108 protein-coding genes and 1 pseudogene (1 of these 109 only partly in view) are annotated in these 112,152 nt (G+C 72.0%); 60 read left to right on the forward strand and 49 right to left on the reverse strand.

From position 1 onward, the window contains the following. The 6 genes from HB370_RS24930 to HB370_RS24955 all read left to right on the forward strand — a co-directional run. Nucleotides 1-459 carry the 3' end of an ABC transporter permease gene (locus HB370_RS24930; RefSeq protein ID WP_030789598.1) on the forward strand. The gene continues 669 nt to the left of window position 1, outside the view, so the window shows 459 of its 1,128 coding nt (coding positions 670-1,128); its start codon lies beyond the left edge, outside the window; the stop codon is at nt 457-459. Then, complete coding sequence (locus HB370_RS24935) at nt 459-1,745, forward strand: ABC transporter permease (protein ID WP_030789602.1); 1,287 nt, start codon at nt 459-461, stop codon at nt 1,743-1,745. The genes HB370_RS24930 and HB370_RS24935 overlap by 1 nt, the downstream gene beginning before the upstream one ends. After that, nucleotides 1,742-2,146 carry a cytidine deaminase gene (locus HB370_RS24940; RefSeq protein ID WP_030789604.1) on the forward strand — a complete coding sequence of 135 codons (405 nt, stop codon included), beginning with the start codon at nt 1,742-1,744 and terminating at the stop codon, nt 2,144-2,146. The genes HB370_RS24935 and HB370_RS24940 overlap by 4 nt, the downstream gene beginning before the upstream one ends. A gap of 72 nt (nt 2,147-2,218) precedes the next feature. Next, entirely contained in the window at nt 2,219-3,502 is a 1,284-nt protein-coding gene (locus tag HB370_RS24945; RefSeq protein ID WP_030789607.1) for a thymidine phosphorylase, read from the forward strand. A 95-nt stretch (nt 3,503-3,597) separates the two neighbouring features. Next, nucleotides 3,598-4,182, forward strand: coding sequence for a Uma2 family endonuclease (locus tag HB370_RS24950; RefSeq protein ID WP_030789609.1), 585 nt, complete (start codon nt 3,598-3,600; stop codon nt 4,180-4,182). Nucleotides 4,183-4,237: 55 nt separating this feature from the next. Continuing rightward, nucleotides 4,238-4,594 carry an STAS domain-containing protein gene (locus HB370_RS24955; protein WP_157855635.1) on the forward strand — a complete coding sequence of 119 codons (357 nt, stop codon included), beginning with the start codon at nt 4,238-4,240 and terminating at the stop codon, nt 4,592-4,594. Here HB370_RS24955 and HB370_RS24960 read toward each other — a convergent pair. Together HB370_RS24960 and HB370_RS24965 are read right to left on the reverse strand one after the other, a co-directional pair. Beyond that, nucleotides 4,478-5,491 (reverse strand): sigma-70 family RNA polymerase sigma factor, encoded by a 1,014-nt coding sequence (locus HB370_RS24960; protein WP_030789611.1) that lies wholly within the window; start codon nt 5,489-5,491, stop codon nt 4,478-4,480. The two genes, HB370_RS24955 and HB370_RS24960, sit on opposite strands and share 117 nt — an antisense overlap. Before the next feature lie 164 nt (nt 5,492-5,655). Then, entirely contained in the window at nt 5,656-6,978 is a 1,323-nt protein-coding gene (locus HB370_RS24965; protein WP_030789613.1) for an MFS transporter, read from the reverse strand. Nucleotides 6,979-7,041: 63 nt separating this feature from the next. On the opposite strand from HB370_RS24965, the gene HB370_RS24970 reads away from it, so the two are divergent. Both HB370_RS24970 and HB370_RS24975 read left to right on the forward strand, forming a co-directional pair. Then, nucleotides 7,042-7,992 carry a LysR family transcriptional regulator gene (locus tag HB370_RS24970; protein WP_037702724.1) on the forward strand — a complete coding sequence of 317 codons (951 nt, stop codon included), beginning with the start codon at nt 7,042-7,044 and terminating at the stop codon, nt 7,990-7,992. 154 nt (nt 7,993-8,146) lie between these two features. After that, nucleotides 8,147-8,500: a hypothetical protein gene (locus HB370_RS24975; RefSeq protein WP_030789617.1), complete on the forward strand. Its 354-nt coding sequence runs from the start codon at nt 8,147-8,149 to the stop codon at nt 8,498-8,500. Nucleotides 8,501-8,513: 13 nt separating this feature from the next. Here the strand turns inward: HB370_RS24975 and HB370_RS24980 are convergent, their stop codons facing one another. Next, a complete protein-coding gene (locus HB370_RS24980; RefSeq protein WP_030789619.1) occupies nt 8,514-9,275 on the reverse strand; it encodes an alpha/beta hydrolase in 762 nt (253 codons plus the stop codon). A 130-nt stretch (nt 9,276-9,405) separates the two neighbouring features. Between HB370_RS24980 and HB370_RS24985 the strand changes: the two genes are divergently transcribed. Both HB370_RS24985 and HB370_RS24990 read left to right on the forward strand, forming a co-directional pair. Further along, entirely contained in the window at nt 9,406-10,602 is a 1,197-nt protein-coding gene (locus tag HB370_RS24985; RefSeq protein ID WP_030789621.1) for an adenosine deaminase, read from the forward strand. 143 nt (nt 10,603-10,745) lie between these two features. Next, a complete protein-coding gene (locus HB370_RS24990) occupies nt 10,746-11,129 on the forward strand; it encodes a hypothetical protein (protein ID WP_030789623.1) in 384 nt (127 codons plus the stop codon). A gap of 98 nt (nt 11,130-11,227) precedes the next feature. Here the strand turns inward: HB370_RS24990 and HB370_RS24995 are convergent, their stop codons facing one another. The 5 genes from HB370_RS24995 to afsQ1 all read right to left on the reverse strand — a co-directional run bounded on the left by HB370_RS24995 (nt 11,228) and on the right by afsQ1 (nt 15,219). Next, nucleotides 11,228-11,428: a PspC domain-containing protein gene (locus tag HB370_RS24995; RefSeq protein WP_014674578.1), complete on the reverse strand. Its 201-nt coding sequence runs from the start codon at nt 11,426-11,428 to the stop codon at nt 11,228-11,230. 109 nt (nt 11,429-11,537) lie between these two features. Next, entirely contained in the window at nt 11,538-12,104 is a 567-nt protein-coding gene (locus HB370_RS25000) for a VanZ family protein (RefSeq protein ID WP_030789627.1), read from the reverse strand. Nucleotides 12,105-12,323: 219 nt separating this feature from the next. After that, a complete protein-coding gene (locus tag HB370_RS25005) occupies nt 12,324-12,923 on the reverse strand; it encodes a hypothetical protein (RefSeq protein ID WP_030789630.1) in 600 nt (199 codons plus the stop codon). Continuing rightward, entirely contained in the window at nt 12,920-14,524 is a 1,605-nt protein-coding gene (locus HB370_RS25010; RefSeq protein WP_244406049.1) for a HAMP domain-containing sensor histidine kinase, read from the reverse strand. The genes HB370_RS25005 and HB370_RS25010 overlap by 4 nt, the downstream gene beginning before the upstream one ends. 17 nt (nt 14,525-14,541) lie before the next feature. After that, complete coding sequence (afsQ1, locus tag HB370_RS25015; protein ID WP_106980762.1) at nt 14,542-15,219, reverse strand: two-component system response regulator AfsQ1; 678 nt, start codon at nt 15,217-15,219, stop codon at nt 14,542-14,544. Nucleotides 15,220-15,467: 248 nt separating this feature from the next. Between afsQ1 and HB370_RS25020 the strand changes: the two genes are divergently transcribed. Next, nucleotides 15,468-16,205, forward strand: coding sequence for a SigE family RNA polymerase sigma factor (locus HB370_RS25020; protein WP_030789636.1), 738 nt, complete (start codon nt 15,468-15,470; stop codon nt 16,203-16,205). A gap of 189 nt (nt 16,206-16,394) precedes the next feature. On the opposite strand, the gene HB370_RS25025 is transcribed toward HB370_RS25020, so the two are convergent. Continuing rightward, nucleotides 16,395-16,997 (reverse strand): uridine kinase, encoded by a 603-nt coding sequence (locus tag HB370_RS25025; protein ID WP_030789640.1) that lies wholly within the window; start codon nt 16,995-16,997, stop codon nt 16,395-16,397. A 161-nt stretch (nt 16,998-17,158) separates the two neighbouring features. On the opposite strand from HB370_RS25025, the gene HB370_RS25030 reads away from it, so the two are divergent. Continuing rightward, nucleotides 17,159-17,560, forward strand: coding sequence for a hypothetical protein (locus tag HB370_RS25030; RefSeq protein WP_030789643.1), 402 nt, complete (start codon nt 17,159-17,161; stop codon nt 17,558-17,560). A gap of 15 nt (nt 17,561-17,575) precedes the next feature. Here the strand turns inward: HB370_RS25030 and HB370_RS25035 are convergent, their stop codons facing one another. The 3 genes from HB370_RS25035 to deoC are packed head-to-tail and all read right to left on the reverse strand — an operon-like array spanning nt 17,576 to nt 20,852. Continuing rightward, complete coding sequence (locus HB370_RS25035) at nt 17,576-18,460, reverse strand: aldehyde dehydrogenase family protein (protein WP_030789646.1); 885 nt, start codon at nt 18,458-18,460, stop codon at nt 17,576-17,578. Continuing rightward, a complete protein-coding gene (locus HB370_RS25040; RefSeq protein WP_030789649.1) occupies nt 18,453-19,889 on the reverse strand; it encodes an aldehyde dehydrogenase family protein in 1,437 nt (478 codons plus the stop codon). Before HB370_RS25040 ends, HB370_RS25035 begins: the two co-directional genes overlap by 8 nt. Nucleotides 19,890-19,892: 3 nt before the next feature. Next, nucleotides 19,893-20,852 carry a deoxyribose-phosphate aldolase gene (gene deoC / locus HB370_RS25045; RefSeq protein ID WP_030789653.1) on the reverse strand — a complete coding sequence of 320 codons (960 nt, stop codon included), beginning with the start codon at nt 20,850-20,852 and terminating at the stop codon, nt 19,893-19,895. A 282-nt stretch (nt 20,853-21,134) separates the two neighbouring features. Between deoC and HB370_RS25050 the strand changes: the two genes are divergently transcribed. Beyond that, on the forward strand, nt 21,135-21,830 hold the full coding sequence (locus HB370_RS25050) for a PH domain-containing protein (protein WP_030789656.1): 696 nt from the start codon (nt 21,135-21,137) through the stop codon (nt 21,828-21,830). 97 nt (nt 21,831-21,927) lie between these two features. Here HB370_RS25050 and HB370_RS25055 read toward each other — a convergent pair whose 3' ends face one another. The 3 genes from HB370_RS25055 to HB370_RS25065 form a co-directional block, all read right to left on the reverse strand. After that, entirely contained in the window at nt 21,928-23,559 is a 1,632-nt protein-coding gene (locus HB370_RS25055; RefSeq protein ID WP_030789658.1) for a phospho-sugar mutase, read from the reverse strand. Nucleotides 23,560-23,694: 135 nt separating this feature from the next. Then, the gene (locus HB370_RS25060; protein ID WP_030789661.1) at nt 23,695-24,519 is read right to left on the reverse strand and encodes a purine-nucleoside phosphorylase; all 825 of its coding nucleotides are present in this window, start codon (nt 24,517-24,519) and stop codon (nt 23,695-23,697) included. A gap of 125 nt (nt 24,520-24,644) precedes the next feature. Further along, nucleotides 24,645-25,082: a gamma-glutamylcyclotransferase gene (locus tag HB370_RS25065; RefSeq protein WP_030789665.1), complete on the reverse strand. Its 438-nt coding sequence runs from the start codon at nt 25,080-25,082 to the stop codon at nt 24,645-24,647. A 96-nt stretch (nt 25,083-25,178) separates the two neighbouring features. Here HB370_RS25065 and HB370_RS25070 point away from each other — a divergent pair, with 96 nt between their 5' ends. Together HB370_RS25070 and HB370_RS25075 are read left to right on the forward strand one after the other, a co-directional pair. Further along, on the forward strand, nt 25,179-26,627 hold the full coding sequence (locus HB370_RS25070) for an NAD(P)H-quinone dehydrogenase (RefSeq protein WP_030789669.1): 1,449 nt from the start codon (nt 25,179-25,181) through the stop codon (nt 26,625-26,627). A 191-nt stretch (nt 26,628-26,818) separates the two neighbouring features. After that, complete coding sequence (locus tag HB370_RS25075) at nt 26,819-27,739, forward strand: DeoR/GlpR family DNA-binding transcription regulator (RefSeq protein WP_280117753.1); 921 nt, start codon at nt 26,819-26,821, stop codon at nt 27,737-27,739. Between the two features lie 117 nt (nt 27,740-27,856). On the opposite strand, the gene HB370_RS25080 is transcribed toward HB370_RS25075, so the two are convergent. Beyond that, entirely contained in the window at nt 27,857-29,629 is a 1,773-nt protein-coding gene (locus HB370_RS25080; RefSeq protein ID WP_167513021.1) for a biotin carboxylase N-terminal domain-containing protein, read from the reverse strand. A 364-nt stretch (nt 29,630-29,993) separates the two neighbouring features. On the opposite strand from HB370_RS25080, the gene HB370_RS25085 reads away from it, so the two are divergent. Further along, nucleotides 29,994-30,596 carry a hypothetical protein gene (locus tag HB370_RS25085; protein ID WP_244405632.1) on the forward strand — a complete coding sequence of 201 codons (603 nt, stop codon included), beginning with the start codon at nt 29,994-29,996 and terminating at the stop codon, nt 30,594-30,596. Here the strand turns inward: HB370_RS25085 and HB370_RS25090 are convergent. From HB370_RS25090 to HB370_RS25100, 4 genes are all read right to left on the reverse strand, one after another. Continuing rightward, nucleotides 30,568-31,185, reverse strand: coding sequence for a nucleoside triphosphate pyrophosphatase (locus HB370_RS25090; RefSeq protein WP_167513022.1), 618 nt, complete (start codon nt 31,183-31,185; stop codon nt 30,568-30,570). The genes HB370_RS25085 and HB370_RS25090 overlap by 29 nt on opposite strands. A 32-nt stretch (nt 31,186-31,217) precedes the next feature. Continuing rightward, nucleotides 31,218-31,346, reverse strand: a complete 129-nt coding sequence (locus HB370_RS42490; RefSeq protein WP_267925621.1) for a hypothetical protein — start codon at nt 31,344-31,346, stop codon at nt 31,218-31,220. Between the two features lie 83 nt (nt 31,347-31,429). Next, nucleotides 31,430-31,645 (reverse strand): acyl-CoA carboxylase epsilon subunit, encoded by a 216-nt coding sequence (locus tag HB370_RS25095; RefSeq protein WP_030778607.1) that lies wholly within the window; start codon nt 31,643-31,645, stop codon nt 31,430-31,432. Between the two features lie 24 nt (nt 31,646-31,669). Beyond that, entirely contained in the window at nt 31,670-33,271 is a 1,602-nt protein-coding gene (locus HB370_RS25100) for an acyl-CoA carboxylase subunit beta (protein ID WP_030778609.1), read from the reverse strand. A 110-nt stretch (nt 33,272-33,381) separates the two neighbouring features. Between HB370_RS25100 and HB370_RS25105 the strand changes: the two genes are divergently transcribed. The 5 genes from HB370_RS25105 to hutH all read left to right on the forward strand — a co-directional run bounded on the left by HB370_RS25105 (nt 33,382) and on the right by hutH (nt 39,918). Continuing rightward, entirely contained in the window at nt 33,382-34,242 is an 861-nt protein-coding gene (locus tag HB370_RS25105; protein WP_030778612.1) for a biotin--[acetyl-CoA-carboxylase] ligase, read from the forward strand. A gap of 665 nt (nt 34,243-34,907) precedes the next feature. Beyond that, nucleotides 34,908-36,023, forward strand: coding sequence for an adenylate/guanylate cyclase domain-containing protein (locus tag HB370_RS25110; protein WP_030778614.1), 1,116 nt, complete (start codon nt 34,908-34,910; stop codon nt 36,021-36,023). A gap of 164 nt (nt 36,024-36,187) precedes the next feature. Next, nucleotides 36,188-36,982, forward strand: coding sequence for an enoyl-CoA hydratase-related protein (locus tag HB370_RS25115; RefSeq protein WP_030778616.1), 795 nt, complete (start codon nt 36,188-36,190; stop codon nt 36,980-36,982). A gap of 149 nt (nt 36,983-37,131) precedes the next feature. Further along, entirely contained in the window at nt 37,132-38,274 is a 1,143-nt protein-coding gene (locus tag HB370_RS25120; RefSeq protein WP_030778618.1) for a GGDEF domain-containing protein, read from the forward strand. Nucleotides 38,275-38,379: 105 nt separating this feature from the next. After that, nucleotides 38,380-39,918 (forward strand): histidine ammonia-lyase, encoded by a 1,539-nt coding sequence (gene hutH / locus HB370_RS25125; RefSeq protein WP_030778620.1) that lies wholly within the window; start codon nt 38,380-38,382, stop codon nt 39,916-39,918. Nucleotides 39,919-39,966: 48 nt separating this feature from the next. Here hutH and HB370_RS25130 read toward each other — a convergent pair whose 3' ends face one another. Together HB370_RS25130 and HB370_RS25135 are read right to left on the reverse strand one after the other, a co-directional pair. Then, the gene (locus HB370_RS25130; protein WP_244405634.1) at nt 39,967-40,761 is read right to left on the reverse strand and encodes a hypothetical protein; all 795 of its coding nucleotides are present in this window, start codon (nt 40,759-40,761) and stop codon (nt 39,967-39,969) included. A 42-nt stretch (nt 40,762-40,803) separates the two neighbouring features. Next, nucleotides 40,804-41,142: an LAETG motif-containing sortase-dependent surface protein gene (locus tag HB370_RS25135; RefSeq protein WP_030778625.1), complete on the reverse strand. Its 339-nt coding sequence runs from the start codon at nt 41,140-41,142 to the stop codon at nt 40,804-40,806. A gap of 109 nt (nt 41,143-41,251) precedes the next feature. Between HB370_RS25135 and HB370_RS25140 the strand changes: the two genes are divergently transcribed. From HB370_RS25140 to HB370_RS25155, 3 genes are all read left to right on the forward strand, one after another. Then, nucleotides 41,252-41,596: a hypothetical protein gene (locus tag HB370_RS25140; protein WP_208974438.1), complete on the forward strand. Its 345-nt coding sequence runs from the start codon at nt 41,252-41,254 to the stop codon at nt 41,594-41,596. Nucleotides 41,597-41,828: 232 nt separating this feature from the next. Further along, nucleotides 41,829-43,079 (forward strand): Ig-like domain-containing protein, encoded by a 1,251-nt coding sequence (locus tag HB370_RS25145; RefSeq protein WP_030778630.1) that lies wholly within the window; start codon nt 41,829-41,831, stop codon nt 43,077-43,079. Nucleotides 43,080-43,376: 297 nt separating this feature from the next. Next, nucleotides 43,377-46,658, forward strand: coding sequence for a S8 family serine peptidase (locus HB370_RS25155; protein ID WP_030778632.1), 3,282 nt, complete (start codon nt 43,377-43,379; stop codon nt 46,656-46,658). Between the two features lie 79 nt (nt 46,659-46,737). On the opposite strand, the gene HB370_RS25160 is transcribed toward HB370_RS25155, so the two are convergent. Further along, a complete protein-coding gene (locus HB370_RS25160; protein WP_030778634.1) occupies nt 46,738-47,649 on the reverse strand; it encodes a helix-turn-helix transcriptional regulator in 912 nt (303 codons plus the stop codon). Nucleotides 47,650-47,818: 169 nt separating this feature from the next. On the opposite strand from HB370_RS25160, the gene HB370_RS25170 reads away from it, so the two are divergent. Beyond that, the gene (locus tag HB370_RS25170) at nt 47,819-48,862 is read left to right on the forward strand and encodes an NAD(P)-dependent alcohol dehydrogenase (protein ID WP_030778636.1); all 1,044 of its coding nucleotides are present in this window, start codon (nt 47,819-47,821) and stop codon (nt 48,860-48,862) included. 175 nt (nt 48,863-49,037) lie between these two features. Here the strand turns inward: HB370_RS25170 and HB370_RS25175 are convergent, their stop codons facing one another. From HB370_RS25175 to HB370_RS25195, 5 genes are all read right to left on the reverse strand, one after another. Further along, nucleotides 49,038-49,763, reverse strand: a complete 726-nt coding sequence (locus HB370_RS25175) for a hypothetical protein (RefSeq protein ID WP_030778638.1) — start codon at nt 49,761-49,763, stop codon at nt 49,038-49,040. A gap of 113 nt (nt 49,764-49,876) precedes the next feature. Next, a complete protein-coding gene (gene msrA / locus HB370_RS25180) occupies nt 49,877-50,542 on the reverse strand; it encodes a peptide-methionine (S)-S-oxide reductase MsrA (RefSeq protein WP_030778641.1) in 666 nt (221 codons plus the stop codon). Nucleotides 50,543-50,630: 88 nt separating this feature from the next. Next, on the reverse strand, nt 50,631-51,743 hold the full coding sequence (locus HB370_RS25185) for a hypothetical protein (RefSeq protein WP_030778643.1): 1,113 nt from the start codon (nt 51,741-51,743) through the stop codon (nt 50,631-50,633). Nucleotides 51,744-51,851: 108 nt separating this feature from the next. Further along, nucleotides 51,852-53,483, reverse strand: a complete 1,632-nt coding sequence (locus HB370_RS25190; RefSeq protein WP_030778646.1) for a M48 family metallopeptidase — start codon at nt 53,481-53,483, stop codon at nt 51,852-51,854. 356 nt (nt 53,484-53,839) lie between these two features. Next, nucleotides 53,840-54,958, reverse strand: coding sequence for a hypothetical protein (locus HB370_RS25195; protein ID WP_030778652.1), 1,119 nt, complete (start codon nt 54,956-54,958; stop codon nt 53,840-53,842). Between the two features lie 177 nt (nt 54,959-55,135). On the opposite strand from HB370_RS25195, the gene HB370_RS25200 reads away from it, so the two are divergent. Then, nucleotides 55,136-56,290, forward strand: a complete 1,155-nt coding sequence (locus HB370_RS25200; protein WP_030778654.1) for a cystathionine gamma-synthase — start codon at nt 55,136-55,138, stop codon at nt 56,288-56,290. A gap of 9 nt (nt 56,291-56,299) precedes the next feature. On the opposite strand, the pseudogene HB370_RS25205 reads toward HB370_RS25200, so the two are convergent. The 3 genes and pseudogenes from HB370_RS25205 to HB370_RS25215 form a co-directional block, all read right to left on the reverse strand. Then, a pseudogene (locus HB370_RS25205) lies at nt 56,300-56,549 on the reverse strand (hypothetical protein). Nucleotides 56,550-56,817: 268 nt separating this feature from the next. Continuing rightward, nucleotides 56,818-57,321 (reverse strand): sigma factor-like helix-turn-helix DNA-binding protein, encoded by a 504-nt coding sequence (locus HB370_RS25210; protein WP_030778659.1) that lies wholly within the window; start codon nt 57,319-57,321, stop codon nt 56,818-56,820. A 99-nt stretch (nt 57,322-57,420) separates the two neighbouring features. After that, nucleotides 57,421-57,927 carry a MarR family transcriptional regulator gene (locus HB370_RS25215; protein WP_030778661.1) on the reverse strand — a complete coding sequence of 169 codons (507 nt, stop codon included), beginning with the start codon at nt 57,925-57,927 and terminating at the stop codon, nt 57,421-57,423. 161 nt (nt 57,928-58,088) lie between these two features. Here HB370_RS25215 and ilvA point away from each other — a divergent pair, with 161 nt between their 5' ends. The 3 genes from ilvA to HB370_RS25230 all read left to right on the forward strand — a co-directional run bounded on the left by ilvA (nt 58,089) and on the right by HB370_RS25230 (nt 61,392). After that, the gene (ilvA, locus tag HB370_RS25220) at nt 58,089-59,318 is read left to right on the forward strand and encodes a threonine ammonia-lyase (RefSeq protein WP_030778663.1); all 1,230 of its coding nucleotides are present in this window, start codon (nt 58,089-58,091) and stop codon (nt 59,316-59,318) included. A 209-nt stretch (nt 59,319-59,527) separates the two neighbouring features. After that, nucleotides 59,528-60,538: a daunorubicin resistance protein DrrA family ABC transporter ATP-binding protein gene (locus HB370_RS25225; protein WP_030778665.1), complete on the forward strand. Its 1,011-nt coding sequence runs from the start codon at nt 59,528-59,530 to the stop codon at nt 60,536-60,538. Continuing rightward, nucleotides 60,535-61,392 (forward strand): ABC transporter permease, encoded by an 858-nt coding sequence (locus tag HB370_RS25230; RefSeq protein ID WP_030778667.1) that lies wholly within the window; start codon nt 60,535-60,537, stop codon nt 61,390-61,392. Before HB370_RS25225 ends, HB370_RS25230 begins: the two co-directional genes overlap by 4 nt. Before the next feature lie 107 nt (nt 61,393-61,499). Here HB370_RS25230 and greA read toward each other — a convergent pair whose 3' ends face one another. Together greA and HB370_RS25240 are read right to left on the reverse strand one after the other, a co-directional pair. Continuing rightward, nucleotides 61,500-61,997 carry a transcription elongation factor GreA gene (greA, locus tag HB370_RS25235; RefSeq protein ID WP_030778670.1) on the reverse strand — a complete coding sequence of 166 codons (498 nt, stop codon included), beginning with the start codon at nt 61,995-61,997 and terminating at the stop codon, nt 61,500-61,502. A gap of 194 nt (nt 61,998-62,191) precedes the next feature. Continuing rightward, nucleotides 62,192-62,590, reverse strand: coding sequence for a DUF4307 domain-containing protein (locus HB370_RS25240; RefSeq protein WP_030778672.1), 399 nt, complete (start codon nt 62,588-62,590; stop codon nt 62,192-62,194). Nucleotides 62,591-62,714: 124 nt separating this feature from the next. On the opposite strand from HB370_RS25240, the gene mca reads away from it, so the two are divergent. The 3 genes from mca (at nt 62,715) to HB370_RS25255 (ending at nt 65,979) form a co-directional block, all read left to right on the forward strand. Beyond that, the gene (mca, locus tag HB370_RS25245; RefSeq protein ID WP_030778673.1) at nt 62,715-63,575 is read left to right on the forward strand and encodes a mycothiol conjugate amidase Mca; all 861 of its coding nucleotides are present in this window, start codon (nt 62,715-62,717) and stop codon (nt 63,573-63,575) included. After that, complete coding sequence (locus HB370_RS25250) at nt 63,568-63,810, forward strand: hypothetical protein (protein ID WP_208974439.1); 243 nt, start codon at nt 63,568-63,570, stop codon at nt 63,808-63,810. Before mca ends, HB370_RS25250 begins: the two co-directional genes overlap by 8 nt. Before the next feature lie 144 nt (nt 63,811-63,954). Beyond that, nucleotides 63,955-65,979 carry a thioredoxin domain-containing protein gene (locus HB370_RS25255; protein WP_030778677.1) on the forward strand — a complete coding sequence of 675 codons (2,025 nt, stop codon included), beginning with the start codon at nt 63,955-63,957 and terminating at the stop codon, nt 65,977-65,979. Nucleotides 65,980-66,000: 21 nt separating this feature from the next. Here HB370_RS25255 and HB370_RS25260 read toward each other — a convergent pair whose 3' ends face one another. Both HB370_RS25260 and HB370_RS25265 read right to left on the reverse strand, forming a co-directional pair. Continuing rightward, entirely contained in the window at nt 66,001-66,735 is a 735-nt protein-coding gene (locus tag HB370_RS25260; RefSeq protein WP_030778678.1) for a Mut7-C RNAse domain-containing protein, read from the reverse strand. 58 nt (nt 66,736-66,793) lie between these two features. Next, nucleotides 66,794-67,507: a hemolysin III family protein gene (locus tag HB370_RS25265; RefSeq protein WP_030778680.1), complete on the reverse strand. Its 714-nt coding sequence runs from the start codon at nt 67,505-67,507 to the stop codon at nt 66,794-66,796. A gap of 289 nt (nt 67,508-67,796) precedes the next feature. Here HB370_RS25265 and HB370_RS25270 point away from each other — a divergent pair, with 289 nt between their 5' ends. Further along, complete coding sequence (locus HB370_RS25270; protein WP_030778682.1) at nt 67,797-69,620, forward strand: phosphoenolpyruvate carboxykinase (GTP); 1,824 nt, start codon at nt 67,797-67,799, stop codon at nt 69,618-69,620. Nucleotides 69,621-69,834: 214 nt separating this feature from the next. On the opposite strand, the gene HB370_RS25275 is transcribed toward HB370_RS25270, so the two are convergent. Further along, a complete protein-coding gene (locus HB370_RS25275) occupies nt 69,835-70,248 on the reverse strand; it encodes a hypothetical protein (protein ID WP_030778684.1) in 414 nt (137 codons plus the stop codon). A gap of 88 nt (nt 70,249-70,336) precedes the next feature. After that, entirely contained in the window at nt 70,337-71,548 is a 1,212-nt protein-coding gene (locus tag HB370_RS25280) for a pyridoxal phosphate-dependent aminotransferase (RefSeq protein ID WP_030778686.1), read from the reverse strand. A 124-nt stretch (nt 71,549-71,672) separates the two neighbouring features. On the opposite strand from HB370_RS25280, the gene HB370_RS25285 reads away from it, so the two are divergent. From HB370_RS25285 to HB370_RS25295, 3 genes are all read left to right on the forward strand, one after another. Further along, on the forward strand, nt 71,673-72,449 hold the full coding sequence (locus HB370_RS25285) for a hypothetical protein (protein WP_051815446.1): 777 nt from the start codon (nt 71,673-71,675) through the stop codon (nt 72,447-72,449). 128 nt (nt 72,450-72,577) lie between these two features. Beyond that, the gene (locus HB370_RS25290; protein WP_030778690.1) at nt 72,578-73,063 is read left to right on the forward strand and encodes a DUF1707 domain-containing protein; all 486 of its coding nucleotides are present in this window, start codon (nt 72,578-72,580) and stop codon (nt 73,061-73,063) included. A gap of 111 nt (nt 73,064-73,174) precedes the next feature. Beyond that, nucleotides 73,175-74,047: a serine protease gene (locus HB370_RS25295; protein ID WP_030778692.1), complete on the forward strand. Its 873-nt coding sequence runs from the start codon at nt 73,175-73,177 to the stop codon at nt 74,045-74,047. Nucleotides 74,048-74,054: 7 nt separating this feature from the next. Here the strand turns inward: HB370_RS25295 and HB370_RS25300 are convergent, their stop codons facing one another. Continuing rightward, the gene (locus HB370_RS25300) at nt 74,055-75,665 is read right to left on the reverse strand and encodes a D-aminoacylase (protein ID WP_030778694.1); all 1,611 of its coding nucleotides are present in this window, start codon (nt 75,663-75,665) and stop codon (nt 74,055-74,057) included. 9 nt (nt 75,666-75,674) lie between these two features. Beyond that, complete coding sequence (locus HB370_RS25305; protein ID WP_030778696.1) at nt 75,675-76,958, reverse strand: amino acid deaminase; 1,284 nt, start codon at nt 76,956-76,958, stop codon at nt 75,675-75,677. 123 nt (nt 76,959-77,081) lie between these two features. On the opposite strand from HB370_RS25305, the gene HB370_RS25310 reads away from it, so the two are divergent. From HB370_RS25310 to HB370_RS25330, 5 genes are all read left to right on the forward strand, one after another. After that, nucleotides 77,082-78,167 carry a sugar kinase gene (locus HB370_RS25310; RefSeq protein WP_280117794.1) on the forward strand — a complete coding sequence of 362 codons (1,086 nt, stop codon included), beginning with the start codon at nt 77,082-77,084 and terminating at the stop codon, nt 78,165-78,167. After that, nucleotides 78,164-78,928 (forward strand): IclR family transcriptional regulator, encoded by a 765-nt coding sequence (locus HB370_RS25315; protein WP_030778700.1) that lies wholly within the window; start codon nt 78,164-78,166, stop codon nt 78,926-78,928. The genes HB370_RS25310 and HB370_RS25315 overlap by 4 nt, the downstream gene beginning before the upstream one ends. Then, entirely contained in the window at nt 78,925-79,335 is a 411-nt protein-coding gene (locus HB370_RS25320; RefSeq protein WP_030778702.1) for a RidA family protein, read from the forward strand. Before HB370_RS25315 ends, HB370_RS25320 begins: the two co-directional genes overlap by 4 nt. 116 nt (nt 79,336-79,451) lie before the next feature. Continuing rightward, nucleotides 79,452-80,930 carry a gluconate:H+ symporter gene (locus tag HB370_RS25325; RefSeq protein WP_030778704.1) on the forward strand — a complete coding sequence of 493 codons (1,479 nt, stop codon included), beginning with the start codon at nt 79,452-79,454 and terminating at the stop codon, nt 80,928-80,930. 160 nt (nt 80,931-81,090) lie between these two features. Beyond that, nucleotides 81,091-81,612 carry a hypothetical protein gene (locus tag HB370_RS25330; protein WP_030778705.1) on the forward strand — a complete coding sequence of 174 codons (522 nt, stop codon included), beginning with the start codon at nt 81,091-81,093 and terminating at the stop codon, nt 81,610-81,612. A gap of 3 nt (nt 81,613-81,615) precedes the next feature. On the opposite strand, the gene HB370_RS25335 is transcribed toward HB370_RS25330, so the two are convergent. From HB370_RS25335 to HB370_RS25350, 3 genes are all read right to left on the reverse strand, one after another. After that, nucleotides 81,616-82,932 (reverse strand): M14 family metallopeptidase, encoded by a 1,317-nt coding sequence (locus HB370_RS25335; RefSeq protein WP_030778707.1) that lies wholly within the window; start codon nt 82,930-82,932, stop codon nt 81,616-81,618. A 179-nt stretch (nt 82,933-83,111) separates the two neighbouring features. Further along, the gene (locus HB370_RS25345; protein WP_030778709.1) at nt 83,112-83,309 is read right to left on the reverse strand and encodes a DUF397 domain-containing protein; all 198 of its coding nucleotides are present in this window, start codon (nt 83,307-83,309) and stop codon (nt 83,112-83,114) included. Nucleotides 83,310-83,311: 2 nt separating this feature from the next. Beyond that, on the reverse strand, nt 83,312-84,163 hold the full coding sequence (locus tag HB370_RS25350; RefSeq protein ID WP_030778711.1) for a helix-turn-helix transcriptional regulator: 852 nt from the start codon (nt 84,161-84,163) through the stop codon (nt 83,312-83,314). Between the two features lie 191 nt (nt 84,164-84,354). On the opposite strand from HB370_RS25350, the gene HB370_RS25355 reads away from it, so the two are divergent. Continuing rightward, a complete protein-coding gene (locus tag HB370_RS25355) occupies nt 84,355-84,765 on the forward strand; it encodes an ATP-binding protein (protein ID WP_030778713.1) in 411 nt (136 codons plus the stop codon). A gap of 11 nt (nt 84,766-84,776) precedes the next feature. Here HB370_RS25355 and HB370_RS25360 read toward each other — a convergent pair whose 3' ends face one another. From HB370_RS25360 to HB370_RS25385, 6 genes are all read right to left on the reverse strand, one after another. Beyond that, nucleotides 84,777-85,787, reverse strand: coding sequence for a DUF1266 domain-containing protein (locus HB370_RS25360; RefSeq protein ID WP_348273509.1), 1,011 nt, complete (start codon nt 85,785-85,787; stop codon nt 84,777-84,779). Between the two features lie 308 nt (nt 85,788-86,095). Continuing rightward, nucleotides 86,096-86,530: a hypothetical protein gene (locus tag HB370_RS25365; protein WP_157855545.1), complete on the reverse strand. Its 435-nt coding sequence runs from the start codon at nt 86,528-86,530 to the stop codon at nt 86,096-86,098. A 9-nt stretch (nt 86,531-86,539) separates the two neighbouring features. Then, a complete protein-coding gene (locus HB370_RS25370; protein WP_037700931.1) occupies nt 86,540-91,291 on the reverse strand; it encodes a putative T7SS-secreted protein in 4,752 nt (1,583 codons plus the stop codon). Next, a complete protein-coding gene (locus HB370_RS25375; protein WP_030778718.1) occupies nt 91,291-91,941 on the reverse strand; it encodes a hypothetical protein in 651 nt (216 codons plus the stop codon). Before HB370_RS25375 ends, HB370_RS25370 begins: the two co-directional genes overlap by 1 nt. Next, nucleotides 91,938-92,423 (reverse strand): hypothetical protein, encoded by a 486-nt coding sequence (locus HB370_RS25380; RefSeq protein WP_244405636.1) that lies wholly within the window; start codon nt 92,421-92,423, stop codon nt 91,938-91,940. Before HB370_RS25380 ends, HB370_RS25375 begins: the two co-directional genes overlap by 4 nt. Nucleotides 92,424-92,562: 139 nt before the next feature. Further along, complete coding sequence (locus tag HB370_RS25385; protein WP_030778722.1) at nt 92,563-94,281, reverse strand: glycoside hydrolase family 18 protein; 1,719 nt, start codon at nt 94,279-94,281, stop codon at nt 92,563-92,565. A 345-nt stretch (nt 94,282-94,626) separates the two neighbouring features. On the opposite strand from HB370_RS25385, the gene HB370_RS25395 reads away from it, so the two are divergent. From HB370_RS25395 to HB370_RS25460, 14 genes are all read left to right on the forward strand, one after another. Continuing rightward, complete coding sequence (locus tag HB370_RS25395; RefSeq protein ID WP_244406050.1) at nt 94,627-95,448, forward strand: hypothetical protein; 822 nt, start codon at nt 94,627-94,629, stop codon at nt 95,446-95,448. Nucleotides 95,449-95,505: 57 nt separating this feature from the next. Beyond that, nucleotides 95,506-96,210, forward strand: a complete 705-nt coding sequence (gene cpaB, locus HB370_RS25400) for a Flp pilus assembly protein CpaB (RefSeq protein ID WP_030778726.1) — start codon at nt 95,506-95,508, stop codon at nt 96,208-96,210. Between the two features lie 9 nt (nt 96,211-96,219). Beyond that, nucleotides 96,220-97,455, forward strand: coding sequence for a P-loop NTPase (locus HB370_RS25405; protein ID WP_030778728.1), 1,236 nt, complete (start codon nt 96,220-96,222; stop codon nt 97,453-97,455). An 8-nt stretch (nt 97,456-97,463) separates the two neighbouring features. Next, on the forward strand, nt 97,464-97,844 hold the full coding sequence (locus tag HB370_RS25410; RefSeq protein ID WP_037700935.1) for a pilus assembly protein: 381 nt from the start codon (nt 97,464-97,466) through the stop codon (nt 97,842-97,844). Between the two features lies 1 nt (nt 97,845). Then, nucleotides 97,846-98,223: a TadE/TadG family type IV pilus assembly protein gene (locus tag HB370_RS25415; RefSeq protein ID WP_030778731.1), complete on the forward strand. Its 378-nt coding sequence runs from the start codon at nt 97,846-97,848 to the stop codon at nt 98,221-98,223. 20 nt (nt 98,224-98,243) lie between these two features. Beyond that, nucleotides 98,244-99,581, forward strand: a complete 1,338-nt coding sequence (locus tag HB370_RS25420) for a CpaF family protein (protein WP_030778733.1) — start codon at nt 98,244-98,246, stop codon at nt 99,579-99,581. 10 nt (nt 99,582-99,591) lie between these two features. Continuing rightward, nucleotides 99,592-100,536: a type II secretion system F family protein gene (locus tag HB370_RS25425; RefSeq protein ID WP_030778735.1), complete on the forward strand. Its 945-nt coding sequence runs from the start codon at nt 99,592-99,594 to the stop codon at nt 100,534-100,536. Between the two features lie 12 nt (nt 100,537-100,548). Then, nucleotides 100,549-101,436 carry a DUF5936 domain-containing protein gene (locus HB370_RS25430; protein ID WP_030778737.1) on the forward strand — a complete coding sequence of 296 codons (888 nt, stop codon included), beginning with the start codon at nt 100,549-100,551 and terminating at the stop codon, nt 101,434-101,436. A gap of 443 nt (nt 101,437-101,879) precedes the next feature. Next, nucleotides 101,880-103,196, forward strand: coding sequence for a histidine kinase (locus HB370_RS25435; protein ID WP_244406051.1), 1,317 nt, complete (start codon nt 101,880-101,882; stop codon nt 103,194-103,196). An 11-nt stretch (nt 103,197-103,207) separates the two neighbouring features. Continuing rightward, entirely contained in the window at nt 103,208-103,972 is a 765-nt protein-coding gene (locus tag HB370_RS25440; protein ID WP_030778741.1) for a response regulator transcription factor, read from the forward strand. 113 nt (nt 103,973-104,085) lie between these two features. After that, nucleotides 104,086-104,283: a membrane protein gene (locus tag HB370_RS25445; RefSeq protein ID WP_030616442.1), complete on the forward strand. Its 198-nt coding sequence runs from the start codon at nt 104,086-104,088 to the stop codon at nt 104,281-104,283. Further along, complete coding sequence (locus tag HB370_RS25450; RefSeq protein ID WP_030778743.1) at nt 104,280-104,993, forward strand: pilus assembly protein TadG-related protein; 714 nt, start codon at nt 104,280-104,282, stop codon at nt 104,991-104,993. The genes HB370_RS25445 and HB370_RS25450 overlap by 4 nt, the downstream gene beginning before the upstream one ends. Nucleotides 104,994-105,010: 17 nt before the next feature. Beyond that, nucleotides 105,011-105,592 (forward strand): hypothetical protein, encoded by a 582-nt coding sequence (locus HB370_RS25455; protein ID WP_030778745.1) that lies wholly within the window; start codon nt 105,011-105,013, stop codon nt 105,590-105,592. 7 nt (nt 105,593-105,599) lie between these two features. Next, nucleotides 105,600-106,223, forward strand: a complete 624-nt coding sequence (locus HB370_RS25460) for an OmpA family protein (protein WP_030778747.1) — start codon at nt 105,600-105,602, stop codon at nt 106,221-106,223. A gap of 19 nt (nt 106,224-106,242) precedes the next feature. Here the strand turns inward: HB370_RS25460 and HB370_RS25465 are convergent, their stop codons facing one another. Continuing rightward, the gene (locus HB370_RS25465; protein WP_030778749.1) at nt 106,243-106,623 is read right to left on the reverse strand and encodes a DUF192 domain-containing protein; all 381 of its coding nucleotides are present in this window, start codon (nt 106,621-106,623) and stop codon (nt 106,243-106,245) included. 50 nt (nt 106,624-106,673) lie between these two features. On the opposite strand from HB370_RS25465, the gene HB370_RS25470 reads away from it, so the two are divergent. The 4 genes from HB370_RS25470 (at nt 106,674) to HB370_RS25485 (ending at nt 112,068) form a co-directional block, all read left to right on the forward strand. Next, a complete protein-coding gene (locus HB370_RS25470; protein WP_280117754.1) occupies nt 106,674-107,582 on the forward strand; it encodes an LLM class flavin-dependent oxidoreductase in 909 nt (302 codons plus the stop codon). A gap of 544 nt (nt 107,583-108,126) precedes the next feature. Beyond that, nucleotides 108,127-108,906 (forward strand): class I SAM-dependent methyltransferase, encoded by a 780-nt coding sequence (locus tag HB370_RS25475; RefSeq protein WP_030778753.1) that lies wholly within the window; start codon nt 108,127-108,129, stop codon nt 108,904-108,906. Nucleotides 108,907-109,619: 713 nt separating this feature from the next. Beyond that, entirely contained in the window at nt 109,620-110,393 is a 774-nt protein-coding gene (locus HB370_RS25480; protein WP_030778755.1) for an isoprenyl transferase, read from the forward strand. Nucleotides 110,394-110,742: 349 nt separating this feature from the next. Further along, nucleotides 110,743-112,068 (forward strand): PhoH family protein, encoded by a 1,326-nt coding sequence (locus HB370_RS25485; RefSeq protein ID WP_030778756.1) that lies wholly within the window; start codon nt 110,743-110,745, stop codon nt 112,066-112,068. Nucleotides 112,069-112,152: the final 84 nt, after the last annotated feature.

Genomic DNA, 112,152 nt, shown 5'->3' on the forward strand with positions numbered 1-112,152 from the left:
GGCTTCGACCTGCGCACCGTCGGCCAGTCCGAGAGCGCCGCCGCCGCGAGCGGTGTGTCGGTGAAGCGGATGGTCGCCACCAGCATGATCATCTCGGGTGCGGTGGCCGGTCTGATCGGCATGCCCACGCTGCTGAACGAGAGCCACCAGTACGACAACAGCTTCCCCACCGGGATCGGCTTCACCGGCATCGCCATCGCGCTGCTCGGCCGCAACAACCCGATCGGCATCGCGCTCGGCGCCCTGCTCTGGGGCTTCCTGGAGCGCACCACCAACCACCTGGAGTTCCAGGGCTACGACAAGGAGATCCTCGGCGTGATCCAGGGCGTCATCGTCCTGTGCGTCGTGATCGCCTACGAGGTCGTCCGGCGCTACGGCCTCAAGCGCCAGCAGCAGCGGGTCGGCGCGGAACTCGCCGCCCAGGCCGCCGCCCCGACGAAGAAGCAGGAGGTGGCGTGATGACTGCCACGATGACCGACACGCCGCCGCCCGCGGCGCCCAAGGCACCCGGCGCCCCCCAGCGCTCGGGCCGCTCCCTCGGCCAGGTCCTCATGATCGTCGCCGGCGCCCTGCTGCTCCTCGCGGCCGTCCGGATGATCACCGACTCCAACCAGCTGGACTCCTCCGGCCAGGTCGCCGCCGCGCTCGGCCTCGCCGTGCCGATCGGCCTCGCCGGACTGGCGGGCCTGTGGTCGGAGCGGGCCGGCGTGGTCAACATCGGCCTCGAAGGCATGATGATCCTCGGCACCTTCGGCGCCGGCTGGGTCGGCTGGCAGTCCAGCCCCTGGCTCGGCCTGCTGTGCGGCGTCGGCTTCGGCGTCCTCGGCGGCCTGGTGCACGCCGTCGCCACCATCACCTTCGGCGTCGACCACATCGTCTCCGGTGTCGCCGTCAACCTGCTCGCGCTCGGTGCCACCCAGTACCTCGCCAAGCTGTTCTTCGCCGACGGCACGGCGGCGCAGGAGGGCGGCAACCCCAAGCAGTCCCCGCCCGCGGACTCGCTGCCCGACGTCACCGTCCCCGGCCTGTCCGACGGCCTCGCCTCCCTCGAGAAGCACCACTGGTTCCTGGTCTCCGACCTCGCCGGCATCGTCGGCGGCCTGGTCACCAACCTGTCCGTGATCACGATCGTGGCCGTGCTGCTGTTCGTCGGCAGCTGGTGGCTGCTGTGGCGCACCCCGTTCGGGCTGCGGCTGCGCTCCTGCGGTGAGAACCCGGTCGCCGCGGAGTCCCTCGGCGTCAACGTCTACCGGTACAAGTACGCGGCCGTCGCCGTCTCCGGCGGTCTGGCCGGCCTCGGCGGCGCCTTCCTCGCGCTGGTCACCTCGCACACCTACCTGGAGGGCCAGACCGCGGGCCGCGGCTACATCGGTCTCGCCGCCATGATCTTCGGCAACTGGCGGCCCGGCGGGCTGGCCATGGGCGCGGGCCTGTTCGGCTACTCCGACGCCCTCCAGCTGCGCAACGGCGGCGTCACCGTGCACGCGCTGCTGCTGCTCCTGGTCGTCCTGCTCGCGCTGCTGGCCGGCTGGAAGCTGTACAAGAAGGCCGTGGTCCAGGGCGTGGTCAGCGCCGTCATGGCCGTGCTGGTGCTGGTCTGGTACCTGCTCACCGACGAGGTCCCGAGCGACTTCGTGGGCGCCACCCCGTACGTCGTCACGCTCCTGGTGCTCTCGCTGTCCGCGCAGCGGCTGCGGATGCCCAAGGCGGACGGCATGCGCTACCGGAAGGGGCAGGGCAAGTGACCCGGCACGACGGCACCTTCGACTGGGAGCCGCTGCGCGCCCGGGCGCGTGAGGCCATGTCCCACGCCTACGCCCCCTACTCGGGCTACCCGGTCGGGGTCGCGGCCCTGGTCGACGACGGCCGCACGGTCACCGGCTGCAACGTGGAGAACGCCTCCTACGGCGTCGGCCTGTGCGCCGAGTGCGGCCTGGTCTCCGAGCTGCAGCGCACCGGCGGCGGCCGGCTGACGCACTTCACCTGCGTCGACGGCGCCGGCGCCCTGCTGGTCCCGTGCGGCCGCTGCCGGCAGCTGCTGTACGAGTTCGGCGGCCCGGACCTGCTGCTGGACACCCCCGCGGGCGTCCTGACGCTCGCCGAGATGCTGCCCCAGGCCTTCGGCCCGGACCATCTCACCCAGTAACGCCGTACGGCCCCCCTGCCCCGTCCGCAGGGGGGCCGCACATTTCGCACCTCCCGGAAGGAAGCCCCAGCCATGGCCATGGACGCCATCTCCGTCATCCGTACCAAGCGGGACCGCGGCGAGCTGACCGACCAGCAGATCGACTGGGTCATCGACGCGTACACCCGCGGCGAGGTCGCCGACGAGCAGATGTCCGCGCTCGCCATGGCGATCCTGCTGAACGGCATGAACCGCCGTGAGATCGCCCGCTGGACGGCGGCCATGATCGCCTCCGGCGAGCGCATGGACTTCTCCTCGCTGTCCCGCCCGACGGCCGACAAGCACTCCACGGGCGGCGTCGGCGACAAGATCACCCTGCCGCTGGCCCCGCTCGTCGCGGCCTGCGGGGCGGCCGTGCCCCAGCTCTCCGGCCGGGGTCTCGGCCACACCGGCGGCACCCTGGACAAGCTGGAGTCCATTCCCGGCTGGCGCGCCCTGCTCTCCAACGAGGAGATGCTGAACGTCCTCGACACCACCGGCGCGGTGATCTGCGCGGCCGGTGACGGCCTGGCCCCCGCCGACAAGAAGCTCTACGCGCTGCGGGACGTGACCGGCACGGTCGAGGCCATCCCGCTGATCGCCTCCTCGATCATGTCCAAGAAGATCGCCGAGGGCACCGGCTCGCTGGTGCTGGACGTCAAGGTGGGCTCCGGCGCCTTCATGAAGACCCTCGAGGACGCCCGCGAACTGGCGTCCACGATGGTGGGCCTCGGCACCGACCACGGTGTGAAGACGGTCGCGCTGCTCACGGACATGTCCACCCCGCTGGGCCTGACGGCGGGCAACGCGCTGGAGGTCCGCGAGTCCGTGGAGGTCCTGGCGGGCGGTGGCCCGGCGGACGTCGTGGAACTGACGCTCGCGCTGGCCCGGGAGATGCTGGACGCCGCCGGGCTGAAGGACGCCGACCCGGCGAAGGCGCTGGCCGACGGCTCGGCGATGGACGTCTGGCGCCGGATGATCGCGGCCCAGGGCGGCGACCCGGACGCCCCGCTGCCCACGTCGAAGGAACAGCACGTGGTGAAGGCCCCCGCCACCGGCGTCCTGACCCGCCTCGACGCCTACGACATCGGCATCGCCGCCTGGCGCCTGGGCGCCGGTCGCGCCCGCAAGGAGGACCCGGTGCAGGCGGCGGCGGGCGTCGAACTCCACGCCAAGCCCGGCGACCGGGTGACCGAGGGCCAGCCCCTCCTCACCCTCCACACCGACACCCCGGACCGCTTCGAGTACGCCCTCCAGGCCGTGGCGGGCTCCTACGACATCGCTGCCCCGGGCACCACCTTCCAGCCCACCCCGGTGGTCCTGGAACGCATCGCCTGACCTGCGGTTTCCCCATTCGGGTGAACGGGACCGGTGGACCTGCACCGGTCCCGTTCGGCATGCTGGGATCGGTGACGCACCGATAGGAGACCGCCATGAGCGCACTCACCGTGAGCCACGACGCCGAGCAGAGCTGGGACGACCTTGTCCGGTTCTGGGAGGAGATGGAATGGCCGGAGGGCAGCAAGGTGGAGATCATCGAGGGGATCGTCACCGTGTCACCTTCTCCAGCGCCACGTCACAACGTGATCGCGGAACAAATCCAGCGTCGCCTCTACCCCACGATTCCCGACGATTTGGGCATCTACCAGACCGTGGCCATCGCCGTGCCCTCGCGGCTGGGCATGCTCATCCCGGACCTGTTGGTGGTGCCGGTGCAGGCTTGCCGGGATGCGGATTCCCACGTTCCCGCCGCCCTCGCCGAACTCGTCGTAGAGGTCACCTCCAGGTCCAACGCCCGCCACGACCGCGTCAGCAAGCCGGCCGCCTACGCCACCGCGGGCATCCCGCTCTACCTCCTCGTCGACCGGTGGGCCCCCGGAGGCCCCACCGCGACGCTGTACGGAGAGCCGAAGGGCGAGGTCTACCGGGTGCTGTCCGCCGTGAAGTTCGGCGATCCGATCAAGCTGCCTGAGCCGTTCGGGATCACCATCGACACCGGCGAGTTCCCCGTGGACTGACGTCCTTCACCCGGGGCGGCGATGAGTTCCGGCCGCCCCGGCGGTCTATTCGCACGTGGATGCCAAGACACCCGCCCCCGTGCTCGTGCTGACCGGTCCCGTCCGTCCCGGCGAGGTGGCGGGGTGGTGTGCCCGCGTGCGGGAAGCGCTCGCGGGCCGCGCGGGCGGGGTGGTCGTGTGTGACGTGGGCGGGCTCGGGCAGCCGGGGCTGGCGGCCGTCGATCTCCTCGCCCGGTTGGAGCTGACCGCCCGCCGGGCCGGCGGGCGGATACGGCTGCGGGACGCCTCTCCCGCGCTAGTCGCCCTGCTGGACCTGCTCGGCCTCCGCTTCCAGACGGAGGGGCAGACCGAAGAGCGGGAACCACCGCTGGGTGTCGAGGAAGCAGTGGAAACCGGTGATCCGGCCGGCTGAGATCTCCAGCACCTGCACCGCCCACGGCGTGAACCCGCCGTTCTCCGGGTCCGGCTTGTAGTGCGCGAACGCCGGCAGGCCGTTGGCCTGGACCGGCACCAGCCGGGACCCGGCGCAGGAGGCGCCGATGGTGGTCATGAAGCCGGTGATGTCGGCCGTGCCGCGCAGCCACAGGTCGAACGGCGGCATCGTCATGATGGCGTCCTCGTGCAGCAGCGCCGTCAGCGCCGTCATGTCGTAGCCCTCGAACGCCTTGACGTACCGCTCCAGCAGCCTCTGCTGCTCCTCGTCCAGCGGATCGGACACCGCCCCCTCGAGCCCCGCGTCCGCCCGCTCCGCGAGCGTGGCCCGGGCCCGCTGCAACGCGCTGTTCACCGAGGCCACCGAGGTCTCCAGCAGCTCGGCCACCTCGCTCGCCTTCCACGCGAGCACCTCGCGCAGGATCAGCACCGCCCGCTGCTTGGGCGGCAGTTGCTGGAGCGCCGCCATGAAGGCGAGCCGCACCGACTCCTTGGCGACCGCCGCCTCCGCCGGGTCCGCCACGGCCGGCAGCACCCGCGCGTCCGGCATCGGCTCCAGCCAGGTGTGGTCCGGGCGCGGGTTGAGCGCCGCCTGCGCGAGCGGGGTGGCCTCGGACAGATCCATCGGCCGGGCCCGCTTGTTGCCCGCCGACAGCATGTCCAGGCAGACGTTCGTCGCGATCCGGTACAGCCACGACCTGAGTGAGGAACGGCCCTCGAACTTCTCGTGGTTCCGCCAGGCCCGGACCAGGGTGTCCTGCACCGCGTCCTCGGCCTCGAAGGAGGAGCCGAGCATCCGGTAGCAGTACCCGGTCAGCTCGGTCCGGTGCTTCTCCAGTGCGACATCGAGGTCCGTCGTCGCCGTTCCGTTGCCCATCGTCCACCCGCCCCTGTGGCCGTCCCAGTGGCGCTCCGTCGCGCCCCAGCACCTCGGAAGCTACCGCAGCCCACTGACATTGACCGCCGGAGTCGGAAAATGCCCGCCGCGTGAAGGCGCCGTGGAGGCCGCTCGGTGCCCGGAGGCCACCGTGCGGGGCGGTCTCAGTGCGCCGTGGCCCGTACGGAGGCCCGCGCGGGGTTCGCCACCGACCGCCGTGCCGCCACGGAACCGAGCACGGTGATCGCCACCACGCCCAGCACCGCCAGCAGGCCGACGCCGACCGTGCCCGCCCAGCCGCCCGTGCGGAAGGCCAGCGCGCCGACCGTGCTGCCCACGCTGGAGCCGATGTAGTACGCCGACTGGTACAGCGCCGAGGCCTGGGCGCGGCCGTGCGTGGCCGTCTTGCCGACCGCCGAGGAAGCCACCGCGTGCCCGGCGAAGAAGCCCGCCGTGATCAGCACCAGGCCCAGCAGGACCAGCGGCAGCGACGCGGCCAGCGACAGCAGCAGCCCCGCCGCCGTCGTACCGCCCGCCAGGTACAGCGCGCCCCGGCGGCCGAACCGGCCCACCAGCCGGCCCGCGGCCGAGGCCGACACCGTGCCCACCAGGTACACCAGGAAGATCGAGCCCACGATGCCCTGCGGCAGCCCGAACGGCGCCGCCGTCAGCCGGTAGCCGATCACCGTGTAGACCCCGCCGAACACCGTCATGAACAGCGCGCCGATCGCGTACAGCCGGCGCAGCAGCGGGTCGGCGAGGTGGCCGCGGACCGTGCCGTACAGGACCCGGGGCCGCAGCGAGCCCGGCGTGAAGTGGCGCGGGGCGGGCAGCAGCAGCCGGAACGCCACCGCGCACGCGACCGCGAGGGCGCCGATGACGCCGACCGAGACCCGCCAGCCCCACTCCTGCGCGACCCAGCCGGTGATCACCCGGCCGCTCATGCCGCCGACACTGTTGCCCGCCACGAACAGCCCGATGGCGGTGACCAGCGCCTTCGGCCGGACCTCCTCGGCCAGGTAGGCCGTGGCCGAGGCCGGCAGACCCGCCAGCGCCGCACCCTGCACGCCCCGCAGCACCACCAGCGCGCCGATCGACGGCGCGAAGGGCACCAGCAGACCGACGGCGACGGCGACGGCCAGCGAGGCCGTCATCACCGTACGGCGGCCGAACCGCTCCGACAGGGCGCTCATCGGCAGCACGAACAGGGCCAGCCCGCCGGTCGCCGCCGCCACCGTCCAGCTCGCCTCGCTCGCCGCGACCCCGAACTCCCCGGAGATCAGCGGCAGCAGCGCCTGGGTGGAGTACAGCAGGGCGAAGGTCGCGACCCCGGCGAGGAAGAGGGCGAGGCTCATCCGGCGGTAGCCGGGGCCGCCCGGAGTCATACGGGAGTCGGAGCCGATGGCGTCGGAGCCGGAGGAGCCGGGAACGGGAACGGACGGTACGGCGCCCACGCTGGTGGACGCCCCGGTACTGGCGGGAGACATGCCTCGACGGTAAGGACGACGCGGCTCATGCGTCCAATGCATGGAACGGTCATAATCGTTCCCATGGCGCATCAGCAAAGCTCACAGGCCCGGCTGTCACCGTTCAGTGACACAGAAGACATGGCGCTGTTGCTGGCGCCGCGCCTCGCCTACTTCGCCGGGGTGGCCCGCACCGAGCACGTCACCCGGGCCGCGCAGGAGCTGAACGTCCCCCAGTCCACCCTCTCGCGCGCGATGGCCCGCCTGGAACGGGACCTGGGCGTCGAGCTGTTCGCCCGGCACGGCCGCACGGTCTCCCTGACCACCGCCGGCCGCACCTTCCTCGCCTCCGTCGAGCGGGCCCTCGCCGAGGTCGAACGGGCCGCCGAGGAGGTCCGCGCGGACGCCGACCCGGCCACCGGCAAGGTCGCCTTCGGCTTCCTGCACACCATGGGCGCGGAGACCGTACCCGGCCTGCTGCACGCCTTCCGCGCCGACCACCCGCGCGTCCGCTTCAGCCTGGTCCAGAACTACGGCGAGGCGATGCTGGAGCGGCTGCGCGCCGGCGAGCTGGACCTGTGCCTCACCTCGCCGGTGCCCGACGCCCCCGACCTGGTCGCCCGCCGCCTGGACGAGCAGAAGCTGCGCCTGGTCGTCCCCGCGGACCACCGGCTGGCCGCCCGCCGCCGCATCCGCCTGGCCGAGGCGGCCGAGGAAACCTTCGTCACCCTGGAGCCCGGCTACGGCCTGCGCCGCATCACGGACGACCTGTGCCGCCAGGCGGGCTTCCGGCCGAGGGTCGCGTTCGAGGGTGAGGAGGCCGAGACCCTGCGGGGCCTGGTCGCGGCCGGTCTCGGCGTGGCCCTGCTGCCCCCGCCGACGGTGCCCCGCCCCGGCGTGGTCGAGCTGACGGTGACGGCCCCGCGAGCGGCCCGGGAGATCGGCGTGGCGTGGCTCGCCGACCGCCCGGACACCCCGCCGGTGGCGGCGTTCAAGAAGTTCCTGCTGTCGAGAAGGGGCAACCTGCTGCCCTGAGGACCCCCAGGGCCCTGGGAGTCCTCAAGGTCTTGAGCGGCTTTCCCGGTCGCGGGGACCGAAGGGGAAACCCGGTGGCCGCCGCGCGCCGGCTGTCGGTACCGTCGGCCCCGGCAGGCCGCACGACCGGCCGCCGTGACGAGGAGCGCTGCCGATGACCAGCCCGCGAGCGACGACGACCCTGTGGCGCCCCACCGGCCCCAGGGAACTGGAGCTGGTGCGCGAGCTGGACTGGCGTGCCTGGCCGCCCCGGCTTCCCGAGCAGCCGATCTTCTACCCGGTGCTCCACGAGGAGTACGCCGTGAAGATCGCGCGCGACTGGAACGTCAAGCACGACGGCGCCGGCTTCGTCACCCGCTTCGACGTCGACTCCGGCTTTCTGCGCAGGTACCCGGTCCGGCAGGCCGGCGGACGCACGATCCTCGAACTGTGGGTCCCGGCCGAGGAGCTGGACGAGTTCAACGCCCACATCGTCGGCCGGATCCGGCTGGTGCACGAGTTCCGCTGAGCCCCGCCCGGCGCTACCGCCGCAACGACCGCCCGAACCCCGCCGCCAACGGCATCCGCAGACCGATCGGCGGGGGAGCCGCCAGGGCGTCCTCCACCGGCCGGGAGACGGGGTGCCCGAACAGGGCGCCCAGGACGAAGTCGGCGGTCAGGGCGATGACTTCGGAGCGGTGGCCGTGCAGTGCGTGGCCGTCGGAGTGCACCTCGAAGCGGCACACCTCGCGGTTCGCCTTCTTCGCCCGCGCCGCGTAGCGGAAGGACAGCTCCGGGTCGGTACGTTCGTCGTTCGTGCCGTGGGCGATCAGGACCCGGCGGCCCACCAGGTGCTTCACCGGTTCGGCGGGAGCGGCCATGTCCTCCTCGGGGAGCCACGGAGCCAGCGCCACCACGGAGTTGACGGCCTCGTGACCGCCGGAGCGCAGCGCCGCCCGGCCGCCCATGTCGACGCCGACCAGGCACACGGGGACATCGCCGTAGCGGCGTACGACCTCCTCGGCGGCCCACTCGGCGTCCGCCGCCAGATGCGCGTCGCCGCCGTTCCAGCCCCGGTAGCGGTAGCGGACGAGGTGCACCGCCAGCCCCTCGGCGCGGCCCGCGCGGGCGAGGGCGCGGCCCAGGGAACGGATCAGGGAGAGAGGCCGTACGGGGGATGGCCGGCGGGTGGAGACCTCCTGGCCGTCGGGGAGCAGCAGCACCGCTCCGCACACCGGTGTCGGCGCCGGGCCGACCGCCTTTCCCAGCCTGGCCGTTCGTACCGGCGTCGCTTGCTGTCCCATGACAGAACAGTGTCAGAAGGGGCGGTATACGAAACCCGTACGGCGGGTCACCATTGCGTATCGGCGGAAAAGCGCCGGAGACAATGCCGTACACCGGGCGCTCTACGCGCGTAGGAGTTAGAGTGCGGAAATGACGAGCCAGACCGCACCGAAGGGGGCCGTCCCGGCGGCCGTTCCGGCCCGCGTTCCCACGCCGGACCAGATCCGCCGGGAACCCAAGGTACTGCTGCACGATCATCTCGACGGCGGCCTGCGCCCCCGTACCGTGGTCGAACTCGCCCGGGAACGCGGTTATGCCGGGCTGCCCGAGACCGACCCGGACCGGCTGGGCGGCTGGTTCCGGCAGGCCGCCGACTCCGGGTCCCTGGAGCGGTATCTGGAGACCTTCCGGCACACCGCCGCGGTGATGCAGACCCGGCAGGCCCTGGTCCGGGTCGCCCGGGAGTGCGCCGAGGACCTGGCCGCGGACGGGGTCGTCTACGCCGAGGTGCGCTACGCGCCCGAACAGCACCTGGACGCGGGACTGACCCTTCAGGAGGTGGTCGAGGCCGTCGACGAGGGGTTCCGGCAGGGCGAGCGGCTGGCCCGGGAGGCAGGGCACCGCATCCGGATCGGTGCCCTGCTGACCGCCATGCGGCACGCGGCCCGCTCCCTGGAGATCGCCGAACTCGCCAACCGCTACCGGGACTCGGGCGTGGTCGGCTTCGACATCGCCGGTGCCGAGGCCGGTCATCCGCCCACCCGGCACCTGGATGCCTTCGAGTATCTGAAGCGGGAGAACAACCACTTCACCATTCACGCCGGTGAGGCCTTCGGGCTGCCCTCCATCTGGCAGGCGATCCAGTGGTGCGGGGCCGACCGGCTCGGGCACGGGGTGCGGATCGTGGACGACATCGACGTCCACGAGGACGGCTCGGTCACGCTCGGCCGGCTCGCCTCCTACGTGCGGGACAAGCGCATCCCGCTGGAGCTGTGCCCCACCTCCAACCTCCAGACCGGCGCGGCCGCCTCCTATGCCGAGCACCCGATCGGGCTGCTGCGCCGGCTGCACTTCCGGGTCACCGTGAACACCGACAACCGGCTGATGTCGCACACCGGCCTGAGCCGGGAATTCGAGCACCTCGTCAACGCGTTCGGTTACACGCTGGACGACCTCCAATGGTTCTCCGTCAATGCGATGAAATCGGCGTTCATTCCTTTCGATGAAAGATTGGCGATGATCAACGAGGTCATCAAGCCCGGATATGCCGAGCTGAAATCCGAATGGCTGTTCCGGCAGACCGCGTCCACCAGCGGTTCCGGCCGTGCGGAGGGCGGACCGCCGTAGGCCGGACGGGTGGGGAACACGGGTGCGTTTTCCCGCGGTGTCCGTATTTCGGTGTTTGCGGTGGGTGGTGCCCGGTGTTTACGGTCGTGGACCGCTCAGATCGTTTGTGATCCCCCGTCTCCGCACGCAAGGACGCATGCACCATGAAGCAGTCTGCTGCCAAGACCCTCGGTGTCGCCGCCCTGGGCGCCGCCGTCGCCGCCATCGGCGCGGGCGCGGCCAACGCGGCCCCGGCCGCCCCGGACGCCGCCCGCACCCTGGACACCGTCACGAAGCTGCTGCCGCCCGCGCAGGTCGTGGACGCGCTGCCCGACAGCGGAGCGGTGAAGACGCTCAAGCCCCTGGCGAAGCGCGGTGTCGCCGCCGCGGTGCCGGCCGCCCGCAAGGGGCTGGTCGCCGCGCAGCCCGTCGCCGAGCGCGCCGTGGCCGAGGGGCCGACCAAGCCGGTCGCCGGCCTGCTCGGCGGACTGCCGGTCAAGGGCCTGCCCACGAAGGGCACGCCGCTCAACGGGATTCCGCTCGGCTGACCCCGGCCGCCGCAGGACACGCGGGGCGCTCCGGCACGTCCGGACGCGCCCCCGTGGTGTGCTCCGACCCCGCGCCGCTCACCGGGCGGGCCCGCGCGTCACCAGGCGGTGCGGGCCTTGTCCTCGGACGGCAGCAGCAGCCACAGCGCTATGTACAGCAGGAACTGCGGGCCCGGCAGCAGGCAGGACACCAGGAAGATCACCCGCATCGTCGTGGCCGACGTACCGAAGCGGCGGGCCAGTCCGGCGCAGACTCCGCCGATCACGCGGCCGTGGGTGGGGCGGGAAAGGGCGGTCATGTCGGCTCCTCCGTCGTCGTCGGCTCGCTCCCGAGCCGGTGGCGGGACCCGGGACCGGGCCCCTCAACTGCCATCAACGGTAGGCGGACGAAGAGGACGAAGCATCACTCTAAGGGGCGATACCGACCCTGGGAATCGTCGGGGTACGTCCCTGAGACAGCTCCTCCGCGATGCCGACCGCCGGCCCGGCCGCGGCCACGGGCTCCCGCTCCGCCCGCCGGCGCAGCCAGGAGCGGCCCGCCGGTACGACGGCCAGGTGGGCCAGCACGACCCCCGCCGTGTTCAGCAGCAACGAGTCGACGTCCACCACCCGGCCCGGCACCCCGGTCTGCAACAGGGCGATGCCCAGGGAGATCAGCGCGCCGGCCGCGGCCGTCCTGAGCAGCGAGACGAGCGGGGAGACGGTGAGTCTGCCGTGCGCCGCCGGCAGCAGCACGCCCAGCGGGGCGAGCAGTCCGAGACCCTCGCCGAGCGGCCGGGCGGCCCCGGGCCAGCCCAGTGCCAGATCGGCCCGGATGCCGGCCAGCGGACGCAGATTCGGGGGCATCACCCAGGGGACGTCCAGGGGGCGCAGCATCAGCCAGGCGACGAGGGCGAGGTGCGTGGCGAGGAGGACACCCCCCGTCACACGGATGCGGTTCGCGGCGCTGCCGCCGATGGAGCCTTGACGCTGCACGCCCCCCTAGACGCGGCCACGGTGCGGAACGGTTCCGGGGTGAAAACGTTTCGCCTCCGCCGCGCCGGCGTTCCGGCCCGGCACACCCGCGGTCACCGGCGTGACCACCACCGTCGGGGAAGACCCGTAGGGGGCCGGGAGGGCACCCGGAGGAGCCGGACAGCCCCGGGGAGGCCGGGCGGACCGCCCCCGCCCGCCCGTGACCTCGCCGGACGACGGCTACCCCGTGACCTCGCTGGCCGGGGGCCGGGTGCCGGCCGGGTGGTCACGGACCTCGTCCGTGCACGCGTACCGCCGCAGCGGACCCGCGTCCGGGCCGCCCAGGATGACCGAGCCGTCGCCCTCCGTGGCCGCCGAGTCGGACAGCGTGCACACCAGCTGGGCCAGGGCCTGGTAGCTCAGGCGCGAGGGCGCCGTGCTCAGCCGGAGCGCGTCCTCGGGGTCCTTCGGGCCGGGCCCGCGCACACCGAGTCCGCCCGGGACGTACGTCGTATAGCCCGCGGAGCGCTCCGCGGCCGACGGGGACGCGGCGAGCTGGTCCAGCAGGCCCTGCGCCACGATCACCCGGCGCCGGGCGTCCGGGGTGCCCTCCGGGACCGGCACCGTGCGGTCCACCGCGACCAGGGACGCCCCGCACAGCAGGAAGACCTGCACCGGCACCCCGCGCGAGGACTGCGTGGACCGGTCCGGCCCGGTCAGCGAGCACGGCACCCGGGACGGCGCCGCCCCGAAGTCGGTCGGCACCTCCGTGGCCCGGATGCCGCAACCGGTGAGCAGCGCGGCGAGGAGGGGCGGTGCCAGCAGGCGTCGTATGTTCATGACCCCTCCTTCCCCGCGCTGTCCCGCTCGGCCTTCGCGTCCTTGCCGCCCGCGCCTTCCTTGCCGTTTCCGCCGTCCCCGCCGTTGCCGTCGTCCTGCTCGGTCAGCGCCGAGGCGTCCCGGGGCAGCCGGAGCGTGAACACCGCGCCGCCCTCGGCGGAGTTGGCGGCGGTGATCTCGCCGCCGTGGATGTGCGCGTTCTCCAGGGCGATGGACAGGCCGAGCCCGCTGCCCTCGGAGCGCGGCCGGGAGGCACTCGCCTTGTAGAAGCGGTCGAAGACGTGCGGCAGGACGTCCTCGGGGATGCCCGGCCCGTGGTCGCGGACCCGGATCTCGACCGACTCCTCCGCCTCCCGCACCGACACCCGCACCGGCGACCCGCCGTGCTTGAGCGCGTTGCCGATCAGATTGGCGAGGATCACGTCCAGCCGGCGCGGGTCCAGCCGGGCGTGGATGCCGCGCTCGGCGTCCAGCTCGACCGCGTCCAGCCAGGCCCGGGCGTCGATGCAGGCGGTGATCTGGTCGGCGACGTCGACGTCGTCCAGGACCAGCCGGGCGGTGCCCGCGTCGAAGCGGGTGACCTCCATCAGGTTCTCGACCAGGTCGTTCAGCCGCCGGGTCTCGCTGACCACCAGACGGACCGCGGGCTCGATCATCGGGTCCATGCTGCCGGTCTCCGCCTCCAGCTCCTCCTCCAGCACCTCCGTGACGGCGGTGATGGCGGTGAGCGGGGTGCGCAGCTCGTGCGACATGTCGGCGACGAACCGGCGGGACGCCTCGTCCCGCGCGGCCATCTCCGCGACCCGCTTCTCCAGCGCCTCGGCCGCGTTGTTGAACGTCCGCGACAGATCGGCGAGTTCGTCGGTGCCGGAGACCCGCAGCCGGGTGTCCAGCCTGCCCTCGCCGAGCCGCCGAGCGGCCACCCCCAGCCGGTGCACCGGCTTCAGCACGGTCGTGGCGGCGGCCTGCGCGAGCAGCGCGGCGCCGATCAGCGCGAGCCCGGTGGCGATGCCCAGCGACCAGGCCAGCGAGTTGAGGTCCTTGGCCTCCGGCTCCAGCGACTTCGCCATGTAGCCGGTCGGACCACCGCCGATGACGCGCGTCCCGGCCACCAGGAACGGCGTGCCGTGGTCCACCACCCGCTGCCAGTACAGGTGGTACGGCTCCTTGTTCTGGTCGGTCACCGGCTGCCGCTCGGTCACGGCCGCGCGCAGCGACGACGGGACGTCCTCCAGCGCGAAGCCGTTGATGCCGCCCGAATTGCCGTACACCGTCTTGCCGTCGGTGTCCGTGGCGACCAGCAGCACGCTGAAGCGCTGGCTGCTGGCCGCCATCTGGCCCGCCGCGCGCTGCAGTTGGTCCTGGCTCGGGTGCTCGGGCAGCGCGCCCGCGCGGTTCTGCATCTCCTGCCGGAAGTCGCGCAGCACCGCGTCCTGGGCGCGGGTGAGCACCGCCTCCCGGTTGAGCCAGTAGGCGATGCCCGACGCCGACACCGCGGCGGTGAGCGCGACCAGCGCGAACACCACCACCAGGCGCAGCCGCAGACTGGTGAACCGCAGCCGCGACAGACTTCCGCCACGCCCCGCGGCCCAGCCGCGCAGCCTCCCTCGCGTACCGGTCACTGAGGGGCGTCCAGGCGGTAGCCGACACCACGGACGGTACGGATCAGCGTCGGGGACGACGGCACGTCCTCGACCTTGGCGCGCAGCCGCTGCACGCACGCGTCGACCAGGCGCGAGTCGCCCAGGTAGTCGTGCTCCCACACCAGCCGCAGCAACTGCTGCCGGGACAGCGCCTGACCGGGCCGCCGGCTCAGCTCCAGCAGCAGCCGCAGCTCGGTCGGGGTCAGCTGGAGGTCCTCGCCGTTCTTCGTGACCGTCATCGCCGAACGGTCGATGACGAGGTTGCCGAAGGTCGCCGAGTCGCTGGACTCGCGCTCGCCGCGCCGCAGCACGGCCCGGATCCGGGCGTCCAGCACCCGGCCCTGCACCGGCTTGACGACGTAGTCGTCGGCGCCCGACTCCAGGCCGACCACCACGTCGATGTCGTCGCTGCGCGCGGTCAGCAGGATGATCGGGAGCTGGTCGGTGCGCCGGATGCGGCGGCAGACCTCGAACCCGTCGATGCCGGGCAGCATCACGTCCAGCACGATCAGGTCCGGCCGCTGCTCGCGCAGCAGCTTCAGACCGTCCTCGCCGCTGGCAGCGGTGGCCACCCGGTGTCCCTGGCGCGTCAGGGAGAGCTCCAGGGCCGTACGGATGGCGTCGTCGTCCTCGATCAGCAACAGGGAAGGCACGGCCTCATTCTGGCCCATGGACGGGGTGTCGTACGACCGGCCCGTACCACTCCTCGCGCACCGCCACGCACAGTGCGCGACAGGTGACCGGCCCGGCCGGGCCCCGCCGGACCCCTGTGACAGGTCTGTGACAGTCGGCGGACACGGCCATGAAGTCGCCCCGGCAGGCTTTTCGTCACGGGCCGGACGGCGAGCCGAGCCGGTCCGGCAAGACCGATTCACCGGAAGTCCACGACGGGGAGCGCGAGATGAACACGCTGCACAGCATCAGCACCAGCGCAGTGGTCACGCGTCTGCACGACGTGCACCGGGGGTCCGAGAAGTCCGGTGCCGTGAGCGGGCGGGGGTGCGCTCGCGGCACCGGGCGTCAGCATCCGGCCTACATGTCGGTGGTTGACGCGCACACGGGGGAGACGCACGGGGGAACCGCGTACGGGGAGGTCCCGGGGGAGCGCCGTTCGCTGTCGGAGGCGGAGTTCACCGCCTACGTCCAGGAGCGCCGCGCCTCCCTGTACGCCACCGCCTACCACCTCACCGGCGACCGGCACGAGGCCGAGGACCTGCTGCAGAGCGCGCTGTTCTCGACCTACCGGGCGTGGGACCGGATCAGCGACAAGGCCGCGGTCGGCGGCTACCTGCGCCGCACCATGACGAACCTGCACATCAGCGCCTGGCGGCGGCGCAAGCTCAACGAGTACCCGACCGAGGAACTGCCGGAGACGCCCGGCGAGACGGACGCGATGCGCGGCACCGAGCTGCGCGCGGTCCTGTGGCAGGCGCTGGCCCGGCTGCCCGAACTGCAGCGCACCATGCTGGTCCTGCGCTACTACGAGGGCCGCACGGACCCGGAGATCGCCGACATCCTCGGCATCAGCGTCGGCACGGTGAAGTCCAGCATCTGGCGCTCGCTGCGCCGCCTGCGCGACGACGAGGTCCTCAGCTTCGGCCGGGACGAAGAGACTGCCTTCGGCGAACTGGTCGCCTGAAGGCAGGGCCACCCGGGGAGTGGCCCGAGGGGGGAACACGGGGGAACGCCGGGGACCACTGGGGGGTGGCCCGCGGAGAACACGGGGGAACACGGGGAGAAACAGGAACGGGACTGGCGGACCGGGGGGACCGGCCAGTCCCGTTTCCCATGCCCGCCACCCGGCGCCTCCGCGCATCCGGTACGACGCTCAGGCCGGCGTCTGCTGCCGCACCTGGCGGCCCGCCGCCGCTGCCGCCAGCCGGCCCAGCGCCTCGTCCCGGTCGCAGCGGTGCGCGCCGAGGGAGACCTGACGGGTGATGATCGACCGCTCCGCGCGCATCAGCCGCCAGCCGCGGCGCAGCAGGAACGGCACCGACTTGCGGCCCTCCTTCAGATCGCGCAGGAAACGCCGCCGGAAGGTGGTGAACGGCCCGCGCGACAGGCACAGCGCGTCCGCCAGCACCCCCAGCTCCCGGCAGCGACCGATGATCTCCGCGGCGAAGATGCCCTCCGCGATGAACAGCGGGGTACGGCCGATGTGCAGCGTCTCCCCGCCGGTACGGGCGCTCAGCGCGATGTCGTACACCGGCACCGGCGTCGACCCCGTGGCGCACAGCCGGGTGATGGCCTCGACCGCGACGTCCGCGTCCCAGGACCGGGGGTGGTCCCAGTCGATGTCCGAACTCCCCTCCACCAGCGGCAGAGTCGGGTCGTCGCCCTCCTTGTAGAAGTCGTCCAGGCGCAGCACGGGAAGCCCGGAACGGGCGGCGACGAGGGATTTGCCCGAGCCCGAGGGGCCGCACAGCAGCACGACACGGGCGGGAGACGGGGGATGAATGCTCACGGAACACCAGTTTGACGCATGCCGGACCGCCTGCCGACCCCTGCGGGTCGGCTTTTGAGCGTGAGCCCCGCCTCAACTACCCTTCGTGCCGACACGATCACCCAGTGCAGCAGAAGGTGGCACCAGCGATGGCCCGACACGCTTCCCCCCAGCACTCCGCCGCCCAGCGCGCCCTGGTCGTCCTCGCCGCCGCCGGGGCGGCCGTGGGCGCGGGGGCGGCCACGGCGTCCGCCGAGACGGTCTCCGGCTCGGGCGTGACCTACCGCGCGCCCGACGCCGGCAGCATCGACCCCGAGGCCGGCCTGCGCGCCCTGACGGGCATCGTCGGCTACGTCACCGGCCCGGTCGCCGGTCTCAAGCCCAACCCGCTGGCGGGCACGGGCGTCGACCCGCTGGACAACGGCGTGGGCACCCAGGTGGCCGACTTCCAGCCGGTCGGCACCCAGGCGCTGACACGCCCGCTGGCCCAGGCCCGGTCCCTGGGCAGCGTGCCCCTGGCCGGCCCGGTCCTCGCGTCTTTGGGGCGCTGAACGCGCCCCGGGACCTCAGTAGGAAGACCCTCCGGCACCCAGCGACCCCGTCGGGTGCCACACCGTCTTCGTCTCCAGGAACGCCGTCATCCGGTCGATGCCGGGCGTCTCGAAGTAGTCCACAGGCTGTGGACGCAGCACCCGCTTGAGGTTGTCGGCCGCCGCGATCTCCAGCTCCTTCGCCAGCGCCTCGTCGGCCCCCGCGAGGTCGATCGCGTTGACGTCCTGGTGCGCGGCCAGGGGCGCCGCGAGTTCCGCCGTACGGCCGGACAGGACGTTGACCACACCGCCCGGGACGTCGGACGTGGCGAGCACCTCGCCCAGGGACAGGGCCGGCAGGGGGGCCTTCTCGGAGGCGATCACGACCGCCGTGTTGCCGGTGGCGATCACCGGGGCCACGACCGACACCAGCCCGAGGAAGGACGACTCCTGCGGCGCCACGACGGCGACCACACCGGTCGGCTCCGGGGAGGACAGGTTGAAGTACGGGCCCGCGACCGGGTTGGCGCCGCCGGTCACCTGGGCGATCTTGTCGGTCCAGCCCGCGTACCAGACCCAGCGGTCGATCGTCGCGTCCACGACGGCCGCCGCCTTCGACTTCGACAGGCCCTCCGCGTCGGCCACCTCGCGCGCGAACTGCTCGCGCCGGCCCTCCAGCATCTCCGCGACGCGGTACAGGACCTGGCCGCGGTTGTAGGCGGTCGCGCCGGACCAGCCGCCGAACGCCTTGCGCGCGGCGACCACCGCGTCCCGGGCGTCCTTGCGGGAGGAAAGGGGGGCGTTGGCCAGCCAGTTGTTCTTCGAGTCCGTCACCTCGTACACCCGGCCGCTCTCGGAACGCGGGAACTTCCCGCCGACGTACAGCTTGTAGGTCTTGAAGACACTCAAACGGTCAGACATCGAGGTACGCCTCCAGGCCGTGGCGGCCGCCCTCGCGGCCGAAGCCCGACTCCTTGTAACCGCCGAACGGCGAGGTCGGGTCGAACTTGTTGAACGTGTTGGACCAGACGACACCGGCGCGCAGCTTGTTCGCGACGGCCAGGATGCGCGAGCCCTTCTCGGACCAGATGCCGGCCGACAGGCCGTACTGGGTGTTGTTGGCCTTGGCGACGGCCTCGTCGGGCGTACGGAAGGTGAGGACCGACAGCACCGGGCCGAAGATCTCCTCGCGGGCGATGGTGTGCGCCTGGGTGACGTTCGTGAACAGCGTCGGGGCGAACCAGTAGCCGGAGGCGGGCAGTTCACAGGCCGGGGACCAGCGCTCGGCGCCCTCCGCCTCGCCCCGCTCGGCCAGCGCGGTGATCCGGGCCAGCTGCTCGGCGGAGTTGATCGCGCCGATGTCGGTGTTCTTGTCCAGCGGATCGCCGAGGCGGAGCGTGGACAGCCGGCGCTTGAGGGCGTCCAGCAGCTCCTCCTGGACCGACTCCTGCACCAGCAGGCGGGAGCCCGCGCAGCAGACCTGGCCCTGGTTGAAGAAGATGCCGTTCACGATGCCCTCGACGGCCTGGTCCAGCGGCGCGTCGTCGAAGACGATGTTGGCGCCCTTGCCGCCCAGTTCGAGCGTCAGCTTCTTCGCCGTGCCGGCGACCGTGCGGGCGATCTCCTTGCCGACGGCCGTGGAACCGGTGAACGCCACCTTGTTCACGTCCGGGTGGGCGACCAGCGCGGCGCCCGTCCGGCCGTCACCGGTCACGATGTTGACCACACCCTTGGGCAGGCCGGCCTGGCGGCAGATGTCCGCGAAGAACAGGGCCGACAGCGGGGTGGTCTCGGCCGGCTTCAGGACGACCGTGTTGCCGGTCGCCAGCGCCGGGGCGATCTTCCACGCCAGCATCAGGAGGGGGAAGTTCCAGGGGATGACCTGGCCCGCGACGCCCAGCGGCCGCGGGTCGGCGCCGAAGCCGGCGTGGTCGAGCTTGTCGGCCCAGCCCGCGTAGTAGAAGAAGTGCGCGGCGACCAGCGGGAGGTCCGCGTCGCGGGTCTCCTTGATCGGCTTGCCGTTGTCCAGCGTCTCCAGGACGGCCAGCTCGCGGCTGCGCTCCTGGATGATGCGGGCGATGCGGAACAGGTACTTGGCGCGCTCGGAGCCGGGCAGCGCCGACCACTTCTCGAACGCCTTGCGGGCGGCCTTGACCGCGCGGTCTACGTCCTCGGCACCGGCCTGGGCGACCTCGGAGAGGACCTCCTCCGTCGAGGGGGAGACCGACTTGAAGACCTTGCCGTCGGCGGCCTCGGTGAACTCGCCGTCGATGAACAGGCCGTACGAGGGAGCGATGTCGACGACCGAGCGGGACTCGGGCGCGGGCGCGTACTCGAATGCGGATGCCATGTTTCAGTCCACCGTTACGTAGTCGGGGCCGGAGTAGCGGCCCGTGGCCAGCTTCTGGCGCTGCATCAGCAGGTCGTTGAGGAGCGAGGAGGCGCCGAAGCGGAACCAGTGGTTGTCCAGCCAGTCCGCGCCCGCGGTCTCGTTGACCAGCACCAGGAACTTGATCGCGTCCTTGCTGGTGCGGATGCCGCCGGCCGGCTTCACACCGACCTGGACGCCGGTCTGCGCCCGGAAGTCGCGCACCGCCTCCAGCATGAGCAGGGTGTTCGCGGGGGTGGCGTTGACGGCCACCTTGCCGGTGGAGGTCTTGATGAAGTCGGCGCCGGCCAGCATGCCGAGCCAGGAGGCGCGGCGGATGTTGTCGTACGTCGACAGCTCGCCGGTCTCGAAGATGACCTTCAGCCGGGCGCTCGTCCCGCAGGCCTCCTTCACGGCGACGATCTCGTCGTACACCTTCAGGTACCGGCCGGCCAGGAAGGCGCCCCGGTCGATGACCATGTCGATCTCGTCGGCGCCGGCGGCGACGGCCTCGCGCACGTCGGCCAGCTTCACGTCGAGCGCGGCCCGGCCGGCCGGGAAGGCGGTGGCCACCGAGGCGACCTTCACGCCGGAGCCGGCGACGGCCTCCTTGGCGACGGCCACCATGTCGGGATAGACGCAGACCGCGGCCGTCGTGGGGGTCGTACGGTCCGTGGGGTCGGGGTGGACCGCCTTGGCGCCGAGCGCCCGGACCTTGCCCGGGGTGTCCGCGCCTTCCAGCGTCGTCAGGTCGACCATCGAGATGGCGAGGTCGATGGCGTACGCCTTCGCGGTGGTCTTGATGGAGCGGGTGCCGAGGGACGCGGCGCGCGCCTCCAGGCCGACCGCGTCGACGCCGGGGAGCCCGTGCAGGAAGCGGCGCAGCGTGCTGTCGGACGCGGCGACGTCCGAGAGAACGTGGGCTGAGGATGCGGTAGTGGGCATGGTCACCAGACGAGCATATCTACGCGCGTAGCGGATGTATAGCCCCGGGACGGCGGACAGGGGGGGCGGGGCTGCCGCACGCGGGAGCGGCGGCTGTCACATGGGGACAGCGGAGCCTGCTGCACGGACACGGCGGAGCCTGCCGTACGGGTGACGGCGAGGGCCGGACCGGTCGCGTGAGGTGCGGGGCGTGCGGTTCCCGGCGGGTCGGGCCCGGTGGGCGGGCCGGTGGTGTCCGGGTGGGGGCTGGGGCCCGCCGTGGGCGTGGGGCAGAATCGGCCCATGACCACCCCGGACCACCCGTCACCCGCGTCACAGCCTCCGGTGCCCGCCGGCAAGGACCGGATCTACCGCTCACCCCTGGGGCTGGCGGGGGGCGCGCTGCTGCTCCTGGTCGTGCTCTGGCTGGGCTTCGACGCGCTGTTCAAGGGCGACGGCCGCACCCCCTGGCTGGCGCTGGCCGGCCTGATCCTGGTCGTGCCGCTGATCCTCGCCTTCACGCTCCGCCCGGCGGTCTTCGCCAACGAGGAGCGGCTGCGCGTACGCAACCCGTTCCGGGTGATCAGCCTGCCCTGGGGCGAGGTCGCCGGCCTGCGCTCCGGCTACACCAACGAGGTCCTCGCCAAGTCCGGCGGCAAGTACCAGCTGTGGGCGATCCCGGTCTCGCTGCGCGCCCGCAAGAAGGCGGCCCGCCGGCAGCAGCGGGCGGCGGACGCGGCCCGGGGCGGGACGCCGGGCGGCCGGGGCGGGCTCGGGCCGAGCGGCCTGGGCCTCGGCGGGTTCGCGCTGCGCGGCCCGGACACCGGGCCGGCCCGCGCCGACACCGACAAGGTGATGGACGACCTGCGCGAACTCCTGGACCAGCACGGCACGGCCGAGCCCGCCCAGGGTGAGGTCGGCGTGCGGTGGGCCTACGAGGTGGTGGCGCCGGCGCTGGCGGGGGCGGTACTGCTGGCGATCCTGCTGGCGACCGGCTGAGCGAACCGGTTCGGCCGCACTTCCCGTTCCGGTCCACCGGGACACGACTGAGGGCGCCCATGGTCGGCAGACAGGGGCGCCCTCAGGTGTGCGGGGCTCAGATGCCGGCGGCCGCCGACAGGTCACGCTTGACCGCTGCCAGCAGTTCGGCCGCGCGGGTGCGGGCGGCCGGCAGGGCGGACGGGGCGGAGACCGGGACGACGACCTCCAGGTAGCACTTCAGCTTCGGCTCGGTGCCGCTGGGGCGGACGACGACCCGGGCGCCGTCCAGGGTGTAGCGCAGGCCGTCGGTGGGCGGGAGCTCGGCGGTGCCCCGCGTCAGGTCCTCGGCGTTCGTGATGGGGAGGCCGGCCAGTGCGGTCGGGGGATGCTCGCGCAGCCGGCGCATCGCGTCCGCGATCAGCGACAGGTCCTGGACCCGCACCGACAGCTGGTCGGTGGCGTGCAGGCCGTGCTCCACGGCGAGGTCGTCGAGGAGGTCGAGGAGGGTGCGGCCCTCCTCCTTCAGCACCGACGCCAGCTCGGTGATCAGCAGCGCGGCGGTGATGCCGTCCTTGTCGCGCACGCCCTCGGGGTCCACGCAGTAGCCGAGGGCCTCCTCGTAGCCGTAGCGCAGGCCGTCGACGCGGGCGATCCACTTGAAGCCGGTCAGGGTCTCCTCGTACGGCAGCCCCGCCTTGCCGGCGATCCGGCCGAGCAGGGAGGAGGAGACGATCGACTCCGCGAACGTGCCGGTCACGCCGCGGCGGACCAGGTGGGCGGCGAGCAGGGCGCCGACCTCGTCGCCGCGCAGCATCCGCCAGTCGGTGCCGTCCTTGACGGCCACCGCGCAGCGGTCGGCGTCGGGGTCGTTGGCGATGACCAGGTCCGGGTCGGTGTCCCGGGCCCGGGCGAACGCCAGGTCCATCGCGCCCGGCTCCTCCGGGTTCGGGAAGGCGACCGTCGGGAAGTCCGGGTCCGGCTCGGCCTGCTCGGCGACCAGCACCGGCTCGGGGAACCCGGCCCGGGCGAAGGCGGCCAGCAGCACGTCCTTGCCGACACCGTGCATGGCCGTGTAGACCGTGCGGGCGGTACGCGGTGAGCCCGCCGCGAGGACGGCGTCCGTACGGGCCAGATAGGCGTCCAGGACCGAGTCGTCCAGGATCTCCCAGCCGGCGTCCGGGCGCGGTACGTCGTGCAGGGAGGCGATGGCGTCGATCTCGGCGGCGATCTCCGCGTCCGCGGGCGGCACGATCTGGGAGCCGTCGCCCAGGTAGACCTTGTAGCCGTTGTCCCGGGGCGGGTTGTGGCTGGCGGTGACCTCCACGCCGGCCACCGCGCCGAGGTGGCGGATCGCGAAGGCCAGCACGGGGGTGGGCAGCGGGCGGGGGAGTACGGCGGCACGCAGACCGGCGCCGGTCATCACGGCCGCGGTGTCCCGGGCGAAGTCGGCCGACTTGTGCCGGGCGTCGTAGCCGATGACCACGAGGCCGTCGCCCTGCCCCTGCTTCCTCAGGTACGCGGCGAGGCCGGCGGCGGCGCGGATGACGACGCTGCGGTTCATGCGCATGGGGCCGGCGCCGAGTTCGCCGCGCAGACCCGCCGTGCCGAACTGGAGCGTGCCGCCGAAGCGGTCCGACAGCTCCGCCGTGTCACCGGCGTCGATCAGCTTGGCCAGTTCGTCGCGGGTCTCCGTGTCCGGGTCCTCGGCGAGCCATGCCTTGGCCCGGGCGATGAGATCGTCGTGCACCTTGGGATCAACCTCTCCTAGTCGTCGCTGGGGGCTGTGCCCCCGAACCCCCGTTCGCCCGCCTGTCCGGAACCGCCGGACGGGAGGCGGGCGCGACGAGGGCCCCGTCACCGGCGCCGTGGCGCCCGCGTCCGCTTACAGCTTGCCCAGCACCTGGGCCAGCAGCGAGCCCATCCGGGCCGCCGAGTCACGGCCGGCCTGGAGGACCTCCTCGTGGTTGAGGGGCTCGCCGGTCATGCCCGCGGCCAGGTTGGTGACCAGGGAGATGCCCAGCACCTCGGCGCCCGCCTCGCGCGCGGCGATGGCCTCCAGGACGGTGGACATGCCGACCAGGTCCGCGCCGATGACGCGGGCCATGCGGATCTCGGCCGGGGTCTCGTAGTGCGGGCCGGGGAACTGGGCGTAGACGCCCTCCTCCAGCGTGGGGTCGATCTCCTTGCACAGGGCGCGCAGGCGCGGCGAGTACAGGTCCGTCAGGTCGACGAAGTTCGCGCCGACGATCGGGGACGTCGCCGTGAGGTTGATGTGGTCGCTGATCAGCACCGGCTGGCCGGGGCGCATGCCCTCGCGCAGACCGCCGCAGCCGTTGGTGAGCACCACGGTCTTGCAGCCGGCCGCGACCGCCGTGCGCACGCCGTGCGCGACCGCCGCGACGCCACGGCCCTCGTAGTAGTGGGTGCGGCCCAGGAAGACCAGGGCGCGCTTGTCACCGAAGGAGTACGAGCGGATCTTGCCGCCGTGCCCCTCGACGGCCGGCGGCGGGAAGCCGGGCAGCTCGGTGACCTGGAACTCGGCGTCGGGGGCGCCCAGCGCGTCGACGGCCGGAGCCCAGCCGGAGCCCATCACGAGGGCGACGTCGTGGGTCTCGGCGCCGGTGAGGGCGCGCAGGCGCGCGGCGGCGGCGTCGGCGGCGGCGTAGGGGTCGCCCTGGATGTCGTCCGGAAGAAGAGATGCGTTCACGCCGACGAGGGTAGCCGCTCTTCGCCTACGCGCGTAGATGACAGAGCACACGGGATTGCGTTCGTTGCCTTGTCGTTTTCCACAAAGAGCGGGCGAAACGGGAGGTAAGGGGCGGATTGCCGGTCTCAGCAGGGGCGCTTGCGGAGTTCCATCACATAGTCGTGCGGGGCGCCCGCCGACTCCGCCGCGTCGGCGATCTCGCCCAGATAGCGCGCCGACGGCAGCCCGCCCTCGTAGCCGTTGAGGACGTACGCCCAGGCCGGCTCCTCACCGTCGAGGGTGTGCGCGCGCACCCGGACCCGGCGGTACAGGTCCAGCCCCACCCCTTCCCACCGGTCGAGCGACTCCTCGTCCATCGGCGCGATGTCGTACAGGCCGACGAACACCTGGGCCAGCGGGTCCTCGACGATCGTCGCCAGCGCGCCCTCCCAGCCGAGCTGCTCGCCGCCGAAGGTCAGCCGCCAGCCGTTCAGCCAGCCGGTGGCGCGCAGCGGGGAGTGCGGGGCGCGGCGGGACATCAGACGCGCGTCGAGGTTGCCGGCGTAGGCGGCATAGAGCGACATGGGGAGAGGGTACGGCAGACGTCCCGGGCGCCCCGCGCGTCACAGGAGCGACCCGGCGGCGCCCCCGGGCAGTAGCACCTTGAAGCGTGCGGGACAATGGAGTACGTGACTCGGATCGTGATCATCGGTGGCGGACCCGGCGGATACGAGGCGGCCTTGGTGGCCGCCCAGCTCGGCGCGGAGGTGACCGTCGTCGACTGCGACGGTCTGGGCGGAGCGTCGGTGCTGACCGACTGCGTGCCGTCGAAGACCCTTATCGCTACGGCCGAGGTGATGACCACCTTCGACTCCTCCTACGAGGAGCTGGGGATCATCGTGGCCGACGACACCCCGCCGCTGGAGCGGTCGGCCCGGGTGGTCGGGGTGGACCTCGGCAAGGTCAACCGCCGGGTGAAGCGCCTCGCGCTCGCCCAGTCCCACGACATCACCGCGTCCGTCACGCGCGCCGGCGCCCGGGTCATGCGCGGGCGCGGCCGGCTGGAGGGCATGCAGGCCCTGGACGGGTCCCGCAAGGTCGTCGTCACCGCCGCCGACGGCACCGAGGAGACCCTCACCGCCGACGCCGTCCTCATCGCCACCGGCGGCCACCCCCGCGAGCTGCCCGACGCCCGCCCCGACGGCGAGCGCATCCTGAACTGGACCCAGGTCTACGACCTCACCGAGCTGCCGGAAGAGCTGATCGTGGTCGGCTCCGGCGTCACCGGCGCCGAGTTCGCCGGCGCCTACCAGGCCCTCGGCTCCAAGGTCACCCTGGTCTCCTCCCGCGACCGCGTGCTGCCCGGCGAGGACCCGGACGCCGCCGCCGTGCTGGAGGACGTCTTCCGGCGCCGCGGCATGAACGTCATGGCCCGCTCCCGCGCGCAGTCCGCCAAGCGCGTCGGCGACCGGGTCGAGGTGGCGCTGGCCGACGGCCGGGTCATCACCGGCACGCACTGCCTGATGGCCGTCGGTGCCATCCCGAACAGCGCGGGCCTGGGCCTGGAGGAGGCCGGCGTCAAACTGCGCGAGTCCGGGCACATCTGGACCGACAAGGTCTCGCGCACCACCGCCCCCGGCGTCTACGCGGCCGGCGACGTGACCGGCGTCTTCGCCCTCGCCTCCGTGGCCGCCATGCAGGGACGGATCGCCATGTACCACTTCCTGGGCGACGCGGTGGCCCCGCTGGACCTGAAGTCGGTCTCCTCCAACGTCTTCACGGACCCCGAGATCGCGACCGTCGGCTACACGCAGGCGGACGTGGACGCGGGCAAGATCGACGCGCGCGTGGTCAAGCTGCCGCTGCTGCGCAACCCGCGCGCCAAGATGCAGGGCATCCGGGACGGCTTCGTGAAGATCTTCTCCCGGCCGGGCACGGGGATCGTCGTCGGCGGTGTCGTGGTGGCGCCGCGCGCCTCGGAACTGATCCACCCCATCTCGATCGCCGTCGACAACAATATGACGGTCGAACAGATCGCGAACGCCTTCACCGTGTATCCCTCCCTTTCGGGGTCGATCGCGGAGGTCGCCCGGCAGCTGCACACCCGCAGGGCGAGCGCGGAGGGCTGACGGCTCCAGCCGGATTCCCGCTGGTCACGCGGGCCTGGGGCGCCGACGGGTGGCGAAACCGCCCCGATCGGCGCCCTATACCACTTCGCGTCCCACACTGCGAACAACTTCTGCTATTCGCCGCAAACTGCTGAAACCAGACGGTCGCTGGGGTTACTGTCAGTTTCGTGTTCGCTGCTGAACGTCGCCAATTGATCCTCGAAATGGTGCGAGCGAACGGTGCCGTGTCGCTCCGTGAGCTCGCCCGCGTCGTCCAGACCTCCGAAGTGACCGTACGGCGGGACGTGCGCGCGCTGGAGGCAGAAGGACTCCTCGACCGCCGCCACGGCGGTGCGGTACTGCCGGGCGGGTTCACGCGGGAGTCCGGCTTCCCGCAGAAGTCGCACCTCGCGACGGCCGAGAAGACGGCCATCGCCGACCTCGCCGCGAGCCTCGTCGACGAGGGCGAGGCCATCGTGGTCGGAGCGGGTACGACCACGCAGGAACTGGCCCGCCGCCTCGCGCGCGTGCCGGGCCTGACGGTCGTCACCAACTCCCTCCTGGTGGCCCAGGCCCTCGCCCACGCCAACCGGGTGGAGGTCGTGATGACCGGGGGCACCCTGCGCGGCTCCAACTACGCCCTCGTCGGCTCCGGCGCCGAGCAGTCCCTCCAAGGCCTGCGCGTCTCCAAGGCCTTCCTCTCCGGAAGCGGTCTGACCGCCGAACGGGGCCTGTCCACCTCCAACATGCTCTCGGCATCCGTCGACCGGGCCCTCGTCCAGGCCGCCGCGGAGGTCGTGGTCCTCGCCGACCACACCAAGCTGGGCACGGACACGATGTTCCAGACCGTGCCGACGGACCTGATCACCCGCCTGGTCACCGACGAGCCCCCGCCCCACGACGACCGCTCGGTCACCGAACTGCAGGCCCTCGCCGACCAGGGCGTCCAGATCGCCGTTGCGGGGGCGAGCGGAAACCCGGGGGGTGACCAGGTCCCGGCGGGCCGCCGCACCTCCCTGCCGGGACCCCGCAGAAGCCACGTACCGGGCGCCTCCCCCCTCCGCTCCGCCACGGCCCTGCCCGAACCGACCCCCGCCGAACGCGGACGCGTGGCGGATCTACGGCGACGCTGACCGGTAGGCCGAAGCGCCCGGCCCGTACGGTACGGACGGCGAAGAGCCCCGGAACGCGGCCGGCCCCCGGCGACGTGCGCCAGGGGCCGACTCACTTCACTGCCGTACGGCTGCGGTTCAGTCCTTGATCTCGCAGATGGCGGCGCCGGAGGTGAGGGAGGCGCCGACCTCGGCGGTCAGGCCCTTGATGGTGCCCGCCTTGTGGGCGTTGAGGGGCTGTTCCATCTTCATGGCCTCCAGGACGACGACCAGGTCGCCCTCCTTGACCTGCTGGCCTTCCTCGACGGCGATCTTGACGATGGTGCCCTGCATGGGGGAGGTCAGGGTGTCGCCGGAGGCGACGGGCCCGGACTTCTTCGCCACGCGCCGCTTGGGCTTGGCCCCGGCCGCGAGCCCGGTGCGGGCCAGGCTCATGCCCAGGCTGGAGGGCAGGGAGACCTCCAGGCGCTTGCCGCCGACCTCGACCACGACCGTCTCACGGGCCGCATCCTCGTCGGCCTCGGCGTCGGCGGGGGCGGTGAAGGGCTTGATGTCGTTGACGAACTCGGTCTCGATCCACCGGGTGTGGACCGTGAACGGTTCGTTGGAGCCGGTGAGTTCGGGGGCGAAGGCGGGGTCGGTGACGACCTTGCGGTGGAAGGGGATCGCGGTGGCCATGCCCTCGACGCGGAACTCCTCCAGGGCGCGGGCGGCCCGCTGGAGGGCTTCCTTGCGGGTGCGGCCGGTGACGATCAGCTTGGCCAGCAGGGAGTCCCAGGCCGGGCCGATCACACTGCCGGCCTCCACGCCCGCGTCCAGGCGGACGCCGGGGCCGGAGGGGGCTTCGAAGGTGGTGACGGTGCCGGGGGCGGGCAGGAAGTTACGGCCCGGGTCCTCACCGTTGATACGGAACTCGAAGGAGTGACCGCGCAGCACCGGGTCGTCGTAGCCGAGGGGTTCGCCGTCGGCGATGCGGAACATCTCCCGGACCAGGTCGATGCCGGCGACTTCCTCGGTGACCGGGTGCTCGACCTGCAGGCGGGTGTTGACCTCCAGGAAGGAGATCGTGCCGTCCTGCCCGACCAGGAACTCACACGTGCCCGCGCCCTCGTACCCGGCCTCCTTCAGGATGGCCTTCGACGCCCGGTACAGCTCCGCCATCTGCTCCTCGGACAGGAACGGTGCGGGAGCCTCCTCGACCAGTTTCTGGTGACGGCGCTGCAGGGAGCAGTCGCGGGTGGAGACCACGACGACGTTGCCGTGCTTGTCGGCCAGGCACTGCGTCTCCACATGCCGCGGCCGGTCGAGGTAGCGCTCGACGAAGCACTCGCCACGGCCGAACGCGGCGACGGCCTCACGCACGGCGGACTCGTACAGCTCGGGGACCTCTTCGAGGGTGCGGGCGACCTTCAGACCGCGCCCGCCGCCGCCGAACGCGGCCTTGATCGCGATCGGCAGACCGTGCTCCTCGGCGAAAGCCACGACCTCCTCCGCACCACTCACCGGGTCCGGCGTACCCGCCACCAGCGGGGCGCCGGCGCGCTGGGCGATGTGGCGGGCGGCGACCTTGTCACCCAGGTCCCGGATCGCCTGCGGCGGCGGGCCGATCCAGATCAGGCCCGCGTCGAGAACGGCCTGGGCGAACTCGGCGTTCTCGGACAGGAAGCCGTAGCCGGGGTGGATCGCGTCCGCGCCGGACTCGCGGGCGGCGTTCAGGATCTTGTCGATGACGAGATAGCTGGTGGCCGGGGTGTCACCGCCCAGGGCGAACGCCTCATCCGCGGCGCGGACATGCAGAGCGTCCCGGTCCGGGTCGGCGTAGACGGCCACGCTCGCGATCCCGGCGTCCCGGCAGGCCCGGGCCACGCGGACAGCGATTTCGCCACGGTTGGCGATGAGCACCTTGCGCACGATTGAGGCTCCCTCCTTGAAACAAGCCGAGTTTAGGGACTGCCGACACGGCACTTCGACCCGTCCCCAATGGTGAGCTTGCCCACACGGAGCGTGATCCGAGGCGCGCTCGACCAGAGAAAGCCCATGTCGCACCGGGGTACGCAGGACTCCTGGGGAAAACCCTAGCCCCGCCGTGTGGTCAAGGTCTCTGTGCGGGCGTGCTGCGGCCCACTCTGTTTCTTTGTCGAGTCCCTACGAATGGCCCAATGATTCTTTGCTTCCGTCGCAACCCTTGTCCCCTGGTTTACCCGTTAGTAGCGTTCCCGGTGTCTCGGACGTACCTGGGGTAACAGGCTGTCGGCGTGAGAGTGGGTGGGGCCCGGTGGTGCGCAGACCGGTGGCGTGGGTCGTGGCGGTCGTCCTCCTCGTGGAGGCGCTGGGCGTCGTGGCGGTGAACTGGCTGCTCGGCGTCGTCGTCGACCGGCAGAAGATGTCCCTGGCCGGTCTCGACCCCGATGTCATGGCGACGTCTTCGAAGATCGGCGGAGTCGTCTTCGGGCTCTACTTCGCGCTGTGCGCGCTGGTGGCCGTGCTCGTCGCGGTACGCGACCGCGCCCCGGCCGGATTCGGCCGAGTGGTGCTGATCAGCGCGGCCGTGGTGCACGCCCTGCTCGGCGCGTTCGCCTGGGGACTGTTCGGCGTGGCGGCGTTCGTGTTCATGGTCGCCGTCCTCGGGCTGATCGTGCTGCTCCTGATGACGTACGACCGCGCGGCCGGCCCGCAGGGCGCGGTCCCCGGCGGCACGCCCGGGCAGGGGGCCGGGCCGGCGGCGGGGCCGGAGCCGGGTGCGGAACCCGTCGACGGGGACGCGCCGACGGGCCGTACGGGCGAACCCCGGGACGGTGACGAGGAACCCCGGGACTCCGTGCCGTCCCAGGGCTCCGCGCACGCCCGGGTCAGTGCTCCGGTGCCCACAACTCCGTGATGCCGACGCCCAGTTCCGCCAGGAGCCGGCGGACCAGGGGCAGGCTGAGACCGATCACGTTGCCGTGGTCGCCGTCGATGCCCTCGATGAACGGCGCCGAACGGCCGTCCAGGGTGAAGGCGCCGGCCACGTGGAGGGGCTCACCGGAGGCCACGTAGGCGGCGATCTCGGCGTCGCTGGGTTCACCGAACCGGACGACGGTGGAGGCGGTCGCCGACACGTACCGCTTGGCCTCCGTGTCCCACACGCAGTGCCCCGTCTGGAGCACCCCCGCCCGTCCGCGCATGTCCTTCCAGCGGGCGGTGGCCTCCTCGGCGTCGGCCGGCTTGCCGAGCGCCCTGCCGTCCAGCTCCAGCACCGAGTCGCAGCCGATCACCAGGGCACCCTGCACCTCGGGGCGTGCCGCGACCACCGACGCCTTCGCCTCGGCCAGGGCGAGCGCCAGCTCCGCCGGGGTGGGCGCGGTGACGGCGTCCTCGTCGACGCCGCTCACGATGACCTCGGGGTCGAATCCGGCCTGCCGGAGCAGGCCCAGCCGGGCGGGGGACTGGGAGGCGAGCACGAGTCGCCTGCGGCGATTGGCAGTCATGCGGTCAGGTTAGCCACGGCGTGCCGGGCGGCTCACCTCAGGCCGATCACGATCATCGCCAGGACCATGGCCAGCGCCATGAGGAGACCGAGCCGCCGGAGCATGTTCTGCGCCTCGCGCAGTTCCTCGGGCGGCTCGTTCTCCGGATCTGACCACAGCATGTCCCCAGCGTGCGGCCGGACCGGGTGCCGGTGCCTGAGTAGGCGTACTCAATTCGGCACCCGGGGTTCCGGTCGGCGGGCGGTCAGCTCCGGCCCGGCCAGTAGGTGCGGGACCACGACGCCGGGCCCGGCGCCGGGACGTGCCGGGCGGCGAGACGGGCCGGGTCGGACCACGCGTCCCTCGGGCCTCCCGCGCCGGACGGCGCGGTGGCCGCCGCCGCGGCGCGGGCGCGGACCACCGCCAGGGCGGCGGCCAGTTCCTCCGGGGTCGGGTTGCCTCGTACGACCTTGATGTTCATGACCGCTCCCAGGGTCGGCGGGGCCTACAGGGGGATGTTGCCGTGCTTCTTCGGAGGGAGGGATTCCCGCTTGGTGCGCAGTTGACGCAGGCCGCGGACGATGTGCGCGCGGGTGTCGGACGGCATGATCACCGCGTCGACGTAACCGCGCTCGGCCGCGACGTAGGGGTTGAGGAGGGTGTCCTCGTACTCCTGGATCAGACGGGCCCGGGTGGCCTCGGCGTCGTCCGCCTCGGCGATGGTGCGGCGGTGCAGGATGTTGACCGCGCCCTGGGCGCCCATGACGGCGATCTGGGCGGTGGGCCACGCCAGGTTGAGGTCGGCGCCCAGGTGCTTGGAGCCCATGACGTCGTAGGCGCCGCCGAAGGCCTTGCGGGTGATGACGGTGATCAGCGGGACGGTGGCCTCGGCGTAGGCGTAGATCAGCTTGGCGCCGCGCCGGATGATGCCCTCGTGTTCCTGGCCGACACCGGGCAGGAAGCCGGGGACGTCCACGAAGGTCAGCACCGGGATGTTGAAGGCGTCGCAGGTGCGTACGAAGCGGGCGGCCTTCTCGGAGGCGGCGATGTCCAGGCAGCCGGCGAACTGCATCGGCTGGTTGGCGACGACGCCGACCGGGTGGCCCTCGACCCGGCCGAACCCGGTGAGGATGTTCGGCGCGAACAGGGCCTGGGTCTCGAAGAACTCGCCGTCGTCCAGGACGTGCTCGATCACCGTGTGCATGTCGTAGGGCTGGTTGGCGCTGTCGGGGACGAGCGCATCCAGCTCGCGGTCCTCGTCGGTGACGGCGAGGTCCGCCTCCTCGGGGAAGACCGGGGGCTCGGAGAGGTTGTTGGACGGCAGGTACGACAGCAGCTGCTTGACGTACTCGACGGCGTCCTTCTCGTCGCCGGCCATGTGGTGGGCCACGCCCGAGGCGGTGTTGTGGGTGCGGGCGCCGCCCAGCTCCTCGAAGCCGACGTCCTCGCCGGTGACGGTCTTGATGACGTCCGGGCCGGTGATGAACATGTGCGAGGTCTGGTCGACCATGACGGTGAAGTCCGTGATGGCCGGGGAGTAGACCGCGCCGCCCGCGCAGGGGCCGACGACCAGGCTGATCTGCGGGATGACACCGGAGGCGTGGGTGTTGCGGCGGAAGATCTCGCCGTACGCGCCGAGGGAGGCGACGCCTTCCTGGATGCGGGCGCCGCCGGAGTCGTTGATGCCGATGACGGGGCAGCCGGTCTTCAGGGCGAAGTCCATCACCTTGACGATCTTCTGGCCGTAGACCTCGCCGAGGGCGCCGCCGAAGACCGTGAAGTCCTGGGAGAAGACGGCGACCGGGCGGCCGTCGACCGTGCCGTAGCCGGTGACCACGCCGTCGCCGTAGGGGCGGTTGCGGTCCAGGCCGAAGTTCGTGGAGCGGTGCCGGGCGAACTCGTCCAGCTCGACGAACGAGCCCTCGTCCAGCAGCAGCTCGATCCGCTCACGGGCCGTCAGCTTGCCCTTCGCGTGCTGCTTTTCCACGGCGCGTTCCGAACCGGCGTGCGTCGCCTCGTGGATGCGCCGCTGGAGATCCGCGAGCTTCCCCGCGGTCGTGTGAATGTCGATCCCTTGGATCTCGTGACGCTCTTCCGGCTCGGACATCGGGATGCGGCTCCCTGCCTGCTCAAAAGGGGGGACGGTTACTCATTCGTAGAGTAGTGGTGGCGCTACCGATCAGCAGTGCGTCGTTTACCACACCTAGGGTGGCTTGCATGACGCCGCAGAATCCATCAGACGACAGCCGCTGGTCCGACCTCGAACGCCCGCCCCTGAACGCCACCGCGCTGCGACGCGGGCTGGTCCGGGACGGGGGCCTGTACCGCGACATCGAGGTGGTGCCGCGGACCGGCTCCACCAACTCCGACCTCGTGGCGCGGGCCGCCGCCGGGGGCATCGAGGAGGGGGCGGTGCTCGTCGCGGAGGAGCAGACGGCCGCCCGGGGGCGGCTGGACCGGCGGTGGAGCGCGCCGCCGCGGTCCGGGCTGTTCTTCTCCGTGCTGCTCAAGCCCCGTGAGGTGCCGGTGGCACGGTGGGGATGGCTGCCGCTGCTGACCGGGGTCGCGGTGGCGACGGGGCTGGCGCGGGCGGCGGGCGTCGACACGGCGCTCAAATGGCCGAACGACCTGCTGGTCACCGTCGGCGGGGAGGAGCGCAAGGCCGGGGGGATCCTCGCGGAGCGGGCCGGGGACGACGGGGTCGTCATCGGCGTCGGCATCAACGTCAGCCTGCGGGCCGACGAGCTGCCGGTTCCGCAGGCGGGGTCGCTGGCGCTGGCCGGGGCGGCGGGGACGGACCGGGATCCGCTGCTGCGGGCGGTGCTGCGGGCGCTGGAGGACTGGTACGGGCGGTGGCGGGCGGCGGGGGGTGATCCCTCGGTGTGCGGGTTGCAGGAGACGTACACGGCGGGGTGCGCCACGCTCGGCCGGACGGTGCGGGCGGAGTTGCCCGGGGACCGTTCGGTGGTGGGGGAGGCCGTGGCGCTGGACGGGGACGGGCGGTTGGTCATCGCCACGGGGGAAGGGGTGCAGAAGCCGGTGGGGGCGGGGGACATCGTTCATCTGCGCCCCGCGTGACCCCTGCGGGGGGGGGGCTTGGCCGGGGGGCTTGGTGGTGGTGTGGCGCGGTGGCAGGGTGCGGGTTGTGTGTGGGATGCCTGCGGCGCCATGCCTGCGGCGCCATGCCTGCGGCGCCTGTGCCGGTGCGTTGTGGTCCCCTCGCGTGGTGCCTCGGGTGCGGGTGGGGGGCGGATGCCTGCGGCGCCATGCCTGCGGCGCCTGTGCCGGTGCGTTGTGGTCCCCTCGGGTGCGGGTGCGGGTGCGGGTGCGGGTGCGGGTGCCTGCGGCGCCTGTGCGGGTGTGTGGGGGTGCGCGTCGCGCCCAGGGTGCGTGGGGGAGTCGGGGCCGCGCCGGGGGGTGTCCGTCCTCGGAACGGCGCGGAATCGGTTGGCCGTAGAAGTTCTCGTGTTGACGCGCCAACCGCTGCGGGCGGACACCCCCCGACACGTCCCCTTCCCGCCGTGTGCGGCCGCCCCGCCGTCTCACCTCTCGACCAACGGCAACCCTGGTGCCCCAGGGGTGTCGGGGCGTGGCCCCCGCGGTCTCGGCACTGGTGCCGGCTGGTGTGACCGGTGCCGGGGAGGGTCCCCACGGCCCAACCCGACGGAGTGAGCTGGCGCACACCTGCCGTAGAGTTGAGGCCGGTCGATACCTGACCGCGGCAGATCGGAAGGGCAGCAGGCGTGACCGTCGACGACACGGGCTCCGGCGCTGGCGGGGACGGCCGGGTGGATCCCCACGCCCCCGACAACGGCGAGGACCCGCTGGCCCTGCGGCTCGAGCAGCTCATCCTGGGTGCCGAGCGCCGTTACACCCCGTTCCAGGCGGCCCGTAGCGCCGGTGTCTCCATGGAGCTGGCGTCCCGGTTCTGGCGGGCCATGGGGTTCGCGGACATAGGGCAGGCCAAGGCCCTCACCGAGGCCGATGTGCTGGCCCTGCGGCGGCTCGCCGGTCTGGTGGAGGCGGGGCTGCTCAGCGAGGCCATGGCGGTGCAGGTGGCCCGGTCCACCGGGCAGACCACGGCCCGGCTGGCCGAGTGGCAGATCGACTCGTTCCTGGAGGGGCTGACCGAGCCCCCGGAGCCGGGCATGACCCGCACCGAGGTGACGTACCCGCTGGTCGAGCTGCTGCTGCCGGAGCTGGAGGAGTTCCTGGTCTACGTCTGGCGCCGCCAGCTCGCCGCCGCGACCGGCCGGGTCGTGCAGGCCGCCGACGACGAGGAGATGGTCGACCGCCGGCTCGCCGTCGGCTTCGCCGACCTCGTCGGTTTCACCCGGCTCACCCGCCGGATGGAGGAAGAGGAGCTGGGCGAGCTGGTCGAGGCCTTCGAGACCACCGCCGCCGACCTGGTGGCCGCCCGCGGCGGCCGGCTGATCAAGACCCTCGGTGACGAGGTGCTGTACGCGGCGGACGACGCCGGTGTGGCCGCGGACATCGCGCTGCGCCTGGTGGAGACGCTGGCGAACGACGAGACGATGCCCGAGCTGCGGGTCGGCATGGCCTTCGGCACGGTGACCACCCGGATGGGTGATGTGTTCGGTACGACGGTCAACCTCGCCTCCCGGCTGACCTCGATAGCGCCCCGGGACGCCGTCCTGGTGGACAGCGCCTTCGCCGAGGAACTGATCCGCACCGGCGAGGCGCCCGTCTCCGAGGCAGAGGCCGCGGCGGCCGAGAAGGAGGGCGAGGAGACGCCGTCGTACCGCTTCGCCCTCCAGCCGATGTGGCAGCGGCCGGTGCGCGGGCTCGGCGTCGTCGAGCCGTGGCTGCTCACCCGTCGCGACGGTCAGTCCTCCTAGCCGCGCTCACCGGTCACCCATCCAGTACGTCCACAGGCGTATCCCGGTCGGGCCGGGCGGGATGTCACTCGAACGGGCGTTGCCTCCCCGGTCTTTTCCCGGGTCGGGTACGGCTGCGATGATCGAACCCACAGTGTGTTAACCCACGTTAACCGGAGGGTGTCATGAGCGAGGAGCGGTACGGGGAGTTCGTGCTGGTGCGGCGGCACGGGCACGTCGCGGAGCTGGTGCTGGACCGGCCCAAGGCGATGAACGCCGTCTCCACGGAGATGGCCCGCTCCCTCGCGGGCGCGTGCGCCGCGCTCGCCGGTGACCCCGCCGCCCGGGTGGTCGTGCTGACCTCCTCGCACGAACGGGCGTTCTGTGTCGGGGCGGATCTGAAGGAGCGGAACTCCTTCACCGACGCCGACCTGGTCAGGCAGCGGCCGGTGGCGCGGGCGGCGTACACCGGGGTGCTGGAGCTGCCGATGCCGACGATCGCCGCGGTGCACGGCTTCGCGCTGGGCGGCGGTTTCGAACTGGCCCTCTCCTGCGATCTGATCGTGGCCGACCGTACGGCCGTGGTGGGGCTGCCGGAGGTGTCCGTGGGTGTCATCCCGGGCGGCGGCGGTACGCAGCTGCTGCCCCGGCGGGTCGGGGCCGCGCGGGCCGCCGAGCTGATCTTCTCGGCCCGGCGGGTGGCGGCGGAGGAGGCCCTTCGGCTGGGGCTGGTGGACCAGCTGGCGGAGGAGGGCCGGGACCGCGAGGAGGCGCTGGCGCTCGGGGAGCGGATCGCCGGGAACTCGCCGGTGGGGCTGCGGGCCGCCAAGCGGGCGCTGCGGCTCGGGCACGGGCTGGATCTGCGGGCCGGCCTGGAGGTCGAGGACGCGGCATGGCGCTCGGTGGCCTTCTCGGGCGACCGCGCGGAGGGCGTGGCCGCCTTCAACGAGAAGCGCAAGCCGGAGTGGCCGGGGGAGTAAGGGGGGCGGGCGGCGGTGGTCCGGGTGGGCTTCGGCCGGCTCATTGCCGGGCAGTGGTGGTCCGGGTGCGCGCCCGGCCGGCTCGTCGTCGGCCACCTGATCGCCGCATCGATGTCCCTTGTGTCCGTATTACTCCCTAACCTGGAGTAATGGGTGAGGACAAGCGGCTCGCCGCGGTCGTGGCGCTGGCTCAGGGCATGGCGGCGGCGCACACCCCTCGCGAGTGCTGGCAGGCCGCCGCCCTCGGCGCCTGTCACGCGCTGGACGGCAACTTCGCCGCGCTGTCGGTCTGGGAGCGCGAGCTGGGCCGGCTCCGGGTCCTCGTGAACGTGGGGGACCGGGCCGCGGACGAGGAGGAGTTCCCGGAGGCCGAGACCTATCCGGTGCACCAGTTCCCGGAGATCACCGAGTTCCTGCACGAGCGGTGGGCCGGTGGCGGAGGGCCCAACGCCTGGGTGGAGACCGTCGGGGGCGCCGCCGAGGGCAGCGCCGGGTACCTCCACCAGCGGGTCTCGGCCCTGCGCCGGCGGGGGCGCGGGTGCTGTGTCGTCGCCCCCGTCGTGCTGCACGGCCGGGCCTGGGGCGAGCTGTATGTGGCCCGCGCGGCCGGCGCGCCCGTGTTCGCGCGGGCCGACTCCGACTTCGCCACCGTGCTCGCCGCCGTCGTGGCCGCCGGTATCGCGCAGACCGAGCGGCTGGAGGAGGCCCGCCGGCTCGCGTTCACCGACGCCCTCACCGGCCTGGCCAACCGCCGGGCCGTGGACGTGTGCCTGGAGGAGGCCGTCGAGCGGCACCGCGCGGAGGGTGCGGTGGTCAGCCTGGTCGTCTGTGACCTCAACGGGCTCAAGCGGGTCAACGACACCCTCGGGCACGCCGTCGGCGACCGGCTCCTGGAGCGTTTCGGCTCGGTGCTGTCGCTGTGCGGGGCGATGGTGCCGGGCGCGCTGGTCGCGCGGCTCGGCGGGGACGAGTTCTGTCTGGTCGCGGTGGGGCCGTCCGCCGACGACGTGGTGAAGGCGGCGGACGAGCTGTGCCGCCGGGCCGGGGAGCTGGAGCCGGGGGAGGGGGTGGCGTGCGGGGTCGCCTCGACCGCGGAGGCGATCGGTGAGGTGCGCGACGCCCGGCGGCTGTTCCGGCTCGCGGACGCCGCCCAGTACCGGGCCAAGGCGCTGCGCCTGGACCGGCCGGTGGTGGCCGGCCGGGAGGGGCCCGGCGATCCGGTCGTCCGGCTGGCCGACGAGCCGCCGCCCTCGCGCGCCGAGCGGCGCCGGTTCCGTGGGCGCCGGCCGTGACCGAGCACCACTGGTGAGGCGAAACCCACACGCTGAGGTAAGGGGTGACTCCGGTGCCCACTAGTGACACCATCGCATTCAATGCGTACGCTCCTGAATATGGATATGCACACTGTGGTGGTGGGGACGTCCGGGGTCACGGCGTCCGACGTTCTCGCCGTGGCGCGCGGCGGTGCCCGCATCGAGCTGTCGGCGGAGGCGGTGGCGGCCCTCGCGGCGGCCCGGGAGATCGTGGACGCGCTGGCGGCCAAGCCCGACCCGGTCTACGGCGTCTCCACCGGCTTCGGCGCCCTGGCGACCCGGCACATCAGCCCGGAGCTGCGCGCCCAGTTGCAGCGCAACATCGTCCGCTCGCACGCCGCCGGCATGGGCCCCCGGGTGGAGCGTGAGGTCGTACGGGCCCTGATGTTCCTGCGGCTGAAGACCGTCTGCTCCGGGCACACCGGGGTGCGGCCCGAGGTCGCGCAGACCATGGCCGACGTGCTGAACGCCGGGATCACCCCGGTCGTGCACGAGTACGGCTCCCTGGGCTGCTCCGGCGACCTGGCCCCGCTGTCCCACTGCGCGCTCACCCTCATGGGCGAAGGCGAGGCGGAGGGCCCCGACGGGCGCGTCCGGCCCGCGGGCGAGCTGCTCGCCGAGCACGGGATCCGGCCCGTCGAGCTGCGCGAGAAGGAGGGCCTCGCCCTGCTCAACGGCACCGACGGCATGCTCGGCATGCTGATCATGGCCCTCGCCGACCTGGACACCCTCTACAAGTCCGCCGACGTCACCGCCGCCCTCACCCTGGAGGCACTGCTCGGCAGCGACAAGGTCCTCGCACCCGAGCTGCACGCCATCCGCCCGCACCCCGGGCAGGGCGCCAGCGCCGCCAACATGCTCGCCGTGCTGAAGGGCTCGGGGCTCACCGGGCACCACCAGGACGACGCCCCGCGCGTCCAGGACGCCTACTCCGTGCGCTGCGCCCCGCAGGTCGCCGGCGCCGGACGCGACACGATGGCGCACGCCCGCCTGGTCGCCGACCGGGAGCTGGCCTCGGCCGTGGACAACCCGGTGGTGCTGCCCGACGGCCGCGTGGAGTCCAACGGCAACTTCCACGGCGCGCCCGTGGCCTATGTGCTGGACTTCCTCGCCATCGCCGCCGCCGACCTCGGCTCCATCGCCGAGCGCCGCACCGACCGGCTGCTGGACAAGAACCGCAGCCACGGCCTGCCGCCGTTCCTCGCCGACGACGCCGGCGTGGACTCCGGGCTGATGATCGCCCAGTACACGCAGGCCGCGCTGGTCAGCGAGCTGAAGCGGCTCGCCGTACCGGCCTCGGCGGACTCCATCCCGTCCTCCGCCATGCAGGAGGACCACGTCTCCATGGGCTGGTCGGCCGCGCGCAAGCTGCGCACCGCCGTGGACAACCTCACCCGGGTCATCGCCATCGAGCTGTACGCGGCCACCCGCGCCATCGAACTGCGCGAGGGACTCACCCCGGCGCCCGCCACGCAGGCCGTGATCGACGCCGTGCGCGCCGCGGGCGTGGAAGGGCCGGGCCCGGACCGGTTCCTGGCGCCCGACCTGGCCGCCGCCGACGCCTTCGTGCGCGGCGGCGAGCTGCTGGCGGCCGTGGAGAAGGTCACCGGCCCGCTCCAGTGACCGGCGGCGGGGCCCCGGCCGGGGCCCCGCCACATGGGTGACGTTCCGTCACGTGAGCTTGGCGGCCTGCGCCTTCACGACCGGAGCGGAGACCGTGTAGGGCTTCTTGTTCATCATCGCGCCGATGTTGACCGTGGTGTACACCGCGAGGGTCCTGCCGTGCCGCACCACCTCGGAGTGCAGCGGCAGGGCGCCGTCCTCGCCGTCCTCGTCGGTCGCGGTGAAGGCGACCGACGCGTCACCCGTGCCGGAGGACTTCTCCTCGGCGACCTTGGTGAACTTGCCCTTCTCACCGTCCTGTTCGCCGGAGAACCCGCCCGCGCACGCCTTGACCGCGTCCTGGAGCGAGGCCAGGGCCCGCTCGGCGCCGTCCCCGTCGTACGAGGCCAGGGTGACCACGGTGACGTCCAGGTCCATGGCCTTGCTGAACTCGTCCTTGAGGGCGCCCTCGGTCAGGTCCTCCGGGGAGCTGGGCTTGGCCGTGGGGGCCTTGTTCTCCTGCGTGGCCATGCGGCTGGTGTTCGCCGCCGGGGCGCCCGGCGCGATGCCGGTGAAGGCATGGAGCACCGGCTCGCACTTGGCGTCGGCGGCATTGACCTTGGAGCGGTCCGGGACGCCGCCCTCGACCGGCCCGACCTCGTGCCCGGGCACGTCACCCTTGGTGATGATCAGCTTCTGCAGTTCCGCCGCGCTCAGCGTCTTCGCGGCCGGCTTCGCGGCGTCCTTGCCCGAGGTGTTCCCCGAGCCCTTCGACTTGTCGTCGCCACAACCCGTGACGAGGGCGAGCGACAGCACGCTCACAGCTGCGGTGGCGCACAGCCGCACGCCCGGTGATCTCTTCATGGGCGAACTATGTGCGTGCTGTCAAGACTTAGTCAAGACACATCAAAAACCCATGCGCTCGCGACGCACCGAATACACCACGAAACCGGCGCCCACCGCGAGGAACAGGCTCCCGCCGATGACGTACGGGGTGGTGTCGAAGCCACCGGTGTCGGCCAGTTCGGCCTCCTCGGCCGCCCGGCCCGTGCCCGTGGCCGGCGCCGACACCGTTCTGACCTGCGCGACCTGTGTGACCTCTGTGACCCGGGTGGGCGTCGAGGAGGTCGCCGTCTCTCTCGCCGGGGCGTTCTGCGAGGCGTTCGCGGACGGGACGAACCACAGTGCGCACAGGAGGGTGCCCGCGGCGGTGGCGGTCAGCAACGGGCGGCGAGCGTAGGACACGGAATATCGATCCCCTTGTGACGCTGGCGAATTGGCCGTGTGGGGCGATGTTAGTGAAAGGCGCGGGTCACAGGAAAGTCACGGGAGGTTTCGGCCGTACGCTCCCGTCATGAGCACAGAAGAGACATCACGGTTTGTGCGGCTTCGGGTGGAGCTGGTGCTGGAGGTGCGCGACGAGGACGAGGTGGCCAAGGCCGCGCTGCGCCGCCTCGCCGGGGACACCGGGCTGCCGGAGGCGGAGCGGGCGCACGCCGAGTCCGCTGTGACGGAAGACACCGCGGAGGCCCTGGCCTATCTCGTGGATCCGTTCGACCTGGTCAGCGAGGTGCCCGGGGTGGAACTCCAACAGGCGTCCTGGTCCAGCGAGCGCGTCGACTACGACCCCGATTCGCCCGAGTGGGACCTGGACGAGGATGATGGGGAGGACGACGAGGAAGAGGACGGCATCGGCTGAGCGTCCCGGGGCACCCAGGGCCCCGGACGGCACCCGCCGTCCGGGGCTTTCGTCGTCCAGGGGACGTACGGACCGGTGTCCGGCCCCACCCGTGACGAAGGAGCGCGCCACGGACGTGGGATGCCCCACAGATCCACGGGGCGGGAACGGGACGAACCGGCCGTAGCGTTGATGGTTCTTGACGGGGGACTCTCGGGGTTTACGCGACTCGGCAATGATGGAGAAGCTTGTGATGACGGACAGTAAGCGGCGCGGACGCCTGGCGGCCGCTTCCGCTCTGCTCGGCGGTGTGCTCGTGCTCACGGCGTGTTCCGGCGGCGACGCCGACGCCTCCGGCAGCGGCAACGGCGACACCTCGCAGGCCAGCGTCGACGAGGCGGCGGCCAAGAAGTCCTCCGAGGCGCAGATCACGATCACGCCGAAGGACGGCTCCGCCAACGCGTCGATCAACAACTCCGCCGCCGTCACGGTGAGCAAGGGCACGCTCACCGGCGTCACCATGACCACCCAGGACGGCAAGCCCGTCGCCGGGCAGCTGTCCGCCGACAACAAGAGCTGGAAGCCCAGCACCCCGCTGGAGCGCTCCACCACCTACAAGGTCGCCGCGGAGGCCAAGGACTCCGAGGGCCGCATAGCCCACGAGAACGCCTCCTTCACCACGGTCTCCCCGGCCAACAGCTTCATCGGCACCTTCACCCCGGACAACGGCTCCACGGTCGGCGTGGGCATGCCCGTGTCGATCAACTTCGACAAGGCGATCACCGACAAGGCGGCCGTGCAGAAGGGCATCACGGTCAGCTCCAGCAGCGGCCAGGAGGTCGCCTGTCACTGGTTCAACGCCAACCGCATGGACTGCCGGCCCGAGGACTACTGGAAGGAAGGCTCCACCGTCACCCTGAAGCTGGCGCTCGACGGCGTCCAGGGCGCGAGCGGTGTCTACGGCGTCCAGCAGAAGACGGTCACCTTCCACATCGGCCGCAACCAGGTCTCCTACGTCGACGCGCAGACCAAGCAGATGAAGGTCACGCAGGACGGCAAGGTCGTCAAGACCATCCCGATCTCCGCCGGCTCCCCCGACAACAAGACGTACGAGGGGCAGATGGTGGTCTCGGAGAAGTTCAAGCAGACCCGCATGAACGGCGCCACGGTCGGCTTCACCGACGACGACGGCAAGGGCGAGTACGACATCAAGGACGTGCCGCACGCCATGCGCCTGACCACCTCGGGCACCTTCATCCACGGCAACTACTGGGGCGCGCCGTCGGTGTTCGGCAGCGCGAACACCAGCCACGGCTGTGTCGGTCTGCGGGACGCGAAGGGCGCCAACGACCCGAGCACGCCGGCGGCCTGGTTCTACAACAACACGCTGATCGGTGACGTCGTGGTCGTCCAGAACACCGGCGACAAGACGGTCTCGCCGGACAACGGCCTCAACGGCTGGAACATGGACTGGGCGCAGTGGAAGGCCGGTTCGGCCGTCTGACGCTCCGTCATCACCTCGTGCGATGCCGCCCCTCCGGGGGCGGCATCGTTCGTTGGCGGCGCATAACACCCTTTGGTTCCAAGGGACTTCGCGGTTGTGTAACGGTGTCCCGGACGGCACGTAACAGTTTCCTGTCGTGCTTTCTCACCGTTCTCTCATCTATTGAGTGCCTGATCGCCTCCCGGAATACTTCGATGCCCGGGAGGCCGACGCGCACCTGTGCGAGTCCGCCCCCGGCCGGGTGAACGGGGAATTCGCCCGGTACCTCATCTCCAGGGGGAGAACTTGCGCGTACAAGTGAAGAGAGCGGCTGCGGCCACCGTGGCAACGGCCGCAGCGGTCGCCCTCGCAGCGGGAATGACCAGCCCCGCGTCGGCGAAGCCCGCCCGCCCCTCCGCGGGCGCCTCCGCGCTCACCGCCAGACACCACGTCACCCTGATCACCGGTGACCGCGTCGCCCTCGACGCCAAGGGCCGGGTCGTCGGCCTGGAGCGGGCCAAGGGCCGCGAGCACATACCCTTCAAGGTCCGCAGGGCCGCCGGGCGCACCCTGGTGATCCCCGCGGACGCGGCCCGCCTGGTGGCCTCCGGCACGCTGGACCAGCGACTGTTCGACGTCACCGAGCTGGACAAGGCCGCCACCCGCAAGGCCCAGAAGAACGGCCTGAAGGTCATCGTCGGCTACCGCGGCAGCGCGGGCGCCGCCAAGGCCGGGGTCCGCGACGCGGGCACCCTGCGCCGCAGCCTGACCGCCCTCAACGCGGACGCCGTGCAGATCCCGGCCGGGGACACCGCCGGGCTGTGGGACGCCGTCACCGACGGCGACAAGACGGCCTCCGGCATCGCGCACGTCTGGCTCGACGGCGTCCGCGAGGCCAGCCTCGACAAGTCCGTGCCGCAGATCGGCGCCCCCACCGCGTGGAAGGCCGGTTACACCGGCAAGGGCGTCAAGGTCGCCGTCCTGGACACCGGCGTGGACACCCGGCACGTGGACCTGAAGGACCAGGTGATCGCCTCCCGGAACTTCACCACCGCCGCCGACGCCACCGACCACTTCGGCCACGGCACGCACGTCGCCTCCATCGTGGCGGGCACCGGCGCCAAGTCGGGCGGCAAGTACAAGGGTGTGGCCCCGGACGCCAAGCTCCTCAACGGCAAGGTCCTGGACGACAGCGGCTTCGGCGACGACTCCGGCATCCTCGCCGGCATGGAGTGGGCGGCCGGCCAGGGCGCCGACGTCGTCAACCTCAGCCTCGGCGGCTACGACACCCCCGGGATCGACCCGCTCGAGGCCGAGGTCAACAAGCTCTCCGCCGAGAAGGGCGTCCTGTTCGCGATCGCCGCGGGCAACGACGGCCCCCAGTCGGTCGGTTCGCCGGGCAGCGCGGACGCCGCGCTCACCGTCGGCGCCGTCGACGACAAGGACCGGCTGGCGGACTTCTCCTCCACCGGCCCGCGCGTCGGTGACGGCGCCATCAAGCCGGACGTCACCGCGCCGGGCGTCGACATCACCGCCGCCGCGGCCGCCGGCAGCGTCATCGACGAGGAGGTCGGCCAGAAGCCCGAGGGCTACCTCACGATCTCCGGCACCTCCATGGCCACCCCGCATGTCGCGGGTGCCGCGGCCATCCTGAAGCAGCGGCACCCCGACTGGGGCTACGCCGAGCTGAAGGGCGCCCTGACCGGCTCCACCAAGGGCGGCAAGTACACCGCCTTCGAGCAGGGCTCGGGCCGTATCCAGGTCGACAAGGCCCTCGACCAGTCGGTCGTCGCCGAACCGGTCTCGCTGAACTTCGGTGTGCAGCAGTGGCCGCACACCGACGACACCCCCGTCACCAAGAAGCTGACGTACCGCAACCTCGGCGACAAGGACGTCACGCTCACCCTGGCGAGCACCGCCACCGGCCCCAAGGGCGCGGCGGCCCCGGCCGGCTTCTTCACGCTCGGCGCGAACCAGGTCACCGTCCCGGCGCACGGCACGGCCGCGGTCGACCTCACCGTGGACACCAAGCTCGGCGGCACCGTCGACGGCGCCTACTCCGCGTACGTCACGGCGACGGGCGACGGCCAGACCGTCCGCACGGCCGCCGCGGTGCAGCGCGAGGTGGAGACCTACGACGTCACGCTGAAGTTCATCGGCCGTGACGGCAAGCCGGCCCCGTACTACGAGGCCGACCTCACCGGTGTGGCGGGCCTGGCGGTCGGCACCTGGGTGAACCCGTACGACAAGTCCGGCACGGTGAAGGTGCGCGCGCCCAAGGGCACGTACATCCTCGACACCGCCGTCTACGGCGACCCGGAGAAGCCCGCCAAGGGCATCGACTGGCTCGTGCAGCCGAAGCTGACCGTCGACAAGAAGCAGACGATCACCCTCGACGCGCGCAAGGCCAAGCCGGTGGACATCACCGTCCCCGGCTCGGGTCTGAAGCCCGCGTTCGCCGCGCCGGGCTTCGGCATCACGGTCGGTGACAGCGAGTACCTCTACACGAGGTTCCTGGGCTCGTACAAGAACTTCCGCTCCGCCCACCTCGGCCCGCAGCTGCCCGCCGGCTCGCTGACCCAGCAGTGGGACGCCCACTGGACCAAGGGCGCGACCGAGGAGTACGACGTCACCTCAGGCGGCCCGGTCAAGCAGCTCGCCACCGGCTACACCCGGCACTACAAGGCCGGCGACCTCGCCACGGTGAAGGTCCGGATGGGCGCGGCGGCCCGTGGCAAGACGGGCACCGTCGACGCCCTCGGCTGGCTGCCCGGCAGCTCCGGCGCCACCACCATGAGCGTCCCGCAGAACCTGCCCGGCACCCGCACCCTGCACCTGTCCACCACGGGCGGTGTGCGCTGGGGGCTGGAGTTCGGCCAGCACAGCGGGGACGACTACGACGCCGGCTACTCGCTCGGCGAGTCCGCCTTCAAGGGCGGCAAGACCTACACCAAGACGGTCAACACCGCCGTCTTCGGCCCGCACCTGACCAAGGACACGGGTCTCTTCCGGGAGGGCGACGAGATCTTCGGCGCGCTGCCGCTGTTCGCCGACTCGGCCGGGCACGCCGGGTACTCGAGCTTCGCCTCGGCGACCACCACCCTGTACCGCAACGGCACCAAGGTCGGCACCAACAAGGACCCGCTGTTCGGCGGCGAGACCTTCAAGGTCCCGGCTGGTGACGCGGCGTACCGGCTGACCACCTCGGTCACGCGGAAGGCCACGGTGTCCGAGGCCTCCACCCGGATCGACGCGGCCTGGACCTTCCGCTCCAAGAAGCCGTCCGGCGACATGGTCCAGCTGCCCGCCTCCACCCTGCGCTTCGGTGCCACCACCGGCCTGGACAGCCGGGTCGCGGCGGGCAAGAAGGTCACCTTCCCGGTCACCGTGGAGGGCGCCGCCGCCGGCCGCAACCTGAAGTCCCTCGCCGTCTACGTCTCCTACGACGGCAAGAACTTCAAGAAGACCGACGTCAGGAACGGCAAGATCACCGTGAAGAACCCGGCCAGGAACAAGGCCGTCTCGTTCCGCGCCAAGATCACCGACAAGAAGGGCAACACGTCGGAGATCACGATCTACAACGCGTACTTCGGCAAGTGATCCCTCGCTAGCCGACCGTCCGCACGAGCGGCCCGCAGCGGGTACCCACCCGCTGCGGGCCGCTCGCCCGTTCCCGGGCTCACGCCGAGGGAACCGCCCGGGTGGCGTCCGTGCCCCAGCTCGCCAGCAGGCGCAGGGACTCGGCGGTGGGGGAGCCGGGCTCGGCGTGATAGGTGACCAGGGACTGCTCCGAGCCGTCCGTCAGGCGGAAGCTCTCGAAGTTCAGCGCGAGGTCGCCCACCAAGGGGTGGTGCAGGTGCTTGACGCCATGGCTCTTCTCCTTGACGTCGTGCGTGGCCCACAGCTGGCGGAACTCCTCGCTCTTCACCGACAACTCGCCCACCAGCGCCGACAGCTTCGGATCGTCCGGATGGCAGCCCGCGTCCATGCGCAGGGCGCACACGATGTCGATCGCCTTCTGCTCCCAGTCGACGAACAGCTCCCGGTACTCGGGGCGCAGGAACACCAGCCGCGCCCAGTTCCGCTCGGCCGGCGGCACCTCGGCCCAGTCGCCGAAGAGGGCCGCCGCCATCCGGTTCCAGGCGAGGATCTCCGCGCGCCGGCCGACGACGTACGCCGGCACGGACTCCATGGTCTGCAACAGCTGCCGCAGCGCCGGGCGTACCTGCTGCTGGCGCGCCACCTGCTTCTTCTTCAGCGCCTTCGGCTTGGCCAGATGCGTCAGATGGGCGTGCTCGGCGTCCGTCAGCCTGAGGGCCCGCGCGATCGCGTCCAGCACCTCCGCCGACACATTCCGTCCGTTGCCCTGCTCGAGCCGGGTGTAGTACGCCACCGACACTCCGGCCAGCTGCGCCAGCTCCTCCCGGCGCAGCCCCGGCACCCGGCGGTGCCGCCCGAAGCCGGACAGTCCCACGTCCTCCGGCTTCAGCCGGGCCCGTCGGCTGCGCAGGAACTCGCTCAGCTCCGCCCGCCGGTCCAGGGCCCCGCCGGTGCTGTTCGTGGTCTCCGGCTGCTCGTCCCTGCTGTCCATACGTCCAGTATTCCTGGTCGTATGCCCGTGAGCCTGACCTCGCTGGTGGTAGGCACAGCGGTCGTACGCAAAGGCGTGGTCTGGGTACCCCGCCGGTCCTGCGGCAGGCTGGACGCCGTGCCCGGTACCAGGACCGGGCGCGAGAACGACCGCTAGGAGAACCCCCGGCATGACCACTGTTGCCGCATACGCCGCCCCCGCCGCGAAGGCTCCGCTGGAGCGCACGACCATCGAGCGACGCGCGGTCGGCGAGGCCGACGTCCTGATCGACATCAAGTTCGCCGGTATCTGCCACTCCGACATCCACCAGGCCCGGGAGGGCTGGGGCGAGGCGATCTTCCCGATGGTCCCCGGCCACGAGATAGCCGGCGTCGTGTCGGAGGTCGGCCCCGGTGTGACCAAGTTCAAGGTCGGCGACCGGGTGGGCGTCGGCTGCCTGGTCGACTCCTGCCGTGAGTGCGAGAACTGCCGGGCCGGGCAGGAGCAGTACTGCCTGAACGGCAGCTTCGGCCCCACGTACAACGCCATCGGCCGGGACGGCACGCCCAACTACGGCGGCTACTCGCAGAAGATCGTCGTCGACGAGAACTACGTCGTCCGCATCCCCGACGGGCTCTCGCTGGACGTGGCCGCGCCGCTGCTGTGCGCCGGCATCACCACGTACTCCCCGCTGAAGCGCTGGAACGCCGGCCCCGGCAAGAAGGTCGCGATCCTCGGCATGGGCGGCCTCGGCCACATGGGTGTCAAGATCGCGCACGCGCTCGGCGCCGAGGTGACCGTGCTGTCGCAGTCCCTGCGCAAGAAGGACGACGGCCTCAAGCTGGGCGCCGACCACTACTACGCCACCAGCGACCCGAAGACCTTCGAGGAGCTGCGGGGCACGTTCGACCTGATCGTGTCCACGGTGTCGGCCCCGCTGGACTTCAACGCCTACCTGTCGCTGCTGAAGACGGAGGGCGCGCTGGTGAACGTGGGCGCCCCCGAGGAGCCGGTCTCCCTCAACCTCTTCTCGGTGATCGGCGGCGGCAAGACCCTCGCGGGCTCCATGATCGGCGGCATCCGCGAGACCCAGGAGATGCTGGACTTCTGCGCGGAGCACGGCATCGGCGCGGAGATAGAGCTGATCGCCGCGTCCGAGATCAACGAGGCGTACGAGCGGGTGCTGGCCAGCGATGTCCGGTACCGCTTCGTGATCGACACCGCCACGATCTGACCTGCGGTCCGCCTGGCCGTAGTCCTGGCCGGCCGTCAGTCCTCGCCGGCCGTAGTCCTTGCCGGGCTGCGGCCGGCGGCGGGGCGTGTGCCTGCCCAGGGTTGTCTGCCGGCCGCGGGTCCGTTGTGGCTGGTCGCGCAGTTCCCCGCGCCCCTTCGGGGCACTGCCCTTCCCCCTACTGGAGGGCGAAGCCCTCGCCGGCGCTGTACGCCCGTACCGTCACGCTTCCGTCCGGGGCGGGGTGTACCACGTGTACCCGGCCGGTGCCGGACACCCGGGCCTCGCCGGCGTGGACGCCGAGCAGCGTGTTCTCGTCCACGGCGACCCCGTACGGCGCCTGCCGCCGGCCGACCGCCGCGACCAGCCGGGCCAGCGTCCCCCACTGGGCGGCGTGCACGTCCACCGCGAACGGCACCAGCCCGAGCCCAGCCCGGACCTCGACCTCCGCCAGATCCTCCCCGGTCTCCTCCGGGCACACCGGCACGCCGTCCACCAGCCATCCGCCGACCACGGCCCGCCGCGCGGCCACGGCGGCACCGGCGGAGAAGCCCGCGTACGGCAGCCCACGCTCGGCCAGCAGCCCCGGCAGCCGCTCCAGGCACTCCGCGAGCGCCTCCTGGTACGCGGGCGTGAGCCCCCCGCACACCAGCAGCCCGTCGATCCCGTCCAGCGCGGTCTCCGGCTCGAACCGGCCGCCGAGCGGGACGAGCAGCGGCACCGGCACGCACGCCGGCCCGGCCTTGCCCAGCGCCCCCGCGTACCGCTCGAACTGCGCCTTCCCGTCGCCCTCGTCGACGATCAGACACCCGATCCGCCGGGCGCCGCGCACCTGGCGCAGGAACGGTTCGTACACCTCGGCGCGGTCCCAGCCGCCACCGATCAGAAACACCGGACTGCCCATGCCCTCCCCTTCAACAGACGCAAGGGGCGAATGTACGGGCCGCGAGCCGGAGCCGTCGCGCGATTTACCGCCCCCGGCCGCCGCCGGTGCGCGTCGAAGCCGCCCGGAAGCCGTCAGCTCCCGGTGCGGGCGATGCCGACCGGGCAGGACACGCCGGTGCCGCCCAGGCCGCAGTAACCCGCCGGGTTCTTGTCCAGGTACTGCTGGTGGTACGCCTCGGCCGGGTGGAAGGCGCGGCCCTCGGCCGGAAGGATCTCCGTGGTGATCATGCCGTAGCCGGAGGAGGTCAGGACCTTCTGGTAGGCGTCGCGGGAGGCCTCCGCCGCCGCGGCCTGCTCCGGGGTGTGCGTGTAGATCGCCGAACGGTACTGCGTCCCCACGTCGTTGCCCTGCCGGAAGCCCTGCGTCGGGTCGTGCGACTCCCAGAAGGTCTTCAGCAGGCCGTCGTACGAGATCTGGCGCGGGTCGTACACCACCCGGACCACCTCCGTGTGACCGGTCAGGCCCGAGCAGACCTCCTCGTACGTCGGGTTCTCCGTGTAACCGCCCTGGTAACCGACCAAGGTCGTGAACACGCCCGCCGGGAGCTGCCAGAACTTGCGCTCGGCGCCCCAGAAGCAGCCCAGGCCGAAGTCGGCGATCTCCAGGCCCTCGGGGTAGGGGCCGAGCAGCGGCGTGCCGAGGACCGTGTGGCGTTCCGGGACCGTGTAGGCCGGCTCGGGGCGGCCCTTGAGCGCCTGCTCGGGGGTGGGCAGCTGGGGTGTGCGGCCGAAGAGCATCGGGTCTCCCTGTCGGTCGGGGCTGGGTGCCGCCCGCCTCGGCGGCGACGGCACCCGTACAACGCCCCGCGCGCCCCCCGCATTCCGGTCAGACGCCCGCCGTCGCCGCCTCCTCCGCCAGGGCGACCGTCGTGTTCCGCACCCGGCAGTAGTAGCCGGCCATGTCGCTGTCGTGGCGCCACGGCAGCGCGTTCACATGCCCGTCGACCAGCCGGAACTGCTCCAGCGCCGCCTCGTTGCGGCCCTGGAGGTGCAGGTAGTACGCCAGCAGGTGACGCAGTTCCGGCAGCCTCGGGTGGGACGGGTCGGCCGCCGCCGCGTCCGCGAGCGCCGCCTCGACCCGGGCCCGCATCTCCGGCGTGTTGTCGGCCTCGGTGTCGTCCGACTCGTCGTGCTCGAAGTGCGCGATCAGCGGCAGCACGGTCAGCAGGCTGCCCAGCGGCGCGCCGGCCGCCGCCCGCTCGGCGAACTCGCGGGCGAGCCGCTCGGAGCCGCGCCACTTCGCGCACCAGTACTGCAGCGCCGAGAAGTGCGCCTCGTAGTGGTGCGGGGCACGCGAGGTGATCTCCGTCCACAGTTCGTCCATCCGCGCGTTCGGGTAGCCGAGGCCCAGCGCCACCCAGATCTCCGCGACGAACGGGGTCGGGTCGTCGGGGTTCAGCGCCGCCGCCCGCGCGACATCCGCGCGCGCGGAGGTCAGCGTGCGGTGGAAGCCCTCGGCCTGCTCCCGGGTCGTGTACTTCGCCGCCTTCGCGCCCCGGATCTTCCAGGCCAGGATCACCGTGCTGCGCGCGCGGACCACGGCCGCGTCGGGGTCGTCGGGCCGGGCCGCCTCCCAGGCCAGCAGCCACGCGTCCTCCTCGGCCGCGCGGTCGGCCAGCAGATAGGCGAGCGCCGAGCGGCGGTCCCAGTCCCGGCCCACCGCCGCGAGCAGGTCGGCGGCGGGCTGCCAGTCACCGCCGCGCACGGCGGCCAGCGCGGCCGTCCACTGCTCCGGCAGCGGCGCGGCGAGCTCGGTGTTCTGCCGCTCGGCGGGCAGCAGACCGAGCTTCGCTGCGGCCTTGGCGGCCTGCGCGGCCTCGGCGTCCCCGTCGTCGGGGCTCGGCGAGAAGAGTTCCTTCAGGAACACCCAGAGCAGCCACAGCAGGAAGATCGCCGTGGGGACGGCCAGAATGCCGAGGATCCAGAAGAGGACGGTCATGCGGGTCGGTCCGTTCGTGTCGAATGAGGCCGGCGGGTGGAAAGGAGCCCGCGGCCGGGCGGGGTCGGCGGATCAGGGGGGGCCGGCGGGCCAGGCGGAGTCGACGGGTCAGGCGTTCTGGACCGCCGGCGGCAGCAGCGCGCGCAGCCGGGCGGTGTCGGGGCGGTCGGCGACCGCCGCCTCCAGGGCCGCGTCCAGCTCGGCCTCGGGGTTGTCGTCCCCGGCGCCCGCCGCCCAACCGGGCAGCCGTACCGTCGCCGGGCTGGTCCAGGAGAACTCCCAGCTCAGCAGCGAACAGGCGCTGAACTCGGCCAGCACCATCGTGCGCAACGAACCCAGCAGCGCCGGCCGTACGAACTCGCGGAACGCCCGCCCCTTCGCGGCCGCCGCCTGCTCCGACAGCGGCAGCCGCTCCGCCAGCCGCCACAGCCGGCCGTCGTCGATGACGTCCAGCAGCGCGGGCAGCGTGGCCGGCTGCCCGGTGTAGGCGGTCAGCGCCCGGTGCAGCGGGGTCTGCGTGGCGGACAGGCCCGCGGTCATCGAGGCGTTCAGCAGCTCCTCCCAGCCGGCGGCGCGCGGGCAGACGAGCAGCTCGTCCAGGAGGACGGCGTCCTCCAGCGCGCCCAGGGTGCGCTCCGGGTCGGTCAGCAGCGTCAGCGCGGCGCCCCGGCCCTCGTCGGTGCGCCCGTCGGCGGGCAGCGCCTCGATCCGCCGTACCCGGTCGGCGATCGGCGGGTGGGAGTCGTACGGTCCCACCGGCATCTCCGGCAGCTCCGCGCGCAGCCCCGCCAGCTCCGGCTCCCGGGCGGTCAGCAGCCGGCCGAAGCCGCCGAAGAACTCGCCGCGCGGCGGCAGCAGCCGGACGTGCAGACCCAGCGTGGCGTAGGAGTCCAGGTAGAAGTCGTGGGAGGCGGACAGGGCCGGGATCTCGCGCAGCGCCGACGCGGTCGCGTCCCGCCCGGCGATCCGGGCGGCGGTCAGGTCGGCGGCGTACTCCTGACCGCGCGCGGTGGACAAGGAGGCGCGCAGATAGAGCTTGCCGTAGGCGGTGTAGATCCGCGCCATCGTCCGGTACGTCGCCCCGACACCGGTGGTGTCGATCTCCTTGGCCTTGCGGCCCTTGGCGACCCGCTTGGCGGACGCCCGCTCCTGCCGGGCCCGGTCGGCGGCCACCTTGCCGTCCGCCTTGGCGTGGAACTGCCCGATGACCCGGCCGATCTGCACGCGTCCGCGCACCACCAGCGCGGACAGCCGGGTGTCGCCGCCGGCGAAGTGACCGAACTCGTGGGCGAGCACGGACCGCAGCTGGGCCTCGGTCAGGCCGATCAGCAGCGGCACGCCGAGCGTGAGGCGGCGCGGGCCGGGCAGCAGGCCGAGCAGTCGCGGGTCCTCGCTGACGGAGGCGTTGACCTCGCCGGTGAGCAGGACGCGGTCGGGGGCGCGGGTGCCGGCCGCCGCGGCCAGCTCGCGCACCAGCGCCCACAGCCGGGGTTCATCGGTGTCGGTGACCGGGAGGCCGGGCGGGTCCTCGCCCTTCGGGGTGCGCAGCATCAGCATGCCGCGGACCACGGGGATGGCCAGCAGCACCGTGACGAAGCCGACCTTCGCGGTGAGCGGGCCGTGTCCCCAGCTGTACACGAGGACGTCGACGCCGGCCAGCGCGGCGAGCAGGACGATGCTCAGCAGATAGAAGCCGAGCAGCAGAACGAGAGCGCGCAGTGCGCGCAGCGTTGCGCCCATCGGGCAGATCCCCCCACAGGATCCCGGAAAAGGGACATGACGAAGCGGCGGAAAAGGACAGGAAGGACGCACCGGGCCGATGGCCGGTCGGTGCGGGTGATGCTGTGGTGCCAGTGGTACCGGCGGGATGGTGCTGGTGGTGCTTGTGAGACTGGTGATGCGATGTGTGTGGGGGGATGCGGAGTATGCCCTACCGCAGGTCAGGAGGGCAATGTGAGGGGCGCGTAAAGGCGGGCGGGGTGCGGTTGCGGAGCCTGTTCGCCCGCTCGGGAGCACCCGGTGTCCGCTCGCCCGGGCGGACCGGCGTTCCCACGCCCGGGCAGTCCCCGCGCTTCCTCAGCCGGGCAGGGTCGCTCTCAGCCGGGCAGGGTCGCCGGGCTACCGCCGTTGGCCTCGTAGCCCGCGACCGCCAGTGCGCGGTGGAGGGCGAACGCGGCGGCCGGGTCCTCGGACAGGGTCCACGGCAGCGCGCCCACATGCCCGTCGACGTGTATGAGCTGGTCCATGGCCTCCGCCCAGCGTTCGGCGCGGACCAGGAAGAAGACCAGCAGGTGCCGGACGTGGGGGAGGGTCGGGTCGTCGGGGCCGGCCGAGTGCACCGCGTGCAGCGCGCCGTGGATCGCCTTGGCGACGACCTCGCTCTGGTAGAAGCTCGCGACCAGGTTCACCTCCGGGAGGTGCTCGAACACCGCGAACAGCGGCAGCGCGGCGAGCAGCGAGCCCTCCGGGGCGCGGGCCGCCGCGCTCTGCGCGAAGGAGTACGCCTGCTCACGGGAGCCGTGCCACTTCTCGCACCAGTAGTGCAGCGCGGCCATATGCGCGCCCATGTGATACGGGGCCCGGTCGAGGATCTTGGCCCACAGCTGCTCGAACTCGGCGTGCGGATAGGCCAGCCCGCGCGCGACGGACAGCTCTATGACGTACGGCACCGGGTCCCCGGGGGCCAGCAGGGCGGCCTCCGCGCAGGTCTTGCGGGCCTCCTCCATGATGATCCGGAACTCGTCCGTGCCCGGCGTCGCCGTCCGCCAGGCCTGCTGCACCAGGAACTCCGCGTGCACGGCGGCACCGCCCGCGTCCTTGGGCTTCTCGGCCCGCCACACGCGCAGCCACTGGCCGCCCGGCGTCTCGTGCACTCCGCCCGGCCGCTGCCGCAGCTCCAGCGCGGCGGCGCCGGCGAAGGCCTGCACCCGTTGCCAGCGCAGCTCGCCCCCGGCCTCGGTGCCGGCCAGCAACTGGGCGGCGGCCCGGTAGTCCTGCGTGCGCTGCACCAGCTCCAGGGTCTCCAGCAGGTCCTGGTCCGGGCCGGGCAGGCGCACGTCCAGCTCCTCCTCGCGCAGGAAGCCGTAGGCCGCCGGGTCGGCGGCGTCCGGGTGTCCCGCCGGAACCCGCTGGATCCCGCCGCGCCCGCGCCGCAGAACCGGGAGCAGGACGAGGCTCAGCACGAGCAGCGCCATCAGCAGCCAGAGAATCGCCATGTCCCAAGCGAACCAGACCCCGCCGACAATTGGCGAACCCCGCCGCGATCCTGTGGAAAACTCTCGATCAGAGCATGACAGCAACTCCGGTCACAGCGTGACAGCAACGTTGCAGAACCTGGCGAACACCTCTCGCCGGGCGTCAGGAACCGGCCGGGCGCATTACGCTCGATGCACATGAGCGACAGGCACATCAGCGACCACTTCGAGACCCTCGCAATCCACGCGGGCAACACCGCGGATCCCCTCACCGGCGCGGTCGTCCCGCCGATCTACCAGGTTTCGACCTACAAGCAGGACGGCGTCGGCGGGCTGCGGGGCGGCTACGAGTACAGCCGCAGCGCCAACCCGACCCGGACCGCCCTGGAGGAGAACCTCGCCGCGCTGGACGGCGGTCGCCGCGGCCTCGCCTTCGCGTCCGGTCTGGCGGCCGAGGACACGCTGCTGCGTACTCTCCTCGGCCCCGGTGACCACGTGGTGATCCCGGACGACGCCTACGGCGGCACCTTCCGGCTCTTCGCCAAGGTCGCCACCCGCTGGGGCGTGGAGTGGTCCGTCGCCGACACCGCCGACCCGGCCGCCGTACGGGCCGCGATCACGCCGAAGACGAAGGCCGTCTGGGTGGAGACCCCCTCCAACCCGCTGCTCGGCATCACCGACATCGCCGCCGTCGCCCAGGTCGCCCACGACGCGGGCGTGAAGCTCGTCGTCGACAACACCTTCGCCACCCCCTACCTCCAGCAGCCGCTGGCCCTCGGCGCGGACGTCGTCGTGTACTCGCTCACGAAGTACATGGGCGGCCACTCGGACGTGGTCGGCGGTGCGCTGGTCGTCGCCGACCAGGCGCTGGGCGAGGAGCTGGCCTACCACCAGAACGCGATGGGCGCCGTGGCCGGCCCCTTCGACTCCTGGCTGGTGCTGCGCGGCACCAAGACCCTCGCGGTGCGCATGGACCGGCACGGCGAGAACGCCACGAAGGTCGCCGACATGCTGACCCGGCACCCGCGCGTGACGCAGGTGTACTACCCGGGCCTGCCCGACCACCCCGGCCACGAGGTCGCCGCCAAGCAGATGAGGTCGTTCGGCGGCATGGTGTCGTTCCGCGTCGCGGGCGGCGAGGAGGCCGCGCTGGAGGTGTGCGCCCGTACCGAGGTGTTCACCCTCGGCGAGTCCCTCGGCGGTGTCGAGTCCCTGATCGAGCACCCCGGCCGGATGACGCACGCCTCCGTGGCCGGCTCCCAGCTGGAGGTCCCCGCCGACCTGGTGCGCCTGTCCGTCGGCATCGAGAACGTCGACGACCTGCTGGAGGACCTCAAGCAGGCCCTCGGCTAGCGACCGGCGTCACCGGCCGGTGACCGGCGGACTCGTCCGCGAGGACGACTCCGCCCACGGGCGGGCCTCGGCCGCCCACACGGTGAACGCGAGGACCGCCGCGCACGCCAGCAGCCACAGCGCCCGCCGCGCGAGCCGCCGGCGCCGCAGCAGACGGTCCCCGCGGAGCACCGCGTCCGCGCACAGCTCCGGGCGGCACCGGCGCGACGGCCCGCTCCATGACCGCGCGCACGGCGGCCTCCCGCTCCCCCCGCCTCACCAGGGCCTCCGGCACCGGCCGGGCGGGTACGACGGCGCTACCGCCCCGTCCGCCGGCCCCGACGGCCGTACGGCACCGTCCGTGGGGCCGGGTGGCGGTACGGCGGCGCCATCTGTCGGGCCGGGTGGCGGTACTACGGCACCGTCCGCGTCCCTCCCCGCGCTCACGCACGCGCGCGTAGGGCGACGCGTCCGCTCCGCCGCGCGTTTCGCACCACACGCGGCAGCGCATTCCCCCACCGGCCTGAGCAAGCCCCCGGCGGCGCCGGTCATGACGGGGCCGCCTTCGCGGGCGCCCGGACCGCCGAAGCCGTCCGGGCGGGATGTAGCACGGTCGCCGTCGCGCGTTCGCAGATGGTGTGGACGCGTTCCGCGGGCAGACCGAGCAGCGCCGCCGTCTGTTCCTCGGCCACCCCCTCGTAGATCCGCAGGACCAGCACCAGCCGCTCCCGCGGGGTGAGCCCGGCGAGCGGCCCGCGCGGACCGGTCCGGGCGTGGCCGAAGGCGCCGTGGGGGTGCCAGGTGGTGTGCGCGAAGCGGGTGGCGAGGTACTGGCGGGCACAGTCGTACGGGTCCTCGCCGCGCAGCCGGTCCCAGCGGGCGTAGGTGTGGGCCAGGGCGAGCGTCAGCAGGCGCCGCGCGCGTGGGTTGGCGTCCGGTGCCTCCGCGGTGAGCAGCGTGGCCGCGTGCAGCAGGCGCCCCGCCGCGCCCGCCACGAACGCCTCGAACTCCAGGGCCCGGCGCTCACCGCGGGCCGGCTGCCGATCACGCACCGCGCCTCCCCCCGACGGGGCCCGTCCGGACCCGGTCTCATATCAAGCCAGGGGCGGCCCGGGGTCAAGACGTCGGACCCGTCCGGTGCGACGCGTGGCTCAGGAGGCCGAGGGCTGCTCCGCCGCCGGAACGCCCTGCATCGCCATCCGCGCGGAGAGCGCGTGATTGAAGCGGGTCAGGAGCGTGCAGAACTGCTCGCGCTCCTCCGGCGCCCAGTCGTGTGTCAGCTCGGCCATGAGCTGACGCCGGGACGAGCGCACCTCCTCCAGCCGGGCGGCGCCGCGCGGCGACAGCTGGAGCACCACCGCCCGCCCGTCCTCCGGGTGCGAGGTGCGCTTGACCAGGCCGGTGTCGACCAGGGGCGCCACCTGCCGGGTGACCGTGGAGGAGTCGATGCCCATGCTCGCCGCGAGCGCCTTGACCCCCATCGGGCCTTCCCTGTCGAGGCGGTTGAGCAGCAGATACGCGGCACGGTCCATGGAGTTGCGCACCTGGCCCAAGCCGCCGAGCCGTGTCTGCTCGGCACGGCGGGCGAACAGCGCCACCTCGTGCTGAAGGGTGTCGAGAAGACCGGTGTCACCGACGGTCGTCATGTCCATCGACATTTCTGGTGTTGTGGGCATGGCCGGAGGCTCACTTCATGAGGGCTGCTGGGTTGGGGGACAGGGTACGCGGCCGGGAGCGGCGCCGTACCGGCGCTGTGCGAACCGGTCTCGCAGCTTGGTCACATCCGGCGTGCGCAAATGTGAACTGCGATGCTGGTGATATGAGCTACCGCACGGCCGAATCCTTGCGTTCCGTCACCCTCGACGATGTGCGCGGTGCCCGGAAGATGCTGTCGGGCGTGGCCCGGGTGACCGCGCTGGAGGGCAGCCGGTACCTGTCCCGGCTGGTCGGCGCGCCGGTGCACCTGAAGTGCGAGAACCTTCAGCGGACCGGCTCGTTCAAGTTGCGCGGCGCCTATGTGCGGATCGCCGGGCTGCTGCCGGAGGAGCGGGCCGCCGGTGTGGTGGCCGCGAGCGCCGGCAACCACGCGCAGGGCGTGGCGCTGGCCTCCTCGCTGCTGGGCGTGCACGCCACGGTGTTCATGCCGCAGGGCGCGCCGCTGCCCAAGGTGAGCGCGACCCGGGACTACGGCGCAGAGGTGCGCCTGCACGGTCACGTGGTCGACGAGACGCTGGCCGCCGCCGAGGAGTACGCGGCCCGGACCGGCGCCGTGTTCATCCATCCCTTCGACCACCCGGACGTGATCGCCGGGCAGGGCACGGTCGGCCTGGAGATCCTGGAGCAGTGCCCCGAGGCGCGCACGATAGTCGTCGGCATGGGCGGCGGCGGGCTCGCGGCCGGGATCGCGGTGGCGGTCAAGGCGCTGCGGCCGGACGTCCGGGTCGTCGGCGTGCAGGCGGAGGGCGCCGCCTGCTACCCGCCCTCGCTGGCCGCCGGGCGTCCGGTGTCGCTGCGGAACCCGGCGACGATGGCCGACGGCATCAGGGTGGGACGGCCCGGCGTGGTGCCGTTCGGGATCGTCGACGAGCTGGTCGACGAGGTGCGCACGGTGAGCGAGGACGAGTTGTCGGCGGCGCTGCTGCTCTGCCTGGAGAGGGCCAAGCTGGTCGTGGAGCCGGCCGGGGCGAGCCCGGTCGCCGCGTTGCTGGCCGCGCCGGAGACCTTCGAGGGACCGGTCGTCGCGGTGCTCTCCGGCGGCAACGTCGATCCGGTGCTGATGCAGCGCGTGCTGCGGCACGGCATGGCCGCGCAGGGCCGTTACCTGGCCGTGCGGCTACGGCTGACGGACCGGCCGGGCGCGCTCGCCACGCTCCTCGGGGTGCTGTCGGCGGCCGACGCCAACGTCCTCGACGTGAGCCACGTCCGCACAGACCCGCGCCTCGGGCTCACCGAGGCGGAGGTGGAGCTGCACCTGGAGACCAAGGGCCCGGCGCACTGCGCGGAGCTCGGCCGGGCCCTGCGGGACGCCGGCTACACGGTCATCGCCTGACCCCGACGGCCAACCACCCTTTTGGGTGAAGCCTCTTGAGAGACGCGATACATCGCGTTACGGTATCTCGTGTGGTCGCCGGGCTGCCTGTCGGCACCCGTGTGAGACGTTGCCCGCGCCGGTGCGGAAAAAAGGGGGCGCGGCCGGGCGAATACACCTAGCTTTTGCGAAGAGTCCGTCCCGAAAATCCCGACGAGGTGGAGACAGACATGCCAGGGGCCATCTATGCCGAAGGTCTGGTGAAGACCTTCGGCGACGTAAGGGCACTGGACGGCGTCGACCTGGACGTGCCCGAAGGCACCGTCCTCGGCCTGCTCGGGCCGAACGGCGCCGGCAAGACGACGACGGTCCGCTGCCTGACGACGCTGCTGCGCCCCGACAGCGGCAAGGCGGTCGTCGCGGGCGTGGACGTGCTGCGCCACCCCGACGCCGTGCGCCGCTCCATAGGCCTGTCCGGCCAGTTCGCGGCGGTGGACGAGTATCTGACCGGCCGGGAGAACCTGCAGATGGTCGGACAGCTCTACCAGATGAGGGCGAAGGCGGCCAAGGCCCGCGCGGCGGAGCTGCTGGAGCAGTTCCATCTCGCGGACGCCGCTGACCGCCCCGCCAAGACCTACTCCGGAGGCATGCGCCGCCGGCTGGACCTCGCCGCCGCCCTCGTGGTCTCCCCGCCGGTGATGTTCATGGACGAACCGACGACGGGTCTCGACCCGCGCAACCGCCAGCAGCTGTGGGAGGTCATCAAGCAGCTGGTCTCCGGGGGTACGACACTGCTGCTCACCACGCAGTATCTGGAGGAGGCCGACCACCTGGCCCATGACATCGCGGTCGTCGACCACGGCCGGGTCATCGCCCAGGGCACCTCCGACCAGCTCAAGGCCCGCACCGGCGGCGAGCGCGTCGAGGTCGTGGTGCAGGACCGGGAGCACATCGCGACCGCGGCGGAGGTGCTGCGCAACCTCGGCAAGGGGGAGACCGCGGTCGAGGAGCACACCCGTCGGCTGACGGTGCCCGTCAGCGGCGGTGCCAAGCTGCTCGCCGAGATCATCCGCGAGCTGGACACCCGCGGGATCGGGATCGACGACATCGGGCTGCGCCGCCCCACCCTCGACGACGTCTTCCTGTCCCTGACGGGACACGCGGCCGAGAGCACCGACCAGGACCGGTCGGACGCGCCGCACCAGCAGAAGGAACGGAACGGCAAGGAGGCCGTGAAATGAGCGCCGTCACCGACGCCGCGCCCGCGCCCGCACCCGGCACCGCCGTCGGCCGGTCCGTCCGGGACTCGCTGATCGTTGCCCGGCGTAACTTGATTCGCATGTCCAGGATCCCCGAAATGTTAATTTTCGGGCTGATCCAGCCGATCATGTTCGTGGTGCTGTTCACCTATGTGTTCGGCGGCTCCATGAAGATCGGCGCCAGCACCAGCGCGCTCGACTACAAGAACTTCCTGATGGCCGGCATCTTCGCGCAGACCGTCACCTTCGCCACCGCGGGCGCCGGTGCGGGCATCGCCGACGACATGCACAAGGGGCTCATCGACCGCTTCCGCTCCCTGCCCATGGCGCGCGGCGCGGTGCTGACCGGCCGCACCCTCGCCGACCTGGTGCAGACCGCGCTCACCGTGCTGGTCCTCGCGATCGTCGCACTGCTGGTCGGCTGGCGGACCGGCTCCGACGGCGACACGAACCCCGGCCGAGTCCTCGCCGCGTTCGGGCTGCTGCTCCTGCTCGGCTACGCGTTCACCTGGATCGGCGCGCTGATCGGCCTGAGCGTGCGCACCCCGGAGGCGGCCACCTCCGGCGGGCTCGTGTGGCTCTTCCCGGTCACCTTCCTCTCCAACGCGTTCGTGGACACCGCCAACATGACGCCCTGGCTGCGCCACATAGCCGAGTGGAACCCGTTCAGCGCCACCGTCCAGGCGGCCCGCGTGCTGTTCGCCAACCCCGGGCAGTCCGCCTCGGGCGCCTGGCCGATGCAGCACCCGGTGTGGGCCTCGCTGATCTACTCGGTCCTGATCGTCGTCGTCTTCCGCACCCTCGCGGTGCGCAAGTACCGCTCCGCGACCGCCTGACCACCGGACCGACGGGCGGCCACGGGCCCGCTCCCCGGGTCCGCACATGACAAAGCCCCCGGCCGCCCCGAAGGGGGCCGGGGGCCCGAAGCGGACAGTGGCCCGGGTCAGCCGGTGTAGGGCTCGGCCTTCAGGATCCGCACGGAGGCCTTCTTGCCGTTGGGCAGCTCGTACTCCGCGTCCTCACCGACCTTGTGGCCGATGACGCCCGCGCCCAGCGGGGACTGCGGGGAGTAGGTCTCGATGTCGGCGCTCGCGTACTCGCGGGAGGCGAGCAGGAACGTCAGCGTGTCGTCCTCGTCACCGTCGAAGGCGATCGTGACGACCATGCCCGGGGCGACGGCACCGTTCGCGGCCGGCGGCTCGCCGACCTTGGCGTTCTCGAGGAGCTGGGTCAGCTGGCGCACGCGCAGCTCCTGCTTGCCCTGCTCCTCCTTGGCCGCGTGGTACCCGCCGTTCTCACGCAGGTCGCCCTCCTCACGCGCAGCCGCGATCTTGGCGGCGATCTCCGTGCGCGCAGGACCAGTAAGGTACTCAAGCTCGTCCTTGAGCTTGTTGTACGCCTCCTGGGTCAGCCAGGTGACGTTCTCGCTGGTCTGGGTCACAGGGTGCTCCTCGTCGGTACTGGGAATACAAAGCATCGCCCTACCCAGAAGAATGTTCCCTCATGGATGGGCGAAACCACGAGCCTAACAATTCATGGGCGAAAGGGGGAGGACATAAGCCGTGTAAATCTCATCAACGCAGGTCAGGAGCCGCGTATTCCGGGTGGCGCCGGGGAGTGTCCGCCGGCCGGCCGTCAGTCGGCGTGGCAGCCCAGCAGCTCGGCCGTCGTCCCCCGCGCGGTCGTACGGAGCGTGACGACCTTGTCGATGCGCGTGTCCGACCCGGAGAACCGGAAGTCCGCCCGGCCCACCTCGGTGCCGTCGTCCGACTGGGACCGCACGGTGCAGTAGCCGGAGGTGCCGGAGTCCTTGTGGACCTCCAGATGGACCTTCACCGTGTCGTCGGACGCCTGGAAGGTGATGACCTGGGCGCTGATCTCGCTCCGCGCCACGTAGTGGTAGGCGAAGTAGCCGACCAGGGCCAGCAGGGCCGCCCCCAGTACCGAGGCGGCGATCCTGAGCTTGCGGTCGGCGCGCTCGTCCGAGGAGCGGCCGTAGCGGCCCTCGGGCAGCCGCGTGCTCGCGGTACTCATGATCGTCCTCTCCGCGGAATTATTCGCCCCCCGATTGAGTCACTATAGAAGCCGCCGACTGCGCCCGGAGCCACGGGGGCGCCGAGTTACCGAGGATTGAGTCTTGACTGACCAGTTGCGACTGATGGCCGTTCACGCGCACCCCGACGACGAGTCGAGCAAGGGCGCGGCCACCATGGCGAAGTACGTGTCCGAGGGGGTGGACGTGCTGGTGGTGACGTGCACCGGCGGAGAGCGCGGTTCCATCCTCAACCCCAAGCTGCAGGGTGACGCGTACATCGAGGAGCACATCCACGAGGTGCGCAAGAAGGAGATGGACGAGGCCCGCGAGATCCTCGGCGTCAAGCAGGAGTGGCTGGGCTTCGTGGACTCCGGGCTGCCGGAGGGCGACCCGCTGCCGCCGCTGCCCGAGGGCTGCTTCGCCCTGGAGGACGTCGACAAGGCGGCCGGTGAGCTGGTGCGGAAGATCCGTTCCTTCCGCCCGCAGGTGATCACCACCTACGACGAGAACGGCGGCTACCCGCACCCCGACCACATCATGACCCACAAGATCTCCATGGTGGCGTTCGAGGGCGCGGCGGACACCGGGAAGTACCCCGAGGACGAGTACGGGCCCGCCTACCAGCCGCTGAAGCTGTACTACAACCAGGGCTTCAACCGCCCCCGCACCGAGGCCCTGCACCAGGCCATGCTCGACCGCGGCCTGGAGTCGCCGTACGGGGACTGGCTCAAGCGCTGGGACGAGATGGAGCGCACCGAGCGCACGCTCACCACGCACGTTCCGTGCGCGGACTTCTTCGAGATCCGCGACAAGGCGCTGATCGCCCACGCCACGCAGATCGACCCGGACGGCGGCTGGTTCAAGGTGCCGCTGGAGCTCCAGAAGGAGGTCTGGCCCACCGAGGAGTACGAGCTCGCGAAGTCTCTGGTCGATACCTCCCTCCCCGAGGACGACCTCTTCGCGGGCATCCGGGACAATGCCTGACATGAGCGCAAGCGTGAGCCTCGCAATGACGCACCTGGTCCCCCTCGCCAAGGAGGTGGACCAGAACAAGGTCACCCCCGGCGTCCTCGGTTTCATCGTCTTCGCGGTGATGGCCGTGGCCGTCTGGGGCCTGATGAAGTCGATGAGCAAGCACATGCAGAAGGTCGACTTCAAGGAGGCCCCGGAAACCGGGGCGGAGCCGGCCGGGAAGCAGGCCGGCTCCCCGGCGCAGTAGGGCCCCGCGCCGTAGGGCCCCCGGGCTCACCACCACACCGGCACCGCCACGCCCGTCACCTCGCGGCCGTGGCGGTCCGGTCCCTGCCGCGCGCCGGTCGCCGTGGGCCCTACGCGGCGCCGGAGCCCGTGGGAGAGTGGAACGGTGAACCGACTGGCCCATGAGACGTCCCCGTATCTGCTCCAGCACGCCGACAACCCCGTCGACTGGTGGCCATGGTCGGCCGAGGCCTTCGCCGAGGCCCGCCGCACGAACAAACCCGTCCTGCTGAGCGTCGGGTACAGCAGCTGTCACTGGTGCCACGTCATGGCCCACGAGTCCTTCGAGGACCAGGGCACCGCCGACTACCTCAACGAGCACTTCGTCAGCGTCAAGGTCGACCGCGAGGAGCGGCCGGACGTGGACGCCGTGTACATGGAGGCGGTCCAGGCGGCCACCGGGCACGGCGGCTGGCCCATGACCGTGTTCCTCACGCCCGACGCCGAACCCTTCTACTTCGGCACGTACTACCCGCCCGCCCCGCGCCACGGCATGCCCTCCTTCCGGCAGGTGCTGGAGGGCGTCCAGCAGGCCTGGACCACCCGGCGGGAGGAGGTCGGCGAGGTCGCCGGGAAGATCGTCCGGGATCTCGCCCAGCGGGAGATCGTCCGGCAGGCCGCCGAGGCGCCCGGCGAGCAGGAGCTCGCCCAGGCCCTGCTCGGCCTCACCCGCGAGTACGACCCGCAGCGCGGAGGATTCGGCGGGGCGCCCAAGTTCCCGCCGTCCATGGTGCTGGAGTTCCTGCTGCGCCACCACGCCCGCACGGGCGCCGAGGGCGCGTTGCAGATGGCCGTGGACACCTGTGAGCGGATGGCGCGGGGCGGGATCTACGACCAGCTCGGCGGCGGGTTCGCCCGGTACTCCGTCGACCGGGACTGGACGGTGCCCCATTTTGAGAAGATGTTGTACGATAACGCCCTTTTGTGCCGGGTGTACGCGCATCTGTGGCGGGCCACCGGTTCGGACCTCGCCCGGCGGGTGGCGCTGGAGACCGCCGACTTCCTCGTCCGCGAACTGCGCACCCCCGAGGGCGGGTTCGCCTCCGCCCTCGACGCCGACAGCGACGACGGCACCGGACGGCACGTGGAGGGGGCGTACTACGTGTGGACGCCCGCGCAGCTGCGCGAGGTCCTCGGGGACGACGCGGGACTCGCCGCCCAGTACTTCGGCGTGACCGAGGAGGGCACCTTCGAGCACGGGCAGTCGGTGCTGCGACTGCCGCAGACGGAGGGCGTGTTCGACGCCGAGAAGATCGCGTCCGTGCGGCGCCGGCTGTTCGACGCCCGTGCCCGGCGGCCCGCCCCCGGCCGGGACGACAAGGTCGTCGCCGCCTGGAACGGGCTCGCCGTCGCCGCGCTCGCCGAGACCGGCGCCTACTTCGGCCGGCCGGACCTGGTCGAGGCCGCGCTCGGCGCCGCCGATCTGCTCGTCCGCGTCCACCTGGACGAACACGCCCGGCTCGCGCGCACCAGCAAGGACGGCCGGGTCGGCCCCAACGCGGGCGTGCTGGAGGACTACGGCGATGTGGCCGAGGGCTTCCTGGCGCTCGCGTCGGTCACCGGCGAGGGCGTCTGGCTGGACTTCGCCGGACTGCTGCTCGACCAGGTCCTGGTCCGGTTCACCGACCCGGCCACCGGCGCCCTGTTCGACACCGCCTCCGACGCCGAGCGGCTGATCCGCCGGCCCCAGGACCCCACCGACAACGCCGCCCCCTCCGGCTGGACCGCCGCGGCCGGGGCCCTGCTGGGCTACGCCGCGCACACCGGTTCCGAGGCCCACCGGGTGGCCGCCGAGCGGGCGCTGGGGGTCGTGAAGACCCTCGGGCCGCGGGTGCCGCGGTTCATCGGGTGGGGGCTGGCCGTCGCCGAGGCGCTGCTCGACGGGCCGCGCGAGGTGGCCGTCGTGGGACCCGGCCCGGACGACGAGCGGACGGCCGCCCTGCACCGTACGGCCCTGCTGGGCGCGGCCCCGGGTGCCGTCGTCGCCTGCGGCACCCCGGACGGCGACGAGTTCCCGCTGCTGGCCGGCCGCACCCTCATCGACGGCGCCCCGGCCGCGTACGTCTGCCGGGGCTTCGTCTGCGACCTGCCGGTGACGGACCCGGAGGCGCTGCGGGCGAAGCTGACCTGACGCCCAGCGGGTGAGCGGGCGTCAGCGCCGTACCGCGCCGCGCCGGTTCAGGGCGCGTTCCACGATCGCTTCCAGTTGATCGTGGTGCGCGCCCTTCCAGTACGCGCGACCGCAGTCCGCGCACTGGGCGAACGCGTCGTACGTGCGCCGGGTGCCGCCCTCGAGCTGGTCGGCGATCTCCTCCTTGGCGGCTTCCCGCAGCAGGCCGTTGCACGCGGTGCAGCGGCTCCAGGGCCGCAGCTCGGGGTCGAAGCGGTCCAGGATGTCGTCGAGCTGGTCGTCGGGGCGGGTGCTGTAGACGAACGCGCCGGCCCACAGCTCCCGGCGGCGCAGCAGGCCCCGGTCACGGCTGAGCATCACCCGCTTCTCGGCCGCCGAGCGGGCGGCGAGCGCCGGGTCGCCGATGTCCGTGGACTCGTACGCCGTGTCCACGCCGAGCAGCCGCAGCCGGCGGGCGAGCGTGCCGAGATGGACGTCGAGGAGGAAGCGCAGCGGCGCGCCGGGCACCCGCTGGGGGCGCTCCACCGGGCGTACGACGACCCGCTCGGCGGCGCCCGGGATGTGCCCGGGCGGGACCGGGCGGCCGTCCACGACCAGGGTGCCGACCTCGGTGAGCGGGATGCCGAGGGACTCGATGACGTGGCCGAGCGTCGAGACGCCGTCGGTGGCCAGCGCCGTGGCCCCGTGCCGGCGGGCGGCCGGCACGAACAGATGGAGCGCGGGGTCGACTTCGACGTGGATCTCGGTTGCGTTCACCCGGCCAGCATCGCACGGGACCCCGCGCGGACCTCGGCGTTTTTTCTCCGGGGGCGGCTTACGCGTGCTGGTAGGCGACCAGCGAGATGCCGACGTAGTGCACGACGAACGCGGCGAGGGTGAAGGAGTGGAAGACCTCGTGGAAGCCGAACCAGCGCGGTGACGGGTTCGGGCGCTTGATGCCGTAGATCACGCCGCCGACGCTGTACAGCAGACCGCCGACCACGACCAGGACCAGGACGGCGATGCCGCCGGCGCGCAGGAAGTCGGGCAGGAAGAACACGGCCGCCCAGCCCATCGCGATGTAGCAGGGCGTGTACAGCCAGCGAGGGGCGCCGACCCAGAAGACGCGGAAGACGATGCCGGCCGCCGCGGCGGCCCAGATGCCCCACAGCAGCCAGCGGCCCTTCGAGTCGGGCAGGAGCAGCAGGGTCAGCGGGGTGTAGGTGCCCGCGATGATCAGGAAGATGTTGGCGTGATCCAGTCGGCGCAGCACGCCGTCCATGCGGGGGCTCCAGTTGCCCCGGTGGTACAGGGCGCTGACGCCGAAGAGCAGACACGCCGTCAGGACGTAGATGCCGCAGGCTATGCGGCCTCTGGTCGAGTCGGCGAGGGCGGTGAGTACGAGGCCCGCGATGAGTACGGCCGGGAACATGCCGAGGTGCAGCCACCCGCGGAGTCGGGGCTTGACCGGATGCGGCAGGGAAAGCGCGACGGGACCGCGGCCGGCGGCCGGCGTGTCCGTGGGCGCGTCGGGGACGGACGCAGTCATGCGGGGCATGGTACCGACGGCTTCGTAAATCAAACGTCAATGCGTACGCATCCAGGTCACTCCCGCGTGGTTGGCAAAAAGTCCTTCAGCTGAACCCAACGTGGACGCAAAACAACCTGGACACCGTGGGATTCCTCACGCCGCTCACCTGTGATGCCCTCTGGACAGATGGGCACTAGACTCGGATGATCAAATGAGTGCGGTCGGCACCGGATGAGCGGCTACGAAGCATCCGGGTCGCGGCCCCCACGGGGCGAACACACCCGAAAACCCTCACTTAGGAGCAATCGTGGCGCGCGACAACGCGGCTCCCACCGTCGTCCCCACCAACCACCGGGAACTGATCTCGTGGGTCAACGAGATCGCCGAACTGACGCAGCCGGACAGGGTGGTCTGGTGCGACGGCTCCGAGGCCGAGTACGAGCGGCTGTGCGAGGAGCTGGTCGCCAAGGGAACGTTCAAGAAGCTCGACCCGGTCAAGCGCCCGCACTCCTACTACGCCGCCTCGGACCCGACCGATGTCGCGCGCGTGGAGGACCGCACCTTCATCTGCTCCGAGAAGGAGGAGGACGCGGGCCCGACCAACCACTGGAAGGCCCCCGCCGAGATGCGGGAGATCTTCACCGGCGACCAGGGCCTGTTCCGCGGTTCGATGCGGGGCCGCACGATGTACGTCGTGCCGTTCTGCATGGGCCCGCTCGGCTCCCCGCTGTCCGCGCTGGGCGTGGAGATCACCGACTCCGCGTACGTGGCCGTCTCCATGCGCACGATGACGCGCATGGGCCAGGCCGTCCTGGACGAGCTGGGCGAGGAGGGCTTCTTCGTCAAGGCCGTTCACACGCTGGGCGCCCCGCTGGAGCCGGGCCAGGAGGACGTCCCCTGGCCGTGCAACCAGACCAAGTACATCTCGCACTTCCCCGAGACCCGCGAGATCTGGTCCTACGGCTCCGGCTACGGCGGCAACGCCCTGCTCGGCAAGAAGTGCTACGCGCTGCGTATCGCCTCGGTCATGGCGCGTGACGAGGGCTGGCTGGCCGAGCACATGCTGATCCTGAAGCTCACCCCGCCGCAGGGCGAGGCCAAGTACGTCGCCGCCGCCTTCCCCTCCGCCTGCGGCAAGACCAACCTCGCCATGCTGGAGCCCACGATCTCCGGCTGGACGGTGGAGACCGTCGGCGACGACATCGCCTGGATGCGGTTCGGCGAGGACGGCCGGCTGTACGCGATCAACCCCGAGGCCGGCTTCTTCGGCGTCGCGCCCGGCACCGGCGAGCACACCAACGCCAACGCGATGAAGACCCTGTGGGGCAACGCGGTCTTCACCAACGTCGCGCTCACCGACGACGGCGACGTGTGGTGGGAGGGCATGACCGAGGAGCCCCCGGCCCACCTGACCGACTGGAAGGGCAACGACTGGACGCCCGGGTCCGGCACCCCGGCCGCTCACCCCAACGCCCGCTTCACCGTGCCGGCCTCGCAGTGCCCGATCATCGCGCCCGAGTGGGAGGACCCCAAGGGCGTGCCGATCTCGGCGATCCTGTTCGGCGGCCGCCGGGCCACGGCCGTGCCGCTGGTGACGGAGTCCTTCGACTGGAACCACGGTGTCTTCCTCGGCGCCAACGTGGCCTCCGAGAAGACCGCGGCGGCCGAGGGCAAGGTCGGCGAGCTGCGCCGCGACCCGTTCGCCATGCTCCCGTTCTGCGGCTACAACATGGGCGACTACATGGCCCACTGGATCGACGTGGCCAAGGACAAGGACCAGTCCAAGCTGCCGAAGATCTACTACGTCAACTGGTTCCGCAAGGACGACGAGGGCCGGTTCGTCTGGCCGGGCTTCGGCGAGAACTCCCGTGTCCTGAAGTGGATCGTGGAGCGGCTGGAGGGCAGGGCCGAGGGTGTCGAGACCCCGATCGGCATCCTGCCGGCCAAGGGCGCGCTGGACACCGACGGGCTCGAACTGCCCGAGGCCGACCTGGACTTCCTGCTCACCGTGGACAAGGAGGTCTGGCGCGAGGAGGCCGCCCTGGTCCCCGAGCACCTGAACACCTTCGGCGACCACACCCCGAAGGAGCTGTGGGACCAGTACCACGCGCTGCTGGAGCGCCTGGGCTGAGCCCCGTACCCGAAAGACTCCGCGGCCGGTCCGGATGTGCCCTGACCAGCGATCGTCACGACCGGCCGCGGTGACCACCCGCCCGGGGCCCCGCACAACGGCGTGCGGGGCCCCGGGCTTTGGGCGGCGGGGCCGGCGGGATGGATGGCGCCCGGTCCGCGCGTCGCTGCGGGTGCGCGCGGACCGGGGCCGACTGGGGGACCCCTCGGCGGGGTCAGTGGGCCGGGCTGAGCGTCTTCGGGTCGGTGCCGGCGGCGTGGGCGTCCATCCGCTCGGCCGCGAGGATCGCCACCGCGGTGTCCGCGCGGGAGGCGGCGACCACGAGGGCGCGTCCGGCGAGGGTGTGCGCCCGCCGGTGCAGTGCGGCCGGGTCGCCCGCCACGGCCGGTGCCGCGCGCAGCGGCGCCCGGCCGCCGCGCAGCCGGGCCACCTGGGCCGCGAGGCGTTCCGCGGCGGTGTCCAGGTCGGCGGACGGGGTCAGGGCGCGCAGTTCGTCGGTGACCGCGAGCAGTGCGGCGAGGTGTCCGGCGAGCTGGATGTCCAGCTCCTCCTCGCGCGACCGGTGGGGGAAGTCGCAGGCGCCGGCCATCGTGCTGTGGACCGACTTGGAGCGGATCGGTTCGTACATGGGGATGGCCTCCTGTGCTCTGACAGGAAACCATCCTACATTGGATTTCGTCTAAAGTTGAGTCGAGTCACGGAACGCGGTCCGCCGGCTACGGCTGGCCGTATCCGTCCAGGAAGGTGCCGATGCGGGTGACGGCGTCCCGGAGATCACCGACCGCCGGCAGGGTCACCACCCGGAAGTGATCGGGCTCCGGCCAGTTGAAGCCGGTGCCGTGGACGACCATGATCTTCTCCTGCCGCAGCAGGTCCAGGACCAGCTGCCGGTCGTCCTTGACCTTGAAGACCTTCGGGTCCAGCCGGGGGAAGAGGTACAGCGCGCCCTTGGGCCGTACGCAGCTGACGCCCGGGATCGCGGTGAGCAGGTCGTAGGCGACGTCCATCTGCTCCTTCAGCCGCCCGCCCGGCAGTACCAGGTCGTTGATCGACTGACGTCCGCCGAGCGCGGCGACCACCCCGTGCTGCCCCGGCATGTTGGCGCACAGCCGCATGTTCGCCAGGATCGTCAGGCCCTCGATGTAGGAGTCGGCGTGGGCGCGCGGGCCGGAGACCGACATCCAGCCGACGCGGTAACCGGCCACCCGGTACGCCTTCGACATGCCGTTGAAGGTGAGGGTGAGCAGATCGGGGGCGACCTTCGCGGTCGGGGTGTGCGTGGTGCCGTCGTAGAGGATCTTGTCGTAGATCTCGTCCGAGCAGACCAGCAGGTTGTGCCGGCGGGCGATGTCCGTCAGCCCCTTGAGCACCTCCTCGTCGTACACCGCGCCCGTGGGGTTGTTCGGGTTGATGACGACGATCGCCTTGGTGCGGTCGGTGACCTTGCGCTCGATGTCGGCGAGGTCGGGCATCCAGTCGGACTGCTCGTCGCAGCGGTAGTGCACCGCCGTCCCCCCGGACAGGGAGACGGCCGCCGTCCACAGCGGATAGTCCGGGGCCGGCACCAGGACCTCGTCGCCGTCGTCCAGCAGGGCCTGCATCGCCATCACGATCAGCTCGGAGACGCCGTTGCCGATGAAGACGTGCTCGACGTCCGTCTCGATGCCGATGGTCTGGTTGTGCATCACGACCGCGCGGCGGGCGGCGAGCAGGCCCTTGGCGTCGCCGTAGCCGTGCGCCGTGGAGACGTTGCGGAGGATGTCCTCCAGGATCTCCGGGGGGCACTCGAAGCCGAAGGCGGCCGGGTTGCCGGTGTTGAGCTTGAGGATGCGGTGGCCCGCCGCCTCCAGCCGCATGGCCTCCTCGAGAACCGGGCCCCGGATCTCGTAACAGACGTTGGCGAGCTTGGTCGACTGGATCACCTGCATGTCCGTGAGCTTACGGCCCCCTCGTGCCGCATGGGCGGTGTTTTCCACCACCCGGGACACCAGGTTGCCCGGAAAGCGCCGCCGAATGTCTTCCGGGCGCCTTGCGTCCCTAGAATCCGCTGACATGTCCACGGAACGGGAGTACGAAGCGGCGGCGCACGTGCCGCAGGGGGCGGGCGGCCCGCCCGGCCTCCGGCCGAACGTGTACCACCCGCTGCCGGCTCCGGCCCCCGCGTACGAGGAGTACGCCGACCCGGCCGCCGCGCACGGCTGGCAGAACGACTACGACGCGACGCGCGAGCTGCCCCCGGTGACCGGGGCGTCCGACGGACCGGCCGAGCCCGCGCCGCCGGAGCTTTCCGGGGCCGGGGCGGGGCGAGCCGGATCGCGCCGGGCCGGGCGCGGGCGGGCACGGCGGCGCGCGGGCGGACGCCGGCGCTCGGTGGTCGCCGGCGGCGCCCTCGCGGCGGTGGCCGGCACCGTCGCGGTGATCGCCGCGCTGTCCGGCGCCGGCTCCCCGGACGGGTCCCGCCCCGCCGACGGCGGCCGGACCGCCGACGCCCCCACGACGCGCGGCGACGGCACGGACGGCAGGAACGAGGGGGAGGACACGGGCGGCGAGGGCGCCGGTGACGCCACGCCCACCACCGTGCCGCCCGCGTCGGCCCCGGCCACCGCGACCCGTCCCGCCGCGGCCGCGCCGTCGAGCACGCCCACCCGCCCCGCCGCCCCGCGCCCGAACACCACCGCGAGCGGCCCGGACGGCGGCCGGCCGACCACCACCGAGTCCCCTGCCGGCCGGTCCGCCGCCCCCACGGCCACGACCTCCCCCACCGCCTCGCCGACCTACCGCCCGGGCGGCCCCCACCGCGGGCACGGCGGCCCGAGGTGGCCTCGCTGACGGAGTGGGCGGGGGTGGCTCCGGGGGCCTCCGGGTCCGTGTACGGCGTACGGTGTCCGCCCCGCGCTCCCGACACGCCCAACCGCTGCCCCTGCCAAGGGGGTTGTCCGTCAGGGCAGGGTGACTCCATGGGTGAACGGACGTACGACACCGACCGTGGACGGCAGGCGGAACCCGGTCACGACGTGCTCGTCTCCGAGGAGGAGCGGGAGCGGGTCGTCGAGCGTGGGCGGGACGCCGTGGCGGACGGCCGGCTGCCGCTGGACGAGCTGGGCGGCCGGCTCGACCGGATCCACGCCGCCCGGACCCGGGGCGAACTGCGGGCGGCCGGGAGTGGACTGCCCGCTCCCGGGCCGAGGGGCGCGCGGGTGGTGGACGGCGCACCCACGTCCCGGTTCGCGCTCGGTGTCTTCGGCGCCCCGCGTGTCGTCGTCAAGGGTCTCGCCCTGTTCGGAGCCGTCGTCACCAAGTCGCCCCGGAAGTGGACCGGTTGCCGTGCCCCGCGGAACCTCCGGCGCACGGCTGAGCGAAACCCCCGCCAGGCGACCGAAGTGATCCTCCGTCACACGGCCGGGGCAAACCTCTCGCGCGCGGTCCGAGGGAAACCCCTATGACCTGTCGTGGCTTCTTGTCCCCGCCCCTCCGCGCTGTCGACAATGCGCATGACAACAGTGTGGGCGACCGGAAAACCTCCGGTCGCCCCCGTCGTAAGAGGGGACCCCCACGTGAACAAGCCTCTCCTGGCCGCGCTCTCGGCCGTGGCCACCATCGGTCTGGGCGCCACCCCGGCGCTGGCCGCCCCGCACAGCCCCGCCCCGCAGGCCACCGCCCCGCACTCCGCCAAGGCCGCCAAGGCCGCCGCGGTCACCGTCGACTTCGCCGGCACCGTCTCGCTCAGCAACTGTTCCGGCTCCGTCATCCGCTTCCCGGGCTCCGCCGACACCGACCCGGCGCTCGTGCTGACCAACGGCCACTGCCTGGAGACCGGTATGCCGAGCGCCGGCCAGGTCATCACCGGCCAGTCCTCCAGCCGTACCTTCGGCCTGCTGAACTCCGCCGGCACCAAGATCGCCACCCTCCGGGCCAACCAGGTCGTCTACTCGACGATGACCGACACGGACGTCACGATCTACCGCACCACCACCACGTACGCGGCGATCAAGAGCTCGTACGGCATCAGCCCGCTCACCGTGCAGGACACCCACCCGGTGGCCGGCACCGCCATCAAGGTGGTCTCCGGCTACTGGAAGCGGATCTACAGCTGCAACATCGACGGGTTCGTGTACCGGCTGAAGGAGGGTGACTGGACCTTCAAGGACTCGGTCCGCTACACCTCCGCCTGCAACACCATCGGCGGCACCTCGGGGTCCCCGGTCATAGACGCCACCACCGGCAAGGTGGTCGCCGTCAACAACACCGGCAACGAGGACGGCGAGCGGTGCACGGTGAACAACCCGTGCGAGGTCGACGCGAGCGGCAACGTCACCGTCCGCCAGGGCATCAACTACGCCCAGGAGACCTACAACATCCCGGCCTGCTTCACCACCGGCAACAAGCTCAACCTGAGCGCGGCCGGTTGCACGCTGCCCAAGCCGTAGACACGGTTCACAGCGGTGTCCGGCGGACGGACCGGCCCGGCAGGGCATCCGTCCGCCGGCCGTCCTCGATGACGAACCGCCCGTCGACCAGCACGTACGGGATCCCGGTCGGCAGCCGGCGCGGCTCGGCGAAGGTGGCGCCGGGCGCGACCGTCCGCGGGTCGAACAGCACCAGGTCGGCCCGGTACCCCTCGCGCACCAGTCCGCGGTCCGGCAGCCGCAGCCGCGCCGCCGGCCGGGAGGTGAGGTGGGCCACGCACTCCTCCAGCGTCAGCACGCCCAACTCCCGCACGTAGTGGCCGAGGTAGCGCGGGAACGTGCCGTACGCCCGCGGGTGCGGCTTGCTGCCGCGCAGGATGCCGTCGGAGCCGCCGGTGTGCGCGCGGTGCCGCATGATCGCGCGGACGTTCTCCTCGTGGCCCACGTGCTGGAGGATCGTCGTGCCGAGCCGGTCCCGCACCAGCAGCCGGCGGGCCGTGTCCCAGGGGGCCTCGCCGCGCAGGTCCGCCGCCTCCTGGACGGTACGGCCCACGAAGTCGCCGAGGGCCGGGTCGGCCACCCCGGAGATCTCGATCGTCTCCCACTCCACCGGCACGCCGTGGCAGCCGTCCGAGCCGGTGACCTCCAGGTCGTGCCGGATCCGTCCGGCCGTCGCCGGGTCGGTGAGCCGGGCCAGGATCTCCTCCGGGCCGCCCTCGCTCGCCCAGCTCGGCAGCAGCGCGGCGAGGGTGGTGCAGCCGGGGGTGTAGGGATAGGTGTCCAGGGTGATGTCGGCGCCCGCCTCCAAGGCCCGGTCCAGCAGCGCCAGCAGCTCGGGTGCCCGGCCCTTGTTCACCCCGAAGTTCATCGTCGCGTGCGCGAGGTGCAGCGGACAGCCCGCCTCCCGGGTGAGGGCGACCATCTCGGCGTACGCCTCCAGCGCGCCGGCGCCGTAGGAGCGGTGGTGCGGGCAGTAGTAGCCGCCGTAGGAGCCCACCACCCGGCACAGCTCGGTCAGTTCGGCGTCGCGCGCGTACATGCCCGGGGTGTACGTCAGCCCCGACGACAGGCCCACCGCGCCCTGCTCCAGTCCTTCCGCGACCAACTGCCGCATCCGGTCCAGTTCCGCCGGGGTGGCCGCGCGGTCCTCCCAGCCGACCACGAGCGCCCGGACCGTGCCCTGGGGGATCAGGTAGGCCGCGTTCACGGCGATGCCACGGTCCAGCCGGTCCAGGTACCCGCCCACCGACCGCCAGTCGAAGTCGATGTCGTCGCCGTACCCGTTCCACCCGGTGATCGCCCGCCGCACCTCCTCCAGCGTGCGGTCGTCCACCGGGGCGTACGACAGCCCGTCCTGGCCGAGGACCTCCAGCGTGACCCCCTGCGCGGCCTTCGCGCTGTGGTCGGGGTCGCGCAGCAGGGCGAGGTCGGAGTGGGCGTGCATGTCGATGAAGCCGGGGGAGAGGACCAGGCCCTCCGCGTCGATCTCCCGCGTGGCGCGCGGCCGCTGGCAGCCCGCGGCGGCGGCCTCCTTGACGATCGAGACGATGCGGCCCGCGTCGATCACGACATCGGCGCGGTACGCGTCCGCCCCGCTGCCGTCGACGACGTCGGCGTCCCGGATGACCAGGTCCTCCACGCGGGCCTCCTAGAAGAACGTACGGATGTAGTCCACGACCGTGCCGTCCGCCTCGGCCACCGGGATCAGCTGCCACTTGTCGAACGACGTGCACGGGTGGGACAGGCCGAAGCCGATCCAGTCGCCCACCTCGACGTCCGCCTCCGGGCCGGTGCGCAGCCAGGTGTGCTGGTCGGACAGTCCGGTGACGGTGATGCCGGCGGCCGGGCGCTCCTCGCCGTCCCGGCGTACCACCTGGGCGGTCGGCAGGTCCAGGTCGTAGGCCGCGTCGCGCTTGCCCGCGTTGGCGAAGGCCTGCTCCGGGGTCGGCCGGGAGACGACCTGCGCCCACAGCCGGAACGCGGGCTCCAGCGCGCCCTCCTCGGGGACCCGGCCGAACGGGGTGAGCCGGTGGTAGTGCCCGTCGTCGTGCGAGACGTACGCGCCGGAGCGCAGCAGCTTCAGCACCGGCCTGGACAGCGCGGGGATCCCGGCGAAGACGTCGGCGACCGCGTCGAACCAGGCGCTGCCGCCCGCGCTCACCACGATCTCGTCGGCCTCGCCGAACCGGCCGGCACCGTCCAGCCCGGCGGCCAGCGCGACCAGCCGCCGCAGATACGACCGCACCCGCTCGGGGTCGGCCTTCGGCACCTCGCCCTCGTACCCCGCCACGCCGACCAGGCGCAGGGTCGGTACGGCGGCCACGGCGGCGGCGACCTCTCCGGCCTCCGCCTCCGTACGCACCCCCGTGCGCGCCGCCTCGCCCGCGCCCAGCTCGATCACGACGTCCACCGGGCGGGCCGCGCCGGCGAGGGCAGCGTCCATCAGCTCCACCCCGCGCACCGAGTCGACGTAGGCGATGAACCGGAACTCCGGATCGGCGGCCAGCTCGGCGGCGAGCCAGCGCAGGGCGGAGGCGTCCACCAGCTCGTTGGCGAGGAAGACCCGCCGGATGCCGAACGCCCGGGCGACGCGCACCTGGTGGGGCAGCGCGAGCGTGATCCCCCAGGCGCCGTGCTCGAGCTGGCGGTGGAAGAGCTGCGGGGCCATGGAGGTCTTGCCGTGCGGGGCGAAGGCCAGGCCGTGCCGGGCGGTGTACGTCTCCATCAGCGCGAGGTTGTGCGCCAGGCGCTCGGCGGACAGCGCGAGGACCGGGGTGGTGAAGCCGCCGCCGTCCCGGCCGCCGTCGTGGAAGAGATTGCGGCGCTGGGCGGCCAGCTCGGCGACGGTCAGACCGTAGGCGTCCGGCGGGAGGCCCTTGAAGCGGTGGTCGATGTGTTCCTCGGCGAGGCGGGTGAGCGCTTCGGTGCCCATGAAGCCCCTCTCAGGCGTTGCGCATTCTGCAACGACCATTGCGTCTAGTGCTTACTGGTGTCTAGCATCTCGCCGAACACCGGGTCAACGGATCCGCCGCCCTGGCGATCGACAGGAGTCATCATCAACGACGCTGCTTACGCCCCGGCCGTCGCGCCCCCGCGGCCCGTCACGGACGTGGACGTGGCGGCGCTCGGCGAGTCCATGGTCACCTTCCTGCCCAGCCGCCCCGGCCGCCTCGCCGACGTCCCCTCCTTCCAGCGGGCCGTCGGCGGTGCCGAGTCCAACGTGGTCTGCGCCCTGGCCGCCTTCGGGCACACGGCCCGCTGGGTCAGCCGGGTCGGCGCGGACGGCTTCGGCGACCACCTGGTGGAACGGATCGCCGGGTACGGAGTCGACGTCACCGCCGTCCGCCGGGACCCCGGCCGGCCCACCGGCGTGTACTTCCGCACCGCCGGGGACCGCGGGACGGGCGCGCACGAGGTGGCGTACTACCGGGCCGGATCCGCCGCCTCCGCGATGTCCGTGGGGAACGTGGACCTGGCGGCGGCCCGCGCGGCCCGGGTGCTGCACCTGTCCGGGATCACGGCCGCGCTGTCGGCGGAGTGCCGGGAACTGCTGTACGAGCTGACGGCCCCTGGTCCGGGACGTCCGCTGGTGTCCTTCGACGTCAACCACCGGCCCGGGCTCTGGCGGGACGGCGAGGGCGCCGACGTCCTGCTGGAACTGGCCCGGCGCGCGGACATCGTGTTCGTGGGCGCCGACGAGGCCCGCGACGCATGGGGGCTGCACGGCGGAGCCGCCATCGTCCGCGCGCTGCCCCAGCCGGAACTCGTCGTCGTCAAACAGGGCGGGGGAGGCGCGACCGTCTTCGGCAAGAACACGGACGGCACGGCGGACGCCGACGGGAGCGCGACCCACGTCCGCGCGCCGAAGGTGGACGTCGTCGCCCACGTCGGCGCCGGAGACGCCTTCGCCGCCGGCTTCCTCTCCGCCACCCTGCGCGGACTGTCCGTCGAGGCCCGCCTGAAGTACGGCCACCTCTTCGCCGCCGCCGCCCTCACCACCCCCGGTGACCTGGCCGCACCCCCCGACCGCGACCACGCCGACCGCCTCGCCGCCCTGGACGACGGCGCATGGGAGAGACTTCGACTCGGCCCCGGCTGGACACGAGCCGAGCAGGCCGAGGAGGAGGCGAACATCCCATGAGTCAGACCGTCGACCGCGCCCTGAGCATCCTGCCGCTGCTCGCCGAGGGCCCCGCCGACCTGGGGCAGGTCGCCGACCGCCTCGGCGTGCACAAGTCCACCGCCCTGCGCCTGCTGCGCACCCTGCACGAACACGGCCTGGTCTACCGCCAGTCCGACCAGCGCTACCGCCTCGGCGCCCGGCTCTTCGCCCTCGCCCAGGAGGCGATGGAGAACCTCGACATCCGCGAGATCGCCCACCCCCACCTCGTACGGCTCAACGAACAGTGCGGACACACCGTCCACCTCGCCGTGTACGAGGAGAACGAGGTGCTGTACATCGACAAGGTGGAGAGCCGCTACCCGGTCCGCATGTACTCCCGGATCGGCAAGCCGGTGGCCATCACCGTCGCCGCCGTCGCCAAGCTGCTCCTCGCCGACCTGCCCGAACCAGAGCGCCGCGCCCTCGCCGAGCAGCTCGACTACCCGATGTACACGGCCCGTTCGACCCCCCACGCCGAAGCCTTCCTGAAGGAACTGGCCACGGTGCGCGAACAGGGCTGGGCCACCGACCTCGGTGGCCACGAGGAGTCCATCAACTGCGTCGCCGCCCCCGTGCGCGGCGCCGACGGGCGGGTGGTCGCCGCCATGTCGGTCTCCGCGCCGAACGTGGTCGTCACCGCCGAGGAACTCCTCAGCCTGCTCCCGCTGGTCCGCCGCACGGCGGACGCCATCAGCGGCGAGTACTCCGGAAGAACGCCAGTGAAGGGCACCCCCGCATGACGGACAAGATCGCGCTCACCCCGAAGACCCACACCACCCCGCCCGCGAAGTTCTCGCACGGCGTGAAGAAGGGCAACATCCTCCAGGTCGCCGGCCAGGTCGGCTTCCTGCCCGCCGAGGAGGGCAAGCCCCCGACGCCGGCCGGCCCCACCCTGCGCGAGCAGACCCTCCAGACCCTCGCCAACGTCAAGGCGATCCTGGAGGAGGGCGGCGCCACCTGGGACGACGTGATGATGATCCGCGTCTACCTCACGGACGTGGACCACTTCGCCGAGATGAACGACATCTACAACGCCTACTTCGAGGAACAGGGCCTCACCCAGCCGCCCGCCGCCCGCACGACGGTCTACGTCGGTCTGCCGGCCGGCCTCCTCATCGAGATCGACGCGCTCGCCGTACTGGGCTGACCCGCGCCGGCTTCCCCTTCCCGCACGTACGTCCGCACGGCACGGCACTCCCCGGGGTGCCGTGCCGCGCTCCTCCCTGCCCGAAAGCAGCATGCATTTACGAAGAGGACCCCCGTATGTCCTTCCCGCTCGCCGCCCCCACGCCCACCGCGCCACCCCACACCGGGGGCCTGCTCCTCCTGATCGACGGCACGCCCGGCCTGCTCACGGTCGCCGCCCTCGGCATGGCCCTCCTGCTCTTCCTGATCATCAAGGTCCGGCTCCAGCCCTTCGTGGCCCTCCTCGCCGTCTCCATAGCCGTCGGCCTGCTGGCCGGCCTCTCGGTCACCGAACTCTTCGGCACCGTCCAGCGCTCCGACGCCGTCTCCACCATCGAGTCCGGCATGGGCGGCATCCTCGGCCACGTCGCCATCATCATCGGCCTCGGCACGATGCTCGGCGCGATCCTCGAAGTGAGCGGCGGCGCGGAGGTACTGGCCGCACGCCTGCTGGCCCTGTTCGGCGAGAAGCGGGCCCCGCTCGCCATGGGCCTCACCGGCCTGCTGTTCGGCATCCCGGTCTTCTTCGACGTGGGCATCTTCGTCCTCGCGCCCATCGTCTACGCGGCAGCGAAACGATCCGGCAAGTCGGTGCTGCTCTACTGCCTCCCGCTGCTCGCCGGCCTGTCCATGACCCACGCCTTCCTGCCGCCGCACCCCGGCCCGGTCGCCGCCGCCGGACTGCTGCACGTCCAGCTCGGCTGGGTCATCCTCATGGGCGCCGTCTGCGGCCTGCCCGCCGTACTGGCCGCCTGGGCGTACGCCGCCTGGGCCGGAAAGCGGATCTTCGTCCCCGTACCGCAGGACATGGCGGAGGCGGCGGAGGAGGCGAAGCGGGCGGTGGCGGCCGAGCAGCGCGCGCAGGGCGTGACACCGAGGGAGACCCCGGTCCCCCTCGCCACGGTCCTGGCCATCATCGGCACCCCCCTGCTGCTGATCCTGGCGGCCACGTTCTCCTCGATCGCCCTGGACCCCTCCCCGGCCCGCTCGGTCCTGGAGTTCTTCGGCAACCCCTTCGTGGCGCTCACCCTCGCGCTGCTCCTCGCCTACTACCTCCTCGGCATCCGGCGCGGCTGGTCGCGCAAGTCGCTGGAGACGGTGTCGACCGCCTCCCTGAAGCCGGTCGGCAACATCCTGCTGGTGGTCGGCGCGGGCGGCATCTTCGGCGCCGTACTGAAGGCCGGGGGCGTCGCCCAGGCCCTGTCGGACACCTTCCACGGCGTCGGCCTGCCGGTGATCGTCCTGTCGTACCTGATCGCGCTCGTGCTGCGGGTGGCCCAGGGCTCGGCGACGGTGGCGATCGTGACGACGGCGGGCATCGTGGCCCCGTTGCTGGCGGAGGGCCGGCACTCCCAGGCGTTCGCCGCGCTCGTCATCATGGCCATCTCGGCGGGCTCCATCTTCGCCTCGCACGTCAACGACGGCGGCTTCTGGATGGTGGCCAAGTACTTCGGCATCAGCGAACGCGACACGCTGCGCAGCTGGACGGTGCTGGAGTCGGTGTTGTCGCTGGCCGGGTTCGTGGTGGCGGTGGTGGCCGGGGTGTTCGTGAGCTAACCGGTCCGCGGCGTGTTCGTGAGCTGACTGGTTACGGCACAGGGAAGTCGTCCATACTGCCGCCGTGGAGCAGCGCATAGGATCGAGCAGCAAGCCGACCGGGGCCGCGGAGCCGTTGAAGACGGAGCCGGTGAAGGCCGAACCGTTGACGGGCGAGCCGTTGCCGGACGGGCCGTTGAAGGCCGAGCCGGTGTTGGGTGCCGGTTTCGACCCGGCCTTCGTCCCGGGGATCACGGGTCCGACGCCGACGCAGGCGGGACCGGTGTCCAAGGAGCCTTCGGGGCCGCAGGACGAGGTGGCGCCGGCGGACCCCGAGGAAGTCCTCGAGGAGGCCCCCGAGGACTCCGCCGGAGAACCTGCCGAGGAGCCCGCCGAGGAACCTGCCGGTGAATCGGCGGCCGACGGGCCGGTCTTCGAGGCGGCGGACCGCCGGGCACGGATCGTGGCCGACCGCAGGGGCGTCCGCCTCAGCCTGGACGAGGAGGCGTGCGAGTTCCGCTGGGACGAGATCGCCGCGGTGGAGACGGAGACGCCCCGCTTCGGCAAGCGGTACACCGTCACCGTGCACACCCCTGACCGCCGCTGGTTCCCGATCGAGATCGAGGCGACGGCCAGGGCGCGCTTCAAGGAGTGGGACGAGCAGCTGGACGCGGTGCTCGACGCCTACTTCGAGGAGGCGTAGCCGCTAGGAGCAGTACTGGGCGGCCTTGCCGATCGACCGGTACATACAGTCGGCGTTCTCCAGCAGCTGCAACACGGCGTCCTTGTTCCGGGAGGTCTCCCGCTCGATGACTTCGTCGGGCGGGTAGAACCCGCCCCCGGACGACGACGCCGGGTACATCTCGAAGGTGTAGCTGAAGATCTTCTGCGTACCCCACAGATAGTCGTCGATCGTCCCGTCCGTGATGTACAGGTCGCTGGACTGCTCGGCGGTGTAGCCGTTGCTGGCGGCCATCTTCCGCCCGACGGCCTGGAACGCGGCGGCGTCGTCCGCGGTCATCCCGGTGGCGGTGTCCGCGTAGGTCCAGCCGAACGGCCACAACACCAGCTCGCTGTAGGTGTGGAAGTCGATCCCGGCCGTGATCTGCTGCTTTCCGCCGACGACCCGGCCGCGTACGAAGTCGGCGACGACCTTGACCTCGGGCGCGGACTCGGCGGCGGGCCCGCGGTAGGTCTCGGAGGACGTGGACCCCGAGGACCCGCCGCAGCAGCCCCACTTGTAGTTCCAGTTCCGGTTGAGGTCGGTCCCGACGTACGAGGACCCGGAGTTGGGCTGCCGGTTCTTCCGCCACGACCGGTACGACCCGCTGGCGATGTCGTACTCGCCGCCGTCCGGGTTCAGATCGGGCACGATCCAGATCTCACGGTTGTTGACCATGTTCGTGATGCGGGAGTCGGACCCGTACCCCGCGCCGAGTTCGCGCAGCAGATAGAGGGCCATCTCCACGGTGAGGTGCTCCCGGGCGTGCTGGTGCGCGGTGAACAGCACCTCGGGCTCGTTCTCGTCGGTGCCGACGTTGTCGCTGACCTTGATGGCGACGATGTCCCGCCCCTGGTACGACTTCCCGATCACCCGCTTGTTCATGATGCCCGGGTAGGCGGCGAGCCGCTGATCGATCTCGGCGTTCGCCTCGGCGTAGTTGTGGTACTTCGCGTCGGCGCTGGGGAAGTCGTAGAGCCGCGCCTGCCCGCGCTGGGGAGCGGCCCCCATGGGCTGCACGTCGTACCCCATCCGGCGCAGCTTCTCGACCTGCTCCGCCCGCCCGGAGACGACGACGCTCTCCTCGTCGGCCTCGTCGACGGTCACACCGGCGGACTGGATGGCCGTACGGGTCACGGGTGTGGTGCGCTGATGGATCTCGTACTGCCGAATGTCGTCGTCGGCCGCTCGGACCCTGCGCACGCTCTCGGCGCCGGCCTGGTCGAGCCCAGCGGACACCGGCGCGGCGAGCGCGAGGGCCAGCAGCGCACCGAGCGCGCCGGTCCGTCTGCGAAGTCGCATGAACGCTCCCTGTGGGGGTTGGAGTGGGTGTTCCCGTGCGACGTGCGATCACGAACCTCCGGGGGCCGTTCGTGGGACTCCCTGTGGGCTCGCTGTGCGGGTTGGCGCTCATGGTGGGGGTCGGGCATGCACAGGTCAAGTACCCGGACGGGTGCGTGACGGAATCCGGCCGGGGCTTCTCAGTCCCTGGAGGCGCGGACCTTCAGGGACTCGATGAAGCGGACGAAGGCGGTGGCCGGGACAGTCAGGGTGGCTCGGGTGGGGGCTTTGGAATCGCGGATGGATATGTGGGGGTGGGTGTGGGCGACTTCGACGCAGGCATCCCCTTGGCCGCCGCCGGAGAAGGACGACTTCTGCCAGGTGTCGGGGGTCAGCATGCTCACAGCTCCTTCGCCAGCCTGTGGATGAAGTCACGCGACCGGTCGGGTTCGAGTGACACCGCTTCTACCCTATGAAAAAGCTTGCGGTAGCGGCTGAGCTGAGCTTCGGCATCGATGAAGACAGGGCCGCCCGGGCCGTCACGAACGACGGTGTCCAACTTGGGCACCGGGCCGCCCGCGTACACCATGGCGCTGCCGGCCCCACCGAAGCCGTCCAGATCGAACGGGATGACGCGCACGGTCACGTGATCGGCCTCGGAAAGTTCGAGCACGCGGATGAGCTGTGCCTTCGCGTCGCCGAGGCCGCCCACTCTGATACGCAACGCCGCTTCGTGGATCACGGCCTCATAGGGAACCGGATCAGCCCGCTCGATGATGACCCTGCGCTTCATCCGGTGCTCCACCCAGCGTTCCACCTCACTGTCCGGGAACTCCGGGTTGACGTAGGCGAAGAGCGCGCGAGCGTACTCCGGTGTCTGCAGAAGACCCGGGATGTGCAGGAACTCCACGTCCCAGCGGTAGCCGGCGTGATGCTCCAGTTCCGGCAGGTCCATGAACGGTGTCGGCAGCAGGCCCCGGTACTCCTCCCACCAGCCGTGCGTCCTGTCCGTGGCCATCGCGACCAGGGCCTCGATCAACTCCGCGTCCGTGCACGAGTACTGCGCCGCGAGCCGCCGTACCCGCTCCGCGCTCACTCCGGCGGTGCCGGCCTCGATCTGACTCATCTGTGCCGAGTCCGTCCCGAGCAGCGCGGCGGCTTCACGCCCTTTCAGTCCCGCCGCCTCACGCAGCTTGCGCAGTTCGGCGCCGAGGCGCGCCTGCCGTGCGGTGGGCTGCTGTCTGCGCGGCATGACTTCCTCCCTGAAGCGGTGCCTCGTTCGGGGGCACATTACGGCAGCCGCTTGCCGTGTCCCAAATTGTGGCCCTACTGTCGGTAAGGCAACGGATACGTACCGGAAGTGCACCGCGCCGTCCTGCCATGACGCCTGCGGCAAAGCCACCGGACGCGATTTCCCCTTCTCCCTGCTGGAGTTGATGAGGCATGCCCGAAACCGAGACGTGGGACTACACGCTCTACATCCCCAACGACCTCAGAGCCGTGACCGTGTGCCGCCGGACCCTGCGGGTGATCCTGGCGATGCACGAGTTGACGGCGCTCGCGGACACGGCGGAGCTGCTGGCGACGGAGTTGGTGTCGAACGCGGTGCGGCACACGAAGGGACCGGCGGCGTTGCGGGTGCGGAGGTCGGCGGAGGGGCTGGTGTGGATCGGGGCGTGGGACACGGACCCGGAGCCGCCCGAGCCGCCGGTGCCGTTGGGGCGGGCGCTGGAGGCGGAGGAGGGGCGGGGCCTGGGGCTGGTCGTGGCGTGCGCGGAGTACTGGGGGTGGCAGCCGTCGGCCAGGTTCGGGGACCGGGGGAAGTACGTGTGGTGTGAGTTGCCCGCGTGCTGAACGGATGACCGTCAGCGGAACGGGATCGTGAGCCAGGGGCTGCCGGGGTCGGACATCAGGATGCGATGCGCCTCGACCATGTTCTGGTACCAGTCCCCGAACTCCTCGTCATCGAAGTGCAGGCAGCGGCCCAGGATGTAGCCGGCGGAGAAGTCCTGCCAGGACTTGTAGGACAGGGCGGCGGCCCGGCCGGCCTGGAGGACGGCGGCCTCGGCCTCTTTGAGCGTGCCGAGGCGCGCGCCTAGCCCCCACCGGGCCATTTTCGAAGCGCGGCCGAGATCCCAGGCGTCGACGGACGAGACGTACTGGTTGCCGTCGAGCACGCCGTCGGCGCGCATCCGGGCCTCGTAGCGGGTGATGCGCCCGATGAGCCGCTGAACGCCCTCGATGTGGGCCTCGACCTCGGACTCGGGCCGGGGTTCGGTCTTGGTGACACCGTCCTCACCGACCACGACCGACCCCTCGGACCTGGCGCGGATGACGTTGGCGGCGGCCTGGCGCCAGTAGCCCACGTCGACGTGCCCGCCGAAGTCACGGGCGATGGTGCGGCGCAGGCTGAGGGCGAAGTCCCAGACGGAGCTGTGTTGTTCGCAGGCGAGGAGGTCACGGAGGTAGTACTGCCACTGCTCGCGGGTGGTGATGCCCCACCACTCGTTGAGCCGTTTCCGCTCGTCCGGGTAGCCGGTGCCGTGCCAGGCCATGGCGTTCCAGAAGGAGCCGTTGTTGACGCAGAGGAGGGCACCGCAGGCGAGTCCGTGGGCGACGGGGCCGTGCAGGGGCCCGCCGACGCGGAGGGTCCGCAGCCGCATCGACTGGTCCCGAGGCGGGGCTTGTTCCCCGTACTGTGCCCAGGCCGCCGAGTGCGGCGGGGCGGACGGCAGGAACGCCTCGCACGGGCTCCCCGGATTGACGACGATCATCGGCGGATCGGTCGGCTGCCAGACCTTGGCGAACCACTCCAGACGGTTCCAGTCGAACACCCTGTGGGGCTCCGGGGCGGGCAGCATGCCCTCGGTGTACACGGCCCAGATCCGTCCTCCGGCGACGCGCGGGTCATACCCGAACACGGCGTACGTAGCCCTGGGCGTGGCATCCGCCCCGCCCTTCTCTATCTCGAAGAACAACCGAGCCTGAGCAAGCACCCCGAAGTACGCGGCCCAGTCCCCCCGCCCCTTGGCTTCATACAGAGCCTGCTCGATCTCCGAGGGAGGAGTCCAGGCGGGAGCGGCCACAGGAGGAAAACCAGCAGGTGGCGGCCCGAACGACATGAAACCCTTCCGCTCCTCGTTCCAGCTGTGGCGAGTCCCGACCGACGAGGTGCCCGTCTCTGTCAGGAGCCGCCAGGGAGGAACTCCTCCTCCAGGATCCAGTATTCACTCCCTTCTCTGCTCACTGCACACACCCGATGGCCGCTGAAGCTCCGTGCAATGAAAAGGAGGTCTCCGTCCGGCTGTTCCAAGGCGAAGATATTGGCCGCACTGGTTAGTCTAAGCCGAAGCCATCCGTAATCTAGGCTGCCGATCGCAAGGAAAGAGCCGTCCCCTGTCAGTACTCCGGAATTTCTTGCGCGTGTAACCCAAGCTTTATTTACTTTGTCGACGGCGTCGAGTTCATCGCATGGAATCTTATCGATGGGCTTTGCTGCTACATTCATAACTCGGTTGAAAGCCTTGGTGGCACTCGGCTCCGACGCGGGGAATCTTCCAAATACCTCGAATCCTGCATCCTGGAAGGGCTGTTCGATTTCGTTGTCGCTCAGTGTCATTCTGCTAACCTACTCTTCGTAGAAGAAATGGTGGTCTCCGCCGGGTTTGTTCAGTGCGCGATATCGCGCCATCGTTGTGTAACCGTCTTTGGTGTTGTCCCACCCAAAGTTTACCCAGTTCCTAGTGCGTTCCTCGGTGGTGTAGCCTTTCGGGGCTCCAGCATGGAAATGTGGCCCGGCTGGGTCATGCGTATGCTCGACAATGACCCTGGAGCCGTTCTCTGTTTCAAACTGGCGAAAATGCCCCCAGTGTGTCGGATCCGGGGCATAGACCAGTCCGGGGTTGTGTTTGAGCTCCTTCTTTCCCATGACAGTCCACTCTGCGTCGGGTGTTGTGCCATAGGGTACGCCCGCGGCCTCAAAGGCCGCCCGTTCCGCGTCTTCACGCTTATTAAAGGGGTTGCTTTTTTCACCCTTTGGAGGGCAGTCCGGTGCTAGTCCCAGGTGATCCGACCAGGAAAGTGGGTTGGAGACGTAGCTGGCTGGGTTGAAAGCTGGGGCTAGACCGAGAGGGTCAGGAGTGAGGTACCGGGCGGTTTCGGGGTCGTAGTGGCGGAAGTAGTTGTAGTGGAGGCCGGTTTCGGGGTCGTAGTACTGGCCTGGGAAGCGTAGGGGGGTGTAGGTCGTGCTGTTTGTCGACCACGCCGTTGTGCCCCAGAGAGTGCTTCGGGTGTGCCAGGCGATCTCGCCCTGGTCGTCCAGCAGCTCTGTTGGGGTGCCGACGAGGTCGGTGATGATGGCGAAGAAGCGGGAGTCGATTTCCTCTTGGGGTGCATCGGCCGTCGTGATGCGTTCTGTTTGGGCGAGGGGGCGGAGGCCCTGGTGGTCCCAGGTCAGGGTGATCGGGTGGGTGAAAGCCTCAGACCTTGTCGTTTGTTCGCAGAGCGTCGTGCCGTCCCAGGTGAAGTCCACCCGTTCCATGACCGTTTCGCCGTCTTCGGCCAGGCGGAGTTTGGCTGTGCGGCGGCCCAGGGGGTCGTAGGTGTAGCGCCAGCGGGTGCCGTCCGGTGTCACCACCGAGGTCAGGCGGTCTTCGGCGTCCCATTCGTAGTGCCAGGTGTCCGGCTTCCTCGACAGGCGGGTCTTCTGGCGGAGGGTGATGCGGCCGAGGGCGTCGTGTTCGTAGCGGACGTTGCCGGCCCGGGTGATGCGGGTGCCCGTGTAGGTGCGGGGGCCCGTCGACTCCGCTCCCGGGTGGGTCGTCGGCCATGACGCCTGGGTTTGGTTGCCTGCCTCGTCGTAGGCGTAGCGTTCCGTCCAGCCTGCCGCGTGGACCGCCGTCACCCTGCCTGTCGCGTCGAGGTCGAAGCGGCGGGTGCCGGACAGGTGGTCCTCGATGGCGGTCAGGTTGCCGTCGGCCCGGTAGGTGAACGTCCGGTGCTGGACTCTGTGGCCTCCTGCGCCGGTGACCGATTGGGTCGTCAGGCGGCCCATCGTGTCGTAGGCGTGTTGCAGGGTGATCGTGTCGCCGACCAAGCGCTTCAGTTCGTGCCCGGCCTCGTCGTAGGTGAAGTCGATCGTGCGGCCGGATGCCGTCATGCCGGTGCGGCGGCCCGCCGCGTCGTAGCTCCAGGTGGTGACCGCTCCTGTCGGTGTCGTGCGGCCGGTACGGCGGCCCAGGGCGTCGTACGTGTACGTCACCGTGCGGCCGTCGACCGTTTCCGAGCGCAGGCGGCCGTGGCGGTCGCGGAGCAGGGTGAGGGTGGTGCCGTCCGGGCCGGTCGCGTGGGCGAGTTGGTCGGTCAGGTCGTAGGCGTAGGTCGTGGTTCCGTCGGGTGTGGTCTTGCTAAGTACCTGGCCGAGGGCGTTGCGGTCGTACGTCGTTTCCTCGCCGAGAACGTTGCGGCGGGCGGTCAAGCGGCCTGCCGCGTCGTACTCGTACGTCAGGGTGCGGTCATCGAAGTCCGTCTCCCGGATCAGGTGGCCTGCGGGGTCGTAGGTGTACTCCCACGTCAGACCCTGCGGGTTGGTGACCTTGGTCAGACGTAACTCGGTGTCGTGAGCGAACTCGTAGCGGACGCCGTCCGGGCCCGTGCGGGCCGACAGCAGGTCGAAGTGGGTGTACTCGAAGCGGGTGACGCCGCCGAGAGGGTCGGTGTGGGTGGTGCAGTTGCCCTCGCCGTCGTACGTCCACGTCTCCGTGGTGCCGTCGGGGGCCGTGCGGCGGGTCAGCCGTCCTTCGACCGACCACTCCAGACGGGAGACACCGCCGAGTGGGTCCGTGATCGCTGTCGGGAGGCCGAGGGCGTTGCGTTCGTAGCTGGTGGTCGCGCCCAGGGGGTCCGTCACCCGCACGGGGAGGCCCGTGCGGTCGCAGACGACCGTGGTGGTGTTGCCCAACGGGTCCGTCACCGAGGTCAGGTGGCCCGCCTCCGTGTAGGTGAAGCGGGTCGTCTGGCCGGCCGGGTCCGTCACCGAGGTGCGGTTGCCCCGGTCGTCGTAGGTCTGGTGGATCACCGTGCCGTCCGGGTTCACCACCTTCACCGGCAGGCCCAGAGCGTTGTACTCCGCCCTCGTCTCGCGGCCGTCCGGGCGGACCATCCGGGTGAGGTTGCCCGTCTCGTCGTACTCGAACGCCGTGGTGTGGCCCAGCGGGTCCGTCGTGGTCAGCAGGCGGTGGTGGCGGTCCCGGCGGTAGTGGGTGGTCGCGCCCAGCGGGTCGGTCTCCGCGACCACCTGCCAGGCGTCGTTGACCAGGTAGCGGCGGGTGTGGCCCTCGGCTGTCGTCACTGTCGTCGTCCGCAGGCCCGTCTCCGGGTCGGGGTCGCCGTAGTTCAGGCGCAGGGCCATGTGACCCGCCTCGCCGGCCTCCGCGACGCAGCGGTCCTGGTCGTCGTACTCGTAGGTGTAGCCGCGGTCGTTCGTGTCCGTCCAGGACGTCACCCGGCCCCGGTCGTCGTAGCCGAAACGCAGTGCCAGGCCGGACGAGTTCACGACCTCCGTGAGGTCGCCGTCCGTGTAGCCGAAGCGCTTCAGTTCCTCGCCGGTCGCGGTCAGGTGGTACGCCGTGACGCGGTTCGAGGCGGTGGTGATGCGGACGCCTTGGCCGGCGCTCGTGTAGACGCCGAGCGGGGTGCCCTCGGTGTCGTGCTCGAAGGTGATCCAGTTGCCGTTGCGGTCGTCGATCTGTTCCAGGACCGCCAGGTCAGGGCCGCGTTCGGTGAAGTGGCGCACTCGGCCGGTGTGCGGGTCCGTGATCGTGTAGCCGTCGTCCACCCGGTCCAGGGGCAGGCGGGGGCCGTGGCTCGCCAGGGTGGGCAGGCCGGGGGCCGGGTGGGGGTACGAGAGGAGGAGGCCGTCCTCCGTGACGTAGACGACGCCCTCCGCGTCGATCTCCAGTCGCTCGTCCAGGGTGGAGGACCACGAGGGGCCGAACCAGCGGCCCAGGCGGTAACCGGACTCCACCCGGCGGGTCAGCAGCAGGGGGAGTGCCCCGGGGAGGGCGACGTCCGTCTGTGACAGGTACATCTTGCCGGTGGCCACATTGACCGGGTCGCCGCAGCCCTTGGTGCTGTTCTGGTCGTGTGAGTGCTTCGGAGGGTCGTTCTCGACGGTGCCCCGTGCCGAGTTCCCGGCCGCGTTCTCCGCCCCGGCCCGGGTCTCCCGGGTCGCCGTCTGCGCGGCCTTCCGTGTCAGCCCCGCTTGCGCAGCCGCCTCTCTGGCCAGCCCCGCTTCCGCGCCGAGGCCCTTGGTCCCGAAGAGTTCCGGTACGAACCGCCCGCCGGACTCGGAGGGGTCCTTGCGGAACTCGTCCCACATGGTCTTCGCGGCGCGTTCGGGGTGGGCGGCGGTGGAGACCAGGCCGGACAGCGTCATGCTGACGTTCTGCATGTAGGCGGCCGGGTGGTTGAGGTTGTAGGGGTCGATGGGGTTCAGGCCCCGGACGAAGGTGCCCAGGCCGGCCGTGCCCTTGACGACGCCCCCGGCGAAGTGGGTGAGTTCGATGCCGGCGGACAGGGCACCGTCGGACAGGTCGTTCTTGATGCGCTCCAGCGGCGGGGGCTCGGCGGGAGCGTGGGCGAGGGCCGTCCTGACCTTGCCCTGGGCCTCGGTGGCGGCGGTGTTGCGCTGCTCGCGGGCCTGGGACAGCTTGTGGAGCGCGGCCTGCACATCGGCCTTGCCGGGGTCCTGGAACTCACCGGGCCGGGGACCGGGGTCCTCACCCGCCTCCGCCTTCGCGCGGTAGGCGGCGACCTTCTCCTCATGGGCCTCGAACGCCTCCTTGGACGCCTTCACGCCCTTCCTGTACAGGCGCACGGCCTCCTCGGCCTGCCCCTGCGCCCACTTCACCGTGTCGGCGTACGACTCCAGCGCGGCCGCCGCCGTCTCGCACGCCTCGGCAGCCTGCGCCCACTTGACCGGGTGCACGCTGAACTTCTCCCGGAACGCGTCCCCGCCCTCGCCCCTCCACCCGGAGGAGTCGACCTTCTTCAAGCCCTGGCCGACCTTGTCGAACGCATTGTGGAAGTCCCGCAGGTGCTTCGCGCTCTGCCGGATCTTCGCCGGATCACCGTGGACGAGCTCGTTCGCCTCCTCACTCTCACCGAGCTGCTGCTCACCCGGCGTCGCCCCCAGATCGGAGGCGACCCCGTCGCCCCAGTCCTCCACCACATCGGCCCACTTGTGCGCCCCGACGTAGTCCAGACCGTCACCGATCTTGTCCGTCGTGTAGTCGACACCCTTGCCGACGAGCTTCTTGCCCCGGTCGACCAGATGCTCCCCGCCGCTGAGGAGCTTGTTGGTCACATCCCCGATGCCCATCAGCCCTCCCCGCCCTGCTGCCCGGCCGCTTCGGCGCGGGCCTCGGGAGAGGGACCGAAAGCCTCGTCCAGCATCTGGTCGTAACGCTCCCGCGAGACACCCACGGCATCCGCCACGTCGGCCGGTCCCACGCCCGGAAGAACCGAGGAGCGCGAGGTCAGCGCGTCACGGGCCGCGTCCTTCCAGCCCTGCTCACTGTTCGCCCACGCCTCGCGGAACGACTCCCCGCTGTAATCCGTGCCCCCGCCCGACGCGGCGATCTCACCCAGACTCATCTTCTGCACCTCCTCCTCGGAGGCGTACGGATCACCGACGGACGCGTTCACGACGACCTTGAAGGCACCCTTCACATACTGGTCCGTCTCGTAGTACGTGCCCGCCGCCAGCCCCGCCTTCTCCGCGAAGGCGTTGCCCTCGGCGACCAGCGCCCGCACCCCCCACTCCCACCGCTCACAAAACGACGTGAACTCGCCCGTCAACCCGTCATGACCCAGCTCCAGACCGGACAACGCGATATCACCGAAACCACGACCGGCCCCCGCCTGGCCGGCCATACCCAGCTCCCTCAACTCCCCCAACGCCTCGGTCAGACCCTTCGCGATCAGATCCAGACCCCGCGTCGCCAGGTCCTTGCCCCCGCCACCGCTCACCGCACGTCCCCCGTCCCGCCGTCGACGTCCACCGCCACCGCGTCCGGCACGATCTCCCGCACCGGAGGAAAGAGCATCCCGTCCTCCCCGTCCGCACAGTCCAGCGCCACCCCGCACGGCACCCCCACCGCCGGCACCGCCCCATCCAGCAACCGCGCCCCCAGCCACCGCTGAAACGCCCACTCCCGCGCGCCCTCACCCCGCGCCACCGCGAAACGCGCCAACGCACCCTCATCCGAGAAGGCGTAGATCCAGCGCACCCCACCGAAATCGGCGGCCAGCGGACTCCCGGTCACCGGATCGAGCGGCACGAGCACCGCCGTACGCCGGAACGCACCCAGCAGAACCGCGAACTCGCGCCTGCCGCGCACAACGCGGTCGGCAGTCCCTTGCCGGCCGGGCTCGTGCGCGTCCACGTAGTCGTACAACCGTGACCTGCGCGCCCGCCCCACCGAGTCGGTCTTTCCCCCGTGTTCGGCCATGGCCCGGATCATCACACCCCCCTGTCGGCGGATCCAACGCGATACCCGGCCGGGGGTTCGAGTCCGGCCAACCCGGGGCGTATACGACGGCGCCCGGACCGTGGGGTGGTCCGGGCGCCGGGGGAGGGGACGGGGTCGGTTACGGGAGGGCGTGGACGTGGGCTCCCACGCTGTTGGACCAGGCGTTGCCCGAGGCCGCGTCCCAGTTGGTGGACCAGGTCATCGCGCCGCGCAGGTCGGGGTAGGTCTTGGACGGCTTGAAGGTGCCGCAGTTGGCGGCCTTCGTCAGGCAGTCCAGGGCGTTGTTGACGACCGTCGGGGAGACGTAGCCGCCGCCCGCCGCACGGGTGGAGGCGGGGAGGCCGAGGCCGACCTGGGACGGGGACAGGCCGCCTTCCAGCTGGATGCAGGCCAGCGCGGTGAGGAAGTCGACCGTGCCCTGGCTGTAGACCTTGCCGTCACAGCCCAGCATCGAACCGCTGTTGTAGTACTGCATGTTGACGACCGTCAGGATGTCCTTGACGTTCAGGGCCGTCCGGAAGTACGAGTTCGACGTCGACTGCATGTCGATCGTCTGCGGGGCCATCGTGATGATCAGCGAGGGGCCCGCCTTCGCCGACAGGGAGCGCAGGGCCTGCGTCATGTACGTCGCGTTCAGTCCGTTCTCCAGGTCGATGTCGACGCCGTCGAAGCCGTACGTCTGCATCAGGGAGTACACGGAGTTCGCGAAGTTCGTCGCCGAGTTCGCGTCGCTGACCGACACCGAGCCCTTCTCGCCGCCGACCGAGATGATGACCTTCTTGCCAGCCGCCTGCTTGGCCTTGATGTCCGCCTTGAACTGGTCGACCGTGTAGCCGCCGAGGCCGGCCGAGTCCAGGTTGAAGGTCACCGCTCCCGGCGTGGACGTGGCGTCCGCGAAGGACACCGCGATGATGTCGTAGGCCGACGGGACGTCCGACAGCTTCTGGACCGTGGCCCCGTTGTTGAAGTTCTGCCAGTAGCCGGTCACCGCGTGCTTGGGCAGGGAACCGCCGCCCCCGCCGCCCGAGCCGGCGGTCGTCGTGCCGGTCACCGTGGCCGACTTCGCCGACTCGCCCGCCGCGTTGGTGGCCGTCACCTGGAATGAGTACGACGTCGAGGCCGCGAGGCCGGTGACCGTCGCCGAGGTGCCCGACACCGCCGTGACCTTCGTGCCGTCGCGGTAGACGTTGTAGCCCGTCGCACCGGACACCGCCGACCAGGACAGGGAGACCGAGGAGGACGTCGAGGACGACACGGCGAGTCCGGACGGGGCCGCCGGGATCGTCGGGTTCGGGTTGCCGCTCCCGCCGCCGTCGGGGCCGTAGACGGAGAGGTCGTCGGCGTAGTAGGCCGCCTGCCCGTACCAGCCGTGGGTGTAGACCGTGACCGAGGTGGTGGAGGAACCGGTGGTGAACGTCGTCTGGAGCTGCTTCCAGGACGGGGTGTCGGGGGTCCAGGTGGAGACGTCCGTGGTGCCCGTGCCCGTCACGCCCAGGTAGGTGTAGCCGCCCTGGACCCACGCGCTCAGCGTGTACGTCGAGTTGGGCTTGACGGCGACCGTCTGGGAGCACTTGGCGGTGTCCTGGCCGGCCGGGGTCGCCTTCAGGGCGCCGGTGCCGCCGTGCACGGGGGACGTGACCGTCGCGCCGCTGCCGGCGGTACACGTCCAGTCGGCGAGGCCCGACTCGAAGCCCGCGTTCCGCACGTTGTTCACGTCCGCCGCCGAGGCGGGGGAGGCCGCGGCGAGGCCCGCGACCGTGAGGGCCAGGGCGGTGGCGGCCGACCATGCCGCGAGGCGCCGTCCGGTGGGTCTGGGTATGCCTGGTGCGCGGTCCACTGAAGCCTCCGGTGGGGAGTCGGACGGGGAGAGAAGGGGAGAGAGGACGGTGGCCACCGCTCGCCCTACAAGTTGGTCCAGACCAATCGAGGGTGTCAAGAGGTCCAGACCGGAAACGTTTCGAGGCGACGGCTCAACCTGTCCTGGTTTGGCGGGGCTTGCGGCGGGAGAGTTCCCCACCGGCTTGCCTCACGCTGTTCTCCCGGTCATACGGCCGTGGATACAGTGCTCGGGTAGTCACGCAATGAAGTCGTCCCGGCGCACCGGAGTGACCCCGGTGGGCCGACGGATGTGAAGAGCGGAGAGCTGCGCGTGCCAACAGCCATTGCCGTGACCAGCGCCGACATGGCGCTGCCGGCGCAGGACGAGCGGACCGTGCCCGCCGTCGTGCTGACCGGACTCGACCGCGGGCCGCTGGACGAGGGCCTCGCCGGACTCCACCGGCTCACCGAGCAGCACGGATACGTGGTCGTCGTCTGTTCCGAGGCCACCCCGGAGCCGGTCGTCCGGCGGCTGCACACCCTGCGCGCGCTGCTGGAGAGCGACCGCATCGCCCTGTTCCGGCCCGCCCTGCCCCCGCTCGGCGTCGCCGTCCTGGCCCGGCAGCTGCGCCAGCTCGCCTCCTGCGATCTGAGCCCGGGCGTGCTCGCCTCCGCCGGACGGCTGCTCACCCACTACATCCACGCGGGCGCCGTCCTCGGCTCGGTCGCCCGGCTGGACCGGGTCCCGGTCGGGCTGAAGGCGCACGCCAGGTCATGGGTGCCCGGCAGCCAGTTCGCCGTCCTCGCCCACCCCGAACCGCAGGTGGTCCGCGTCGGCCCCGAAGCCGACCTGAAGGGTCCGGAGTTCGGCACCTGGATGCTGGTCGCCAAGGGGCAGGCGCACAGCGACTGGGTCGCCGGCCTCGGCACCCGGTGGGGGGTGCACGGACTGCGCGAGGCCCCGCTGCCCGCCGAGTCCCCGGCGTGGTGGGGGACCGGCCGCCTGGTCGAGTTCTGCGGCTACCTCGCCGACCTGTCCGTCCTCTACCAACTGGTCACCTCCGTACGGCAGAGCCGCTGTCACTGGTGCGGCCTCGACGTCATCGGCGACCGCTGCGTCTTCTGCCGCGCCACCTCCGCAGTTCCCGCCCCACCCCGCGCCCTGGAATCGCGAACGCCCGCCTGACCTGCGCGAACCGACCCGTCCCGCTCGACCGATTCCCCCAATGAGGTTGCACGGTCCATGAACTCCCGTCAGCGCCGCGGCGTCTTACTGCTGATCCTGTCGGCCCTGTGCGCTCTGGGCGCGTTCGCCGGCGTGCTCTCCTTCGTACACGACGTGAACACCAAGGTCGGGCCCGAGACCACCGCCTACCGGGTCAGGTCCGAGGTGAAGCCGTACACCACCCTGGACGCGGACCAGTTCGAGAAGGTCGAGATGCCCAGGCGGTGGCTGTCCGGCAACGCCGTCACCGACCTGGCGCAGATCCGCGGCAAGATCGCCGTGACCACCCTGCGCGCGGGCTCCCTGCTCCAGACCGACATGATCGTGGACCGGCCCGCCCTCCAGCCCGGCCAGCAGGAGGTCGCCATCCTGATCGACGCGGCGACCGGCGTGGCCGGGAAGATCACCCCGGGCTCGCGCGTCAACGTCTACGCCACCTTCGAGGGACGCAAGGAGGGCGACCCCGACCAGTCGAAGATCATCGTCACCAACGCCCGGGTCCTCGACGTCGGCCGGATCACCGTCCTCGACCCCGACGACGACGGCCGCCGCCGGCCCACCGACGCCGTCCCCATCACCTTCGCGCTGTCCACCCTCGACGCCCAGCGCCTCACCTACGCCGAGTCCTTCGCCCAGCGCGTCCGGCTCGCGCTCGTGGCCCCCGGCAGCGAGACCAGCGTCCCCGACCAGGACCGCACCTACGAACTCGCGACGGACAAGTGAGAGGCGGCCATGCCCACCAGGATCCTCCCGGCCGGCGCGGACCCGGACGCCGTCCGCTCCCTCACCACGCTGCTCAGCCAGCTCCCCGACGCCGAACCGCAGCCCCCGGTCACCGACTCCACCCAGCTGGTGGACACCCTCGCCCGGCTGGCCGCCGAGTCGGTCGAGGAACTGCCCGAGGTCGTCGTCGTCCACGAACGCATCGGGCCCGTACCGGCCCTGGAACTGATCCGCGAGGTGGCCCTGCGCTTCCCGGCCGCCGGTGTCGTCCTCGTCACCAGCGACGCGAGCCCCGGCCTGTTCGCCGCCGCCATGGACTCCGGCGCCCGCGGCCTGGTCGGGCTCCCGCTGTCGTACGAGGAATTGGCCGGCCGGGTGCAGGCCGTCGCCCAGTGGTCGGCGGGGGTACGACGCCACCTCGGGCACGGGGCCGAGACGCCCGCCGGGCCCGGGGGCACCGTCGTCACGGTCAGCGGCGCCAAGGGCGGTGTCGGCGCCACGCTGACCGCCGTCCAGCTGGCCCTCGCCGCCCAGGCCTCCGGCCGCGCCACCGCGCTGGTCGACCTGGACCTGCAGAGCGGTGACGTCGCCTCCTACCTGGACGTCCAGTTCCGCCGCTCGGTGGCCGACCTCGCCGCCATCACCGACATCTCGCCGCGCGTCCTGGCCGACGCCGTCTTCCGCCACGACACCGGGCTCGCCCTGCTCCTCGCGCCCGCCGAGGGCGAACGCGGCGAGGAGGTCACCGAGCGGGCCGCCCGGCAGCTGGTCGGCGCCCTGCGCTCGCGCTACGAGGCCGTCGTCGTGGACTGCGGCGCCCAGCTGAGCGGGGCCGGCGCGGCGGCCGTCGAGACCGCCGACACCGCGCTGCTGGTCACCACCCCGGACGTGATCGCCGTACGCGCCGCCAAACGCACCGTACGGATGTGGGACCGGCTCCAGATCCGCAAGGCCGAGGAGACCGCGGTCGTCGTCAACCGGCACACGCGCGGTACGGAGATCCAGCCCGCGCTGGTGCAGCGCATCACCGGCACCGCGCTCGCCCGGACCGCCGTACCCGCGGCCTACAAGGAGCTGCAAGGCGTCGTGGACGCCGGACGGCTGCACGAACTCGACGGCAGGAGCACGGTGAGGCAGGCGCTGTGGGCGCTCGCGGCGGAGCTGGGGCTGGCCGAGGAGGGACAGCAGCCCTCCCACCGGGGAACCGGCCGGGTGGCGGTGGGCTTCAGGCGGCGGAAGGAATGAGCGGCGCCATGGGACGACCGGACGGGGACCGGGGACAGGTCAGCGTCGAGTTGCTCGGCATGACCCCGCTGATCCTGCTGACGCTGGTGCTGATGTGGCAGGCCGTGCTGGTGGGTTACACCTTCACGCTCGCCGGGAACGCCGCCGACGAGGCGGTGCGGGCCGCCACGGCGGCGCCCCGGGGCGGCGTCCGGCAGGCCGCCTGCGCCGAGGCCGGGCTCAGGCACCTGTCGGGGGCGTGGCGCGGGGACGCGTCGGTGCGGTGCAACACCTCCGGCTACGTCACGGCCGATGTCTCCGTGAAGGTCCCGGTCCTCTTCCCGGGCGTGATCTCCTTCCCCGCCACCGTGCACGGCCACGCCGGGGCCGTGGAGGAGGTGACACGCTGAGATGCCGTACCGCCGAGCGCGCGACCGGGATCGAGACCGGGGGCAAGACCGGGGGCAAGACCGGGGGCAAGTCGCCCTCGAATACCTCGGGTTCATCCCCGTCCTGCTGATCGTCGCCCTGGCCGGCCTCCAGCTCGGTGCCGTCGCCTACGCCGCCGAACAGGCCGGTACGGCGGCCCGGGCCGGGGCCCGGGCCGCGTCCCTGGACCGGTCCTACACCCAGGCCTGCGCCGACGCGGTGAGCGGCGTGCTGGACGTGTCCTGTTCGGCCGCCGAAGGCGACGACACGGTGACCGTCACCGCCACCGTCCACATCCCCGACCTCGTGTGGGACCTGGGCGACGCCACCAAGTCCGCGACCATGCCGCTCGACCACTGACAAAAGGAGGCGACAGACCCATGAGCCTGCGGGCCCGCATCAGCGCTCCGGAGGAGCACGGCAGCCGGGGCGAGGACGGACGCCTGGTCGCCTCCTACCGGGCCAAACTGCTGGAGGAGATCGACCTCGCGGAGATGAGCGCGCTGGCCGCCGCCGAACGCCGGGCGCGCCTGGAGCGGGTGCTCGGGCACATCATCAGCCGCGAGGGGCCGGTCCTGTCCACCGTCGAACGCGCCCAGCTGATCCGCCGCGTGGTGGACGAGGCGCTGGGCCTCGGCATCCTGGAACCCCTCCTGGAGGACGCGTCCATCACCGAGATCATGGTCAACGGCCCCGACGCGATCTTCGTGGAGCGCGGCGGCCGGGTGGAACAACTGCCGCTGCGGTTCGTCTCCGCCGACCAGCTGATGCAGACCATCGAGCGGATCGTGTCGACCGTCAACCGCCGCGTGGACGAGTCCAACCCGATGGTGGACGCCCGGCTGCCCTCCGGCGAGCGGGTCAACGTCATCATCCCGCCGCTGTCCCTGACCGGCCCGGTGCTCACCATCCGCCGCTTCCCGCGCTCCTTCACCCTCCAGGAGCTGATCGACTTCGGCTCGCTGGACGAGCACATGGTGTACCTGCTGGCCGGCCTGGTGCAGGCCAAGTTCAACATCATCGTCTCGGGCGCCACCGGCACCGGCAAGACCACCCTGCTGAACGCCCTGTCCGGGCTGATCCCGCCGCACGAACGCATCATCACCATCGAGGACTCCGCCGAACTCCAGCTCCAGCAGACCCATGTGGTCCGCCTGGAGTCCCGCCCGCCGAACGTGGAGGGCAAGGGCGAGGTCACCATCCGCGACCTGGTCCGCAACTCGCTGCGCATGCGGCCCGACCGGATCGTGGTCGGCGAGGTCCGCGGCGGCGAGTCCCTCGACATGCTCCAGGCCATGTCCACCGGCCACGACGGCTCGCTGGCCACCGTGCACGCCAACAGCGCCGAGGACGCCCTCACCCGGCTCCAGACCCTCGCCTCCATGTCCGACGTCGAGGTCCCCTTCGTCGCCCTGCACGACCAGATCAACAGCGCCGTCGACGTCATCGTCCAGCTCACCCGGTTCGCCGACGGCGCCCGCCGCATCACCGAGATCGCACTGCTCGACAGCCACGGCGGGGAGCCGTACCGGCTGGCCACCGTCGCCCGCTTCGACGCCCGGCCGATGACCCCGGACGGCCGGGTCCACGGCGCCTTCCGGCACTTCCCGCTCCCGCGCCGCACCGCCGACCGCCTCTACATGGCGAGCCAGCCCGTCCCGCAGGCCTTCGGCGTGGCCCGCTCCGCCGACCAGCTCGCCACCCGAGAAGCCAGGTAGGACCCCCACCATGTCACCGAGCACCCTCGCCCAGCTCATCACCGGCGCGACCCTGCTGGCCTGCGTCCTGGCCGTGGCCGGCGTGCACGCCTACGCCATGGGCCGGGCCCGGCGCGCCGCCCTCGTCGACCGGCTCGCGCACACCGGTGCGCCCCCCGCGACCGGCCGCGCACGCCGCTTCGTCGCCCTGGACCGGCGGCTGCGCCGCACCCGCTTCGGCCGCTGGCTGGAGCGGCGCCTGGCGGCGACCGGGCTGAACGTCACCCCCGGCGAGTTCTTCGCCGCCATGCTCGCCGCCGTCGCCGCGCTGTGGCTGATCGGCCAGGCCACCCTGGCGCCGTTCTTCGGCCCGCTCGCCGGACTCCTCGGCGTCGGGGCGGCCCTGCAGTTCCTCAACTGGCAGCGGCAGAAGCGGATCGAACGCTTCATCGGCCAACTCCCGGAACTGGCCCGCATCCTGGCCAACGCCACCCAGGCCGGCCTCGCCCTGCGCACCGCGATCGGCATGGCCGCGGAGGAGCTGGAGGCCCCGGCCGGCGAGGAACTGGGCAAGGTCGCCGACCAGTTGGCCATCGGCCATTCCCTGGACGACGCCCTCGGCGAGCTGGCCGACCGGCTGCCCTCCCGGGAACTCGTCGTCCTGGTCACCACGCTGGTGCTGTCCAACCGGGCGGGCGGGCAGGTGGTCTCGGCGCTGCGCAACCTGACCGAGACGCTGGAGGAGCGCAAGGAGACCCGGCGCGAGATCCGCACCCAGCTGTCCCAGGTGATCATGACCTCGTACGCCGTACCCGTTCTCGGGGTCGGCGCGTTGTTCCTGATGAACGGCGTCAAGGACGGCGCGCTCGACCGCATGACCGGCTCCCCCGTGGGCCAGGCGTGCGTGCTCGTCGCGTTCGTCATGTACGCCGTCGGCTTCGTCCTGATCCGCCGGCTCAGCCGGATCGACGTCTGAGGGAGGTGACCCGTGGAGTTCCTGCTCGCCCTGCTGACGGGCGCCGGCGTCTGGGGCGTCTTCGCCGGCCTGCGCATGTACCGCGCGGACGCCCGGCTCCCCGCCGACCTCGCCGTCGCCCTGGAGGTCGGCGCCACCCGCACCGGCGTGGTCGGCTCGGTCGTCGACCGCCTCGGCATGCGCTGGGCCCCGCTGGTGCTGCGTCTGATGGGCCCCCGGCTGGTCGCCCGCTACCGCCGCAGGATCGACCTCGCCGGCAACCCCGGCGGCCTGACCATCGACCGCTACGCGGCCCGCCGCGCGGTCTACGGCGCGCTGGGCGCCGTCGGCTTCCTGGTCTTCCTGCTGCGCGGCCAGTGGTTCGTGGCGCTGCTCCTGCTGGCCTTCGGGGCACTGTGGACCGAGGTCGGCCTCTGGTCGGCGATCCGGGTCCGCAGACAGGTCATCGAGCGCACCCTGCCCGACTTCCTGGACGTGCTGGCCGTGGTGGTCAGCGCGGGCCTCGGCTTCCGGCAGGCCCTGGACCGGGTCGCCGCCCGCTACGAGGGCCCCTGGGCCGACGAACTGCGCATCACCCTGCGCCAGATGGACCTCGGCATGAGCCGCCGCCAGGCCTTCGCGGAGCTGCGCCGGCGCAACGACTCCGAGCAGGTGGCGATGTTCGTGACCGCGTTGCAGCAGGGCGAGGAGCTGGGCGCGCCCATCGTGGACACCCTGGTCTCCCTGGCCAAGGACATGCGCCGCACCGACGCCCAGAACGCCCGCCGCAAGGCCGCGCGGGCGGTGCCCAAGGCCACGCTGATGATCACCACGTTCATGGTCCCGGCGACGATGCTGCTGCTGGGCGCGGGCCTGCTGCTCGGCTCCGGCGTCGACTTCGGCACGCTCACCGGGAAGTGAGGACGGACGTGACGGTGATGGAGGTGGCGGGCAGGGGGGCGCGCTTACTGGAGCGGTTACGCAGGACGGGCGGCGGCCACCGCTGGGCAGGACCGGGGTGCCCCGGTGCCGGTGGCCCCGGGGCGCGGCCGGGGGGTGTTGGCGGGGAGGGACCCGGACTGCGGCCGGGGCGTTCCGGTGGGGAGGAGTCCGGGGCGTGGCCGGAGCGGGAGGGTGCCCAAGGCCCCGGTGGGCTGCCGGGCCGGGCGGGTGCCGAAGGCTTCCGGGCGTGGGTGCGCGGCGTGGGCGGCGGACCGCGCCGGGCGTGGCCGGGGCGTCTCCGCGCCGGACGGCGCCGGGCGCTGCCGGGGCGTCTCGGTGACGAACACCTCTCGGCGCGGCCGGGCCGGGCGGTTCACGATACCGGCCTGTCGGCCGAGTCCGGCCTGTCGGCCGAGTCCGGCCTGTCGGCCGAGTCCGGCCTGTCGGCCGAGTCCGGCCTGTCGGCCGAGTCCGGCCTGTCGGCCGAGCCCTCCGAGAGGCTCCAGGTCAGTGCCCTTCAGGCGATGTGCCGGCAGGTCTTCGGGTTCCGGCTGGCCATGATCGTCGTATCGGCGCCCGCCGCCCTGCTCAACGCGGCCCCCGGCCTGGGGGTCCGCCTGGCCGGCACGGCCGTGGTCGTCACCGTCATGGTGTCCTACGTCCTCTTCCGCGACTGGGAGCGGTTCGGTCCCCTGCTGCTGCGCCACCCCAGCCTGCTGGCCGCCGACACCCTCTTCGGTTCCTTCCTGCTGGTCTCGGCAGGCCCGGACACCACCCTCGCCTATGTCAGCGTCTGCACCCCGCTGCTGGCCGGGCTGGTCTACAGCTGGCGCGGCGCGGCCTGCTTCGCCTCGCTGCAAGCCCTGATCCTGCTGCTGGTCCACACCACCCTGAAGGCCGGCCGGCCCGAGCCCGTCGCCGAGGCCCTGCTGCTGCCCGGCCTGTGCGTCATCGCGGGCGCCATGGGCTCGACCCTGCGCAACCTGATGCTCCGCTTCGGCGCCGCCACCGAGGCCCTGACCACGGCACGGACCCGGCTCGCGGCGGCGGAGGCGGTCAGCGCCGAACGCGCCCGGCTGGCCAGGGAGATGCACGACTCCGTGGCCAAGACCCTGTACGGCGTGGCCCTCGCCGCCGACGGACTGGCGGCGACCGCGTCGGCCGGCGCCCCGGACCCCGCCCGCATCCGGCAGCAGGCGGAGCTGGTCTCCCGCTCGGCGCGCCGGGCGGCGGCGGAGTCCCGGGAACTGCTGGCCGACCTGCGCCGGGACCCGGCGCGGGCGCCGGAGGACATCCCGTTCTGGCAACTCCTGGCCTACCGGGCCCAGGAGTTCACCCGGCGCACCGGTCTGGAGGTCACCTGCCACTGGCCGGCGGACCACCGCACCCCCCTCCCGCCCCTGCCCGCGCCCGTGGCCCGGCATCTCCTCGCCATCGCCACCGAGGCCCTGGAGAACGCCCACCGCCACGCGTCCGCCGGCCGGGTGGACGTACGGGCGACGCTCGACGGAGACCTGCTCGGGCTCGCGATTCAGGACGACGGCACCGGCCTGCCACCCGGCACCACGCTGGAACGGCTGCGCGAGCGGGGCCACTTCGGGCTGCTCGGCATGGTCGAGCGGGCCGCGCAGGCGGGCGCCCGCATCCGGATCGGCAGGGGCGCGCACGACCGGGGCACGGAGGTACGCCTGGACATCCCCCTGCCCCGGCCCGCGCCCCAGGCCCCCGTCAACCCCTGAGAGGAGGCACCATGCGGTCCTTGCCCGGCACGTCCCGGCCCGGCTTCCCGCCGCCGGCCCCGGCCGCCCCGCCGCTGCGGCTGCTGATCGCCGACGACAACCCGGTGGTCCGGGCCGGTCTCACGGCCCTGCTCTCGGACGGCGCCGGGACCACGGTGGTGGCCGAGGCGCGCGACGGCCGGGAGGCGTACGAGGCGGCGCTGCGGCACCGGCCGGACGTCATCCTGCTCGACGTCCGCATGCCCGGCGTGGACGGCATCTCGGCGCTGCCCCATCTGGTGCCGCTGGCCCCCGTCATGATGCTCACCTACAGCCACGAGACGGAGACCGTACGGGAGGCGCTGCGGCTCGGGGCGGGGGGCTACCTGGTGCACGGCGAGTTCACGACGGAACAGCTGGTGCGGGCGGTACGGGACGTACGGGAGGGGCGCCCGCAGGTGACACCCGGGGCGACCAGGGCGTTGCTGACGGCGCTCCGGTCCGATGCGTCTGCACACTCCGACTCCAACTTCCTTGATGCGTCGGCCATTTCCGAACCCTCGACTCTTTCGCGATTGCAATCACCTATGGGACAGTCGTTCCGCTCGCGGTTCCGGCTGAGCGAAAGGGAGGCGGAGATCATGGACCTCATCGCGTCCGGCATGACCAACCAGCAGATCGCCGCCGCCTGCTTCATCACCGAGAAGACGGTCAAGAACCACATCAACCGCATCTTCGCCAAGCTCCACAGCACCACCCGGTCCCAGGCGACCGCGAAGTGGCTGGGGGTGGCGTGAGATGACGGAGCGGCGGAGCGAATGGGTCCGCGGTTGGGCCCTGGGGCCCTTCGGGGGCGGCAGCGGCCGGCCGTACGGTGCCCGGACCGGAGGCGAAGCTGGAGGGGAAGACCGTGAGCAAATGGTTCCGCACCACCGCCGCGTATCTGCAGTCCCGGGCCGCGCGCGGCGACCGGGGACAGACCGCGGTGGAGTACCTCGGCATCATCGCGGTGGTCGTCGCGATCGTCCTGGCGATCACCGGCACGAGCATCGGCCAGTCGATCTACGACGCGATCACCAACAAGATCGCCGAGGTCACCGGCGGCTGACTCGCGCACGGCACGACACGGGGCAGGCCTTCCCCATCTACCTCACGGTGGTGGCGGGCCTGCTCTTTCTCGCGTTGGCGTACCTCGCGGTCGGCCAGGCGGCCGTCAACCGCGGCGGCGCCCAGACGGCGGCGGACGCGGCGGCCCTGGCGGCGGCGCAGGAGACCCGCGACCAGCTGGCGGACCTGTGGCGGGAGAACCTGGACGACCCGGCGAGCTGGGGGGCCATCTTCGAGGGGGCGGGCGCCGGCGATTCCTGCTGGCGCGCCGATCAGCTCGCCGCGCTGAACGACGCGGCGGTGCGCTGCGCGTTCGACGCGCCGCTCAGCTATGTGGTCGACGCCCGGACGGACAAGTCCGTGGGCGACTCCATCGTCCCCGGCACCGAGAACGTGCACGCGACGGCGCACGCCAGGGCCGTCATAGAACCGCTCTGCACGCCGCCCGAGACGCTGCCGGAGCCGCCCGGGCCTTCCGGGCCTTCCGAGGAGCCGACGGCGCCCCCCGCAGAGGGCTCCGCGCCACCCGGAGACGGCTCCGCGCCGCCCGGTGACGGGCAGCGGCCCCCCGAGCCCCACGACCCCCCGCTGCCCCCGCTCACCTGCGAGGACAAGGTCTGGCATCCCGAGCCGGACGACACCACCGAGCTGCCGGGGCCCGAGGACCTCTTCGACGTCCACCTGGCCGACTCCCCGGCGAACGACCGATGACGAAGGAAGCGACAGTGATGAGCATGCGGTTCGCTGCGAAGGCCCGCAGAGGGCTGGTCGCCTTGACCGTTGCGGCCGGTGTGGCCGTCGGGGTGAGCGGCTGCGGGGGAGGAGGGAGCGGGGAGGACAAGCCGAGCGGACCGGCGTCCGCCTCCTCCGCCGGCGACCCGGGCCCCAGCACCCAGGACGACGACTCCGAACAGCCGCTGGCCGAACTGCGCGGGTCGGACGGCCTGCTCCTGCGGATCACCTCCGCCCAGCGCGACTCGGGCGGCTTCGTGACGGTCAACGGCACACTGAAGAACGACGGGGCCCGGACCGCCGTCATCCCCTCCGCGCTGAGCGGCAACGAGACCGAGATCATCAAGAACGGCAGATCGCTCGGCGGGGCCACGCTGGTCGACCCGAAGGGCAAGAAGCGGTACTACGTGCTGCGGGACACCGAGGGCCGGCCGCTGACGACCACCGGCTTCACCACCCTGAAGTCCGGCGCCACCCTGGCCGTCTTCATGCAGTTCCCGGCGCCCCCGGCCGGCGTGACCGAAGTGGACTTCCAGCTGCCGACGTTCACCTCCGCCGGCATCAAGGTCTCCGGGTGAGGCACACGTGACCACCACACCCCGCCTCGCCCTCGCCGGCGCCCTGCTGCTGTGCGTCCTGAACCTGCCCGCCGCCCCGGCCGCCGCCGACGGCACCGGCCCCGGCGAGCCGCCCCTGACCGAACCCACCGCCGCCGCCCCCGTCGACCCCGACCCCACCGACCCCGACCTCAAGCTCCCCGAAGGCGCCACGCTCGCCGAGGCCAAGGTGCTGGACATCAAGCTGGTCGTGGAGGAGCAGAGCGGGGACGAGCGGCGCGAGGACACCAACGCCGACGTGACCTTCGCCCTCCAGTCCGAGGTGCTGTTCGGCAAGGACAGCGCCAGTGTCGGCGAGGAGGCCAGGACCCGCCTCGCCGTCATCGCCGAGGAGATCAGGAAACAGCGCGCCACCCGGGTCCGCGTCTTCGGCTTCACCGACAGCCTCGGCACCACCACCCACGGCGTCGCCCTGTCCAAGCGGCGCGCCAACGCCGTCCAGGCCGTGCTGGACCAGGACCTGAACACCCCGTCCATCACCTTCGACGTCCGCGGCTACGGCGAGCAGTACCCGATCGCCGACAACGCCACCGAGGCCGGCCGGAAGAAGAACCGCCGCGTCGAGGTGTCGTTCCCCCGCACCGGCCGGTGACCGGACCGGCGGCCACCGGTCACCCCTCTGCCTCCACCTCCACTTCCACCCGTACGCCCGCCCGTACCCCCCACCCCGCCATCGCCCCGGCGGCCGCCTCCAGCACGTGCCGGGCGCGCGGGCGGGGCAGGCCCAGGCGGCCCGGCGGCATCGTGCGCACGGCGATGACGGTGAGGCGGCGGTCCAGGTAGGCCACGTCGATCGGGATCCGCATCCCGAACGTGTGCACCCCGCTCGCCGGTGACAGCAGCATCGCCCCGGCCACCGCGTCCCGGCCCAGCAGACCCCTGGTACGGGCCCGGTAGGAGGCCGCGATCTCCAGGGGGACGGAGGCGGCCGGCACCTCCCCGGTGTCCGACCGCACGGTCAGCAGCCCCCGCCCGTCCCGCCAGCGCCCCATGACCCGCCCTCCGCTCTCGTGGCCGCCAACTTCCCGCACCCGTAAATGCGTTGTCCTTTCCCGTCCTCCCCACTAGGAAGGGCGCTATGACAGGACTCGGTGCCGTATTCCGCCCCCAGCTTCCTCCCGAGCGACTCAGGGCCGTCGCCCGCGTCGCGGACGAGACGGGGCTCGACGAACTGTGGCTGTGGGAGGACTGCTTCCTGGAGGGCGGCGTGTCCACGGCCGCCGCCGCGCTCGCCTGGACCGAACGGGTGCGGGTCGGCATCGGGCTGCTGCCCGTGCCGCTGCGGAACGTGGCCGTCACCGCGATGGAGGCGGCCTCGCTGGAACGCATGTTCCCCGGGCGGGCCGTCCTGACCGTGGGGCACGGCGTGCAGGACTGGATGGGCCAGGTCGGCGCCCGGGCCGCCTCGCCGCTCGGCCTCCTCGGCGAACACCTCGACGCCCTGCGCGCCCTGCTGCGCGGGGAGCGGCTCAGCGTGCACGGGCGGTACGTCCGGCTGGACGACGTCGCCCTCGACTGGCCGCCGCCGCACCCGGTGGACGTCCTCGCGGGCGCCACCGGACCCCGTACGCTCCGGCTCAGCGGCGAGAAGGCCGACGGCACCCTCCTCACCTCCGCCACGCCGCCGGACGGCGTACGGCGGGCCCGGGAGCTGATCGAGGAGGGACGCCGGTCGGCCGGCCGTACCGGCGCGCACCGGATCGTCGTCTACCTCCTGGCCGCCACGGGCGCCGACGCCGAGTCCCGGCTGCGCGCCGAACTCGCCGCCCAGGGCCTGGCGTCGGTGCCGGACCTGGGCGTCGCCGGGGACGCGAAGGCGGTGGCCGACGCGGTACGGCGCCTCGCCGAGGCCGGCGCGGACACCGTCGTCCTCCAGCCGACGGCCGACGAACCCGACCCGGAGGGCTTCGTGCGCTTCGCGGCGGAGCAGGTCGCACCGCTGATCCGCTGATCCGCTGATCCACTGACCGGGCCGGAGCCGTCGCCGCAGAGCGGAGCCGGCTGTCAGTGGCACCTGCCACAGTGCCCCCGCATGACCGACGGGACGAGCGGGGCACCGGCTCCCCGGCCGCGCCCCGCAGCGACGCTCCCGACCGGCTGCCGCCACCCCGGGCGGCCCCGATGGGCCGGCTGTCCGCGTGCGGGACCCGCCGGTCGCCGCCACCCCGGGTCGCCCCGTCGGGTCGGCTGCCGCGTGCGGGGTCCGCCAGCCGCCCCACGGGGTGGTTGCCCGCGTGCGGGGCCTGCCAGTCGCTGTCGCCTCGGGTGACCCCGTCGGGGTGGTTGCCCGCGTGCGGGGCCCGCCGGTCGCCGCCACCCCGAGTCACCCCGACGCACCGGCTGCCGCGCGCGGGACCCGCCGCCCGGTCCACGCCCCGCGCACGGCCCGCCGACCCGTCCGGGCCCCCGCAGGATCCGCCGCCCGGCCCCCCCGGAGATTCTCCGACGCCGGAAATCCGCAGGCCCCCGCCCCGCTTCCCTGGGATCATGGCCGTATGACTGCTGAACGTTCCTTCGAGGACCTCGTGGCCGAGGGAGTCGCCGTGCCCACCGAGGGGTGGGACTTCTCGTGGTTCGAGGGGCGGGCCAGTGAGGCGCGGCCGTCGTGGGGGTACGCCCGGTCGGCGGGGGAGCGGCTGGCGGGGGCCGAGGCGGCGCTGGACATCCAGACCGGTGGCGGGGAGGTGCTGGACTTCGCGCTCGGGCGGGCGGAGCCGGCCCGGCCGGTGCTGGTGGCGGCGACCGAGGGCTGGCCGCCGAATGTGGCCAAGGCCACCGCCCTGCTGCGGCCCCGCGGCGTCGTCGTGGTCGCCGCCCCGGACGACGCGCCGCTGCCCTTCGCCGACGAGGCGTTCGACCTGGTGCTCAGCCGGCAACCGGTGCGTCCGCACTGGGCGGAGATCGCCCGGGTGCTGCGGCCCGGCGGAACGTACTTCGCCCAGCACGTGGGGCCCGCCAGCGTCTTCGAGCTGGTCGAGTACTTCCTCGGACCCCAGCCGGAGGAGGTGCGCCGCGCCCGTGACCCCGAGCGGGAGCGGGCCGACGCCGAGGCGGCGGGGCTGGAGGTGGCCGGCCTGCGGGCGGAGCGGCTGCGGATGGAGTTCCACGACATCGCCGCCGTCGTCCACTTCCTGCGCAAGGTCGTCTGGATGGTCCCGGGCTTCACGGTCGAGGCCCACGCGTCACGGCTGAGGGCACTGCACGAGCGGATCCGGAACGAGGGGCCGTTCGTCGCGCACAGCACCCGGCATCTCTTCGACGTACGGAAGCCGTAACACTCAGGGAACCGGGTTTCCACATTGTTATCGCCCCGGGTTCACATGCGCCCCACAGGTCACGTAAGTTCAGACCAAGGTAATTCGCGTCGGCAAAGCCGCGCGGTCGGCACCGCGCGGTGGAGGGGGCCGCGCGGTGCCGTGAAGCCACCTGGGGGCGCCGCCGGGGGACCGGCCTCCGGCCCCGGCGCCGTAGCGGAACGGTCAAGTCCGCCCCGTGTCGGCGGGGTCGCCCGTCGGGGGGACCCGGGCGACATCCCGCTGATTCCCCCAGGACGGCCTAATCCTTGCGAATCCGTTTGCATCCGGCCGTATTTTCCTGCGAATCCACTGTGAACCGCCCCAGGGACACCCCTGAATCCCACATTCCGTAACCGCCCCCGCGTCGTCGTGCGATTCCGGAGAGTAGTTGTTGGGCGTCGCTGCACCCATCAGCCCTTACGAAGGGTTATGGTGGAAACCCCCCCTCGGGCCGGTCCGTCTCCCCCCCACGGACCGGCCCGTTTTTTCATGGCAGAGGACGACCGCGTTCCGGAACCGCCCGGCCCCGGCCCGGCGTCCCCCCGAAGGGGCGCGGCCCCGGCGGCGTACGACACCGCCGCATGGCCAAACCCCGGACCGGACCGGGCCTCCGGCAGCGGTAGGCTCAACGACTCCGGCTCCCCCTACGGCTCCGGCACCCCCTACCCCGCGCCCAACCCCCGGAGGGTCACGTGAACCTGCGCGACAAGCTGCGCGGTCTGCTCGTCAGGCTCTACGCACGCCGGGTGGAAGGTCACCTGGATCACGCTCAGGTGCCCAAGCACATCGGCGTCATCATGGACGGCAACCGCCGCTGGGCGAAGGCGTCCGGCTCCAGCACCGTCCACGGGCACCGGGCCGGCGCCGAGAAGATCGAGGAGTTCCTCGGCTGGTGCTCCGAGACCGACGTCGAGGTGGTCACGCTGTGGCTGCTGTCCACCGACAACTTCGACCGCCCGCGGGAGGAACTGGTCCCCCTGCTCGGCATCATCGAGGACGTCGTGCGCACCCTCGCCGCCGACGGCCGCTGGCGGGTGCACCACGTCGGCACGATGGACCTGCTGCCCGCCGGCATGCAGCGCACGCTGAAGGAGGCCGAGGAGGCCACCGCCCACAACGACGGCATACTCGTCAACGTGGCCATCGGTTACGGCGGCCGGCAGGAGATCGCCGACGCCGTGCGCTCCATGCTGCACGAGGCGCAGGACCGGGGCCTGTCGATGGAGGACCTCGCCGAGTCCGTCGACATCGACATGATCGGCCGTCACCTCTACACCGGCGACCAGCCCGATCCGGACCTGGTCATCCGCACCAGCGGCGAGCAGCGGTTGTCCGGATTCATGCTCTGGCAGACCGCGCACTCCGAGTACTACTTCTGCGAGGTCTTCTGGCCGGCCTTCCGGAAGGTCGACTTCCTGCGCGCCCTGCGCGACTACGCCGCACGTCACCGCCGTTACGGCGGCTGACCGGCCCCGCACCGCCCCGTCGCCGCCCGGTGACGGGGCGTCGTCGTGTCCGCCGATTGGCGCGGACGTAACAAGGAGTTCACCGGTCCGCCGATGGCCGCATTTGCATGGCCGCGCCTGTTCGAGGGCATAAACCCAACAGGTCGACACCCGAACCACGGGCGTCGGTTCTCAGCGGGCGGCTCGGGGCCGTCCGCCCGGGAGGCCCTTTGCACCAGCCCGACCGTGCGGTCACGGCACGGAATCAGCCGCGGAGGGCCGGTTCACGGCCCGCCGTGCGCGGGGGCCAGACACCGGTCCAGCAACTCCTCGTCGCTCCCCGACCACATCCGAGGGGGTACGTCCTTCCGTGGTGACCAGCACAAAGCGCCACAAGCCCGACCGGCGCACCTATGTTCTCGACACCAGCGTCCTGCTGGCCGACCCGAACGCCCTGACCCGCTTCGAGGAACACGAGGTCGTGCTCCCCGTCGTGGTGGTCACGGAGTTGGAGGCCAAGCGGCACCACCCCGAACTCGGCTACTTCGCCCGGCAGGCCCTGCGCCTGCTGGACGACTACCGGGTCCGGCACGGCCGCCTCGACGCCCCCATCCCGACCGGGGACCTCGGCGGAACGCTCCGGGTCGAGCTCAACCACTCGGACCCCAGCGTCCTGCCCACGGGCTACCGACTGGGCGACAACGACTCCCGCATCCTCGCGGTGGCCCGCAACCTCCAGGCCGAGGGGTACGACGTCACCGTCGTGTCGAAGGACCTGCCGCTGAGGATCAAGGCGTCCTCCGTCGGGCTCCTCGCCGAGGAGTACCGGGCCGAACTCGCCATCACGGAGAACTCCGGCTGGACGGGGATGTCGGAACTCACCCTGCCCGGCGAACAGGTGGACATCCTCTTCGAGGAAGGACACGTGTACGTCCCGGAGGCGGCCGGGCTGCCCGTGCACACCGGCCTGACCATCCAGTCCGAGCGCGGCAAGGCGCTCGGCCGGGTCACCGCCGAGGGCAACGTCCGCCTGGTCCGCGGCGACCGGGAGGCGTTCGGCATCAAGGGCCGCAGCGCCGAGCAGCGCATCGCCCTCGACCTGCTGCTGGACCCGGACATCGGGATCGTCTCGATGGGCGGCCGGGCCGGCACCGGCAAGTCGGCGCTGGCGCTGTGCGCGGGCCTGGAGGCGGTGCTGGAACGCCGTCAGCACCAGAAGGTGATGGTCTTCCGGCCGTTGTACGCCGTCGGCGGGCAAGACCTGGGCTATCTGCCGGGCACCGAGGCGGAGAAGATGAGCCCGTGGGCGCAGGCCGTCTTCGACACCCTCTCCGCGGTCACCAGCCGCGAGGTCATCGAGGAGGTCACCGCGCGCGGGATGCTGGAGGTGCTCCCGCTGACCCACATCCGTGGCCGCTCGCTGCACGACGCGTTCGTGATCGTGGACGAGGCGCAGTCGCTGGAGAAGAACGTCCTGCTGACCGTCCTGTCCCGGATCGGCGCGGGCTCACGGGTGGTCCTCACCCATGACGTGGCCCAGCGGGACAACCTGCGCGTGGGCCGCTACGACGGAGTGGTCGCCGTGGTGGAGAAGCTGAAGGGGCATCCGCTCTTCGCCCATGTCACGCTGACCAGGTCCGAGCGGTCCCAGATCGCCGCGCTCGTGACCGAGATGCTGGAGGACGGCCACATCTGATCCGGCCCCGCCCTCGATTGGCGCCGTCCGGCAAAGGCTCAAGAGCCTAGCCGGGCGGCGCCGTCGTGCGTGGGACTTTCCTGA

This window comes from Streptomyces sp. DSM 40868 (genome assembly GCF_011820545.1).
Classification (GTDB): Bacteria; Actinomycetota; Actinomycetes; order Streptomycetales; family Streptomycetaceae; genus Streptomyces; species Streptomyces eurythermus.

Bases quoted from the DNA above. Each gene is read 5' to 3' on its own strand.
- cpaB (WP_030778726.1), top strand. From the start codon at position 95,506: ATGAACTCCCGTCAGCGCCGCGGCGTCTTACTGCTGATCCTGTCGGCC.
- HB370_RS25065 (WP_030789665.1), bottom strand. From the start codon at position 25,082: ATGTCGCTCTATGCCGCCTACGCCGGCAACCTCGACGCGCGTCTGATG.
- HB370_RS25290 (WP_030778690.1), top strand. From the start codon at position 72,578: ATGGGTGAACGGACGTACGACACCGACCGTGGACGGCAGGCGGAACCC.
- HB370_RS25160 (WP_030778634.1), bottom strand. From the start codon at position 47,649: ATGGACAGCAGGGACGAGCAGCCGGAGACCACGAACAGCACCGGCGGG.
- HB370_RS25280 (WP_030778686.1), bottom strand. From the start codon at position 71,548: ATGCAGGTGATCCAGTCGACCAAGCTCGCCAACGTCTGTTACGAGATC.
- HB370_RS24945 (WP_030789607.1), top strand. From the start codon at position 2,219: ATGGCCATGGACGCCATCTCCGTCATCCGTACCAAGCGGGACCGCGGC.
- HB370_RS25005 (WP_030789630.1), bottom strand. From the start codon at position 12,923: ATGAACATACGACGCCTGCTGGCACCGCCCCTCCTCGCCGCGCTGCTC.
- HB370_RS25040 (WP_030789649.1), bottom strand. From the start codon at position 19,889: ATGGCATCCGCATTCGAGTACGCGCCCGCGCCCGAGTCCCGCTCGGTC.
- HB370_RS25225 (WP_030778665.1), top strand. From the start codon at position 59,528: ATGCCAGGGGCCATCTATGCCGAAGGTCTGGTGAAGACCTTCGGCGAC.
- HB370_RS25305 (WP_030778696.1), bottom strand. From the start codon at position 76,958: ATGGGCACCGAAGCGCTCACCCGCCTCGCCGAGGAACACATCGACCAC.
- HB370_RS24965 (WP_030789613.1), bottom strand. From the start codon at position 6,978: ATGTCTCCCGCCAGTACCGGGGCGTCCACCAGCGTGGGCGCCGTACCG.
- HB370_RS25405 (WP_030778728.1), top strand. From the start codon at position 96,220: ATGCCCACCAGGATCCTCCCGGCCGGCGCGGACCCGGACGCCGTCCGC.
- HB370_RS25355 (WP_030778713.1), top strand. From the start codon at position 84,355: ATGCCCGAAACCGAGACGTGGGACTACACGCTCTACATCCCCAACGAC.
- HB370_RS24950 (WP_030789609.1), top strand. From the start codon at position 3,598: ATGAGCGCACTCACCGTGAGCCACGACGCCGAGCAGAGCTGGGACGAC.
- HB370_RS25440 (WP_030778741.1), top strand. From the start codon at position 103,208: ATGCGGTCCTTGCCCGGCACGTCCCGGCCCGGCTTCCCGCCGCCGGCC.
- HB370_RS25115 (WP_030778616.1), top strand. From the start codon at position 36,188: ATGAGCGAGGAGCGGTACGGGGAGTTCGTGCTGGTGCGGCGGCACGGG.
- HB370_RS25285 (WP_051815446.1), top strand. From the start codon at position 71,673: ATGTCCACGGAACGGGAGTACGAAGCGGCGGCGCACGTGCCGCAGGGG.
- HB370_RS25140 (WP_208974438.1), top strand. From the start codon at position 41,252: ATGAGCACAGAAGAGACATCACGGTTTGTGCGGCTTCGGGTGGAGCTG.
- HB370_RS24990 (WP_030789623.1), top strand. From the start codon at position 10,746: ATGAAGCAGTCTGCTGCCAAGACCCTCGGTGTCGCCGCCCTGGGCGCC.
- HB370_RS25475 (WP_030778753.1), top strand. From the start codon at position 108,127: ATGACTGCTGAACGTTCCTTCGAGGACCTCGTGGCCGAGGGAGTCGCC.
- HB370_RS25170 (WP_030778636.1), top strand. From the start codon at position 47,819: ATGACCACTGTTGCCGCATACGCCGCCCCCGCCGCGAAGGCTCCGCTG.
- HB370_RS24960 (WP_030789611.1), bottom strand. From the start codon at position 5,491: ATGGGCAACGGAACGGCGACGACGGACCTCGATGTCGCACTGGAGAAG.
- HB370_RS24975 (WP_030789617.1), top strand. From the start codon at position 8,147: ATGACCAGCCCGCGAGCGACGACGACCCTGTGGCGCCCCACCGGCCCC.
- HB370_RS25020 (WP_030789636.1), top strand. From the start codon at position 15,468: ATGAACACGCTGCACAGCATCAGCACCAGCGCAGTGGTCACGCGTCTG.
- ilvA (WP_030778663.1), top strand. From the start codon at position 58,089: ATGAGCTACCGCACGGCCGAATCCTTGCGTTCCGTCACCCTCGACGAT.
- HB370_RS24995 (WP_014674578.1), bottom strand. From the start codon at position 11,428: ATGACCGCCCTTTCCCGCCCCACCCACGGCCGCGTGATCGGCGGAGTC.
- HB370_RS25455 (WP_030778745.1), top strand. From the start codon at position 105,011: ATGAGCATGCGGTTCGCTGCGAAGGCCCGCAGAGGGCTGGTCGCCTTG.
- HB370_RS25370 (WP_037700931.1), bottom strand. From the start codon at position 91,291: ATGGGCATCGGGGATGTGACCAACAAGCTCCTCAGCGGCGGGGAGCAT.
- HB370_RS25030 (WP_030789643.1), top strand. From the start codon at position 17,159: ATGGCCCGACACGCTTCCCCCCAGCACTCCGCCGCCCAGCGCGCCCTG.
- HB370_RS25365 (WP_157855545.1), bottom strand. From the start codon at position 86,530: ATGACACTGAGCGACAACGAAATCGAACAGCCCTTCCAGGATGCAGGA.
- HB370_RS25275 (WP_030778684.1), bottom strand. From the start codon at position 70,248: ATGTACGAACCGATCCGCTCCAAGTCGGTCCACAGCACGATGGCCGGC.
- HB370_RS25395 (WP_244406050.1), top strand. From the start codon at position 94,627: ATGGCGCTGCCGGCGCAGGACGAGCGGACCGTGCCCGCCGTCGTGCTG.
- HB370_RS25315 (WP_030778700.1), top strand. From the start codon at position 78,164: ATGAGTCAGACCGTCGACCGCGCCCTGAGCATCCTGCCGCTGCTCGCC.
- HB370_RS25350 (WP_030778711.1), bottom strand. From the start codon at position 84,163: ATGCCGCGCAGACAGCAGCCCACCGCACGGCAGGCGCGCCTCGGCGCC.
- HB370_RS25190 (WP_030778646.1), bottom strand. From the start codon at position 53,483: ATGGGCGCAACGCTGCGCGCACTGCGCGCTCTCGTTCTGCTGCTCGGC.
- HB370_RS25175 (WP_030778638.1), bottom strand. From the start codon at position 49,763: ATGGGCAGTCCGGTGTTTCTGATCGGTGGCGGCTGGGACCGCGCCGAG.
- mca (WP_030778673.1), top strand. From the start codon at position 62,715: ATGGCCGTTCACGCGCACCCCGACGACGAGTCGAGCAAGGGCGCGGCC.
- HB370_RS25380 (WP_244405636.1), bottom strand. From the start codon at position 92,423: ATGGCCGAACACGGGGGAAAGACCGACTCGGTGGGGCGGGCGCGCAGG.
- msrA (WP_030778641.1), bottom strand. From the start codon at position 50,542: ATGCTCTTCGGCCGCACACCCCAGCTGCCCACCCCCGAGCAGGCGCTC.
- HB370_RS25345 (WP_030778709.1), bottom strand. From the start codon at position 83,309: ATGCTGACCCCCGACACCTGGCAGAAGTCGTCCTTCTCCGGCGGCGGC.
- HB370_RS25090 (WP_167513022.1), bottom strand. From the start codon at position 31,185: ATGACTGCCAATCGCCGCAGGCGACTCGTGCTCGCCTCCCAGTCCCCC.
- HB370_RS25070 (WP_030789669.1), top strand. From the start codon at position 25,179: ATGGAGTACGTGACTCGGATCGTGATCATCGGTGGCGGACCCGGCGGA.
- HB370_RS25200 (WP_030778654.1), top strand. From the start codon at position 55,136: ATGAGCGACAGGCACATCAGCGACCACTTCGAGACCCTCGCAATCCAC.
- HB370_RS25195 (WP_030778652.1), bottom strand. From the start codon at position 54,958: ATGGCGATTCTCTGGCTGCTGATGGCGCTGCTCGTGCTGAGCCTCGTC.
- HB370_RS25035 (WP_030789646.1), bottom strand. From the start codon at position 18,460: ATGTCTGACCGTTTGAGTGTCTTCAAGACCTACAAGCTGTACGTCGGC.
- HB370_RS25100 (WP_030778609.1), bottom strand. From the start codon at position 33,271: ATGTCCGAGCCGGAAGAGCGTCACGAGATCCAAGGGATCGACATTCAC.
- HB370_RS24980 (WP_030789619.1), bottom strand. From the start codon at position 9,275: ATGGGACAGCAAGCGACGCCGGTACGAACGGCCAGGCTGGGAAAGGCG.
- HB370_RS25265 (WP_030778680.1), bottom strand. From the start codon at position 67,507: ATGACTGCGTCCGTCCCCGACGCGCCCACGGACACGCCGGCCGCCGGC.
- HB370_RS25420 (WP_030778733.1), top strand. From the start codon at position 98,244: ATGAGCCTGCGGGCCCGCATCAGCGCTCCGGAGGAGCACGGCAGCCGG.
- HB370_RS24985 (WP_030789621.1), top strand. From the start codon at position 9,406: ATGACGAGCCAGACCGCACCGAAGGGGGCCGTCCCGGCGGCCGTTCCG.
- HB370_RS25215 (WP_030778661.1), bottom strand. From the start codon at position 57,927: ATGTCGATGGACATGACGACCGTCGGTGACACCGGTCTTCTCGACACC.
- HB370_RS25095 (WP_030778607.1), bottom strand. From the start codon at position 31,645: ATGAACATCAAGGTCGTACGAGGCAACCCGACCCCGGAGGAACTGGCC.
- HB370_RS42490 (WP_267925621.1), bottom strand. From the start codon at position 31,346: ATGCTGTGGTCAGATCCGGAGAACGAGCCGCCCGAGGAACTGCGCGAG.
- HB370_RS25230 (WP_030778667.1), top strand. From the start codon at position 60,535: ATGAGCGCCGTCACCGACGCCGCGCCCGCGCCCGCACCCGGCACCGCC.
- HB370_RS25130 (WP_244405634.1), bottom strand. From the start codon at position 40,761: ATGAAGAGATCACCGGGCGTGCGGCTGTGCGCCACCGCAGCTGTGAGC.
- HB370_RS25465 (WP_030778749.1), bottom strand. From the start codon at position 106,623: ATGGGGCGCTGGCGGGACGGGCGGGGGCTGCTGACCGTGCGGTCGGAC.
- HB370_RS24970 (WP_037702724.1), top strand. From the start codon at position 7,042: ATGGCGCATCAGCAAAGCTCACAGGCCCGGCTGTCACCGTTCAGTGAC.
- HB370_RS25325 (WP_030778704.1), top strand. From the start codon at position 79,452: ATGTCCTTCCCGCTCGCCGCCCCCACGCCCACCGCGCCACCCCACACC.
- HB370_RS25320 (WP_030778702.1), top strand. From the start codon at position 78,925: ATGACGGACAAGATCGCGCTCACCCCGAAGACCCACACCACCCCGCCC.
- HB370_RS25120 (WP_030778618.1), top strand. From the start codon at position 37,132: ATGGGTGAGGACAAGCGGCTCGCCGCGGTCGTGGCGCTGGCTCAGGGC.
- HB370_RS25415 (WP_030778731.1), top strand. From the start codon at position 97,846: ATGCCGTACCGCCGAGCGCGCGACCGGGATCGAGACCGGGGGCAAGAC.
- HB370_RS25185 (WP_030778643.1), bottom strand. From the start codon at position 51,743: ATGACCGTCCTCTTCTGGATCCTCGGCATTCTGGCCGTCCCCACGGCG.
- HB370_RS25145 (WP_030778630.1), top strand. From the start codon at position 41,829: ATGACGGACAGTAAGCGGCGCGGACGCCTGGCGGCCGCTTCCGCTCTG.
- hutH (WP_030778620.1), top strand. From the start codon at position 38,380: ATGCACACTGTGGTGGTGGGGACGTCCGGGGTCACGGCGTCCGACGTT.
- HB370_RS25050 (WP_030789656.1), top strand. From the start codon at position 21,135: ATGACCACCCCGGACCACCCGTCACCCGCGTCACAGCCTCCGGTGCCC.
- HB370_RS25250 (WP_208974439.1), top strand. From the start codon at position 63,568: ATGCCTGACATGAGCGCAAGCGTGAGCCTCGCAATGACGCACCTGGTC.
- HB370_RS24935 (WP_030789602.1), top strand. From the start codon at position 459: ATGACTGCCACGATGACCGACACGCCGCCGCCCGCGGCGCCCAAGGCA.
- HB370_RS25240 (WP_030778672.1), bottom strand. From the start codon at position 62,590: ATGAGTACCGCGAGCACGCGGCTGCCCGAGGGCCGCTACGGCCGCTCC.
- HB370_RS25335 (WP_030778707.1), bottom strand. From the start codon at position 82,932: ATGCGACTTCGCAGACGGACCGGCGCGCTCGGTGCGCTGCTGGCCCTC.
- deoC (WP_030789653.1), bottom strand. From the start codon at position 20,852: ATGCCCACTACCGCATCCTCAGCCCACGTTCTCTCGGACGTCGCCGCG.
- HB370_RS25410 (WP_037700935.1), top strand. From the start codon at position 97,464: ATGGGACGACCGGACGGGGACCGGGGACAGGTCAGCGTCGAGTTGCTC.
- HB370_RS25425 (WP_030778735.1), top strand. From the start codon at position 99,592: ATGTCACCGAGCACCCTCGCCCAGCTCATCACCGGCGCGACCCTGCTG.
- HB370_RS25105 (WP_030778612.1), top strand. From the start codon at position 33,382: ATGACGCCGCAGAATCCATCAGACGACAGCCGCTGGTCCGACCTCGAA.